Here is a 115,343-nt window from a genome sequence, read left to right as displayed (position 1 = left end):
GACCGGCGCCGCGAGCCTCACCGCCCATGTCGCGCAGGGCACTTCGCGAGCGGACGCCGTATGGCCGGGACTGACCGCCCCCTCGACACCGCTCAAGGGCGACGAGGACCTGGTGCTCACCTTCGGCGGCGCGGTGCCGCCGCTGACGGTCACCGCCTCCGGCGAAGTGCGCTTCACCGCAGGGGAGTTGGACCTCAAGCTCACCCCCGTGACCGACCCCGCGTCCGCACCGCCCGACTCCCCGAGCACCGGCACCGACAGTGCGTCGGGCACCGACAGCGCGTCCGGCACCGACAGCGCGACCGGCACGGCCGCGGACTCCGCCGGTACGGGCCAGGCCGCCAAGGACGCCGCCGACATCATCGGCACCTGCGCCCCCAAGCCCGGCCAGGGCGACCTCCTCGGTACCGTCTCCGTCCCCGGCACCCCCGGCGGCTCCTCGGGACCCGGCCACGCCACCGCGCCCGGCGGCTCCTCGGCCGCCGCCCCCACGCCGCGCACCGGCTCCCGCGCGGGCGTCGGCAAGACCGGCGAGGGCGCGGGCGACGGAGCCCCCGACGCCGCCCGGTCCGACGGCCGCAACACCATCACGCTGGCCTCGCCCCCGCACTCCGGCGTGCACGACTGCGAGGACCCGCCGGAGGGCGACACCGACCCCGCGGTCATGGACTCCATTCCCCGGCCGCCCAACGCCGTCCGCAGCCCCGGCCCCGGCGACCCGCCGTTCCCCCCGTACTCCCAGTGCGGTTACGTCACCGGCTACTCCAACGTCTTCAAGCTCAAGGGCGCCGCGGTCATCAACGACCTGACCAAGAAGCCGACCCGCGTCACCGTCGTGCAGAAGAGCATCTGGACGGAGTTCACCGACCCCGACCCGCTCAAGCAGTACTTCGAGATCGACTCGATCGCGAAGCTGGCCCTGCCGCCGTCCGACACCACCTTCCTGACCTTCGGGTTCGTGCCGGTCACCGCCCGGATGGAACTGCTCCCCAAGGGCCTGATGACCGTCGTCACGGTCGGCACCAGCAACCTCGGCACGATCACCACCAGCACCATCTACGGCAAGCAGGAACTGCGGCTGTCCGACGTCAAGGTCAACGGCGTACCGCTGGACGTCGGCGCCGACTGCCGCGCCTCGGCGCCGCTGGACATCAAACTCGTCGGCTACGACCGCAGTTCACTGACCGGCCGCCCGACCGGACCCACGGACTACGGAGTGCAGGACGGCGGGCCGCTGGCCCAGGACGACCTCTACATTCCCCCGTTCACCGGCTGCGGCAGCCACGGAGAGAACCTGAATTCCCTCTTCACCTCGGCGATATCGGGGCACGGCAACTCACTGAATCTCATCCAGGGACCGCTGTGCGTGCCCATCGCGGCCTCGGGATGCGATCCGGAGATCGCCTTTCCCGAACCGCCCCACCACTGATCAGCTCCGGGAGGTGCAATGGGAATCGAAGTGATCGTCGAAGGACTCACCAAGTCCTTTGGTACGCAGAACGTCTGGCAGGACGTCACGCTCACACTGCCGCCCGGTGAAGTCAGCGTGATGCTCGGCCCTTCCGGAACCGGCAAGACGGTTTTTCTGAAATCGCTCATCGGCCTGCTCAAGCCCGAACGCGGCCGGGTGCTCGTCGGCGGCGTCGACATGGTGAACAGCCCGGAGCGCGACATCTACGAGGCGCGCAAGATGTTCGGCCTGATGTTCCAGGACGGCGCGCTCTTCGGGTCGATGAACCTCTTCGACAACATCGCCTTCCCGCTGCGCGAGCACACCAGGAAAAAGGAGTCAGAGATCCGCCGCATCGTCATGGAGCGGGTCGACATGGTCGGCCTCCTCGGTGCCGAGGGCAAACTGCCGGGCGAGATATCCGGCGGCATGCGCAAACGCGCGGGACTCGCCCGCGCCCTGGTGCTCGACCCGCAGATCATCCTGTGCGACGAACCCGACTCCGGCCTCGACCCGGTCCGCACCTCGTTCATCTCGCAGCTCCTCATCGACCTCAACGCGCAGATCGACGCGACGATGCTGATCGTCACCCACAACCTCGACATCGCCTCGACCGTGCCCGACAACATGGGCATGCTCTTCCGCCGCGAACTGGTCGCCTTCGGCCCCCGCGAGCTGCTGCTCACCAGCAACGAGCCGGTCGTACGGCAGTTCCTCAGCGGACGCCGCGACGGACCGATCGGGATGTCGGAGGAGAAGGACGAAGCGGCCCTGGCCCGCGAGCAGTTGAACGGCCGCGAGCTGCCCGCGGCCCCGCGCCGCGTCGCGCCGCAGCTCGAACCGTCACCCGGACTGCCGCCCCGGCAGGCGGTACAGCGCCGCAGGGCCCGCGTCCTGGCCATGTGGGACCAGCTCCCGGCCGCGACCCGCGAAGCCGTACAGGCCGGACTCGTCCCCGTCCAGGGGGAGCCCGCATGACCGCGCCCGTACGGGTCCCGGGACCGGGACCCGAGCCGACCCCGCCGCGCCCCGAACGCGTCACCGTGCCGCGCCGCCCGATCCCCGGCACCGGCGCGCTGCGCGAGACCGGGCAGCTCATGACGCTCGCCGCCACCACCGTGCGCGACACCTTCCGCAGGCCGTTCCAGATGCGCGAACTCATCGAGCAGTTCTGGTTCGTGGCCAGCGTGACGATCCTGCCCGCCGCCCTGGTCTCGATCCCCTTCGGCGCCGTCATCGCCCTGCAAGTCGGCTCACTGGCACAGCAGTTGGGCGCCCAGTCGTTCACCGGCGGCGCCAGCGTGCTGGCCGTCATCCAGCAGGCGAGCCCGCTGATCGTCGCCCTGCTCATCGCGGGCGCGGGCGGCAGCGCCATCTGCGCCGACCTCGGCTCGCGCAAGATCCGCGAGGAACTGGACGCGATGGAGGTGATGGGCGTCTCCCCGGTGCAGCGGCTGATCGTGCCGCGCGTCCTGGCGACGATGCTCGTCGCGGTCTTCCTCAACGGTCTGGTCTCGGTCGTCGGCACCGCGGGCGGCTACTTCTTCAACGTCATCGTCCAGCACGGCACCCCCGGCGCGTACCTGTCCAGCTTCTCCGCGCTCGCGCAGCTCCCCGACCTGTACATCAGCGAGATCAAGGCCGTGATCTTCGGCTTCATCGCGGGCATCGTCGCCGCCTACCGCGGCCTGCACCCCAAGGGCGGTCCCAAGGGCGTCGGCGACGCGGTCAACCAGTCCGTCGTCATCACCTTCCTGCTGCTGTTCCTGGTGAACGTCGTCCTGACCGCGATCTACCTCCAGCTCGTCCCGCAGAAGGGAGCCTGAGCGATGGCGCTCCTGGACAAGGACACCCCGCAGGCCGAGCCGCCGCCCGAAGGACCACGGCCGCGCCGACGCCGGAACACCGGCCGCTGGCTGCACTGGCTGGACGAGACCGGCGACCACTTCATCTTCCACATCACCGCCGTGCTGTGGATCCCGCGCACCCTGCGCCGCTACCTCAAAGAGGTCCAACGCCTGCTCGCCGAGGTCGTGTTCGGCAGCGGCGGCCTCGGCGTCATCGGCGGCACCGTCGGCGTGATGATCGGCATGACCCTCGCCACCGGCACCGTCGTCGGCCTCCAGGGCTACGCGGCGATGAACCAGCTCGGCACCGCCGCGTTCACCGGCTTCATCTCCGCCTACTTCAACACCCGCGAGATCGCCCCGCTCGTCGCGGGCCTGGCCCTGTCGGCCACCGTCGGCGCCGGATTCACCGCCCAGCTCGGCGCGATGCGGATCAACGAGGAGATCGACGCGCTGGAGGGCATGGGCCTGCGCAGCATGCCGTACCTGGTCACCACCCGGATCATCGCCGGTGTCGTCGCCATCGTCCCGCTCTACGGCATCGGCCTGCTCAGCAGCTACGTCGCCTCCCGGATGGTCACCGTCATGTTCAACGGCCAGTCCGCGGGCACCTACGACCACTACTTCAACCTCTTCCTGTCCCCGCAGGACGTCCTGCTCTCCGGACTGAAAGTGCTGATCTTCAGCGTCATCGTGATCCTCGCCCACTGCTACTACGGGTTCACCGCCAAGGGCGGCCCCGCGGGCGTCGGCATCGCCGTCGGCCGCTCGGTGCGCAACGCCATCGTGATCATCTCGATCACCGACTTCTTCCTCAGCCTGGCGATCTGGGGCGCCACCACGACGGTGCGGGTGGCGGGATGACCACCACCGACACCCGTCCCGCCGGAGCGCCCCCGGCCCCGCGCCGCCGCCCGACCGGCGGCGCCACCGCCCGCCGCAGGACCGCCGGCGTCGTCTTCCTGCTGGTGCCCGCGCTGCTGGCCTGGCTCGCGGTCGCCGTCTACGACAAGACGTTCAGCGACACCGCGACCGTCCACCTGGAGACCGGCACCGTCGGCAACGAGATGCACCAGGGCGCCGACGTGAAACTGCGCGGGGTCGTCGTCGGCCGGGTCGCCTCGATCAGCGCCGACGGCGACGGCGCCCGGCTCAATCTCGCCATCGACCCCGGCCAGCTCAAGCGCATCCCCGCGGACGTCACCGCGCAGATGCTGCCCACCACGCTGTTCGGCGAACGCTTCGTGGCCCTCGTACCTCCCGCGGGCACCGACACCACCGGTGGCGGCCCCACCCTCGCCGCCGACAGCACCATCGCCCAGGACCGTTCCAGCGACGCCATCGAGCTCCAGCAGGTGCTCGACAACGTGCTGCCGCTGCTCACCGCCGTCCAGCCCCAGAAGCTCGCCGCGACCCTCAACGCCGTCGCGACCGCGCTCGACGGCCGCGGCACCCAGCTCGGCACCACCCTCGTCCAGCTCGACCGCTACCTGACCAAGCTCAACCCCGAACTGCCCGTGCTGAACGACGACATCAAGCAGCTCGTCACCGTCAGCCACGTCTACAACGCCGCCGCGCCCGACATCGTGCAGGCCCTCACCGACTTCACCAGGACCAGCGGCACCATCGCCGAGGAACAGGCCGACCTCAACAGCGTGTACGGCAGTACCACCGCCACCGCGCAGGACCTGACGACGTATCTGCGGCAGAACAAGGACACCATCATCCGGCTGACCGCCGACAGCCGCGGCACCCTCGGGCTGCTCGCGAAGTACTCCCCGTCCTTCCCCTGCACGCTGCGCACCCTGGCCGCCTTCGTCCCCGTCATGGACAAGGCGCTCGGCAAGGGCACCCACGAGCCGGGCCTGCACGTCGACCTCACCAGCGTGCCGTCCCGCGGCAAGTACGTCCCCGGCAAGGACACCCCGGTGTACGACGCGAGCGGCGGCCCGCAGTGCTACCCGGTCCCGTACACCGGGCGCGGCGGCGCACCGGCCGCGACGCACTCCACGAAGTCCGCGACCTCGCCGACCGCCACGGCGTCCACGGCGTCCACGGCGTCCACGGCATCCACATCGAGCGTGACCACCACCGACTCCCCGGCCAACTCCCCGCAGGAGAACGAGCTGATCAACGAACTCCTCGCGCCGGGCATCGGCACCGACCCCGGCTCGCTCCCCGACTGGAGCAGCCTGCTCACCGGTCCCGTCTACCGAGGGGCGGAGGTGACGGTGCGGTGAAGCGCCGCAGCCTCGTCGGACCGATCGTCAAGTCGCTGATCTTCATCCTGGTCACCGCGCTGGCCACCACCGTCCTCGCGGTGAGCATCGCGGGCGGAACCGACGTCGGCGACACCTCCGGCTACAACGCCCGGTTCACCGACGCCACCGGCCTCACCTCGGGCGACAGCGTCCGGATCGCCGGGGTCAAGGTCGGCCAGGTCGACTCGATCAAGGTCGTCGACCACCGCGTCGCGCAGGTGCACTTCTCGGTGCAGCGCGCCCGGAAGCTGCCCGGCTCGGTGACCGCCACCATCAAGTACCTCAACATGGTCGGCCAGCGGTACATCGACCTCCAGCAGGGCACGGGACCGGTCGGCCAGGCGCTCGCCCCCGGCGACACCATCCCGCTCCAGCGCACCACCCCGGCCCTCGACCTCACCCAGCTCTTCAACGGCTTCCAGCCGCTGTTCCAGGGCCTGTCGCCCAAGGACGTCAACCAGCTCGCGGGCGAGATCGTCCAGGTGCTCCAGGGCGAGGGCGGCACCGTCGACAGCCTGATCAGCAACGTCGGTTCGCTGACCACGACGCTCGCCGCCAAGGACAAGGTGATCGGCCAGGTCATCGACAACCTCAACTCGGTGCTCACCACGGTGAACACCCGCGAGGCCGGGTTCAACGACCTGGTGACCTCGCTCCAGCAACTCGTCAGCGGCTTCGCCTCCGACCGCGAACCGATCGGCCAGTCGATCACCGCGATCTCCCAACTCACCACCAGCACCGCCGGGTTGCTCACCGACGGCCGCCAGCCGCTGAAGGACTCCATCGCCCAGCTCGGCCGGCTGTCCACCAACCTCGCCGACAACACACCGCAGTTGGAGAACTTCCTCACCAAGACCCCGGCCAAGCTCCAGACCATCGGCCGGCTCGCCTCCTACGGCTCCTGGCTCAACCTCTACCTCTGCCAGGCCACCGTCGCCGGGGTCACCACCTCCGACGGCAGCAAGCCGCCCACCGGCATAGCGATCACCGAATCGAGGTGCCGGTCATGAACCGCCCCCGCATACCGACCCCGCGCCTCCGCTTCCGCGCCCCCGCGCGCCGGGGCCGCCCCCTCTTCCGGCCGCTGCGCGAACGCAGCCCCGTCCTCGTCGGCACCGTCGGCCTGCTCGTGCTCGCCCTGGCCGGCCTGGTCGCGTACAACGCGGACGCGCTCCCGCTGATCGGCGGCGGCACCACGTACAGCGCGAGCTTCACCGAGGCCGCCGGGCTCAGGTCCGGCAACGAGGTGCGGGTCGCGGGCGTCAAGGTCGGCAAGGTCACCGGGGTGTCGCTGGACGGCGCCCAGGTCAAGGTCACCTTCCGCGTCAAGGACACCTGGATCGGCGACGCCAGCACCGCCGCCATCGGCATCAAGACGCTGCTCGGCGAGAAGTACCTGGCCGTCGACCCGCTCGGCAGCCGCGCGCAGAACCCCGGCCAGCGCATCCCCAGGACCCGCACCACCTCGCCGTACGACGTCACGCAGGCGCTCGACGGCCTCGGCAACACCCTCGGGTCGATCGACACCACGCAGCTCGCCGCCAGCTTCCAGACCCTCTCCGACACCTTCAAGGACACCCCGGCCTCGGTGCGCAGCGCCGCCACCGGCCTGTCGTCGCTGTCGCGGACCATCTCCAGCCGGGACGCCCAGCTCGCCGACCTGCTCGCGGGCAGCAAGCAGCTCACCAAGACCCTCTCCGACCAGAACAGCCGCTTCCAGACGCTGATCTCGGACGGCAACCTGCTGCTCGGCGAGATCCAGAAGCGCCGCGACGCCATCCACGCGCTGCTCACCGGCACCCAGGACCTCGGCACCCAGCTCAACGGCCTGGTCGCCGACAACAACCGGCAGCTCGGCCCGACCCTGGACGCCCTCGACCGGGTCACCGGCGTACTGCTCGCCAACCAGTCCAGCCTCGACAAGGCGCTCGCCCTGGCCGGGCCCTACTACCGGCTGGTCGGCAACACCCTCGGCAACGGCCGCTGGTTCGACAGCTATCTGTGCGGCCTGGTCCCCAAGAGCTATCTGCCCCCGGGCACCCAGCCGACGACCGGGTGCGAGCCGCCCAAGGCGACGGGAGGCACATCGTGAAGGCGTCCATCGGCCGCGCCGCGCGAGGGCGGCGGGCCATCGCCCTCGGCACGGTGCTCGCCGTCGTCCTCGCGGCCCTCGCCTACGGCGGCGTACGCTTCTTCGGCGGCCCCGACGGCACCCGGATCACCGCCTACTTCGACCACGCCGTGGGCGTCTACGCCGGATCCGACCTGCGCGTGCTCGGCGTCAAGGTCGGCACCGTCGACTCGGTGAAGCCGCAGGGCAAGCAGGTCAAGGTCGTGCTGGTCCTCGACCACGGGGTGAAGGTCCCGGCGGGAGCCGGCGCCGTCGTCGTCGCGCCCAGCGTCGTCGCCGACCGCTACATCCAGCTCACCCCGGCCTACACCGGCGGCCCCCGGATCACCGCGGGCACCGTCATCCCGGCCACCCGCACCGCGAGCCCCGTCGAGGTCGACCAGCTCTACGAGAGCATCACCCGGCTCAGCGACGCCCTCGGCCCGAACGGCGCCAACGCCACCGGCGCCCTGTCGAACCTCCTCGACACCGGCGCGAAGAACCTCGACGGCAACGGCAAGGCCATCGGCGACAGCATCGACCAGCTCGGCCAGGCCACCAAGACCCTCAACGGCCACAGCGACGACCTCTTCGCGACCCTGTCCTACCTCCAGTCCTTCACCACCATGCTGAAGAACAACGACGGCAAGGTACGGGCCGCCACCGACCAACTCTCCACCGTCAGCGGCTTCCTGGCCGAGGACAAGGAGAACCTGGGCGGCGCGCTGCACCAACTGTCCACCGCGCTCGGCCAGGTGAAGACCTTCATCCAGGACAACCGGGCCCGGCTGAAGACCAGCATCGGCAAACTCGCCCCGATCACCCAGATGTTGGTCGACCAGCGCGCCTCACTCGCCGAACTCCTCGACACCGCGCCGCTGGCCGCCGACAACCTCCTCAACGCCTACGATCCGCAGCACGGCACCATCGACGGGCGCGCCAACATCAACGAACTGAGCATGGGCGGCGACATCTCGCCCGCCGCCGCCAAGGACACCGCAAGGACCGGCTCCGACTTCACACCCGCGGCCAAGGACGCCAAGACCCTGCCGCTGCCCCTGCCGGCGGTCGGCACCGTCTACACCAAGGGGGCGGCCCGATGAAGCGTCCGCACACCCGGGGGAGCGCCGCCACCGTCGGCGGGACCGCGCTGCTCGCGCTCGCCCTCGCCGGCTGCTCGCTGAACGTCCAGAACGTGCCGCTGCCCGGCGGCGCCGACCTCGGCGGCCACCCCTACACCGTCAAGGCCGACTTCGCCGACGTCCTCGACCTCGTCCCGCAGGCGTCCGTACGCGTCAACGACGTCGCCGTCGGCCGCGTCACCAAGATCGGCCTCGGCGCCGACGGCTGGTCCGCGACCGTCACCATGAAGGTCAACGGCAAGGTGCGACTGCCCGCCAACGCGTACGCGCACCTGGAACAGTCCAGCCTGCTCGGCGAGAAGTACATCCAGCTCTCCGCGCCGCCCGGCACGCGGGCCGCCAGCGGCACCCTGCGCGACGGCGCCGTCATCCCCGCCTCGCGCACCAACCGCAACCCCGAGGTCGAAGAGGTCTTCGGCGCACTGTCCATGCTGCTCAACGGCGGCGGCGTCGCCCAGCTCAAGACCATCTCGGTGGAGCTGAACAAGGCCCTGACCGGCAACGAACCGCAGATCCGCTCCATGCTCCACCAGGTCGACACGCTCGTCAGCGACCTCGACGCCCACAAGCAGGACATCACCGACGCGCTCGACGGCGTCAACGAACTGTCCGCCACCCTCGCCGCCCGCGACCAGAATATCGGCACCGTACTGACCGGCCTCAGCCCCGGACTGAAGGTGCTGGAACAGCAGCGCGGCTCGCTGGTCACCATGCTGCGCTCGCTGGACACGCTCTCCGGCGTCGCGGTGGACACCGTCAACCGCAGCAAGGACGACATGGTCGCCGACCTCAAGGCCCTCGCGCCCACCCTGCGACGGCTCGCCGACGCGGGCGACGCGCTGCCCGACTCGCTCCAGGTGCTGGTCACCTACCCGTTCACCGACGAGGTCCTCAACGGCGTCAAGGGCGACTACCTCAACGTCTACCTCGACCTGACCGCCGTACCCGGCACGCAGCTCATCCCCGAGATGCCCGCGTCCGGGAACGTCTACCCGCCCGACCCCGAGAACCCGATGTCCGCGCACACCAAGGCCGACCGGACGAGGACCGTCGACAAGAAGCTGCGGGAGGCGGGCATCCCGCTGCCGCTGCCGTCGGTCACCGGCTCGACCAGGACCGGGGGCCGCTGATGCTGACCCGCGTCACCATCGCCAAGAACATCGCCTTCCTGCTGATCGCCGTGCTCGTGCTCGGCTTCATCGGCGTCCGCTACGCCGACCTCGGCCGGTACGTGGGCCTGCGCGGCTACTACACCGTCAAGGTCGAACTCCCTGAAGCGGGCGGCCTGTTCGAGCACGCCAACGTCACCTACCGCGGTGTCTCGGTCGGCCGGGTCGGCCCGATCAGACTCACCGACGACGGCGTGGAGGCGTCCTTGCGGATCAACGACTCCGCGCCGCACATCCCCTCCCACCTCAAGGCCGTCGTCGCCAGCCTGTCCGCCGTCGGCGAGCAGTACATCGACCTGCGGCCGACCACCGACCAGGGGCCGTATCTCGCCGACGGCTCCCGCGTCGAACGCGCCGACACCACCATCCCCGCGCCCGTCACCAACCTGCTCACCAGCGTCAACAGCCTGGCCGGATCGGTCCCGTTGAAGTCCCTTCAGACCGTCGTCGACGAATTCGGCAAGGCGTTCGCGGGACAGGGCGACAACCTCCAGTCGCTGCTCGACACCAGCGGCGAGTTCATCTCCGCCGCGGACATGAACCTGCCCGGCAACATCACGCTGATGGCCGACGGGCGGACGGTGCTGCGCACGCAGGCCGACGAGGGCGACGCCATCAAGTCCTTCGCCAGCAGCGCCAGTCAGCTCGCCAAGCAGCTCAACGACTCCGACACCGACCTGCGACGGCTCATCGCCGCGGCGCCCGACGCGGCCGGGCAGGTCAGCGCGCTGCTCCGGGACGTCGGACCCCAACTCAGCGTCGTCCTCGCCAACTTGCTGACCACCTCGGACGTGGCCGTCACCCGGCAGCACGGCATCGAGGAATTCCTGGTCAAGGTGCCCGCGGTGGCCGCCGCCGGATCGACGGCGGTGGACGGCAAGGGCCTGCACTTCGGCATGGCCGTCACCTTCTTCTCCCCGCTGCCCTGCACCTCCGGATACGGCGGCACCACGTACCGCAACGGCCTCGACACCAAGGCGCCCGCCACCGCCCTCAACACCGCGGCCCGCTGCACCGCCCCCGCCTCCTCCGGCACCGACGTGCGCGGCTCGGCCAACGCCCCGAACGGCGGGGGCGTCCCGAACCCCGTGCAGCCGGGCTCGGTGCTGCCGACCGGCGCCGGGACCCCGTCCGCCGCGGGCCCGTCCACCGGGACGACGACGTACGGCACGAGCGTGCTGCCGGGAGCGCTGGGCCTGCCCTCGCTGCCGACCGGGCCCAGTGGCGGCACGATGGCGGATCTGCTCGGCCTCGGCTACACGCGGTTCGGTGACACGCGCTCCGGGGGCACGGGCTTCGGGGACACGCGTTTCGGGGGCACCCGATGAGCGCCCGCCGGTCCACCGTGGTCTGGGCCACCGCGTGGGCGGTCGCCGCCGTGATGTGCGCGCTCGGCGCCTGGTCGTACGCGGACACGCGCGGCGACGGCACGCTCAATTACGCCAAGGCCCGCGACGCCGTACTGACCGACGGGCAGTGGGACATCACCCGGCTGAACACGGTGGACGCGGCCCACCTGGACCGCGACCTCGCGGCCTGGCTGGACACGACGACCGGGCCGCTGCACGACCGCATGAGCCGTACGCACACCGCGGACGCCGCCGCGCTCAAGCAGTCCGGCACCTCCACCCGGGGCACGGTCACCGACGCGGCGGTCACCGAACTCGACACCAGGGCCGGTACGGCGAAGCTCATCGCGACCGTGCAGGTCCGGGTCATGCCGCGCGGCGGCGCGGCCACCACCGACCGCAAGCGGTTCGAGGCGGGCCTGTCCCGTACCTCGGACGGCTGGAAACTCACGGCGCTCACCGCGGTGCCCGTCGGCGCGAGCTAGGAGAGGCGGCCCAGTGAGCACCACGCATGAGCCCGAGGCCGAGGCGGCGGAGGCCGAGGCGCCGCAGACCGACGCATCGGTGGCCGCCGCTCCGGACGAGCCGGAGGCCAACGAGGCCGCCGCCGGACGGCGTTGGCGGTGGCCGTACGGTGCGCGGCGTACGGCGGCGGTCGCCGCGATCGTGCTGCTGCTCCTCGGCGGCGGCGGATTCGGTTACGCGGCCCACCGGTTGACCGACCCGGCCGCGACGGACAACCGCGCGCTGACCGACACCGAGGCGACCAACCGGGTCGTCGGGGACGTCAGCAACGCGCTCGGCAAGATCTTCGCGTACACGCCGGAGGACACCGGGTCGACCGAGCGGGCCGCCCGCGACCTGCTGGACGGCGCGGCGGCCGACCAGTACCAGGCGCTGTTCGGGCAGATCCGGCAGCGCGTCGCCGAGCAGCAACTCACCCTGACCACACGGGTGGTGCGCGCCGGGGTCGTCCGGCTCACCGCCGACCACGCCCGGCTGCTGGTCTTCCTCGACCAGACCGCCCAGCGCAAGGGCGCCGCGGCCACCAGCGCGGCGGCCCAACTCTCGGTCACCGCCAGGCTCGACGGCGACCACTGGCGGATCACCGATCTCAAGGCCCGGTAGGAGGAAGACGGATGGCACGGATGCCCTTCAAGGGTGGCGGCGGGTCGCGGGACCGGCTCGGGGCGCGGCTGCGCGCGCCGGGCCGGTCGCTGCTCGCCACGGCCGTCGCGCTCGCCGTCGCCGCGGCGGTCGCCGCCGCCCTGACCGGCTGGTCCTGGTACGGGGCCGCGCACGACGACGACGCGGCCTTCGCCCGGACCCGCGACACGGTGCTCGCGGCGGGGGAGCAGGCGGTGCAGAACATGAACACCCTGGACCACTCCGACGTCGACCACGGGCTCGACATCTGGGAGAGCTCCACGACCGGCGACCTGCACAGCCAACTGGTCCAGGGGCGGGCCGCGTTCGAGAAGCAGGTGCAGCAGGCCCAGACGGTCAGCACCGCGAAGATCCTGTCCGGCGCGGTCACCGAACTCGACACCAGGACCGGCAAGGCCAGCGTGATGATCGCGCTGCGGATCACCGTCGAGGCGCCCAAGGCCAAGCCCGCGGTCAAGGAGAGCCGGATGCTCGGCGAACTCACCCGCACCGACACGGGCTGGAAGCTCAGCGCCCTCGGCCAGGCCCCGATGGGCGACAGCGCCGCGGACCCGTCCGCGTCCTCGCCCCCGAGCGGCGGCACCGCCACCGCGAGGCCGTCCCCGTCCACCACCGACGGCCAGTAAGCCGCCCCGCCGTCCGCGAGAGGACCGCCGCCCATGTCGACCACCCGCCACCTCATCAACCGCCAACGCCGCCTGGCGGCCACCGCGCCGCCGCGCGAGCGCGTGACCCGCACGGCGGAAGCCGCCACCGACGTCGACCCCGACTCCGACACCGACACCGCCACCGACACCGCCACCGCCACCGACATCCACTCCGACACCGACCCGGAGACCGAGGCGGAGGGCGGCGGCCGTTCGGACCGCCCCGCCCGGGGCCGCGCCGCGACCGCCGTCCGCACCCGCCCGGCACGGCCGCCGCGTACGTCCGACAAGGCCGCCGACGTCACCGCCGACGTCACCGCCGGGACTCCCACCGGCACGGCCGCCGACGCTGAACCCGAGGCCGGGAGCGGCCCGCGCAAGTGGCGCCCGCGGCCTGTCACCGTCCTCACCGTCGGCCTCGCCCTGCTGACCGTGCTGCTCGGCGGCCTCGCCGCCTGGTCCGCGGGCAAGGCGTCCGACCTGCGCGACTCGGTGGCCTCCGGCAACACCGCGCTGACCGACACCGCCCGCACCAGCGAGGTCAAAGGCACCGTCGCCCAGGCCGTGAACGCGGTCTTCTCCTACAACTACGCCGACACCGCCCGCACCGACGACGCGGCCAAGCGCGTACTGACCGGAAAGGCCGTCCAGCAGTACGCGACGATGCTCACCCAGGTCCGCGCCCAGGCACCGGCGCAGAAGCTCGTGCTGACCACGACCGTCACCGACACCGGCGTGGAACTGCTCGACGGCGACCGCGCCCGCGTCCTGGTCTTCGCCGACCAGAGCAACACCAGCACCGCCAAGTCCGCGAACGCGGCGACCACTTACGCGGCGGCGATGTTCGCGGTGGACGCCGTCCACCAGGACGGCACCTGGAAGATCGCGAGCATCGATACCTTCGGGTAGCGCGGACCCCGCGGTCAGCGGTCGCGGCCAGCGGTCGCGGCCAGCGGTTGGCGAGGCGCCAGCCGGCGTCCAGCAGATAGCCGACGATGACGGCGGGCCCCGCGACGGCCGCCGCCACGCGTGCGTGTGCCCACGGGTACGGCTCCTCGTACGGGTACGCAGCTGTGGCGAACAGACGTACGCATTAGGTAAGGCTACCCTTATTAAAACACCGGCCGTTTCGCGCCATCACCGATCAGGCGCCGCGATCAGGCGCCGCGCGATGATGAAGGACTCGTCGCGGGCAGGCACTATGGGGGAGAGGGCCCCCGCAACGCGCCGGAAATCGCGTGATGGGATGCTCGGCTCGCAATCCCGGATGTGCGTCCCCGATATGGCCAGTGGCGGGGAGCAGGTGGCCTGACCGGCAAGGATGGATGGATATGGACAAGCAGCAGGAGTTCGTTCTCCGCACCCTGGAGGAGCGGGACATCCGCTTCGTCCGCCTGTGGTTCACCGACGTGCTCGGCTACCTGAAGTCGGTCGCCGTCGCACCGGCCGAACTGGAGCAGGCCTTCGACGAGGGCATCGGCTTCGACGGCTCCGCCATCGAGGGCTTCGCCCGGGTGTACGAGTCCGACATGATCGCCAAGCCGGACCCCAGCACCTTCCAGATCCTGCCCTGGCGCGCCGAGAGCCCCGGCACCGCGCGCATGTTCTGCGACATCCTCATGCCCGACGGCTCCCCGTCGTACGCCGACCCGCGCTACGTCCTCAAGCGCGCGCTCGCCAAGACCTCCGACCTCGGCTTCACCTTCTACACCCACCCCGAGATCGAGTTCTTCCTGCTCAAGGACAAGCCGATGGACGGCGGGCGGCCGACCCCCGCCGACAACTCCGGCTACTTCGACCACACCCCGCAGAACGTCGGCATGGACTTCCGCCGCCAGGCCATCACGATGCTGGAGTCCATGGGCATCTCGGTGGAGTTCTCGCACCACGAGGGCGCCCCCGGCCAGCAGGAGATCGACCTGCGCTACGCCGACGCGCTCTCCACCGCCGACAATGTGATGACCTTCCGGCTCGTCATGAAGCAGGTCGCCCTCGAACAGGGCGTGCACGCCACCTTCATGCCCAAGCCGTTCTCCGAGCACCCCGGCTCCGGCATGCACACCCACCTGTCGCTCTTCGAGGGCGACCGCAACGCCTTCTACGAGTCGGGCGCGGAGTTCCAGCTCTCCAAGGTCGGCCGCTCCTTCATCGCGGGCCTGCTCCGGCACGCCGGTGAGACCGCCGCGGTCACCAACCAGTGGGTCAACTCCTACAAGCGGATCTGGGGCGGCTCCCAGCGCACCGCTGGCGCGGGCGGCGAGGCCCCCTCGTACATCTGCTGGGGCCACAACAACCGCTCGGCCCTGATCCGCGTCCCCATGTACAAGCCCGGCAAGACCGGCTCCACCCGCGTCGAGGTCCGCTCGATCGACTCCGGCGCCAACCCCTACCTCGCCTACGCCGTCCTCCTCGCCGCGGGCATGAAGGGCATCCAGGAGGGCTACGAACTCCCGGCCGGCGCCGACGACGACGTCTGGGCCCTGTCCGACTCCGAGCGCCGCGCCCTCGGCATCGAGCCCCTCCCGCAGAACCTCGGCGAGGCCATCACCCTCATGGAGCGCAGCGAACTCGTCGCCGAGACCCTCGGCGAGCACGTCTTCGACTTCTTCCTGCGCAACAAGAAGCAGGAGTGGGAGGAGTACCGCTCCGAGGTCACCGCCTTCGAGCTGCGGAAGAACCTCCCGAACCTGTAAGCCCAGGTCAGCGGGGCTGACCTTGTAAATCGACCCTTCGGGCGAGCGGCTGCCGGCCGCTCGCCCGAAGCCGTCTCCCTCGGTCTGGGCCCGTCCCTGGGCCGTCCGAACTCCGCGGAGAGGCGCAGCGCCCAGGCAATGCGCAACGGTGCCTGAACCGCAGCGCCCATACCGTCGGGGTTCAGGCGCCTAGTTGTAGGGCGATGGCGAAGACGAGCAGTACGGAAGCTCCGATAAGGTAGAAAATAGTCAGCTTTCTGGCTGAATGTAGAGACCAACTTCGACGATAGGAGCCCAAACGGATAGAGGCAGGATATGGACTGCTAGCGCTGATTTCCATCGTCAGCCCGGCCTTCGGGAGGCGTGCTTGTAGTTCCTTTTCGAGAGCCGTTCCATGTTGAACCGCCCCAATAAGTAGACGATGGTACCAAATCTGATCCACGAAGTAGAAAGCACCCCAAAGAATCAATCCCAGAAGCGAGATTGTCGAGGAAAGCTGAATTTCTTGGCCCGCGAGTTTAATCGCAGATCCATCTCGCGCTGAAACCGCTGCAGCCCCGAGGGTGAAAGTAAGCGCAGTCAGGGCGAATCCTCTGATTCTCCATTCAATGTCATTGAAGTGTTGTTGAACGGCAATTGTTTGCTTCCACATTTCGAGATAGTGTGCTGTCTGGGAGTCGTCCATTAACTCGCCTCGAATTCGAATATATTCATGATGTCGGAGAACTGGTCGAGTGTATGCGACGGGATTACTGAGAGACCGTTGGTGAGTCTGCGCTCTCTTTCGATGTCTGCGTTGCTCCAGTGTGAGACGCGCCTCAAGAGGTCGTAGCCGATCTTATCGATCGACGTTCCATATGAGGCGTATGCGTCGTGCACTCCTATCTTTTGAGCCATTGACACATCTTTCATGAGGCTATCGCCAACGTATAGTGATTTATGTGGGTCGGATGCGTAGCTCGCTAGGATGGAACTCAAGACCTGAGTATTCGGCTTTATTATTCCTGCGGGTACGTGATTGTGTGTTGTCTTATTGAGTCCGTAATCGGATGCTGGCTTCGTGCGGAGAGTCTCGGTGCTCACCCCGGTTGGGAAGTCGTGATCGGGGGCCGAGTACAGAACCTCGATTACCCCGTCAAGTCCCGTTGCTTTTATTCTCCATTCCGACCAGTATGCGACAGACTCGGTGTACGCAACGATTCGAACACCTTTTTCTTTTAGGCCGTGAAGAGTTCCCATTACTCCGGGGTACAAGGACGTGTGGAGAATTCGCTGTCTATTCTGAATGTGAATTGCATCGTCGTAGTATTCAAGTGGTGGTGTTCTCGTTTTTTTGTTGAGCAGTGAGGGGAGTTCGTTCAGGAGAAGCGAATACTCCGTGGTGCCTCTGCGCTGATGGACTTCCCGGATCTCATCCACAAGCACCTCCTCCGGAACCTCGCTGAGTTCAGAGAGGCGCGTAAGCATTGCTGAGAACGAAGCGTGCCACGCGCCGAACCAGTCCCAGAGCGTGTTGTCGAGGTCTGTTACGAGCAACGAAATCGATGGTTTCACGGACTCCCCCTTCAGGCTCTATTCACATCGTAGGGGATGCCACTGACATCGACAGTTGGACCTGAGGCACATGCGGCTGTGTCCCCTCTAAGCGATGAGGGTCGGCTACCAAGGTCCACCGACCCGCGCTTGCTCAAGCCTTCGTGTGCGTCTGGAAGGTGCTGTCTGCGACCGGGGTCCTGTCCGTCTCTGCTGGGCATGGGGTGTGAGTACAGGCGGAGCGTGAAGTTGGCATCGGCGTGCCCAAGGTAGTGGCTCAACACCTTGACGTTCTCCCCGGCCGCCAGCGGGGCCCATGCGCAGAAGTGCCGTAATGCGTGCATGCAGCCCTCCCGTGACGCCGCGTACGGCTCGCCTTCCTTCGCATCCTTGATGACGCCGCCGGCGGCGAGAGTTGGTTTCCAGGTAAGGCGTGTTCCAGTCCGTCCGACGCACAGTCGCCTCTCCGTTCAGCCTGGTGAATAGCGGCCGGTTTGTCACCTGCGGACCGTCTGGCAGAGCCAGAGGTGCGTCGCCTCAACGGGTGGATGCTTCCCGCTGTGGTCTTTGAGGACCTGAGCCACGCGGCAGGGAGTGGGCACGTCCCGATATTTCCCTCGCTTTTGCAGACCGAAGACGAGATGCCCGTTCGCTACCTTCACCTGACAACCGACGTGCAGTCATCCCGTTTCGAAGTTGAGCGCAACGTTGGTGTGAGGCCGAAGATCTCGCCCTGCCGCAGATCGCACCTTCCACCTACATCAACCATCGCCTGGTAGCGCTCGGGTAGGGCGGCCCGATCTTCGAAGATGCAGCTTGCCGTCCATGGCTGCACTCGCGGCGGTACCGGCCTGCGAGTACGCACTGAGTGGCCCGGCACAGATTTTAGTTCAGGTGCTAGTCGTTCATGGCTGCGCTGGCTGAGACACTGAAGAAGATGACGCGATGGTACGAGTAAACGGGCAGCGCCTTCTCTGGGTCGCTGACATTCGCGGACGTGCGAGAGCTGGACCGAGCGAAGCGGGTGCGTTCCGACGTACGGAAAGGCGTGTAGCCGGAGTTGCGTCCGCACTGACGTGCGCGTCGTGGCATCGGTCGTCCGACTCGCCAGCCACTTCCCTCCGTACTACGGAGAGGTTATCGACCTGTTGACGTAGTTCTATACCTTGGTTTGGACCGAGGCGAGCCGGGGCCGTCTGGGGGCCGTGCGACGGCGGCCAGTGGTGACCGGCAACGACCAACGGCGACTCCTGCGGCGCAGGGTGGCCGAAAAGGTCGCGGGTGAACGTGTAGGTCGGGCAGGTAGGGCTTAAGTTCCTGCGCAACAAGAAGCAGGAGTGGGAGGAGTACCGCTCCGAGGTCACCGCCTTCGAGCTGCGGAAGAACCTCCCGAACCTGTAGCCGAGAGGAGCTGCTCGGCCTGCGGGGTGCGGCGGTAGTAGACGCGGTGGCCGTGGCGGGTTCGGGTGAGGAGACCCGCCCGGTGCAGGCGCGTGAGGTGGTAGGAGACGGTCGACGGGTCCAGGTGGTGGAGCTCGGCCAGCTCCGTGGTGGTGAGGGGGCGGCCCAGCGACAGCAGCAGGCTGTGCCGGGTGGCCCCCAGGACGTCGGCCGCCGGGTGGCCGCCCTGTGCGGCGCGGCGGCCTGACGGAGCGCGGGGCACCGGATAGCAGAGCATCGTGTCGTGCTGGAACATCGGGTCGAGGCCCGGCGTCAGGTCCCCGGTGACGGTGGGGATCATGACGACGGCCGGGGCGTGCGGCACCGTGGTGCGGAACGGGCTGCGGACGGTCAGTGTGCCGTCGTGCCAACCGGTGTCCGCGTGCAGGGAATCCAGGACCGCGCCGGTTCCCTGCCGGGCCATGAGCTGGGAACGGGCGTTGATATCGGCTTCGAGGCGGCCGCGGATCACCGGCCAGCGCGCTGCGAGTGTGTGGTTCCACAAAGCGTGCAGTTCCTGAGCCGCTTTCTGGACGAATGCGGTTTCCCCCCGGTCGAGTTGGCTCAGGACCGGCGCGGGCAGCTCGGTTCCGGGAAAGCCCTGACCGGCGAAGCCCGTGGTGAACACGGTGATTTCCTGCACCAGCCGGGTCGGCGCGAGGGTGGCTATCCGGTGGAGTTCGTCATCCAGGCTGGGCGCGAACCGCGCGGGCGCGGGGCTGATGAAATCCGGCAGCCACACCTCGCCCTGGAAGAACCCCGCCAGCAGGGGCATCTGCCGGTCGTGCAGCAGCCGCGGCAGCGCACCGAGCCGTTCCCCGCGGCGGGACGACCTCATGGCGGTGGACAGGACACCGAACAGTTCGACCATCGGTGAGATGGCGAACCGGGTCCTGGCCAGCTCGGCCGGGCCCAGCGACAGACGCAGCATGATGCCTTCCCGGACGGATCGGGCGGACGTCCGAACCGCCAGCCAAACATTGGAACCTCATCCAATCAATGGCAATCCCGGCCAACGTCGGCGTCTACTTGGGGCTGCCCGGAGAATCGGTGCGCGTTTACGCGCGACCGTGAACGGCAATGCGTCGGCACGGCTCCGGGTGCGGAATTCGGTCAATTCCTGCGAACAAGGAGGCCCTTGAGTATGCGTATCGGAAAGCGGACGGTCACCCTCGCGGTAAGCGGCGCGCTGCTCGCCGGCACGGTCGGCTTCGTGGCCGCGTCCCCCGCCCAGGCGGTGGACTGCAACCTCCCCCCGGTGGGCGACATGTGCCTGCACATCCACAACACGGACACCAACACGTGGTACTGGCTCGGCCCGTGGAACGCCTGCGCGGTCCACAACATCGCCATCGACGAGCAGGCCACCTGGATCAACAACAACCAGGTCGGCGGGGTGCGCACCACCTTCTACTACGGCCGCGACGGCAAGAACCCCATCGGCAGCGTCGCCCAGGACTACTCGGGCCGCCCGCCCGGCTACACCGACAGCGACCTCTCCTCCGCGCAGTCCGTCCGCGTCTGCTGACCCGCGCCCCCCGAGGCGGGGCCGCCCCGGAGGACGTCACCTCCGGGGTCAGGGCAGCCAGGCGGGGGCCAGGGCCGAGGGGGTGAGGAGGCGGGGTGCGCCGGTGCCGTCGGCGGGGGCGGTGTACAGGTCGGAGCCGTAGTCGCCGGGGAGGGAGTAGACGACGGTCGCGTTGTCGGACCACACGGCCTGGTCGTCGACGCTGCGGGTCTCGGCCAGCGGCCACTCGCGCGAGGTGGCCAGGTCGAGGACGTAGAGGCGCCAGGGGGCGTCGGCGGGCAGGCCGGGCACGCGTTTCTTGAAGGCGATCCGGGTGCCGTCGGGGGAGAGCGACGGGCACTCGACGTTGGTGCGCAGCGTGGTGACGGTACGGGCGGCGACGTCGCCGCGCACGAGGTAGGTGTGGCCGCCGGTGGCGAGCGTGGCGTAGAAGTGCCGGTCGTCGGCGAAGGTGACGCCCCAGAAGTTGATATCGGCGGCGCGCACGCGGCGCCCGTCGCGGGTGACGGCGTAGTCCTCGAGGGACGACTGGAGGGTCCCGGTGCGGGTGTCCAGGATCGAGGTGCGGGTGGAGAAGTCGGTGCCCGCGTACGAGTCGCCGCCGACGAAGACGGTCCAGGCGGCCATCCGCCCGCTGGGCGAGACACGGGCGCGGGTCGGGATGCCCGCGAGCGGCACACGGCGGGTGGCGCGCAGCGCCGAGTCCAGGACGACCGCGTCGTACGAGTCGTTGACCGCGCCGCGCTTGGCCTGGAGGCAGATGCCGGTGCCGCCCGCCGCGTAGAAGCGCAGGCACTTCACGCCGGACGCGACGCGGGGCCCGGTCGGCGCGGAGGCGGGCACCGAGGCCAACTCGTCGCGGTGCGGCCCCCACGCCATGGAGCGGAAGACGATACGGGGGCCGCCGGCGGCCAGCGAGACCGTACCGGCGCGGACGGCGGGGCCGCCCGCCTGCACCTGGTTCTTCCGGTCGGCCCGGTCGGCGGCCCGCCAGACCGCGACCCCCGCCACGCACGCCAGCACGGTGATGCTGGCCAGCAGCACCAGCAGCCGGTTGCGCATGCTCATACCGCCCTCGACCCGCCCGCTCATGCCGTCGCCTCCGGCGCCGTGGGAGTCCGTGACGGCCGCAGCCGGACCGACAGCGCGACGCTCGCCGTCAGCGCCAACGCGGCCCCCGTCAGGGCGGATTGGTCGCCCCACGCGGTCCACGCCGCCCCGAAGGCTATGGAGCAGACGAAGCGCGCGGCGGCCTGCCCGGTCTGTACGAGCGCGAGCCCGCTGGAGCGCAGCGCCGCCGGTACGGAACCGGCCGCCGCCGCCATCAGCACGCCGTCCGTGGCGGCGTAGAAGGCCCCGTGCAACACCAGTACGGCGTACGGCAGTACGCCCGCCCGCAGGTGGGCGAGGAGCAGCCCGTACGCCAGGAGCAGCGCGAAATGGCCGCCGACGAAGACCCGCCAGCGGCCGACCCGGTCCGCCCAGCGGCCCAGCGGCACGGCGAGCAGCAGGAAGGCGGCGGCGGTGCCCAGCGGGAGGAGCGCGAACCACCGGTCGGGGACGCCGAGTCGGCGTTGCAGCAGCAGATAGACGAAGGAGTCGCTGACGGTGGCGAGCCCGAGCGCCACCGCGCACAGCGCCAGCCCGCGCAGCTCCCGCCGCCCGAGCAGCCCCACGGCGGCCCGTAAGGACGGCCGGTCAACGTCCCTGTCAGGCACGGGAGTTGACCGCCGTACGCCCGACGGCACGAACAGCAGCAGCACGACCACGCCGACCGCCGCCACACAGAAGCTGACGGTGAAGACCGCGTCGTATCCTTCCGCCGCCTGACGGAGGATCAGGAAGGCTGCCAGCGGCCCGAGAAGCGCCCCGGTGGTGTCCATCGCGCGGTGCACACCGAACGCCCGGCCCCGCGACTCCGGCGGCGCCGACAGCGAGATGAGCGCGTCGCGCGGCGCGGTCCGCAGGCCCTTGCCGGTGCGGTCGACGGCGAGCACCGCGCCGATCAGCGGCAACGTGTGCACGGCCAGGAGCAGCGGCTTGCACAGCGCGGACAGCCCGTACCCGAAGGCGGCCACCGCCTTGTGCCGCCCGCCGCGGTCGGCGAGATGCCCGCCGACCAGCCGTACCACCGCGCTGAATCCGTTGTAGACGCCGTCGAGCAGACCGAAGCCGAGCGGGGAGAGCCCGAGCCCGGTGACCAGGTACAGCGGCAGCACCGCGGTGACCATCTCCGACGACACATCGGTGATGAGGCTGACCGCGCCGAGCGCGAGCACCGTCGAGGTGACCGCGGACGACCGCCCGGGACGCGGGCCCCGGGCGGTCGTCGGCGCTGTCGTCGGGCTGTCCGCCGCGCTCGTCGGTGCGGGTGTCGCGGGCGTGCTGCCGCGGCTCTCGCTGACGTACATCGGTCAGTTGGTCCAGATGCCGGTGATGTCCGCGGCGGACGCGGCGTTGCCCGCGTGCCCCGAGGTACCCGCCAGATCCTCCAGCGTGCGCAGCAGGTTGTAGTGGTTGTAGTTGGTCGCGGACGAACTGCCCGCGGTGACCGGCTGACCGTAGAAGACGGTCGGAATCCGGTTGCCGCTCAGCGAGTTGTCCTCGTCGAAGGTCACGACCAGCACGCTGTTGTGGGTCTTCGCCCACGTCGCGTACGCGCCCAGGTTGTTCTTGATCCAGGTGTCGCCGGTCGCCACCGAGCAGTCGTGCATGTCGCTGCACAGGTTCGGTACGACGAAAGACATCCGCGGCAGCGTCGAGTAGTCCGTCGGGAACTGCGCGAAGGTCTTCGCGGTCGACGTCGGGACATTGCCGAAGCCGAACCACGGGTTGTGCTTCTGCGCGTAGTTGCCGCTCTTGCAGGTCGTCGAACCCTGGCTCGGCAGCGTCTCGTTGTAACTGCCGAAGGTCTTGCCCGCGGCGATCACCTCGGAGCCGAGATTCGCGGCCGAGCTGAAGCCGATCTTCACGCAACTGTCGTCCGTCACGCCCTGCGTGGACCCGGAGAACAGCGCGTAGTAGTTCGGCTGGCTCGGGTGCGTGATCGCGTGGCTCTGCGTGAGATTCGCGCCGCCGGTCGCCAGCGAGTTGATGTACGGCGCGCTCGAACTGCCGATGACCTGGCTGTACGCGTGGTTCTCCATGACCACCACGAGGGTGTGGTCGGGGGTGGGCACAGAACCGGCCGCGTGCGCCGAGCCGCCGAGACCGGTCCACAGACCGGCGGACGCGGCGGCGAGGCCGACTGCGGACAACAGAGCGGTGCGGCTGCGGCGGGGCAGAGTCCAGCCGTGCACGGCGTACCTCCGGTAGTGGGGGGGAAGGACGAGGAACCGCTGTACATGACAATTTTAGGAGCCGGGCCGCGTCAGGGCGAGCGGGCGCCGGGTGAAATGAAGGCGAACACCGAGGTACGGCCTGCCGCCGGCTCCCGAGGCCCTCCTGCGGGGGACACCGCGCCCCTGCCCCCTACCGGGCAGCCCCGCCCGCCACGCCGCGCCACTCTCCCGCGTGGCCAAGCCCGCGATGTCCGCTCGCGCCGTGCGGGGCCTCCGGCAGGGAGGGGGGTGGTGTGGTCGGTGAGTCGGCGCTGCGCGCGCGCCGCGTGGTGCGGGTCGTGCGGTTGCGCCTGCGGCGCGGGGGGCCTCCGGCCGGGAGGTGGGGTGATGCGGTCGGCGGGGCGGCGCTGCGCGCGCCGTGCGTGCGGGTCGTGCGATTCCGTCCGCACGGCGGGGGGCCTTGGGTCGGAGGCCGGGGTGGTGCGGTTGCTGGGGCGGCGCTGCGCGCGCAGCGCGGTGCGAGCTATGCGGTTGCGCCCTCACCGTGCGGGTCGTGCGGTTGCGCCCGCGCCGTGCGGGCCTCCTGCCTTGGCCGCTTGCGGCAGCTCGGACGACTTGGTCGCGTCCACGCCCGTGCGGGCCTCTTGGTCGCTGGGGCGGGGCGGTGGATGGGGTCGTGTGCGCGGCGCGGGATCGGGGTCGGGTGGGCTGGTGGCCGCACTCCGGCTACCGAGCCCCCCGCAGGGGGTTACGCTCAAACCGAAGCCTTGATCGATCCGGGCTTGCGCGGGACCGTTCCGGGGTACGGGACACGCGCCACCGCGAAGCCAAACCAAGCCAAACCAAGCCAAGCCAGTCGAGCGTCACCCCGCCACACCACATGACCCGCCGGGAGGGCCGATGCAGGGACGCCGGAGCAGTACGTTCACGCGGCTGCTGCGGCACGGCTTCACGGACCCGGCGGCGGCCGAGCGGCTGCTGGAGCTGCCCGAGCTGTCGACGGTCAGGACGGACCCGGTGCTGCTGGAGGCGCTGGGCGCGACGGCCGACCCCGACCAGGCGCTGATCAGCCTGGTACGCCTCACGGAGGCGCTGGACCCGGCGGAGCGGCGGACACTGCTGGACACCGTCATGACGGCGAAGCCGCTGCGCGACCGCCTGCTGGGCATCCTCGGCGCCTCCGAGGCCCTCGGCGACCACCTCGCCCGGCACCCCGCCCACTGGCACGCGCTGGTGATGTACGAGTCCGCCGACCTGCACCCGGGCGTCGCCGACTTCGTCCGGGCCCTCTCGGGCGCCGACACCCCCGACGCGCTGCGCGTCGCCTACCGCCGCTGCCTGCTCGGCATCGCCGCCCGCGACGTGTGCGGCACCAGCGACCTGGTGCGTACCGCCGCGGAACTGGCCGACCTCGCCACCGCCACCCTGCGCGCCGCGCTGGCGATAGCCGCAGCCGAGAGCCCGCAGGACGCCGCCGTCTGCCGGCTGTCCGTCATCGGCATGGGCAAGTGCGGCGGCCACGAGCTGAACTACGTCTCCGACGTCGACGTCGTCTACGTGGCGGAACCGGCCGAGGAGACGGCGGGCCAGGAGGACGCGGAAGGCACCGCCGTACGCGCCGCCACCCGGCTGGCCGCCCGGATGATGCGGATCTGCTCCGACACCACCGCCGAGGGCACGATCTGGCCGGTCGACGCCAATCTGCGGCCCGAGGGCAAGAACGGGCCGCTGGTCCGTACGCTCTCCAGCCACCTCGCCTACTACCGGCGGTGGGCGAAGACCTGGGAGTTCCAGGCGCTGCTCAAGGCCAGGCCGGTCGCCGGGGACGAGGCGCTCGGCGAGGAGTACCTGGCCGCGATCCGCCCGCTGGTCTGGCAGGCCGCCGAGCGCGAGAACTTCGTCACCGACGTGCAGCAGATGCGCCGCCGCGTCGTGGAGAACATCCCCGCCGCCCAGATCGACCGCGAGCTGAAACTCGGCCCCGGCGGCCTGCGCGACGTCGAATTCGCCGTGCAGCTCCTCCAGCTCGTGCACGGCCGCACCGATCCGTCGCTGCGCAGCGGCACCACGCTGACCGCGCTCGCCGACCTCGCCGCGGGCGGCTACGTCGGCCGCACCGACGCCGCTGCGCTCGACGACGCCTACCGCTTCCTGCGGCTGATGGAACACCGCATCCAGCTCCAGAAGATGCGCCGCACCCACCTCGTCCCCGACGACCAGGCGGGACTGCGCCGCCTCGGCCGCGGCCTGGGCTTCCGCGCCGACCCGGTCGCCGAGCTGAACCGGGAGTGGAAGCGGCACGCCATGGAGGTACGGCGGCTGCACGAGAAGCTGTTCTACCGGCCGCTGCTGGACGCGGTCGCCCAGCTCGGCGGCGAGGAGACCCGGCTCAGCACCGACGCGGCCCGCCAGCGCCTCCAGGCGCTCGGATACGCCGACCCGGCCGCCGCCGTCCGCCACCTGGAGGCGCTGGCCAGCGGCGTGAGCCGCAAGGCCGCCATCCAGCGCACGCTGCTTCCGGTGCTGCTCGGCTGGTTCGCGGATTCCGCCGACCCCGACGCCGGGCTGCTCGGCTTCCGCAAGGTCTCCGACGCGCTCGGCAAGACCCCCTGGTACCTGCGGCTGCTGCGCGACGAGGGCGCGGCGGCGCAGCGGCTGGCCCGCGTGCTCTCCTCCGGGCGGCTCGCCCCCGACCTGCTGATGCGCGCCCCCGAGGCGGTCGCGCTGCTCGGCGCCGCCGACGGTCTCGTGCCGCGCGACCACGCCGCCCTGGAGCAGGAGGTGCTGGCCGCCGTCGGCCGCGCCGACACCCCCGAGCAGGCCATCGCCTCGGTACGGGGAGTACGCCGCCGCGAGCTGTTCCGTACCGCCGCCGCCGACCTCATCGACACCTACGGCGACGACGAGGAGGCCCAGGAGGAGACGCCCGAGGAGCCGCCGGACCCCGCCGCGCTGGTCGACCGCGTCGGCACCGCCATCTACGGGCTCACCGCCGCGACGCTCGCGGGCGCGCTGCGCGCCGCCGTCAACCACGTCACCGGCAACGACGCGCACCCGCTGCCCACCCGTTTCGCCGTCATCGGCATGGGCCGCTTCGGCGGCCGGGAGCTGGCCTACGGCTCGGACGCCGACGTGCTCTTCGTCCACGAACCGCTCGACGGCGCCGACGAGGGCGAGGCCACCCGCGCCGCGCTCGCCGTCGCCGACGAGCTGCGCCGCCTGCTCCAGATCCCCACCGCGGACCCGCCGCTGCTGGTCGACGCCGATCTGCGGCCCGAGGGCAAGAGCGGGCCCATGGTCCGCAGCCTCGCGTCGTACGCCGCCTACTACCGGCGCTGGGGGCTGATCTGGGAGAACCAGGCGCTGCTGCGCGCCCTGCCGGTCGCGGGCGACGCGGACCTCGGGGCGCGGTTCACCGCCCTGGTCGACCCGCTGCGGTACCCGGAGAACGGCCTCGAAGAAGAGGCGGTCCGCGAGATACGGCGCCTGAAGGCCCGGATGGAGACCGAGCGGCTGCCGCGCGGCGCCGACCCCACGACGCACGCCAAGCTCGGGCGCGGCGGGCTGTCCGACGTCGAGTGGACGATTCAGCTGGTGCAGCTCCAGCACGCGGGGCGGCTGCCCGCCCTGCGCACCACCGGCACCCGCCCGGCCCTCGCCGCCGCCCGCGAGGCCGGGCTCATCGACCCCGAGGACGCCGCCGTCCTCGACGACGCCTGGGTTCTCGCCACCCGCGTCCGCAACGCCGTCATGCTCGTCCGCGGCCGCCCCGGCGACACCTTTCCGAGTGACGGCCGCGAACTGGCCGCCGTCGGCCGCTACCTCGGCTACCCGCCCGGCCACGTCGGCGACATGCTGGAGGACTACCGCCGCCGCACCCGCCGCGCCCGCGCCGTCGTCGAACGCCTCTTCTACGCCTACGAGTAGCCCGCCTCGGACCGGCCCGCCTCGGACCGGCTCGGGTCGGGCGGGCTCGGGTCGGGGCGGCTCGGCCGTTCGTGGGTCGGGGGCCGGGGGCTGCGGGAGAGGGGTTCGAAATCGGTATATTTACGGCGCTTCTGGTACTCCGTATCCGGTGACCTCTCCTGCGCCACAAATATCCGGCAGCATTTCGAACCCCTCTCCCTCCGCCCCCAACCCCCTCCACCCCCGGATGTGGGAGGGGGAGGGGGTGGAACGGCGGGGCGCCCTCACGGTCTTGGACACCCGTCCACCCGCGGACCGTGTGAGAGTGCCACCCTCCCAGCCCCCGGGCGGAGGACGCTCGGGGCGCCCTCACGGTCCTTGCCACCCCTCCCGGCAACCCTCACCGGACCGTCGGACGCCGACGTACCCGGAGGGGACGGGCCGGGGTGCCCCCGCAGAAATACGTTGACGGCCGGGTACCGAATGCGGAAAGGCCAGGTGGTACGGATTTCGAGGAGGTGCCCCGGACCGGCACCGACCAGGCACAAGCGGCACCCGCAGACGACAAAACACCCGCACGGGTGGGCGGGCGGGCAAGAACACCCCACTTAGTCGGAAAGCGTCTCCGCCCACATACGAGACCAGCGATCCAACGGCGCGATGGCCTCGGCCAGCCCCGCCCCGAGAGGCGTGAGCCCGTAACGCCCCTGATCCCCCTGCGCGAGCAGCCCGGCCGCGGCCAACTCCCGCAACCGCTGATAAAGAACACTGGGCGACATCGCGTCGCACCGTTCACGCAGGTCACGAGCCCCGACCGGCCCGTCCCGCAGCTCCCAGAGAATGCGCAGCGCCCAGCGCCGCCCCAGCAGATCGAGCGCGGCCATCAGGGGCCGCCCGGTGCGCGAGCCACGGACCTCGCCGCCCGGCCGGGGGCCACCGGTGCCACCCTCCATCCGACCCTCCTTGACGCTTCTGATTCCGAAATCATACGGTGGTGTCAGGCGTTACGGAATGCGAAACGTACACGAGCCGGAGGAGCAGGGATGGGCGAACCGACCGCTTTCTACGAGCCCGACCCGGACGGGTCCTTCGTGGCGACGGACGCCACCCAGGGCCCCTGGTCGCCCGACCTCCAGCACGGCGGCCCGCCCAGCGCGCTGCTGGTCCGCGAGTTCGAGGCCCTGATCGCGGCGACGGCACGGAACGGCGACTCCGACGGCGACCCCGACATCGACTCCGAGGGCCACCCCGACGGCCACCTCGCGAAAATCGCCATGGACTTCCACGGCCCCGTCCCCGTCGGCCCGGTCCGCGTCCGCGCCTCCGTCCTCAAGCCCGGCAGACGCGCCCAGCTCCTCGCGGGCGAGCTGAGCGTCGACGGCCGGGTCGTCCTGTCGGCCCGCGCCTGGTGGCGCCGCCGCTCACCCGGCCTCGTACCGGACGTCCCCGTCCAGGCCGCGCCGCTGCCGGACCCCGACGACGTCGTCCCGGCCGACCCGCTCCCCGGCCACTTGGACCATGGCTGGATCGCGTCCATGGACTACCGCTACCTCGCCGGATTCGTCACGACGCCGGGACCGGCCACGGTGTGGGTGCGCCCGAAGTTCCCGCTCGTCGCGGGCGAGACGACCTCCGGCACTCAGCGGGCCGTCCTCGTCTCGGACGGCGCCAGCGGCTTCAGCGCCGCGCTGGACTTCCGCACCCACCTGTTCAGCAACCTCGACCTCGTGCTGAGCTTCCTGCGCCCGCCGGTCGGCCCCTGGGTGGCGCTGGACGCCGTGTCAGCCCTGGACGGGGCGGGCGGGGGTACGACCAGCACCCGCCTCGCCGACACCGCCGGTTACCACGGCTTCGCGCTCCAGACGCTGTACGTGGCGCCGCATCACGCCGTCTGAGGGTCCGACGCCCGGGCCGACACCGCGTCCACCGGCTGGCGCGGCATCCGGTACAGCCAGCGCCCGTAGACCAGGTACGAGATCCCGTAACCGACCGCCAGGCACACCACACCGCCGACCGCGTCCAGCCAGAAGTGGTTGCCGGTGGAGATGATGACCGTGAGGGTGAACACCGGGTACAGCGCGCCCAGCGCCTTCGCCCAGGTGTGCTTGGCCAGTATCGCGATGGTGATCCCGCACCACAGGGACCAGCCGATGTGCATCGACGGCATGGCCGCGTACTGGTTCGACACATGCGCCAGATTGCCCGAGGACAGCGAGCCCCAGGTGTGGTGCACCTCGACGGTGTCGATGAAGCCGCCGCCCGTCATCAGCCGGGGCGGCGCCAGCGGGTAGAAGTAGAAGCCGACCAGGGCCATGGCGGTGGTCACGAAGAGCACCAGACGGGCCGGGCCGTACCGCCCCGGATGGCGGCGGTAGAGCCACACCAGCACACCGATGGTGATGATGAAGTGCAGCGTGGCGTAGTAGTAGTTCATGATGACGATCAGCCAGGTCGCCGAATTCACGGCGTGGTTGACGGACCGTTCGATCGCCAGACCGAGGTGGTTCTCGAAGGACCACACCGACGCGGCGTGTCGCAGGGCGACGGCCTTCTGCTCCGGAACCGCGTTCCTGATCAGCGAGTACACCCAGTAACTGACGCCGATCAGCAGGATCTCGAACCAGAGCCGGGGTCTGCGGGGTGTGCGGATGCGCCTGAGGAGGGTGTGGCGCGGCTCCGTGCGGGCCACGCCGGTCGCTCCATCCGGGGGAGTGGAACCGGTGGAGCGCGGCGAGGCGGTCGTACGGCCGCCCATAGTCTTCGCAGTCGGTTCCCCCATGGGACACCAGTCTGCCAGATTCGCCCCGTATCGCAGGTCAGCCTTCGGTCGGATCCTGCGTGCCGCCCGTCCCCCTTGAGGAGGGTTTCTGTGCGGGCACGGGCGTGTTCCGCGCGGCCGGCGCGGCGGCTGTTGAACCTCGAACGACCAGCTCGGGCAGGAAGACGAATTCGCTGTGCGGCGCCGGTGTGCCGCCGATCTCCTCCAGCAGCGCGTTCACCGCGGCCTGGCTCATCGCCGCGACCGGCTGCCTGATGGTGGTCAGCGGCGGATCGGTAAAGGCGATCAGCGGCGAGTCGTCGTATCCGACAACCGAGACGTCCTCCGGCACCGACAGGCCCTGCTGCCTGGCCGCCCGGATCGCGCCGAGCGCCATCATGTCCGACGCGCAGACGATCGCGGTGCAGCCCGAGGCGATCAGCGCCGTGGCCGCCGCCTGACCGCCCTCCAGCGTGTACAGCGAGTGCTGGACCAGTGTCTGCGCCTCGTCCTCCGCCATGCCCAGCACGTCCGCCATGGACGCCGTGAAGCCCTCGATCTTGCGCTGTACGGGGACGTACCGTTTCTGCCCGACGGCCAGGCCGATCCTGCGGTGGCCGAGCGCCGCGAGATGGGTGACGGCCAGCCGGACCGCGTCCCGGTCGTCCGGCGACACGAACGGCGCGTCGACCTTCTCCGAGAAGCCGTTGATCAGCACGAACGGCACGCCCTGGCCCTGGAGCCTGGCGTAGCGCTCCATGTCGGCGGCCGAGTCGGCGTGCAGACCGGAGACGAAGATGATCCCGGCGACCCCCCGCTCGACCAGCATCTCAACCAGTTCGTCCTCGGTGGACCCGCCGGGCGTCTGGGTGGCCAGCACCGGGGTGTACCCCTGGCGGGTCAGCGCCTGTCCGATGATCTGCGCGAACGCGGGGAAGATCGGATTCAGCAGCTCGGGGGTGATCAGCCCGACCAGTCCGGCGCTGCGCTGGCGCAGCCGGACCGGCCGCTCGTACCCCAGGAGGTCGAGCGCGGCCAGTACGGATTCACGGGTGGTCGTGGAGACACCGGGTTTGCCGTTGAGTACCCGGCTGACCGTCGCTTCACTGACCCCCGCCTGGGCTGCGATGTCAGCGAGCCGCGCGGTCACAGCACCGGATGCTAGGGGACGGAACGCCACCACGTCAGATCGCCCACCAAATTGCCGTGTCTGCGGAGATAGTCAGCTCAATGCTGCCATTCTCCGTGTTCGGGACGCCCGCCGTCGAGTCGCCGCTGACATCGCTGTCACCGCTGACGTTACCGCCGCCGGAGCCGGAGCCGCTGGTGGAGCCGGAGTCGGAGCCGGAGCCAGCGCCCGCGCCCGCGCCCGCGTGCAGGCCGCTGTCGCTGGACAGCAGCATCCGCCCGGGGCCGGGAAGCGTCACCGTCACCGGCTCGCGGGTCAGGTTGACCGCGCAGACGAAGCTCCCGGCGCCGGGCTCGTCCCCGCCGCCCCTGCGGAAGGCCAGTACGCCCTCGGGCGCGTCCAGCCACGTCACCGCGGCGCCCGCGCCCAGCGCCGGGTGCTCCCGGCGCACCGCCAGGGCCGCCCGGTACAGCTCGAGGGTCGACGCCGGGTCGCCCGTCTGCGCCTCGACGCTCAGGCCCGCCCAGCTCTTCGGCTGCGGCAGCCAGCTCGGCCCGCCCGCCGGACCGAAGCCGTACGGCGCCTCGTCGCCCGACCACGGGATCGGCACCCGGCAGCCGTCGCGGAAGCCGTCCTGCCCGGCCGCGCGGAAGAACGACGGGTCCTGCCGTACCTCGTCCGGCAGGTCCGTCACGTCCGGCAGGCCCAGCTCCTCGCCCTGGTAGAGATAGGCCGAACCCGGCAGCGCCAGCATCAGCACGACCGCGGCCCGCGCCCTGCGCAGCCCCAACTCCCGGTCGCCCGGCTCACGTTGCTGCGTCCCCAGCTCCGGCGGGTTGCCGAAGCGCGTCGCGTGCCGGGTCACGTCGTGGTTGGACAGCACCCACGTGGCGGGCGCGCCCACCGCGCTCATCGCGGTCAGCGACTTGTCGATGACCTTGCGCAGCTCCGGCGCGTCCCAAGGGGTGCTCAGATACTCGAAGTTGAACGCCTGGTGCAGCTCGTCCGGGCGCAAGTAGAGCGCGGCCCGCTCGATCGTCGGCGTCCACGCCTCGGCGACCGCGATCCGGTCTCCCGCGTACTCGTCCAGGATGCGGCGCCAGCCGCGGTAGATCTCGTGCACACCGTCCTGGTCGAAGTACGGCATCGCCGCCGTGCCCAGCAGCGTGAGCTGCTCCGCGTGCCCGATGTCCGGCAGGCCATCGGCCTTCACCAGGCCGTGCGCGACGTCGATCCGGAAGCCGTCGGTGCCCAGGTCCAGCCAGAAGCGCAGCACGGAGCGGAACTCGTCGTGCACCGCCGGGTGGTTCCAGTTGAAGTCGGGCTGCTCGGGCGCGAACAGGTGCAGGTACCACTCGCCGGGCGTGCCGTCCGGGTTGAGCGTACGGGTCCAGGCCGGGCCGCCGAAGATGGACTCCCAGTCGTTGGGCGGCAGTTCGCCGTCCGCGCCCTTGCCGGGCAGGAAGTGGAAGCGGTCCCGCAGCGGCGAGCCCGGTCCCTCGTGCAGCGCCCGCTTGAACCACTCGTGCTGGTCCGAGCAGTGGTTGGGCACCAGGTCCACGATGACCTTCAGGCCCAGCGCGTGCGCGGCCCTGATCAGGTCGTCGGCGTCGGTGAGGCTGCCGAACATCGGGTCGACGGCCCGGTAGTCGGCCACGTCGTACCCCGCGTCGGCCTGCGGGGAGGCGTAGAACGGCGACAGCCACACCGCGTCCACACCCAGCTCGCGCAGGTACGGCAGCCGGGCGGTGATCCCGGGCAGGTCGCCCATGCCGTCGCCGTTGCCGTCGGCGAAGCTGCGCGGATAGACCTGGTAGATGACCGCGTCGCGCCACCAGTCTCTGCGCTCCGCCCCGGCGTCGCCAGCGGCGTCGGCAGTGGCGGAGCTGGGCGCGTGGGTGAGGTGCTGGCTCATGGCTTCCTTCATTGTTCCGGGCCTTCGGCGGCGGGGGAACGACAACTGGCTTACGTACGTGGTGCGGTGCGGACGGTCGGGCCCTCGCGGGGCCCTCGCGGGCCTCAGCCCTTGGTGCCTCCGGCGGTGAGGCCGGCCACCAGGTGGCGCTGGACGAGCAGGAAGACGATGCCCGCGGGGATCGCGATCACGACCGAGGCGGCGGTCATGCTGCCCCAGTCGGCGCGCTGGTCGGAGGCGAAGGTGCGGATGCCCGCCGCCAGCGTGGAGTGCTTGTTGCTCATGAACTGGCTGGAGTAGGCGACTTCGCCCCACGCGGTGAGGAAGCTGTAGAAGGCGGTGACCGCGAGGCCCGGCCGGGCCAGCGGCACGATCAGCCGCCAGAAGGTGCCGAACGGGGTCAGGCCGTCCACCCGGCCCGCCTCGTCGATGTCGCGCGGGATCGTGTCGAAGTACCCCTTGAGCATCCAGGCGCAGAAGGGCACCGAGATCGTGCAGTAGACCAGCACCAGGCCGAGGTAGGTGTCGATCAGGTCGAGCTGCGCCATCAGGTTGTACAGCGGCACGATCAGTACGGCCACCGGGAACATCTGCGTGATCAGGAAGGTCCACATCAGCGACTTGTGCCCGGGGAACTTCATCCGGGAGATCGCGTATCCGGCGCTGGAGGCGATCAGCACGCCGAGCACCGTGGTGGCCGCGGCCACGATCACCGAGTTGAGGAACCACTTGGGGAAGTTGGTGTGGAAGAGCACGAACCGGTAGTTGCCCAGGCTCAGATGGCGCATGACCTCGCCGGGCTGCTGCCACGAGGTGCTGGGGCCCAGCGAGATGAAGACGATCCACAGCACGGGGAAGACCGCGACGGCGCTCGCCACCAGCAAGGTGGCGTGCAGCGCGAGCGAGGCGCCGCGGCTGCGGGTGCCGCGCGGGCGGTACTTGCGGCGCGCGGCGGACCCGGGGGCCGCGCCGGTACGGGCGGCGGGGGCGGTGGCGGCCGGGCCGCTGTGGGTGGTGGCACTCATGGTGATCCGGCTCCTATGCCTGCTCGGACTTCAACTGGCGGCGGTAGAAGGTGGAGAAGGCCACAAGGATGAGGAGGATGACGATGCCGTAGGCCGCGGCGCCCGAATAGTCGGACACTCCGGTGAACGCCTTCTCGTAGGCGTACGTCACCAGGATGTCGGTGTCCCCTGTGGTGTTGTTGCCGAGCAGCAGGAAGATGATCGGGAACATGTTGAACGTCCACACGGTGCTCAGCAGGATCACCGTGCTTGTGACCGGCCGCAGGCCCGGCAGCGTCACGTTGAGGAACCGCTGCAACGGCGTCGCGCCGTCCATCTCGGCCGCCTCGTACAGCTCGCTGGGTATGGACTGGAGGCCGCCCAGGGTCGCCACCATCATGAACGGCACGCCGCACCAGACGTTGACGATGATGACCGCGATCTTCTGCGCGAAGGGGGTGCCCAGCCAGTCCTGGGCGGGCATTCCCATGTGCGTGATGATGTCGTTGAAGACGCCGTACTGCGAGTTGAACATCAGCCGCCAGGCGAAGACGCCGATGAAGGCGGGGACCGCCCACGGCAGGATCAGCGCGAGCCGGTAGAAGAGGCGGAAGCGCACCGGGCGGTTGAGCAGCATCGCCATGCCGAGGCCGATGGCGTACGTGATCGCGACGCAGGACACGGTCCAGATGACCGTCCACTGGAGCCGCGGGTAGAAGTCGCCGTCCTTGCCGGAGATGATCTGCCAGTAGTTGTGCAGGCCCACGAAGTCGTACGTGGCGCCGATGTGGACCGGGCCGATGTCCTTGGCGACGTTCATCTCGGTCGCGTTGGTGAGCGACAGGTAGATGCCGTACACCAGCGGGTAGAGGACGAGCACGCCGATGACGATGAGCACCGGGGCGACCATCACCCAGGCGTACCAGTACTTGTCCCAGGACCGCCGCAGCGACGTCCTGAGGCCCGGCCGGGGGGCCTTGCCCCGGGCGGGGGTGTCCATGGTGGCGGTGGTCATCGCTCCTCGGCTCTGTCGGGTCTTGTGGCTGTTCAGGAGTGGACCGGACCGGCCGGCCGGGCGCGTGGGCCCCGCCTGTTCAGGTGGCGGGGCCCCGGCCGGCCGGCCCGGAGAAAAGGGGGCTACTGGACGGTGAATCCGGGCAGCAGCTTGCCGAACTCCTTCGCCGCCGTGTCGAGCCCGTCCTTCACGGAGGTCTCACCCTGAAGGATCTTGATGTACTGCTGCTGGAGCGGCGTGAACAGGCTGCCGACCTGGGGCAGCGCCACCCGCGGCCGGGCGGTGTCCATGATCGGCTTGAACCCGGCGATCTGCGGGTTCTTGGTGACCTCGGCGGTGTACGCGGACGTCCGCGTCGGCAGCGTGCCGTTCTTCAGCGCGATCTGCTGCTGGCTGCTGGAGGAGGTCATGAACTGCGTGAACAGGTACGACGCGTCCAGGTTCTTCGAGCCCTGGTAGACCGCCAGGTCGTGACCGCCGGTCGGCGCCAGCGCCTTGCCGGTCGAACCGGCCGGGACCGGCGCGTACCCCAGGTTGCTCTCCTTGCCCTGGAAGGCGCTGCCCGCCAGGTCGTCGCTGACCGACCAGGGGCCCTGGATCAGCATCGCGACCTTGCCGGTCTTGAAGGACGTCTGCATGTTGTCGTACGCGCTCGCGAAGTCGACCTTCAGCGAGGAGGTGTCGTAGACCTCCTTGGCCTTGGTCACCGCCTTGACCGCCTCGGGCGAGTTGATCGTGATCTTCTTGCCCGCCGGGTCCGCCAGGTCGGCGCCCTCGCCGAACAGCAGCGGGAACAGGAAGTACGAGTCCGGGTTCACGTACGTGCCCGCGACCCCCGGCACCTTCTCCTTGATCGTCTTGGAGTCCGCGATCAGCTCGTCCCACGTCTTCGGCGGCGCCGCGATCCCCGCCTTCGCGAAGATGTCCTTGTTGTAGAGCAGCCCCAGCGTGTCCGTCACCGACGGCACCCCGTAGGTCTTCCCGTCGTACTTCGTCGTGTTCAGCGGCCCCGCCAGGAAGTCGTCGGCGTCCGTCAGCGCGGCCGTGCCGTCCAGCGGCGCGATGTAGTGCAGCGACGCGTACTCCGGGATCAGGCCGACGTCCGCCCTGATCACGTCCGGCGCGCCCTTGCCGCTCTGTGCCGCCGCCTTGAACTTCTGCTCCACCGTGGTGAAGTCCACGTTCTGGTAGTTCACCTTGATCTTCGGGTACTTCGCCTCGAAGTCCGCGATCAGCGCCTTGTACGTCGGAGCCTCGTTCTTCGCGTCCGAGGTGTCCCAGTACGTGATCGACCCGGTCACCGCCGCCGGGTCCTTCGCCGCCGACGCCTTGTCATCCTTGCTGTCACTGCTACCGCCACAGGCGGTCACCCCGAGAACGATGGCCGCGGCCATCGCCACGGCGGATATGCCGCGTCGCATACCTGACTCCTTGAAGAGGGAAGTGCCCGTTCGCCCAGATCCGACTGGCTCCACTGCTCGGGCTGGGCAGGAACGTAACAGCGATGCAATCCCTTGCGAAAGTCCTTGCAAGCAACTTTCTGCAAGAACCCTTCCGATGTGACGAACGCGTTACCACCGTGCGACACCCGCTCGGGGAGGCGGAACGCGGTGCGGACCGCGGACGGCCGGGGGGTGCCGGACGGCGGGAAGACCTGTACGGAAGGGGAGTTGAGGAGCGTTACCCGGCGTATCGCATGCTGGAATCCCTTACAAGGTCTTGCTGTAAGCCTCCCCGCGGGGATACGGTCCCGGTCAAGTTCGTTCCGGCGCCGATGCCGGAGCTGCACCGGGTTTTCATGCGCGTGGGGCCCCGGCGCGAGGCTGTCCCCTTTCCGCCGTCAGGCGGAGTAGTCGCAAGGAGAACCGCCCGTGGCCCTGCCGTTCAGGCTGCCCGCGTACCGGTCGCGGACCGGTAGACGTATCAGAAGCACCGCCGTCGCCACGGCGCTCGCCGCGCTCGTGGCGCTGGTCGTACCGGCCGCGTCCGCACACGGCGTGCCCGCCCCGCCACCACCGCCGTCGGACAAGGCGCTCGCCGGGCAGGCCGCGCGGCACGACGCCACGCGTGAGCAGTTCTACTTCGTGATGCCGGACCGCTTCGCCAACGGGGACAAGGCCAACGACAAGGGCGGTCTGACCGGCGGCAGGCTGACCACCGGGTACGACCCCACGGACAAGGGGTTCTACCAGGGCGGTGACCTCAAGGGCCTGACGCAGAAGCTGGATTACATCAAGGGCCTGGGCACCACCGCGATCTGGATGGCGCCGATCTTCAAGAACCGGCCGGTGCAGGGCACGGGCACGGACGCCAGCGCCGGGTACCACGGCTACTGGATCACGGACTTCACCCAGGTGGACCCGCACTTCGGGACCAACGACGACCTGCGCAGGCTGATCACCGCGGCGCACGCCAAGGGCATGAAGATCTTCTTCGACGTGATCACCAACCACACGGCCGACGTCATCGGCAACGCGGAGAACACGTACACCTACCTGTCCAAGGGCGCGTTCCCGTACCTCGCCGCGGACGGCACCCCCTTCGACGACAGCACCTACGCCGACGGCGGGAACGGCGCCGGGAAGGCGACATTCCCGAAGGTCACGACCGCGTCGTTCCCGCGCACGCCCATCGTGCCCGCGGACCAGAGGAACGCGAAGGTGCCGGCCTGGCTCAACGACCCGACGATGTACCACAACCGAGGCGACTCGACCTTCGCGGGCGAGAGCGCGGACCAGGGCGACTTCAGCGGCCTGGACGACCTGTGGACCGAGCGGCCCGAGGTCGTCAGCGGCATGGAGCGGATCTACGAGAAGTGGGTCAAGGACTTCGCGATCGACGGCTTCCGGATCGACACGGTCAAGAACGTCGACCTGCCGTTCTGGACGCAGTGGGCGACCGCGCTGGACGACTACGCGGCCAGGCACGGCCGGCCGAACTTCTTCATGTTCGGCGAGACGTACTCCGCCGACCCGGCGATCACCTCGCCGTACGTCACGCAAGGCCGCCTCGACGCGACGCTCGACTTCCCCTTCCAGGACGCGGCCCGCGCCTACGCCTCGCAGGGCGCGGCGCCCGCGAAGCTCGCCGGGGTCTACGGCCAGGACTACCGCTACACGACGGACAAGGCCAACGCGTACGAGCAGGTCACCTTCCTCGGCAACCACGACATGGGCCGGATCGGCTCCTTCCTGAAGCAGGACAACCCGGCGGCGGACGACGCCGAACTGGTGCGACGGGACCGGCTGGCCAATGAGGTGATGTTCCTCGGCCGCGGCAACCCCGTCGTCTACTACGGCGACGAGCAGGGCTTCACGGGCGCGGGCGGCGACAAGGACGCCCGGCAGACGATGTTCGCCTCCCAGGTCGCCGACTACCTCGACGACGACGAGATCGGTACGGCGCGCACGCACGCCGACGACGCGTACGACCCGACGCACCCGCTCTACCGCGCCATCGCCGCGCTGTCGAAGCTCACCAAGGACCACCCGGCGCTGCGCGACGGGGTCCAGACCGAGCGGTACGCGGAGCCCGGCACGGCGGCCGGTGTCTACGCGTACTCCCGCACGGACGCGAAGACGCGTGACGACTACCTGGTGGCGGTCAACAACGCGACGGCCGCGAAGACGGTCACGATCCCGGCTGCGGGCGCGGCGAAGGCCGCGTACCGGGCGCTGTACGGGACGACGGGGACGCTCACCACGGGCGGGGACGGTTCGCTCAAGGTGACGGTGCCCGCGCTGAGTTCGGTGGTCTACCAGGCCGCCAAGCCGCTGCCCGCGCCCACCGCGAAGCCGACGATAACGCTGGCCGCACCCGAGGCGGGCGCCACCGGCACCGTCGAGCTGACGGCCGACGTCAGCGGCGGCGGCCTCAACCGGGTCGTCTTCGCCGCCCAGACCGGCAACGCCACGTGGCAGGTGCTCGGTTCGGCCGACCACGCCCCGTACAAGGTGACGCAGACGATCGACCCGAAGACGGCGGCCGGAACGCCCGTACGCTACAAGGCCGTTGTGGTGGACGCCGCCGGACGTACGGCCGCGGCCACCGCCGCGACCAGCACCGGTACGACCCCGGTCACCCCGCCGCCCACCGCGATCAGCCACGACTACGCGGTGGTCCACTACCAGCGGACCGACGGCGACTACGCGGACTGGGGCCTGTACACCTGGGGCGACATCGCCGACGGCGAGGCCACCACGTACCCGGCGGGCCACGCCTTCACCGGCCGTGACGCGTACGGCGCCTTCGCCTATGTGAGGCTCAAGCCCGGCGCGTCCGATGTCGGCTTCATCGTCGTGAACAAGGACGGCGTCAAGGACACCGACGGCGACCGCGCGATCGACCTCACCGCGACCGGCGAGGTGTGGATCAAGCAGGGCAGCCCGGACGTGGCCACGGCCGCGCCGGACGGCGCCTACCCGCCGCAGGACACCGGCAAGGCCGTCCTGCACTACCACCGCGCGGACGGCGACTACACCGGCTGGGGCCTGCACGTCTGGACCGGCGCGGCCACCCCCACCGACTGGTCCTCGCCCGTCAGGCCGGCCCGGATCGACTCCTACGGCGCGGTGTACGAGGTCCCGCTCGCCGCGGGCGCCACCTCGCTCAGCTACATCCTGCACAACGGCGACGCGAAGGACCTGCCCAGCGACCAGTCGCTCGACCTGACCGGGACCGGCCACGAGGTGTGGCTGCTCGGCGGCACGGAAAAGTATCTCCTGCCGCAACCCCAGGGATCAGGAGCTGACTTGGACCTCACCAAGTCGCAGGCCCAGTGGATCGACCGTGACACCGTCGCCTGGCAGACCTCCGCCGCGGCGGCGTCCCAGCAGCTCGTCTACGCGCCCGACGGCGGCATCACCGTCAAGGACGGCGCGCTGTCGAGCGAGGGCAAGTGGCTGCGGCTGACGAAGGCCGCGACCGGTCTCACCGCCGCCCAGCTCGCCAAGTACCCGCAGCTCAAGGGGTATTCGGCCTTCACGATCGACCCGCGCGACCGGGCCCGCGCCACCGACGCGCTCAGCGGCCAGATCATCGCCACCCAACGCGCCGCCAACGGAGCCCTGTTGGCCGCGACGGGCGTCCAGACCCAGGGCGTGCTCGACGCGGTCTACGGCGCCGCCGCCGCGAAGGACACCCTCGGCCCGGTCTTCACGCACGGCACCCCGCGGCTGTCGCTGTGGGCGCCGACCGCGCACCGGGTGAGCGTGGAGATCGACGGCAGGACCGTACCGATGCGCCGGGACAAGGCCAGCGGCGTCTGGTCGGTGACCGGCAGCCGGTCGTGGACCGGGAAGACGTATCTCTACGACGTCACCGTCTGGGCGCCCAGCGTCCAAAAGCTCGTGGTCAACAAGGTCACCGACCCCTACTCGGTCGCGCTGACCACCGACTCCGAGCGCAGCCTGCTGGTCGACCTGGACGACCCGAAGCTCGCCCCCAAAGGCTGGGAGCGGCAGGCCAAACCGGCCGCGGCGCCGATCGGCCGGGCGCAGATCCAGGAGCTGCACATCCGCGACTTCTCGGTGGCCGACAGCACCGTCCCGGCCGCCGACCGCGGGAAATACGCCGCCTTCACCGACACCTCGTCCGCGGGCATGACCCACCTCAAGGCGCTCGCCGCGGCAGGCGTCAACTACGTCCACCTGCTGCCCGCCTTCGACTTCTCGACGGTGCCCGAACGCGAGCGGGACCAGGCGAAGCCCGCCTGCGACCTGGCCTCGTACGCGCCCGACAGCGAGCGGCAGCAGGCGTGCGTGACCGCGGCGGCGGCGAAGGACGCCTACAACTGGGGTTACGACCCGTACCACTTCACCGTGCCCGAGGGCTCCTACGCCAAGAACCCCGACGGGCCGCAGCGCACCACGGAATTCCGGCAGATGGTGCAGGGCCTCAACAACGCGGGCCTGCGCGTGGTCATGGACGTCGTCTACAACCACACCTCGGCGGCGGGCCAGGCCGACACCTCCGTCCTCGACAAGATCGTGCCCGGCTACTACCAGCGGCTGATGCCGGACGGCTCGGTCGCCACCTCCACCTGCTGCGCCAACACCGCGCCCGAGAACACCATGATGGGCAAGCTCGTCGTGGACTCGATCGTCACGTGGGCCAAGGAGTACAAGGTCGACGGCTTCCGCTTCGACCTGATGGGCCACCACCCCAAGGCGAACATCCTCGCCGTCCGCAAGGCGCTGGACGCGCTGACGCCCGGTCACGACGGCGTGGACGGGAAGAAGATCATCCTCTACGGGGAGGGCTGGAACTTCGGCGAGGTCGCCGACGACGCCCGCTTCGTCCAGGCCACCCAGGCCAACATGGCGGGCACCGGCATCGCGACCTTCTCCGACCGGGCGCGCGACGCCGTACGCGGCGGCAGTCCGTTCGACGAGGACCCCGGCGTGCAGGGCTTCGCCTCCGGCCTCTACACCGACCCCAACTCCTCGGTGAACAACGGCACTCCGGCCGAGCAGAAGGCCCGGCTGTTGCACTACCAGGACCTCATCAAGGTCGGACTCACCGGCAACCTCAAGGAGTTCGGCTTCACCGACTCGGCGGGCAAACGGGTCACCGGAGCCGAGATCGACTACAACGGCGCACCCGCCGGATACGCCGACGCGCCGGGCGACGCCCTCGCCTATGTCGACGCCCACGACAACGAATCCCTCTACGACGCCCTCGCCTTCAAGCTCCCCGTCGGCACCTCGGCCGCCGACCGCGCCCGTATGCAGGTCGTCGCCGAAGCCACCGCCGCGCTCTCCCAGGGGCCCGCGCTCTACCAGGCGGGCTCGGACCTGCTGCGCTCCAAGTCCCTCGACCGCAACTCCTTCGACTCCGGGGACTGGTTCAACGCGATCCACTGGCAGTGCGCCGACGGCACCGGCTTCGGCCGGGGACTTCCGCCCGCGGCCGACAACCAGGCCAAGTGGCCGTACGCCAAGCCGCTGTTGACGCAGCCCCAGCTCAGCCCCGGCTGCGCGCAGATCACCGCGGCCTCCGCCGCGTACCAGGATCTGCTGCGGATCCGCACCGCCGAGCCCGCCTTCCGGCTCGGCACCGCGGCCCAGGTCCAACAGCAGGTCTCCTTCCCGCTGTCGGGCCCCGACGAGACGCCCGGCGTCATCACCATGAAGGCCGGCGACCTGGTGATCGTCTTCAACGCGACGCCGACGACGCAGAAGCAGCGGGTGGAGGCGGCGCGCGGAACCTCGTACGCCCTGCACCCGGTGCAGGCGGCCGGGACCGATCCGGTCGTCAGGACCTCGACGTACGCGGCGGGGACCGGGACCTTCACCGTGCCGGGGCGGACGGTGGCGGTGTTCAGGACCGGTCGCTGAGGACCGTCGGGCGCCCGTGAGGGGAGCCCGCGATCCGGCCGTTTCCGCACTGAATCGCGGACGGCGGGAACCGCGGGCTCCCCTTGGCGCGTCAAGTTTTACGGCCGGGTCGTACGCCGGAGGGAACCAATGTTGCCCTGGATGCGTCCACGCCCATATGAGCTCCCCGCACATCAGGGTCCGCCCTGCCACGCCCGAAGACCTGAGCGCGATATCGGACATCCACGCCCGCGCCCGCGCCAGCTACTACGCGGGCCACCTCCCGGCCGAGGAGTACAGCGGCCCCGCGGAGCTGGAACGACAGCGCGTGGGTACGGCCAGGGCCATCTCCTCGGACGACCGGACCGTGCTGTGCGCGGTCAGGGACGACCGGGTGGTCGGCTTCGCCGTGCTCGCCGCCCGGCACGACGAGGACACCCTCTTCCACTTCCACATCGACCCCTCCGTCTGGCGCACCGGCACCGGCACCGCCCTGCACCGCGCCTGCGTCGCCGTCTGGCAGGCCGCGGGCCTCACCACCGCCCGCCTGGAGGTCTTCGCCCCCAACGCCCGCGCCCGCGCCTTCTACACCCACCAGGGCTGGCAGGAAGACGGCCGCACCGGCGACCACGTCCGCATGCGCCTCACCGTCCCCACCGCAGCCCCCACCCCCCAACCGGCCCACGAATAGCTCCGGCGGCCCCGGGCGCTACGAGGCGGGGAGCGGGGTCAGGGTGGCGCCGGTGGTGAGGTGGGCGGTGAGGGTGGCGCGAGTGCCGCGGGGGGCGCGGGTGGAGAGGTAGGGGCCGTCGGCGGAGGCGTGGACGCCCGCGGTGGCGGTGATCCGGGTGACGTCGCGGCTGCCCGCGGCGACGAGGTACCAGTGGGAGCGGGGGGACTGCCACATGACGCCCGCCATGACGTGCTGGCCGAAGCGGCTGCACGCGTTGCCGTCGGTCTGCCGGCCGGCGACGGTGCCGGGCGCGGCGGCGGGGGAGGACGGCGGGACGAAGGTCACGGTGGCCTGCCCCGGGCCGCGCCAGGTGTCGGCGCGGGCGCAGGTCCAGGACGCCTCGCCGCCGCCCTCGGGCAGCGGGGTACGGGCGAACTCCCAGTTGTTGACGGCCTTCACGCCCTGCCCGCGCAACTCGCCCAGATAGCAGGCGTTGTGCGCCCAACTGACCAGCGCCTGAGCCCCGGTGGCCTCACGCGGCTGCCGCGCCGGGACACCGCCGCCCGGAGGCGGGGTGTACGTGAGGTGGACCGGCGACAGGTCGCCGAGGTCGGTCAGCAGGAAGGTGTGGCTCTCCACGATCCTCGAGGACGACTTGAGCTGCACCACCGGCCAGGCGCTGCCGCACGCACCCGCGGCGGCCCCCGCGCCCGGCATCCGTACCGGATCGGTCACCCCGTCCGCGTCGCGGTGCAGCGGCGCGCCGAGGACGTTGGGCCGCATCAGATCGCGGGTCTGCGCGTCCGCGATCCACGGGGCGGTCAGGAAACGGGTGTTGCCGTCCACCCGGTCGACCACGACCGCCGCCGCCGTCGTCACATCGGCGTCCTGCACCTGCGCGAAGTCCAGCGCGGCGCGCCCCGAACCGCTGCGCGGCTGCGCGTAACGGACGATCCGCAGACCGTCGTAGAAGATCACCACCGCCGCCGCGTCGACATTCCCCGCGAAGAGCAACTGCGGCGGCTGGGCAGGGGCGTTGCGCGGAGTGCCGGGCGTCGAGGAGACGTCCACGTCCGCGCCGGGGCGCGCCCACACCGCGAGCGCCCGGCCGAGCAGCGCCTTGTCGTCGGCCCGGCCGCCGCGCGCGGGCCACGCCGTGAAGTCCATCCGCGCGGTCGACGCCCACAGCGCCGCGTCCGGCCGTACGAGAGCGGCCGGATCGAGCGCGCGGGCCGCGTCCCCCGCACCGGACGCGGGAGAGCCCGGCGCCGCGTACGACGCCGTACCGCCGTCGCCGCCGCTGCCCCACACCGCCCAGCCGGAGACCAGCACGGCGGCCACCGCGACGGCCGCCCCGGTCACCAGCCCCGCGCGTCTGCGCTGCCTGCGCCGCAGCAGGTCGGTCGGCCCCACCTGGAGCGTGCAGGGATCGAACTCACCGGCCGTCAGCAGGTGTTGGCCGCCCTTGACGGCCGCCGCCGCCCGCATCGCGCCGCGCGGATCGGCCGCGCCCGCGGACCTCAGCACGGCCAGCACCTCGGCGTCGGCCAACTCCTCGACCCCGCGCAGCGCGAACGCCGCCCGTGCCTCGGGCGCCAACTCCGCCAGCGCCCGGTCCAGCGCCAACTCCTCGCTGCCGCCCGCCCGCGGATGCAGCCGCAAGCCGACGACCTGCGGCAGCGCCGTACCACCGGCGGCGGCCGTACGCACACGCTCCCGCCAGCCCCAACGGCCGCCGCCGTGCCGCCCGTAGGCCAGCGCCTCGCGCAACACCTCGTGCCGCAGCAGCGCGTACGCCTCACCGCGCGGCCCGTCCGACGCACCCGCCGTCCCCGGCGGATACCGCCGGTCGCGCGGCAGCGACCGCTGCACCAGGCGGTGCGCGGTCAGCACTCTGCGATGCGTGCCGAGCGCGGTGGGCAGCGCCAGATACGCCAGCCGTACCAGGCGCGGGTAGTGCTCGACGAGCGCCGCCTCCGCCTCTTCCACAGCGACCGGGCCGGGCTCGTCATCGGCGGAATCGCTTTCTGCTGAGCGCGTGTTCACGCCCCGTCAAACGAGTGGATCATCCGATGGTCACGAGATACCGCTCGCGCGCGGCGGTCCCGACGCGCCGGGGCGCCCGTCACCTGACCGTGACGGGCGCCCTGTACAACGGAGTTGACGCAGGTCAGACCAGTCCGGCCTTCTCCAGCGCCGTACCGCACGTGTCCACCATGAGCCGCGTCACCACGTACGGGTCCATGTTCGCGTTCGGGCGGCGGTCCTCGATGTAGCCCTTCTGGTCCACCTCGACCTGCCACGGGATACGCACCGAAGCGCCGCGGTTGGAGACGCCGTAGCTGTACTCGTTCCACGGAGCGGTCTCGTGCGCGCCGGTCAGCCGCGCCTCGACGCCGACGCCGTAGTTCTTGATGTGCTCCAGCGGCTTGTCGTCGCGGCCCAGCGACTCGGCGGCCTCGATGATCGCCTCGTAGCCCTCGCGCATCGCCTTGGTGGAGAAGTTCGTGTGCGCGCCCGCGCCGTTCCAGTCGCCCTTGGCGGGCTTCGGGTCCAGCGTCGCCGAGACGCCGAAGTCCTCCGCCGTGCGGTACAGCAGCCAGCGCGCCACCCACAGGTGGTCGGAGACCTCCAGCGGGCTCAGCGGCCCGACCTGGAACTCCCACTGCCCCGGCATGACCTCGGCGTTGATCCCCGAGATGCCCAGGCCCGCGGCCAGGCAGTTCTCCAGGTGCTTCTCGACCACCGGACGGCCGAAGATCTCGTCCGCGCCGACCCCGCAGTAGTAACCGCCCTGCGGCGCCGGGTACCCGCCCTCGGGGAACCCGAGCGGACGCGAGCCCTGGAAGAACGTGTACTCCTGCTCGATGCCGAACAGCGACTCCTGCGCCGCGAACTTCTCCGCCACCTCGCGCAGCGCGGCCCGCGTGTTGGACTCGTGCGGCGTCCCGTCGATGTTGAAGACCTCGCACATCACCAGGACGTCGTCCCCGCCGCGGATCGGGTCGGGGAACGAGGAGACCGGCTTGAGTACGCGGTCGGACGCGTGGCCCTCCGCCTGGTTGGTGCTGGAACCGTCGAAGCCCCAGATCGGGAGCTCGGCGCCGTCGGCCAGGATGCGCGTCTTGGAACGCAGCTTCGCGGTCGGCAGGGTGCCGTCTATCCAGATGTACTCAGCCTTGTAGGTCACGGGACGCCATCCTTAACGAACAGTCTTCGCGGGTGCTGGCCGAGCTGCGCTGATCGAGCCACCCGCAGCGTCGCAAAATCCCTTTTCCCGACTGTTGCCCACGTGTTAACCCACTGTGAACGCCCCTACGTGACCAGCGGCAACGCCCCAGGAGCCCCGCCTGTCACCGCTGCGCGGTGGGCTTCGCCGCTGGGGTGCGTTTGCACGAGGGGCTGCGCCCTTGCGGCACCGCTGCGCGGTGGGGTTCACCGCTGGGGTGTGTTTGTGCGTGGGGCTGAGCCTCTTCGGCGGGGCTGCGCAGGTGGGGTTGGCCGCTGGGGTGCGTTTACGCAGGTGGGTTCGCCGGTAGCCAGCGAGCCGAAGGGCGCGCCGGTGTTGAAAGGGAGAACGCGCACAGAGAGCGAGGAACGAGCGAACGAGCACGATCGACCGTCGACACCGGATCTAAGCGCCCGGAGGCGAGAGGGCGGCAAAAAAAGGGGATCGGGGTGCGCATAGAAAGGACGGCTCCCCCGCAGGGTGAGGATGCGCGAGACGGTTCGCACGACGGTGAGTTCACGCGGTAGGGCACCCGCGCAGGGTGAACTGGCGCGAGGCGGTTCGCACCACGGTGAGCCCACACGGGACGGCACCCACCTGCCCTTACCCGCAACGCTGGGCCGACGGTAAGGGGTTCGCGCGGACGGTGAGCCCGCGCGAGACGGCACCCACCCACGTTCACCCGCAACGCTCAGCCGCGCGAGAGGGCACCCACGCACGGTGAGCTGGTACGAGACGGCACCCACCATGGTGGCCCCACGGGAGACGGCACCCCCAGGGCGAGATTGCGCGAGGCGGTTCGCACGACGGTGAACTGGTACGAGTCGGCACCCACCACGGTCAACTGACCCCGGGGGCAGGCACCCCACGGCGACCTCACGCGAGACGGATCCGCCCACGGTGAACACGTGCGTGTGAGCCGTCCTGCGTGAGCCCACCGTGCGGGGAACCGCCTCGCGCATCCTCACCGTGCGTGCGAGCCCTCTTGTGTCAGCTCACCGCGATCCCCTTTTTTTGCCGCCCTCTCGCCTCCGGCGGCTTAAATCCGGTGTCGACAGTCGATCGTGCTCGCTCCCTCGTTCCTCGGTCGCTGTGCGCGTTCTCCCTTTCAACACCGGCGCCGCCTTCGGCTCGCTGGCTACCGGCGAACCCACCTCGCGCAGCGGTACCGGAGGGGCCCAGCCCCCCGCGCAGGGTCACCCGTGCAGCGAACCCCGGCGCGTGGCGGTGACCTGGCGGCGAACCCCACCGCGCAGCGGTACCGGAGGGGCGCAGCCCCCCGCGCAGGGGCACCCCAGGAGCCCAGCCCCCCTCGCGCAGCCGCACCCAGCGGCGAACCCCACCGCGCAGCGGTGCCGTAGGGGCGAACCCACCTCACGCAAGCGCACCCCAGGAGCCTGGCCCCTCGCGCGAGCGCACCCCGGCGGCGGACCCTGCCGGGTAGCCGTGACCGGGCGGGACGCCGGTAGGCTCGGCGTCATGACCATGCGCTTCGGACTTCTCGGCACCGGCCCCTGGGCCCGGCTCGCCCATGGACCCGCTCTCGCCGCCCACCCGGAGGTGGAATTCGTCGGGGTCTGGGGCCGGAGGCCGGAGGCGGCGGCTGAGGTGGCGGCGCAGTTCGGTGCGCGGGCGTACGGGGACGCGGAGGCGCTGATCGCGGATGTGGACGCGGTGGCGGTCGCGCTGCCGCCGCATTTGCAGGCGCCGTTGGCGGTGGCGGCGGCCCGCGCGGGCCGGCACGTGCTGCTGGACAAGCCGGTGGCGACGACCGTGGAGGACGCGAAGGCGGTGGCCGAGGCCGTCACGGCGGCCGGAGTCGGGTCGGTGGTCTTCTTCACCCTGCGCTTCGACCCGGCGACAGCCGGGTGGATCGAGGAGCAGGCGGCGCGCGGCGAGTGGTACACCGGCCGCGCGGACTGGTACAGCGCCGTCTTCACCGGAGACGAGAACCCCTTCGCGGACTCGCCGTGGCGGCGGGAGAAGGGCGGCCTGTGGGACGTCGGCCCGCACGCGCTGTCCGTCCTGCTGCCCGTACTCGGGGACGTCACCGCCGTCACCGCGGCCAACGGCCCCGGCGACACCGTACATTTGACGCTCCGTCACGAATCTGGTGCCTCCAGCACCTCCACCCTCACGCTGACCGCGCCGCCGGCCGCCGCGGGCGTGGTCATCGAACTGCGCGGCGGCCAGGGCGTCGTGACCTACCCCGACGGCGTCGCGGGTGAGGCGACGGCTTCCCTGGCCCACGCCATCACCGCGCTCACCTCCGGCACTCCGCACGCCTGCGACGCCCGCTTCGGCCTGCGCGTCACCGAGATCTTGGCGGCGGCGGAGTCGGCCCTGGACAGGTCCTAGGCCAGCGCCGACTCCGCCGCCGGACGGTCACCGCGGCCGGTAGGCGGTGGCCAGGACGGAGACGGTCACGTGACCTGGCAGCGGGCCGCTCCCGGCGTCCGCGCGGCTCACGTGGCGGGCGCTCGGTGACATGCCCACCAGGTCCAGGGCGTCGGACCCGGTGAGGGGGGCGAGGTAGTCGACCCGCTCGGTCCTGGCGGCCATGAAGTGGGGGTCGAGGGCGTGGTGCAGGCGCTGTTCCTTGGCGGGGTCGACGGTGACCATGGCCCGTACGCGGTGCCGCAGTTCGGCCAGGTGGCGGTCGGTCGGACGGACGACGATCAGGCGGCCCGTCGGGCGCAGGACCCGGCGGAATTCGGCCGGGTTGCGCGGCGCGAAGACGTTCAGTACGAGGTCGGCCGCGCGGTCGGCGACCGGGAAGCGGCGGGAGACGTCCCAGCTCGCCGCGGCGGCTCGTTCGTGGGCGCGGGCGGCCGAGCGCAGGGCGCGTACCGAGGCGTCGAGCCCCAGGCCGCGGGCGTCGGTGAGCCGGGCGAGCACGCCGGCCAGGTAGTAGCCCGTGCCGCAGCCGACGTCCAGGACGGTGCCCGGCCCGGCGTCGGCGGCCAGCCGGGCCACGGCGTGCCGGATGGGGAGGTAGGCGCCGGTGGCCAGGAAGCGGGCGCGGGCCTGTGCCATGGCGGCGTCGTCGGCGCTGACGGCGCGGGTTCCGGTCAGCAGGCCGACGTAGCCGTGGCGGGCGAGGTCGAAGGTGTGGCCCGCGGGGCAGCGCAACGCGCCCCGGTCCGGCCGGAGGGGGCCGCGGCAGATCGGGCAGCGCAGGACGTCGAGGATCTGTGCGAGGGCAGGCGGAAGCGGCACGGGCATGGAGAGCACTCCTGGCAACGGTGAAGGGAAGGGACCGCGCCCGCGCGCGCCCGGATTCCCGCTCCGCGGGCGGAACGAGCCAGAAGGCGGCGTTATGGGCACGCCGAGGAGGGCGACGCCGTCCGGCATCGCCCTCGAAGGCTCCCGGTCACGGGAAGCAGCGGTGCGGGGTGCTCATGAATGCCACGCCTTCAGTTTACGAGCAGCGGTGAACCCTCGTGTCCACCGAAGGCGTCAGCGGAGCCCAGGGAATTACGGCCCATTCGCCGGAGTCGGAGTCCGAGCTGGAACCGGAGTCAAGCTTGGCGTTTTAACGTCCAGCTTCGAACAGACGAGCCTGACGATCACGCGTCCGCGCGGCCTCGCGTTCACCCCTGCCGTGCGAGAGATGTGTCTCGACAGCGATGTCGGTCCGCTCGGGCATGATCTACTCCGATCGGACTCAGGGGTGGGGTGATGTGACGTGGGCGAGTGGCGAACCGATCCAACGTTCGCGATGTGCCGGGCTTTGACGGGCGGGGCAGACCTGTCCTCGTTCGTGGGCGGGCCGTTCGATGTACGTGCGGTGGTGGCCGCCGTACGGCCCGAGGTCAAGGACGGATTCTTGCTCGACGAAGTCCCCTGGGAGAACTTTCCGCGGGGGGATCACGTCAGGGAGGCCATTCAGCTGCTCCACACCGGCGGCTCGCCCGTTCGCGCCGGAACGGGTGTTGTGAGTGGGATGTGCGCCAACGACATGCGGGCGGCCGCCGTGCTTGCCGTGCCGTTCCTGATCCGGATCGCTGCCGATACCCACCACCCTTGCCGTGCCGACACGCTCGCCGAAGTCTCCTCTCCAGCTCGCGCCCGCTACTTCGGCGTCGCCACCCGCGGCGAACTGCTGCTCCACCGCGCCGATCCCCAGAACGACCGCCTCTACGACGACTACGGCGTCGAGGTGACCGGCTACCCGGCGGGCTGGTCGGTTGCCGCCGCTCGGGCCGCGATCACCGCCGACGCCACCCTCCTGAAGCCTCTTCTGCACGACCCCGACCCTGCGATCCGGATCCGCGCCGCCTACGCACTGGCCGCCGCCACCGACCTGGATCACGCGGTCCGTGCAGCCTTCCGCGACCGGCTCGACGCCGAGCAGGACCCGATCGTCCACGCCGCCCTGGTCTTCGCCACAGCCGAAGCCACCCGCACCCAACCCCATCCGCCGACCACCGTGTGGATGCGCGAGCGCTGGGGGGACCGAACGCAAGCGTCCGAGGCCCGGCTGGCCGCCGCGATCGGCTGGCTCTGCCTCACCGACGAACCCGCCCCCGACGACCTGCGCTCAGCCGTCGACCAACTCGCCACCAATGAGCGCGCCCGCGCCATGGACGACCTGCCTTGGATGGCTGCCGCCAGCGGATCGAACGAGACGGGACTGCGGCGCTGCGTCCGAGAGATGCTTCACCCCGAACACCCTGATCAGCTGGAGCACGACGACCCATGGGCCCCGCAATCCTGACGCCGGAAGCAGACCCCCGCCTGCGTTCGGCTTCGACAGGCGGACCAGATGATCACTCCTCCGGGTGTCTCAGGGGACGGCGATACGGCCTCTACGTGATCCTGAACTCGACCAAGAGGAACAGGACTTGACGCGAAGGCTGTGCTGGTGGGTGTGGTGCAAGAGGGCGGGCGGTGCGATCAGTTCGCGGAGCTGTCCCGCTTCCGGGGGGCTTCTACGACTGCCTGACCGGGCGGCGCGACGCGCTGTTCGAGCTCGCCGACGCGGTGCTGTGCACCTACGGGCCGGTGAGGACGCTGGTGGACCTGGCGCTCGCGCCCGAGCACCGGCGCGGACACGGCGCCCTGTACGGCGCGCTGAACCGGGCTGCCTGGACGTCGGCCGGCTGCGGACCGCGCTGGCCGGCCTGCCGCTGCCGCGCGCCGCCGACGGCCGCCTGGTGCTCGCTGTGGACGTCTCACCGTGGCTGCGGCCGGACGCCGCCACCTGCCCGGACCGGTCGTTCTGCCACACCTACGGCCGCGGCGACGCCAAGCACCAGATGATCCCCGGCTGGCCCTACTCGTTCGTCGTCGCGCTGGAGACCGGCCGCACCTCGTGGACGGCCGTCCTGGACGCGGTGCGACTGGAGCCCGGCGCCGATCTGGCCGGGGGCCGCCCGCCCAAGCACGGCGGGGAGTTCGTATTCGGCGACCCCGCCACCTGGGGCGACGAGCAGGCGGTCACCACCACCGAAACCCGCCGCTACGGCACCGCCGTCGCCCAGGCGTGGGACCGGCTCCACCCCCGGCTGACCCGCCGCGCGGCCTGGCTGGAGCACGACGGGCCGCTGCCAGTCATCGAGGGCATGGTGATCCGCCTGGCCGTCGAGAAGCTGCCCAGCCGTGGGGTGAACCGGCCAGTCCGGCTGTGGTGGTCGCGCACCGGTGTGAGCCCGGCCGACGTGGACCGCTGCTGGCAGTCGTTCCTACGCAGGTTCGACCTGGAGCACACGTTCCGCCTGCTCAAGCAGACTCTCGGCTGGACCCGGCCCCGCCTCCGCGACTCGACGGCGGCTGATCGTTGGACCTGGCTCGTCGTCGCCGTGCACACCCAGCTCCGCCTCGCCCGGCCGCTGGTCGCCGACCTTCGACGGCCCTGGGAGCGGCCGGCGGAACCGAACAAACTCACCCCCGCCCGCGTCCGCCGAGGGTTCAGGAACCTCCACACGAAGGCACCCTCACCAGCGCGTGCACCGAAACCCACCCGCCCCGGCCCGGGCCGGCCGCCCGGGTCGAAGAATCAGCGGCCCGCCACTCGCTACGAGGTGGGAAGAGTCCTGGCCACCGGCGAGGCGTACGCCCGGCCCGCCCATCACAAGAAGGGCACCAAGCCACGACGAACCGCTACAAACGGATAAACGACAAGTTAAGAACCCGAGCTGAAACCGGAGTCAAGAACCCGAGCCCGAACCGGAAACCCACAGTTCGCTGGCGCTGTTGATGATGAACGACCGCACCGGGCACCCCGACGGCCGTGACAACCGCAGTTTCGGGAAGTGCTCGAACAGGACGCTCAACGCGATCTCGCCCTCCAGCCGCGCCAGTCCGGCGCCAATGCAGAAGTGCTGGCCGTTACCGAAGGAGAGCTGGCGGGAATTGGGGCGCGCGACGTCGAAGCTGTCGGCGTCGGGGAACTGCTGGTCGTCACGGCCGGCCGCGGCGTAGGAGGCGAGCATGGCCTCGCCGCGCCGGATCACCACGTCGCCGACCGGGATGTCGTCGAGGGCGTAGCGCAGCGGGAAGTGGCCGACCGGGCAGTCGTAACGCACGACTTCCTCGATGACGGAGCCCCAGGAGACCTCGCCGGACCGGGCCCGTGCCAGTTGTCCCGGGTTGGCGAGCAGCGCCCTGACCGCGTTGGTGATCAGATTGACGGTGGTCTCGTGACCGCCGACCAGCACGGTGAGCATGATGACCACGACCTCGTCCTCGCTCAGCCGGTCGCCTTCCTCGCTGGCGGCGATCAGCGCGCTGGTCAGGTCGTCGCCGGGGCTCTCGCGCTTGGCCTGTGCCGCCTCGGCGAGCAGGACCAGGAGCTGGTCCTGGGCCTCCTGCGTCTGGTTGCCCTTGGCCGCGGGGTGGCTGCTGAGCACGGCGTCGGAGAGCGTACGCAGCCGCTCGCCGTCCATCGGCGGCAGGCCCAGCAGTTCGGCGATCACCTTGACCGGCAGCGGGAGCGCGTAATCCTCGCGCAGGTCGAACTCGTCGCCGCGCGCGGCCGCTTCGTCCAGCAGGCGGTGCGCCAGCTCCTCGATCCGCGGGCGCAGCGCGGCGGTTCGGCGGGGCGTCATCGCCTGACCCGCGAGCGCGCGCAGCCGCCGGTGCTCGGCGCCGTCCCGCGTGAGTATCCCGGGGAGGCTGACGAAGTTCAGCAGCGGCCAGTCCTCGGGCAGCCGCCCCTCGGTGTTGCGCGGCCACTGCCGCGGGTCCTTCGACACCCGCGGGTCGACCAGCAGTTGCCGCAGCGTCTCGTGGTGCGTGACGGCCCAGGCCGGTACCCCGCCGGGCAGTTCCACCAGCGCCACCGGGCCGAGCGCGCGCAGCTCGACGTTCTCCTCGTGCTGGTTCTGGCCGAAATGATCGAGCAGTAACGGTGTCAGCGTTTCGGAGGTTTTCATGCCCGGCACCATAACAAGCGCGCTCGCCGGGCGAACAGCTGCCCAAAAGGGCTACGACTCCGAACTCAGCCGCCCCGTAAAGGGGTTGAGCGGTGAATACGCAAACGTCCACCTGCCGATTCCCGCCGGGGAGAATTTCGGACGGTGCTATTCCGAATATGCCCGCCGGAGCCGGCGGCGACGAATTTTTACTCACGGAATACCCGGACTACCGCGCCAGCCCGTCCCAGCCCCAGTGCGGTACGGGACCGGGGTCGCCGAGATCGGAACTCTCCTGGTGGGAGACCGACATGGCGATCCGCGTGCCCCACTCGATGTACTCGGCGAAGCGCTGCCGCAGCAACGCGTCGGCGGGCAGCTCCTTCACGGCGGTCGCGAGCATCAACTCCACCCAGCGCGCCCGCTGTTCCTCGGTGATCCGCAGGTCCAGGTGCTGGGAGAGCAGGGCCTGGTGGCCGCCGAGGCGGGCGGTGTACTCGGCGGGGCCGCCGAAGACCTCCGTGAGCCAGACGACGACATGGTCGACATGGGCCCGGGTGAAGTGCACGAAGACCGGGGCGAGGAGCGGATCGACGAGGACCTGCTCGTAGAAGCTGTCGATGAGGCGGCGCAGGGCGTCACTGCCGCCGACCGCCTCGTAGAAGGTGCCGGTGCGGTCGACGGGGGAATCCGGAGTGGTCATGGGCGCTCCAGGTCGTGCCGGTGGTCGCGGCCGGGGATGTCCCGGCCGCCTCATAGCCGCGGCCAGGGGGCAGCCCGGCCGGTGGTCCCGGCCAGAGTCGGCCTGGCCGGTGCTTTGCGGCCAAGGATCACCCGGCCGCCCGGCGGGCACCGGGATTTACGCGGCGGGCGGATCAAATGGACCAGTGGATTCCGGCCACGGGGAAGAAACGGGCGGGCACGTCACTTGTACGCGGCATGAAGGCGATCACTTACACCAGCAACGGCGGCCCCGACGTCCTCACGCTCACCGAGCGCCCGGTCCCGGAGCCGGGACCCGGCGAGGTACGGGTCCGCGTCCACGTCTCCGGCGTCAACCCGACGGACTGGAAGTCGCGGCGCAACACCGCCCCCGCCTCGGCGCAGGTGCCGAACCAGGACGGCTCCGGCGTCATCGACGCGGTCGGCTCCGGCGTCCCCGAGTCGCGGATCGGCGAGCGCGTCTGGATCTGGGAGGCCGCGTACGGCCGCGCGGACGGCACCGCGCAGGAGTACGTGGCGCTGCCCGCGGGCCAGGCCGTCGCCCTGCCCGACCACGCCTCCTTCGACCTCGGCGCGAGCCTCGGCATCCCCGCCCTCACCGCGCACCGCGCCCTCACCGTCGCGGACGGCGGCCCCGAGCGCCTCGCCCCCGGCGCCCTCGACGGACGTACGGTCCTGGTCGCGGGCGGCGCGGGCGCCGTCGGCAACGCCGCGATCCAGCTCGCCCGCTGGGCCGGGGCCACCGTCGTCAGCACGGTCAGCGGACCCGCCAAGGGTGACCTCGCGCGGGCCGCGGGAGCCCATCACGTGGTGGACTACCGCGCCCAGGACGCCGCCGCCGAGATCCGCCGGATCGCCCCGGACGGCGTCGACATCGTGGTCGAGGTCGCCCCGGCCGCCAACGCCGCCCTCGACCGGGCCGTCGCCGCCCCCGACGCCGTCATCGCCTTCTACGCCGACGACGACGCCTCGGCCACCGTGCCGGTCCGCCCCTCCATGGCGCTCAACCTCCGCTGGCAGGGCGTCCTGGTCTATACGGTCCCGCCCGCCGCCAAGGCCCACGCCGTCGCGGCGGTCACGGCCGCCGTCGCCGACGACGCCCTCCACGCGGGCCCCGACGCCGGGCTGCCCTTCCACCGCTTCCCGCTCGCCGAGACGGCCCGAGCCCACCAGGCGGTGGAGGACAGCGTCATCGGCAAGGTGCTCATCGACGTGGCCGCGCCCACCGGCTGACGCCTCGGCACACGAGCAGCCCGGTCCAACCGGCCCGGGCCCGCCGTCCGTTGCGCGGGTCCGGGCTCGGGGCCGAAGGACGGTTCCCGCCGACGGTCGAACCCGCACCGCCGCCCAACTCCGTACCGACGGTCGAACCCGCACCGACGCCCGTCCCCGCACCGACGCCCAACCCCGTATCCACCCCCGTCCCCGCACCGACGCCCGTCCCCGTAGCGCCTCGGACCCCGCGCCCTCCCGCCCCCGGCCTTTCGGTGGCCGCCGAAACGTCGCGGGGTGAGGATGGGGACATGACCACCCGCACCAGGACCCCGGGTGCGCCGAGGACCGGCGACCCCCGTACGCCCGCGCTTGCCGACCCCGCCGTCCCCCGGCTCGCGGCCCTCGCCGCGCTCCTGGCCGACGAGACCAGGGCCGCGGTCTGCCTGGCGCTGCTGGACAAGCGGGCCTGGACCAGCGGGGAGCTGGCCCGGCACTGCGGGGTCGCGCCGTCCACCATGAGCGAGCACCTGACCCGCCTGGTCGACGGCGGACTGCTGGCCCGCGAACACCAGGGGCGGCACCGTTACGTACGCCTGGCCGGCCCCGAAGCGGCTCGATTCGTCGAGGACATGGCGGAACGGGTGGCCGTCGCCGTACCCCGGACCACCGGCGCCGGGCTGCGGGCGCACAGCGCGGGCCGGGCGATGGCGCGCGGCCGTACGTGCTACGACCACCTCGCCGGCCGGCTGGGCGTGGCCCTCACCGACGCGCTGACCGGCAACGGCCTGCTCCGGCAGGACACCGGCTTCGCCCTCACCGACGACGGCGTGGCCTGGTTCACCGGCCTCGGCGCGGATCTGTCCGGGCCGCCCTCGTCCCGCCGCCCGCTGGCCCGTCCCTGCCTCGACTGGACCGAGCGGCGCCCCCACCTGGGCGGTACCGCGGGCGCGGAACTCTGCCGCCTCGTCCTCACCCACGCCTGGGCCACCCGCATCGGCACCGGCCGCGCGGTGAAGGTCACGGCGCTCGGCGAGCGCGAACTCCACCGGGTCCTGGGCATCGAGCCGCACGATCTGGCTCCGGCGGAGGCGTAGGACCGCCCGGCGGCGGTGGGCTCAGCAGCCCGCCAGGCGTTCGCGGACGGTGGCAGGGTCGAGGTCCAGCGCGCTGAGCAGCGTCGCGGCGGGGTCGGGGTGCGGGGCGGGCAGGAGCGCGAGCAGCAGATGGCGGGGCTCGATACGGCGTCCGCGCCGCTCGCGCTCGGCCTCGCGCTTGGCGGCGACGACGGTCGCGCGGGCGGCCGAATTGAGGGTGATACGCCGCCGGCCGCGGACCGGCGGCGGGGCGAGGGGGATGTCGAGGTGGATGCCGAGCGAGCCGAGGGCGGCCCGGTCGAGCGCTTCGAGGGCCGCGTGCCCCTCGGCGAGGGTGACGCCGAGGGCGCGGGCGGGCTGGCCGGACTCGTCGCGGAGCAGCGCGAGCAGCAGGTGATCGGTGCCGATCCGGCGGTCGCCGCGCCGGGCGGCCTCCTCGCCCGCCTGTTCCATGACGAGCTTGAACCGGGCGTGAGCGGTGTTCTCCGGCATCGGGGGCCTCACTTTCCGTACTTCGCGTGCACCGACTGACGCGACACCCCGAGGGCGTCGCCGATCTGCTCCCACGACCAGCCCTTCCGGCGGGCCAGCGCCACATGCGCGGCCTCGACCTGTTCGGCGAGCCGGTGCAGCGCGCCGACGGCCCGCAGGCCGACCGCGGGGTCGTCCGAGTTCACGGCCGCGGAGACACTGTTGGTATCCATAAGTGTCAGGCTAGGCTGACGCGCGATGTCGCGTCAATCCAAACTGACAAACCCGTCCGGCCGGATGTGCGGAATGCCAGAATGACCGCATGGCCCCAGCGACGCCCGGCACCTCCACGCCCGTCACGCTCCGCATCGAAGGCACCGGCCTTCCCGGTCGCGCCTGCGCCGCCGCCCCCGGCTTCCCCGGATACACGGACATCCACGTCGCCGTTCAACGGCGCGCGAAACCGGGGGAGTTGCTCGACCCGACCCCCGGCGACGCGGACCGCGCCGTATGGACGCTGGAGTGCGTCGCGCGGACGGTCGCGGACGGCGCCGAGCTGACCGGCCCGTACGTGCAGGGCGGGCCGGGCGGGCGCTTCGTCTATCTGTCCTGGGGCGGGGTCGGCGCGGACGGGGCCTTCGCGGTGTTCCGCCGCGCCAAGCTGCTGCTCGAAGCCGTCGAGCCGGACGTGCTCGCCGCCGCCGTACGGTCCGGGCGGCTCACCGGGCGCCTCGGCCTCACCGACCCCAAGGGGCACCCGCTGTGCGCCCGCGTCGTACCGCCGGTCATCGCCTGGTCGGCGGGCTGAGCGCCGGAGTCCCGGGCACCCCTGGGCGGCTTCCTGGCTTCCTGCGGGACGGGCCTTCTCCTTACGTCACGGCCTTCGCCGCCGCCTCCGCGACCCGTTCCACCAGCGCGATCCCGTCCTGCTCCGACACATGGCCGCCGGAGAGCACCGCGACCAGCAGCGTATGGCCGTCGTGCTCGACCTTCCCGATGCTGTTGACGTCCCACAGGCCGGTGGCGCTCCGCGGCAGCCAGCCGTTCTTCAGCGCGTAGTCGCCGCCGTCGGAGTCGGCCGCCGACACGCCCCACCGCTGGTCGGCGGTGACCGCGTGCATCAGGTCCGAGATGTAGTCGCGTGAGGCGGCGCTGAGCGGGGAGTCGTCGCCGTCGCCGTAGACCGCGCGCAGCAGGGTGATCTGGTCGGCGGCGGTGGTCTGGGTCAGGCCCCACAATTCGCCGCTGCCGGGGGTGGTGTGGCTCAGGCCGAGCGAGGCGTTAGCGGACGCCAGCCCCGGGCCGCCGCCGATGGCCTCCCACAGCGCGAGCGCCGCGTCGTTGTCGCTCTGCTCGATCATGTCGGTGGCCAAGTCGCGCTGTTCGGAGGTCAGTTGGGTGCCCGCGCGCTGATGCCGGAGCAGCAGCGCCGCCAGGATGTCGACCTTGACGATGCTCGCGGTGTCGTACGCCGTCGTGTCGCCGCTGTCGTACGTGGCGACCGTACCGCCGCTGTCGTCGCTGTCCCCGCCCAGTTCGGTCACGGCGACCGAGAAGTGCCCGGAGCCGGTGTCGGACAGGGCCTTGATCGCCGCGCGCAGCTCGGCCTGGGTGTCCCGCGCGGGTGTGGCCGTCGTCTTCTGCGGGGGAGCGGCCGAGGGGGAGGGCGGCGTGGTGGTCGGCGGAGTGGTGGTCGAGGGCGTGGCGGTCGAGGGCGCCTGCGCCGGGGTGAAGGGCTTCGCGGTGGTGGGGGCGGGGGAGGGGGACGCCTTGTCCGTCGCGCCGCTGGTCGCCTTTCCGTCCGCCCCGGCCCGCGCGGACGGCGACTGGATGACGGTGGCCAGCGTCAGCACCGCGATCACCGCGAGTGTCGTGGTGGACACCACGAGGGGCCGCCGGGTCCACCAGTGCGCGGCGGCCCCGCTCCCCGTCTCGTTCCCGGCATCGTCCCAGGCTGTGTCCGCGGCCAGGTCTCCGGCCACGTCTCCAGCCCCGCTCCCGGCGTCACCCCCAGCTCCGCCGGACGTCTGTTCGTCATCCATGCGGAGGACCGTATGAATCGTTTCTTGGATTCCGCTGAGATCCCGGTTCCAATCTTGTGAACCTTTGCGCCCATCCCGCGCGGCACCACCGAAAACCACGACAGAACGGTTCTTGCGTCATCTCTGTCAATTATTTCGCCTGCTGCGCGATCTATTGCGCTCACGTAACCCTGTCGTTACGATCCCCCGCACCAGACTTCCGGCCCCTGCCGCAGAGCACTCGCCCGAGCACTCACCCGAGTGCCCGACGGCCGCGCGGGCGGCGGGAGTTGACAGCCGATCGGAGGAGTCCAGATGGGTGTCACACGCCGGGTCTTCCTGCAAGCCGCCATAGCGGCCACTGCGGCAGGAACCCTAGGTGTCGCGGAGACCGCCGCCGCGGGCAGCGCGACAGCGGCCAGCGGGCCGGGAGACGTGGTCGGGAAGGTCACGGTCGGCTATCAGGGCTGGTTCGCCTGCATCGGCGACGGCGCCCCGATCAACGGCTGGTGGCACTGGACGCAGAACTGGGGCCAGACCCCGTCACCGTCCAACACCGGCATCAGTAGCTGGCCGGACATGCGCGAGTACACCCACACCTACCAGACGGGATACGCCGCCCTCGGCAACGGCCAGCCCGCGACGCTCTTCTCGTCCTACGACCAGCAGACCGTCGACACGCACTTCCAGTGGATGCAGCAGTACGGCATCGACACCGCCGCGCTCCAGCGCTTCAACCCCACCGGCGGCGAAGGCCCGACGCGCGACGCGATGGCCACCAAGGTGCGCAGCGCGGCGGAGTCGCACAGCCGGAAGTTCTACATCATGTACGACGTCACCGGCTGGACGAACATGCAGTCCGAGATCAAGACGGACTGGACCAACAAGATGAAGGCCAACACGGCCTCCTCGGCGTACGCGACGCAGAACGGCAAGCCGGTCGTCTGCATCTGGGGCTTCGGCTTCAACGACAACAACCACCCGTTCAGCACCGACGCCTGCATCGACGTCATCAACTGGTTCAAGGGACAGGGCTGTTACGTCATCGGCGGGGTGCCGCGCGAGTGGCGCACCGGCGGCGCGGGCACCCGTACCGGCTACTCGGACGTCTACCACGCGTTCAACATGATCTCGCCGTGGATGGTCGGCGCGATCGGCAACGCGGGCGACTCCGACAACGCCTACAACACCTACACCGTCGGCGACGAGGCCGACTGCGCCGCGCACGGCATCGACTACCAGCCGTGCGTCCTGCCCGGTGACGTCTCCGGACGGCAGCGCGCGCACGGCGACTTCATGTGGCGGCAGTTCTACAACGTCTGCCGGGCCGGGGTGCAGGGCATCTACATCTCGATGTTCGACGAGTACAACGAGGGCAACCAGATCGCCAAGACCGCCGAGTCCCAGGCGTGGACGCCCACCAACTCCGGCTTCCTGGCGCTGGACGAGGACGGTACGGCCTGCTCCTCGGACTACTACCTGCGGCTGACCGGCGACGGCGGCAAGATGCTCAAGGGCCAGATCGCCCTCACCGCGGTCCGCCCCACCCAGCCGCTGGTCTCCGGCGGCGGCGACACCGTACCGCCGACCGCGCCCGGCACGCTGCACGTCACCGGGCACACCGACACCACCGCCGCGCTGGCCTGGACCGCCTCGACCGACAACGTCGGCGTCACCGGCTACCGGATCATGCGGGTCACCGGCTCCACCAGCACCCAGGCGGGCAGCGCGGCGGGCAACGCCACGACCGCCACCGTCACCGGGCTCAGCCCGTCCACCGCCTACACCTTCACCGTCCAGGCCGTCGACGCGGCGGGCAACGTGTCGCCCGCGTCCAACCAGGTCAGCGTCACCACCGACGCGACGACCGTGCCGCCGGGCACCAACCTCGCCCTGGGCAAGGCCACTTCGGAGAGCAGCCACACCCAGGTCTACGGCTCGGGCAACGTGGTCGACGGCGACCCCAACTCGTACTGGGAGAGCAACAACAACGCCTTCCCGCAGTGGATCCAGGTCGACCTCGGCCTCACCACCACCGTCAAGCGGCTGGTGCTCAAGCTGCCGCCGCCCACCGCCTGGAGCACCCGCTCCCAGACCATCTCCGTACAGGCCGGCCCCAGCGTCCCGCTGACCACCCAGATCCCCGCGCAGAACTACACGTTCAACCCCGCGTCGGGGAACTCCGTGACGATCAACCTGCCGTCGGCGGTCACCGCGCGCTACGTGCGGCTGAACTTCACCGCCAACACCGGCTGGCCCGCCGGGCAGCTCTCCGAACTGGAGGTCTACAGCGCCTGACCGGAGTGCGACCCGCGCCGTTCGTGATGCCGTCGGCGCGGGTCACGGCGCCTGACGGTCGCACAGCGCGTCGTCGGTGAGCGCCTCCACCGCGCGATTGACCTTGTCCTGGTCGATCAGCGCGGTGGTGGTGGTCACCGACACCGTCACCGCGCGGCGGCCGTCGGCGCTCACGGCGGGCCGGGTGTACACGCCGAAACCGTCGCCCTCGTGCAGGTAGGAGACGCCGCCGCAGCTCAGCGGGACCACCCGCAGCCCGAGCCCGTAACCGCCCTGCCTGCCGGACGGCGGTACGGGCAGATCGTCGTACGGCACCGTCTCGCGCATCTCCCGCCACTGTTCGGCGGGCAGCAGTTCGCCGGTCGCGAGCGCCCGGAAGAAGGCGTTGAGGTCGCCCGGCGTGCTCACCACCCCGGAGTCCGCCGTGTGCTGGAAGCTCAGCTCGGTCGCGTCGAGCACCCCGCCGTCGGGAGCGTCCACGGTCACCCGCTCGTGCGGCCCGACCAGGAACGGATTGTCGCCGGGGATGTACGTGTGCCGCAGGCCCAGCTTCGCGATGACGCGGTGCTCGACCAACTCCCGCCAGGTGGCGCCCGATCCGCCCGCCGTCCGCTCCGCCCTGTCGTTCGCCTTCTCCGCGATCATCGCGGCCAGCAGGTAGTTGGTGTTGGAGTACGCCCACTGCCGGGCCGTACCCGCCGGTCCCGGTGTGAACAGCGGCGGATGGCTCATCGCGAGGGCGACGAGCTGCGGGGCGGGCGTCACGTCGTAGCGGTTCTCGTCGAAGTGGTGGAAGAGCCGGTCCTGGACGGACGGGTCGGCCACGTAGTCGTAGAGCCCGCTGGTCTGCCGCAGCAGGTCCCGCACCGTGATCCGCGAGCCGTCGTTGCCGTGGCCGCGCACCACGCCGGGCAGCCAGTGCTCGACGGTGTCGTCCAGCGACAGCTTGCCCTCGGCGGCCAGTTGGAGCACCACGACCGCCGTGAAGGTCTTGGTGGTGCTCGCCGCGCGGAATTCCGGCTCCCACGGGACGGGTTCCTTGGAGCCGCGTCCCGCCGTGCCGAACCGCGCCCGCAGCGGCCCGTCCGGGGTGTCGACCCGCGCCACGACATTGACCTGGCCGTCCCCCGCGGCCCGCACCGCGGCGAGGTCGCCGCGCAAGTCCCCCTGCCCGTAGTGGTGTCGGCCGCCCGAGCCGTGCGCGGGCACCGCCGCCAGCGCGGACGCGGCCAGTGCCACCGACCACGCCGCCACGATCGTGCGCTTCCCCGACAACGACTTCATGACGGCTCCCCGTTGGACGACCCGGGCCCGCCCCGTGCGGACTGCGTCCATCCAACCCGCGCCGCGCACCATGATCGATGGAGCTGTCACCCGAACGCCCGGTGGGGACAACCCCCGGTCCGGGCCGCCAGCGGGTCAGCGGCGCGGGCAGACCACCAAGTGGTAGGCGGGCAGGGCGGCGACGGGCCGGTGACAGTCGAACCGGCCGCGGATCGTGTCCGCCGCCTCGGGCGCGACCTGGCCCAGCGGGAACCAGAAGGTGTCGAGCACGGCGTAGCGCGAGGCGGGGTCGCTCAGGCAGCGCAGATTCTCGCGGTAGCTGACCTGACTGGTGATCGACCGGTCGTAGCGCGTGCGTTGGAGGAAGTCGGGCGTCGGGTAGCGGCAGTGCGTCGGGTTGCCGAGTAGATAGCCGATGTCGCCGAACGCCAGGTACGTGACGGGGGTGTCCGCGCCGATACGGTGCCGGACGCCGGTCAGCCACCGGGTCAACTCGTGCCGGGTGTCGGCGCGTTCGAGCGAGGTGAAGGTCGAGTGCCGGGTGTCGTACGAGTACGGCGTCGTCGGCCACACCGGGATCGCCAGCGCGAGGAGCAGGGCGAGGGCCGGGACGGAGCGGAGGAGGAGGCCGGGGGAGGGGGCGCGTACCGGCACCTGTCCGGGTACCCGTGCCTGTACGCGTACCTGTACCCGTACCCGTGTTCGCCCGTGCAGCGAGGCCGTGAGCAGCGTCGCCACGACGACCGCCGAGACCAGCGTGTACGCGGCCGTCTCGTGCGCGTGCCGCCAGTTCCAGGACTGCCCGGCGATCAGGGGGACGGCGACGCCGAGCAGCAGGGCCCCGGCGAGCAGCGGCAGGTCGGGGCGGCGGGCGACGGCGAGACCGCACAGGGCGGCGGCCAGCACCGGGAGCGCGGCCAGGTGGTACTGGAACCACTGCCCCTGCACCACCAGCGCGGCCAGCACGCCCGCGACCCCGGCCGCCGTCAGCAGCGGCCACGCCCAGCGGGCGGCGCGGGACGCGCTGCCGCGCGCGAGCAGCACCACGGCGGCGGGCAGCAGCGCCACCACCGGATTCATCAGCGCCTCGGTGCCGACCGTGGTGATCAGCGCGTGCACGTCGGCGGAGTGCAGGCCGTTCTGCAAAGGGGTGTTGGGGTTCAGCGCGGACAGTTCGTTGAACCAGCGCCACTCGCGCGGCTGCACGAGGATCGCCAGCGCGAAGCCCGCGGGGGCGGCGACGGCGGCGGCTGCCGTGGTCAGCCAGCCGCGCCTCCGGTCCAGGACGAGGAGCGCGCCCAGCGGCAGCAGCGCCGTGGGCGCGGTCGTGTACTTCACCAGCACCGCGAGCGCGACCAGCACGCCGCCGAGGCCGACGGCCACCCAGGTGCGGCGCGGCGCGAGCGCGGCGGCGAGACCGGCCACCGCGCACAGCACGGCCACCCACTCCGGCTGGAGGAAGTCCCAGGCGGGCGCGAAGAGCAGCGCGAGCCCCACGGCTCCCGCCACCGCGTTCGCCTCGCGGCGCGGCAGGTGGCGGGCGAGGCCCTGGCGCAGCCACCACACGACGGCCGCCGCGACGACGATCACCAGCAGCCGTATCGACGCCTCGCGCACGGCGACCGGCCCGGCGGTGAGGTGGTCGAGCCACGACAGCGGCCAGCGGTACGCGAGCGGCCGGTGCACGAAGGTGCCGGACGCCGGAATCCCGCCGCGCCCGCTCGCCCGCATGCCGCCGAGGACGTACCGCACGTCGTGGTTGAGCCCGCTCCAGCACATGGCGGCGACGGCGGCGAGGCCGAGGAGGGCCGCGGCGAGGCGGACGGGGAGGGGGTACGGGGTGGTCGTGCGGCCGGGGCCGCCGTCGCGGTCGCCTTGGTCGGGGCCGCGGGGTGTCGGGACCGCTTCCGGGCGGGCGTCCAGGCCCGGCGCCCGGTCGGTTCCGGGGGCCGGCCGCGCGGAGGTCCCGGCGCCGTCGTCGATGTCGGGAACGGAGGTCACGGCCGCTGACACTAGCCGCGCGCCCGCGCGGTACGGCGGGGTTGGCCGCCTCGTACGCCGAATGTTCAACGGAATTTACGCGGGTGTTCGCGGCGGGCGCGTGAGGTGAGCCGTTGGGGCCTGCGGCCGGGCGAGGTGGGCGCGTAGGGCCTGCGCTCGTATGGCCAGTGCTGGTGCCGTCTCCGCTCGTACGGCCCGCGCCCGCGCCGCCCGTCGCCGTAGCGCCGCCCGCGCCCGTACGGCCCCTGTCCGTACGGGCTCACGTCTCACGCGGGCGGGCGCAGCCGTCAGTTCGCGGTGTCCGCCAGCGTCGCCTCGTCGACCAGCCCCATCCTGATCGCCTTGACGACGGCGCTGGTCCGGTTCGTGGCGTCGAGCTTCAGCAGGACGCTGCTCACCAGCCGTTTGGCGCCGTGCTCGGAGATCAACAGGCGCCTGCCGATCTGCTTGTTGCTCAGGCCGCGCACCAGCAGCACCAGCGTCTCGTTCTCACGTGACGTCAGCGCCCCGCGCCGCTTCACCGGGGCCGCTGCCGCCGCCTGTTGGATGAGGCTGCGGCCCAGCTCCACCGGAATCGCCATCTCCCCGGCCGCCAACTGGTCGAGGGCGCGGGCCATTCCGGCCGCCGACAGGTCCTGCCGGATCAGATAACCGTCGGCGGGCAGCCCCGCCAGGTCCCCCGTCTGATGCTGCTCGATCACCAACAGCAGCCGTGGCGACGGGTTCTCGCCCCCGGCGCTCCCGACACCCCCGGCGGCCCCGACCCTTCCGGTCGCCCCGGTGCTCCCGGCTTCCCCGACGACCGTCCACAGCCGCCGGTTGGTCGCGGTCAACACCGCCACATCGGGGGCGTGTTCGCGCACCTTGCCGATGAAGTCGAACTCGTTCGCCGCGAAGTACGTCTCCACGCCGGTCGCGAGACCCGACATGATCGCCTGCACCCCGAGGCGCAGGATCTGGTCCTCCATGAACAACACCACGCGGAGCCGCGCGGGAAACGGCATGCGACGCGAATGGTGGAGAATTTCCGAAGTCATAAATCCGCCCGTGTCTCTTCCGAGTAAGAACCACATCGGCGGCCTGCCCCCGAGCGGGCGCCTTTCCACAACGCGACGCCACCCCGATTGGCCGAAAATGGCCAACGAGGGCGACTGCGGGAGCACTTACGGGCCTGAGTGTTCCCCATCGCGTTCGATCACACCTGGTACTCCCCTGGTATCCACCCGGCATGGCAGGAGCCCACACCCGGTAGCAGGTGATCACATTTTTGCCTCATTACGCTACCAACGGTTAACGTCACCGGTCAACCAACTCGGAACCCCGGCGTCCGCCGAACCGGAGCGGGGCGTACCGCACTTGAGCGGGCGAGACCTCGACGCGGGCCCGTGCGGCGCCAGTTGACCGGCCGCTTGGGCAGCCGCGCGGGCAAGCGCTTGAGCGCCTGCCTGAGCGCCTGCCTGAGCGGCTGCCTGAGCGACTGGTGGAGTGATCGCGCGAGCTCACGCGTGCGCCTACTTGAGCAGCCGGGACATCCGCCGGTCGGCCAGCGGCTTGCCACCCGTCTGGCACGTCGGGCAGTACTGCATCGCCGAGTTGCTGAAGGACACCTCGCGGATCGTGTCCCCGCACACCGGACACGGCTCGCCCTTGCGCCCGTGCACCCGCAGCCCGCTCTTCTTCTCCGACTTCAGATCGCGCAGCGGCAGCCCGCGCGACCGCTCGACGGCGTCGGCCAGCGTCGTACCGACCGCGTCGTAGAGCGTGGCCACCTCGTCCTCGGTGAGCGTGGCGGCCAGCTTGTACGGCGACATGCGCGCCGCGTGCAGGATCTCGTCGGAGTACGCGTTCCCGATCCCGGCGATCACGCTCTGATCGCGCAGCACGCCCTTGATCTGGCTGCGCTTGCCCGCCAGCAGTTCGGTGAAGGCCGCGAGGGTGAAGTCGGCGGCGAAGGGGTCGGGGCCGAGGCGTGCGACGCCCGGAACGTCCAGCGGGTCCCGTACGACGTAGACCGCGAGGCCCTTCTGGGTGCCGGCCTCGGTGACGTCGAAGCCGGTTCCCTCGCCGCCGGTCGTTCCGGCCCCGCTTCCGGCCCCGTCCCCGGTCCCGTTTCCCGCTACAGGGGTGAGCCGTACGCGCAGTGCCAGCGGTCCCTTGCCGGGGCGCGGCGGCGCGTCCGCCATCTTCTCCGTCCACCGCACCCACCCGGCCCGCGCCAGGTGGATCACGAGGTGCAGCTCCCCGGCCGTGAGGTCGAGGAATTTGCCGTGCCGCCCCACGGCGTCGAAGGTCCGCCCCTCCAGCGCTCCGATCGGCGGGTCGTACGTCTTGAGCGCGTGCACGGCGACCGGGTACACCCACTCGACCGTACGGCCGACCAGCTGCTCGGCCAGGAACCTGCTCAGGGACTCGACCTCCGGCAATTCAGGCATACCCCCAGTCTGCCCTGCCGCCGCCCGACCCGCCCCGGACAGACCGCCGCCCCGGGGCGTACGGCCCCGGGGCGGCGCGGGACAGCCGCGATCAGGCGGGCTGGAGTACGGCGAAGGTCGCGCCCGAGGGGTCGGCGAACCAGGCGATCCGGCCGATGCCCGGCACGTCCACGGTCGGCACCAGCACCGTCCCGCCCGCGCCCTGGACGCGGGTGACGATGTCGTCCGCGTCCGCCACGTCGAAGTACGGCACCCAGCGCGGGCTCACACCCTCCTGCGCGGCCGTGATGCCGCCGAAGGCCGTGTTCCCCTGGTCGCCCTCCGAGGTCGAGACGAACGTGTACGGCGCGTCACCCACCTGCGTGTCCGCCCCCCGCCAGCCGAACAGCCCGCGGTAGAACTCCAGCGCCGCGGCCGGGTCCGCCGTCTGGAGCTCGACCCACCCCAGCGACCCGTACACCGACGTGGTCTCCAGCCCCTTCAGGGCCTTCGGCTGGAAGAGCGCGAATTCCGCCCCGCCCGGATCGGTGACCGCCGCCATCCGCGCCGCGTCCCGCGCGTCGAACGGCTCGGCCCGCACCGCCCCACCGGCCTGCGCGACCGCCTTCGCGGTGGCCTCCACGTCCGGCGTCTCGAAGTACACCGTCCACGCCGGGGTCGCCCCCTCGTCCACCAGCGGCCCCAGCGCCGCCACGATCTTCCCGTCCTTCTGCAAGGTCCCGTAACTCCCGGCGTCAGGCCCCGCCGGGTGGAACGTCCAGTCGAACACCGCCCCGTAGAACCCGGCCGCGGCCACCGTGTCCTTCGCCGCGATGTCGATCCATGTGGCCGATCCGAGAATGGAATCCGTGGTGAGCATGCTGACGTGCCTGCCTTCCGTCATCAGTTCAAACCCATGGGCCAGAAGCCCCACCCCATCGTATACACGGTATACACCCCCTCGCCTGCCTTCCCCCAACCCCACCCCGCCCCCACGGACCGTGTCCCGCGGCGTGGGGAGCCCCCTACGGAGCGTCTTCCGCGGATCGGAAGTGACCTTGGTCGGTATCAACCTCGTCGTCGCGGACATGCGAAGGTCATGACGGATGAGCCGGGCACCACCCCCGCCGAGGACAAGACGCTCTACCAGAGGGAGACCCTGGAGGACGAGGTGATGGACGAGGTACTGGCCTCATACAGCGAAGCCGTCGACGAGAAGAAGCCGCCGACGCCCAGCGAAACAGCGGACACGGACGCGGACTGAGCCTTCCGCCGGTCTCGCGGTGGAGATCGGCGGCGCACACCTGGCCGCCTCTCCTCGAATCGCGGGCGGGCGATGAGTTCCGGCACGCGGTGAGGTCTTCCTGGGGACGTACGAACTCGGCCGAGCACGACCGGTAGGGAGACCCCAGCGTGAGCGACATCGTGGTGCAGAACATCGTGCGGCCCGACCGCGTGCTGTCAGGCTCCTGGCTGGAGGTGATCGCCTCGAATCTCGACTACCACCGGGCGACCTTCCTGTGGAAGTGCGAGGGCCTTACGGACGCCCAACTGCGCCAACGCCCCCTGCGATCCTCGGCGTTGACCCTGCTGGGGCTCATGCGCCACCTGCAAGGAGTCGAACGTGCCTGGTTCCAGCGGACCTTGGCCGACACCGTGCCTCGCTTCTTCCCCTACCGGACCTACACCACCCCCGACGGCGACGAGTGGTACGACGAGTCGGACACCACGTCCGCCGAGGACGTCTACGAGGACTACCTGACGTCGTGCGAGGAGTCGCGGCAGCTCTTCACGAAGGTGACCGCCGACCTCACCCGCATCATGCCGAACCCGGAATTCGGCGCCACCGACGTGCGCTTCGTCCTCGAGCACGTGATCGAGGAGTACGCCCGCCACCTCGGCCACGCCGATCTCCTCCGCGAGGCCATCGACGGCGCCACCGGCGAATAACCGACGCCCCTCGCACACACCACCATCAGCAGAAGCCACCCGGCCGACCACGACCACGGGCAGCGCGGCCCGATGCTCTCGCGGGCGTCATCCTCGCAGCCACCTGGCCTTCTCCGGCCTGACGGGAGCTGTCCCGGGGATCGATCCCACCGCCGACGCGAGGGAGCCCCGTCACGCTCCGGGAGGGAGGTGGCGGGGCTCCGGTGCATCTGGGGGGGTGCCGCACGGGGCGGCAGCCCGGGCTTAGATGTCGAAGTAGAGCTCGAACTCGTGGGGGTGCGGGCGGAGCTGGATCGGGGCGATTTCGGCGGTGCGCTTGTAGTCGATCCAGGTGTCGATCAGGTCGGAGGTGAAGACGCCGCCGGCCTGGAGGTACTCGTTGTCGGCCTCGAGGGCGTCGAGGACGGCGGGGAGGGAGGTGGGGACCTGGGGGACGCCCGCGTGCTCCTCGGGGGCGAGCTCGTAGAGGTCCTTGTCGATCGGCTCGGCGGGCTCGATCTTGTTCTTGACGCCGTCGAGGCCCGCGAGGAGGAGGGCGGAGAAGGCGAGGTACGGGTTCGAGGACGGGTCCGGGGCGCGGAACTCGACGCGCTTGGCCTTCGGGTTGGAACCCGTGATCGGGATGCGCATCGCGGCGGACCGGTTGCGCTGCGAGTAGACCAGGTTGACCGGGGCCTCGAAGCCGGGGACCAGGCGGTGGTACGAGTTCACCGTCGGGTTGGTGAAGGCGAGCAGCGACGGCGCGTGCTTGAGGATGCCGCCGATGTAGTAGCGGGCGATGTCGGACAGGCCCGCGTAACCCTGCTCGTCGTAGAAGAGCGGCGTGCCGCCCTGCCACAGCGACTGGTGGACGTGCATGCCGGAGCCGTTGTCACCGAAGATCGGCTTGGGCATGAAGGTCGCGGTCTTGTTGTTGCGCCACGCGACGTTCTTCACGATGTACTTGAAGAGCATCAGGTCGTCGGCCGCGGCGAGCAGCGTGTTGAACTTGTAGTTGATCTCCGCCTGGCCCGCGGTGCCCACCTCGTGGTGCTGGCGCTCGACCTGGAGGCCGGAGGCCTCCAACTGGAGGGAGATCTCGGCGCGCAGGTCGGCGAAGTGGTCGACCGGCGGGGCCGGGAAGTAGCCGCCCTTGTAACGGACCTTGTAGCCGCGGTTGTCCTCGACCGCACCGGTGTTCCAGGCCGCGGCCTCGGAGTCGATGTGGTAGAAGGACTCGTTCGCCGACGTCTGGAAGCGGACGCTGTCGAAGACGTAGAACTCGGCCTCGGGGCCGAAGTACGCGGTGTCGGCGACGCCGGTGGAGGCGAGGTACGCCTCGGCCTTCTTCGCCACGTTCCGCGGGTCACGGCTGTACGCCTCGCCGGTGATCGGGTCGTGGATGAAGAAGTTGATGTTGAGCGTCTTGTCCCGGCGGAACGGGTCCACGCGGGCCGTCGAGAGGTCGGCGCGCAGCGCCATGTCCGACTCGTGGATGGCCTGGAAGCCGCGGATCGACGAGCCGTCGAAAGCAAGCTCATCGGTCGGGTCGAACGTCGAGACCGGGACCGTGAAGTGCTGCATGACGCCGGGCAGGTCACAGAACCGGACGTCGACGAACTTGACGTCCTCGTCCGTAATGAACCGGTTGACGTCGTCGGCGTTCTGGAACATCCCACTCCTCCTAGGCCCGGCCCCACGGGTCGGGTTGACAACTCGAGGCGCGCCAGTGCGGTGGCGCACACTGCCCCGACCATAGGGATCAGGGATTTCTCCAGCATGACCCATTTGTTTCCGAGGCGTTAACCGCGACGCCGGGCGGCACCCGGGCAGCGCCGTACGGGTGGGCGTCCGGAAGGCCCCGTCCGCGACCGCGCTGTAGGGCCGCGGACGGCGCCGGGTTACCGTGGTCGGGTGGACAACAGGGATGCAATCGGATCGTGGCTGTCGGGCCCGGGTGCCGCCGCCGAGCAGATGGGCGTGGAGTTCGGCTACCGCGGGCAGCGCCTCGGACTGCCGGAGAACGGGCCGGGTTCCATCGCGCCGGTGGGGCGCCGCGTCGTGGCGCTCTTCATCGACTGGTTCCTCTGCCTGCTGATCGCATACGGCCTGATCGCGCACCGTGACGCCGGCAAGTCCAATACCTGGACACTCGTCGTCTTCGGCGTGGTCAGCGTCGTCCTGCTGCTGACCGTCGGCACCACCTTGGGCAAGCGGCTGATGGGCCTGCGCGTCGTACGCCTCGACGGCGGCCGTCTGGGAGCCGTCGCCGTCGTCATCCGTACGGCGCTGCTGCTGCTCGTCGTCCCCGCCGTCATCTGGGACCGCGACACCCGCGGCCTGCACGACAAGGCCGCCAAGTCCGTACAGGTACGGATCTGACCCAGCCGGGACGCAGAAGAAGGCACAGAAAAGGGGGTCCGGGGACAGCGTCCCCGCACCCCCTTCGTACAACGACCTCCGAGCCCGACCGCCTAGCGGCCCTTCGGCATCCGCATCCCCTTGGGCATCGGGCCCTTCGGGATCGGCATGTTGCTCATCAGATCCCCGAGCGCCCGCAGCCGGTCGTTCACCTCGGTCGTCTTCGGGCCGGACAGCACGCGCGGCAGCTTCAGCAGCGTGGTGCGCACCTTCTTCAGCGACAGCTCGTCCGGGCCGTTGCCGACGATGAAGTCGTGCACCGGCACGTCGAAGACGACCCGGTTGACCTTCTTCTTCTCGGCGGCCAGCAGGCCCTTCACGCGGTTCGGGTTGCCTTCACCGATCAGGACGACACCGGCCTTGCCGACGGCGCGGTGCACCACGTCCTGGCTCTTGTTCATCGCGACGGCCGGGGTGACGGTCCAGCCGCGTCCGACATTCTGCAGAACGGCCGCGGCGGCGCCCGGCTTGCCTTCGAGCTGCCCGAACGCGGCCTTCTCGGCCCGGCGGCCGAAGATGACCGCCATCGCGAGGAAGGCCAGCAGGAAGCCAAGGATGCCTGCGTAGATGGGGTGACCGATCAAGAAGCCGAGGGCGAGGATGACACCGAAGGTGACGATTCCCACAGCCGCAACGACAAGCCCGACCTTGGGGTCGGCCTGCCTGGTCATCTTGTAGGTCTGGACGATCTGCTTCAGTCGTCCAGAATTCTCGGGGTTCTCGGGTGTTTCCTTCCTCGCCATGCCGCTCAGGATACGCGAGGGGGGTGCCCGCTCAGTCGTTGAGGGCGCTTCCCCGTGCGGCGCTCACAAGGGCGTCCATCTCGTGCTGCGCCTCCCGCCGGTCCCGGGCCCTGCGGCGGTCCTCGACGACGGCTGCCCAGGCGTTACGGCGGGCTGTCTGCTGCCCGCCGCGCAGCAGAAAGGACTCCACGGCGCGCAGCGCCACGGCCGGACGGATGTGCACGGACTCGGACGGCATGGCGTCCCCCTCATATGCGGCTGAGAGCTGAGAGCTGGGAGCAGGAAGGTGCGGGGCGGTACGTGATGACGCGCGTGGTGCGGGCAGCGCCGGTGACTCGAAGAGCCCCGTGCGTGACACCAGGGTCGCCACAACGTGTTACCAGTCGGTGACCACTCGGTCAATCTCGCATGAAAGCATCGGTCCGGCAGCACGGCGCCCCGCCAGGTCACTCGCCCGGCGGGGCGTCGTCGGCGGTGAGCGGACTCACACGACGAGGGTCGGAACCGAGGGTCGGAACGGGGCCATGACGGGGGTCACGGCCGGGGCCACGACGGAGGTCACGGCCGGGGTCATACGGAGGGCGCCGCCACCGGGCCCACGGCCAGCCGCTCGCCCTCCCGCAGCCGCTTGTCCACGGCCTGCTGGAAGAGCCGTCCGGCGCGGTACGAGGAACGGACCAGCGGCCCGGACATGACGCCCGCGTAGCCGATCTCCTCGGCCTCCTCCTTCAGCTCCACGAACTCCGCGGGCTTCACCCAGCGCTCCACGGGGTGGTGCCGCACGGACGGCCGCAGGTACTGCGTGATGGTGATCAGCTCGCAGCCCGCGTCGTGCAGGTCCTGGAGCGCCTGGCTGATCTCCTCGCGCTCCTCGCCCATGCCCAGGATCAGGTTGGACTTGGTGACCAGACCGGCCTCGCGGGCGCGGGTGATCACTTCGAGCGAGCGCTCGTAGCGGAAGCCGGGGCGGATCCGCTTGAAGATCCGCGGCACCGTCTCGACGTTGTGCGCGAGCACCTCGGGGCGGGAGCCGAAGACCTCGGCGAGCTGCGCGGGCTCGGCGTTGAAGTCGGGGATGAGCAGCTCGACCTTGGTGTGGCCGCCCTCGCGCGCCGCCGTCATGGCGTGGATCTGGCGGACGGTCTCCGCGTACAGCCAGGAGCCGCCGTCCTCCAGGTCGTCGCGGGCGACGCCGGTGATCGTGGCGTAGTTGAGGTCCATCGTGACGACGGACTCGCCGACGCGGCGCGGCTCGTCACGGTCGAGCGCCTGCGGCTTGCCGGTGTCGATCTGGCAGAAGTCGCAGCGCCGCGTGCACTGGTCGCCGCCGATGAGGAAGGTCGCCTCGCGGTCCTCCCAGCATTCGTAGATGTTGGGACAGCCGGCCTCCTGGCACACCGTGTGCAGCCCCTCGCTCTTCACGAGTTTCTGCATCTGGGTGTACTCGGGGCCCATCTTGGCGCGGGTCTTGATCCACTCGGGCTTGCGCTCGATGGGGGTCTGGCTGTTGCGGACCTCCAGGCGCAGCATCTTGCGTCCGTCGGGTGCGACTGCGGACACGACCGGCTCCCTAAAGCTTCGATTCTTCGGCGAACACCAGAGTACGCCCGTGATTCGTACGGCTTGATCCGTGCGGCTTCCTCTGGAAGCAACCAGCCGTGTCGTAGCCGCATTCCCGGCCGGATACCTGCTACCGCCGAGGCCCGGCGGTACGGCCACCGGCCCCGGTCGTACGGCCGGCGATACGGCCCGTGAGCCCCCGTCGTACGGCCCACCGCCCCGGCTATACGGCCCGCGGCAGCGGCACGACCGCGCCCAGGACGTCCGCCAGGTGCCGTTCCAGCACCGGCAGCACCTCGGTGACGCCGATGTCGCGGCCCAGTTCGTTGGAGAGCGAGGTGACGCCCGCGTCGCGGATGCCGCAGGGCACGATCCGGTCGAACCAGGTGTTGTCGGGGTCGCAGTTCATCGCGAAGCCGTGCATCGTCACGCCCTTGGCGACGCGGATGCCGATCGCGGCGAGCTTGCGGTCCTCGCGGCGCTGTCCGGCGTTGGAGGGCGCGTACTCGGGGCCGTTCAGCCGCGGGTCGAACTCGCTGTCCTCGCCCCCCTTCGACGGGGAGCCCGCTCCCACCCGCGGGTCGAGGTCGAGGGTCAGGCCGTTGACCGCCGGGCGTTCCGCCACCGGGTCACCGAGCACCCAGACCCCGCTGCGGCCCTCCACGCGCGTGGTCTCCAGACCGAATTCGGCGCAGGTACGGATCAGCGCCTCTTCCAGACGGCGTACGTGCGCGACCACGTCGACCGGGCGCGGCAGCTTCAGGATCGGGTAGCCGACGAGCTGGCCGGGGCCGTGCCAGGTGATCTTGCCGCCGCGGTCCACGTCGACCACGGGGGTGCCGTCCAGCGGGCGCTCGCTGTCGGTCGTACGGCGTCCCGCCGTGTAGACCGGCGGGTGTTCGAGGAGCAGGCAGGTGTCGGGGATCTCGTCCTCCACGCGTGCGGCGTGCACCCGGCGCTGTTCCTGCCACGCCTCGGTGTACTCGACGGCGTCGGCCCCGAACCCCAGGTGGACGAAGCGCAGCTCGTCCGTCCGCGCGGCGTCCTGCGGAAACCCCATGACCACTCCTCTGCGTGCCCGGCGGTGCTTGTTTCGCGCCTCTGCCACTGTACGGCGGCGGGTCCGTGGGGCCCGAGCGGGGCCGAAGCTTCCCGTCCTGTGGGGGCGGGGCTTGAGGCGGCGCCATAGCACGGTGCCTCCGACCGACCGGGGCGGTTTACCGACCCTTGAGGGTCCTTATCGCCCATTCGGGCGAATAACGAGGTCTTACGGTGAGCTTCCCGGTACCGACCGTTACATTCACGCCGTTCCGGTTACCTCCCCAGTCCCAGGAAGTGGACCGCACTGCCGATGACGGACCGTTCCACGCAGCGAACCCCGACCCGTCCCAACAGCAGACTCGCCTCGTTGATCGCGGAGGCAGGCTTCTCCAACGCGGGGCTCGCCCGCCGGGTCGACCAGCTCGGCATAGAGCACGGCCTCGACCTGCGGTATGACAAGACCTCGGTGACCCGCTGGCTGCGCGGCCAGCAGCCACGCGGCACCACACCCGCGCTGATCGCCGAGGTCTTCACCCAACGGCTCGGCCGCCGGCTCTCCGCCCAGGACCTCGGGCTCGACGCGTGCGCGCCGGTCTACGCGGGCCTCGAATTCGCCGGGTCGCCCGACGAGGCGGTGGACATCGTCAGCGGCCTGTGGCGCAAGGACACCGGCAACCAGACGGAGCTGCGGAAGATCGCCTTCACCGCGGCCGGGCTCGTCGTGCCCAGCCGCGACTGGCTGATCGGCCGCGCCGACGAGAGGGTCGCGCGGGGCGCCGACGCCACGCCGGTACGGGTGCCCGCGCAGAGCCGCGGCCCCGGCCCCCTGGGGCTCCCGCCGTCCGCCGCGCCCGGACCCGCGCCGGGGCTCGCCGCTAAGGCCGGGCCGCCCCGCGCCAAGGTCGGGGCCGGTGACATCGCCGCCCTGCGCGCCGTCGGCGACCTCTTCCGGGGGCTCGACCACGCGTACGGCGGCGGCCACGCCCGCCAGGCCCTCGTCCGTTACCTGGAGCACGAGGCCGAGCCGATGCTGCGCGGCAGTTACGGCGAGGCACTCGGCCGCCGCCTGTTCTCCTCCGTCGCCGACCTCACCCGGCTCGCCGGATGGACGTCGTACGACATCGGCGCGCACGGGCTCGCGCAGCGCTACTTCGTCCAGGCGCTACGGCTCTCGCAGGCCGCGGGGGACCGGGTCTACGGCGGCTACGTGCTCGTCACCATGAGCCGCCAGGCCGTCTACCTCGGGCACGGCCGCGAGGCCGTCCAGCTCGCCCGGGTCGCTCAGCAGGGCGTCGGCTCCGGCGCGCCCGCCGTCGTCCAGGCCCTGCTGCACAGTGCCGAGGCGCGCGGGCACGGGCTGCTCGGTGAGATCCGCGCGTGTTCCGCGGCGCTCGCGCGGGCCGAACGCTCGCTCGGGGCGGCCCGCTCCGGTGACGAGGTGCCCTCCTGGGCGCGCTTCTTCGACGAGGCCCAGCTCGCCGACGAGTTCGGGCACTGCCACCGGGACCTCCAACTGCACCGGGCCGCCGCGCAGCACGCCGAGCGCTCCCTCCAGCTCCGCGCCCCCGCGTACGCCCGCAGCCGGCTCTTCTGCCGCACCGTGCTCGCTTCCGCTCGCCTCGGGCTCGGGGAGGTGGACGTCGCCTGTGCTCTCGGCATCGAGGTCATGCAGCAGGCCACCGAGATGCGGTCGGCTCGCGCCGTCGAGTACGTGCGGGACTTCGGGCGGCGCCTTGAGCCGTATCGCGATGCCGCGGCCGTTCGCGCCTTTCGCGACCGCGCCGTCGCCTTGGGGCTGGTCGCCCCATGACGACCTCCGGTCACGGTCCCTTACCCACCTCCCGCAGGTGGGTCCCCCCCAGGGGCGCGGTCCCCTGACGTCCCCCCCACCCCGCCGGGGCAGCTCGGTGGCTCCCCGGACCACCAGCCGGTGGTGGGTCGCCCGCGCAGTTCCTCCCCCAGCCTCCGGCCGGGAGGTGCCCCCAGCGCCCCTGGCGGGGCGGGCCGTCTTTCGTCCGGGCGGTGAGCCGATCCTTTTAGGGGCGCGGGGAACTGCGCGCTCAGCCACGACGCTCCTGCGGGTCACCACCGGCCCCGGCGGGGCAGTTCGGTGGTGTTCGGTCCACCGGCCGGTGGTGGGTTGCTCGCGCAGTTCCTCGCGCCCCTGGCGGGGCGACTGTCTTTCGGCCGGGCGGTGAGCCGATCCTTTTAGGGGCGCGGGGAACTGCGCGCTCAGCCACGATGCTCCTGCGGGTCACCACCGGCCCCGGCGGGGCAGCTCGGCGGTGTTCGGTCCACCGGGCCGGTGGTGGGTTGCTCGCGCAGTTCCTCGCGCCCCTGGCGGGGCGGGCCGTCATTCGTCGGGGCGGTGAGCCGGTCTTTTAGGGGCGCGGGGAAGTGCGCGCTCGGCCACTGACGGTGGCGCGGGCGAAGAACCGGCCCCGGTGGGGCAGGGGCTAGGCGGCCTGGGGGGTGGGGGTGTCGGCGGGGTGGGGGACGGCGTCGCGGAGGATGCTGTGGGCGGCGCGGCGGGCGGAGAGAAGGGCGCCCTGGGGCGTGCTGGTGGTGCGGTGGGCACCGCAGATGTAGAGACCGTCGAGGAGCCGGGCGGGACGCCGCAAATCGTGGGGCGCGGGCATGGCCGGCACGGCCTCGGGATCGTTGTGGACGGCGAGCAGCTCCCACGCGTCGGTGGAGGTCTCGTACAGCTCGGCGAGGTGAGCGCGGACGGTCTTGTCGCCCGCCCCGTCGGGCGGCGGCCCGAGGACGACGGACGTGACGAGGGCGCGCCCGGCCGGCGCCCGGCTCGGGTCGATCTCACTGACCGGGAGAGTGTGCGAGACGGGCCCCATGCGGTCGGCGTCGAGGACGAGCACCGGCTCGCGTACGGGTGGGACGGGCGCCGCGTGGTGCAGCACGGTGACCTCGTGGAAGGACGGCACCCGCAGCCCCGGCAGGAGTTCGGCCGCGGCCCGCGCCCCGGTGGCCACCAGCACGGCCCGGCAGGGCAGTTCGGTGCCGTCCTCGGTCTGCACGCAGTTGACGGCGACCCGCACCGCGCGCGTGCCGAGCCGTACCGCGCCCGGCGGGAGCCCCGCGGCGAGCCGCCGCGGCACGGACGCCGCGCCCGTCGCGGGCAGGCACGTACGGCCGCGGGCGAAGCCGCGCAGCACCAAGTCGGCGCAGCGGCTGGAGGTTTGCAGCTCCGGGTCGCACAACAGGGCGGCCAGCAGCGGCCGTACGAAGCCCTCGACGGTCCGCGGCGCGAAACCGCGTGCGCTCAGCGCCCGCGCGGCGGTCGTCTCGGGTCGGCTGGCGAGCCGTGAGGCGGGCGTCGCGGCAAGGCGGTTGAGGGTGGTGCCGAGCCGGGCCCGGTCCAGCGTGGAGCCGATCGGGGCACGGGCCGAGCCGCGAACGGTACGGGAGCCGCGCGCGTCACCGACCCGGTAACCGCGCCCGTCGGCTCTGACCAGGGCGCCGGGCGCGAGCGGCGCCAGCGGCAGCCCCCGCAGCCCCGGCGTGCGGCGCAGTTCCGGATAGGACGTGTTGAGCAGGTGAGCGCCGCGGTCGAGCCGGAAGCCGTCCACCACGTCGGTGGCCATGCGGCCGCCGACGTGGTCGGCGGCCTCCAGGACGGTGACCGACAGGCCGCCGCCGATGAGTTGATGCGCGGCGGACAGCCCGGATATGCCTGCGCCGATCACGACGACGTCCACGATTCCCGCGACGTCACGGCGTGCTGGTGAGAGCACTGTGCCCCTCCCCGAGGTCGGGTTCGAATCCCCGCTCACGTCGGCGTCACGCCCGAGGCGTCGCAGAACGCTGGTAAAGGTCATGCCCTCATCAAAGCCATCTGATGCCGGGGCAACCCGCCGATTCCAGCCCTTATCCAGCGCTTTTCGGCACCCCCGGCCGAATGTCTCCGGCCCGGTCACCTCTCCGGCCCGGTCGCCTCTCCGGCCGCCGCCCGCGCGACGCCCCGCCGCCCGCGCGACGCCCCGCCGCCCGCGCGACGCCCCGCCCCGCCGTCATAGGCGCCGCAGCAGCGGCTATTCGGCGAGAGCCGCCGTCACGGCCTGCGCGAATTCGGGAAAGGCGAAGCGGAAGCCGGAGTCCAAGAGGCGCTTGGGGCGGACCCGTTGGCTGCCCGTGACGTCCTGGGCCAGTTCGCCGAGGACCAGGCGCAGGACGGACTCCGGGACCGCGGCCACGGTGGGGCGGTGCAGGACGCGCCCCATCTCGGCGGTGATCTCACGGTTGGTCAGCGGCTCGGGCGCGGTGAGGTTGACCGGCCCGGACAGATCGGCCGTGTCCAGCGCGTAGCGAATGGCGGCCACCTCGTCGTGCAGGGCGATGAAGCTCCAGAACTGCCGTCCGTCGCCCAGGCGTCCGCCGAGCCCGGCCTTGAACAGCGGGAACAGCCGCGCCCACGCGCCGCCGCCCTTGGCGACGACCAGGCCCGTACGGGGGTGGACGGTACGGATGCCGGCCGCGCGGGCGGGATCGGCCGCGGCCTCCCACTCCTGGCACAGCTCGGCCAGGAAGCCGCTGCCCACCGGGCTGTCCTCATCGACGGCCGTGTCGCCGGTGTCGCCGTAGATGCCGATGGCGCTCGCGCTGACCAGGACCCGAGGCGGGGTGTCGAGCGCGGCGGCGGCCTTGGCGACGGCGCCGGTGCCGAGCACCCGGCTGTCCACCAGCTCCTTCTTGCGGCTGTCGGTCCAGCGGCGGTCGCCGATCCCGGCGCCCGCCAGGTGCACGACGGCCTCGCAGCCCTCGAGACCCGCGGTGTCCACCGTGCCGCGCGCCGGATCCCAGCGCACCTCGGCGGGACCGACGGGCGCGCGCCGCACCAGCCGTACGACGTCGTGGCCGTCCGCGGCGAGCGAGCGGGACAGGGCGGAGCCGATCAGACCGGAGGAACCCGTGACTGCGATACGCATAGTCGCATTGTGCCCGCCGACGGCCCGGGACGTCCGATGCCGGCGCGCGGCGCGCCATGGCACAGTGACCGGCATGACCTCAGCGACCGTCCGGCCCGCGACCCGCGCCGACGACTCCGCCCTCGCGGCCCTCGACGCCCGTACCTGGTCCCCGCTGCACTCCGTACAGCCAGCACCGGCGCCCGGCGCCGCCTTCTACGGCTCGCCCGACGGACACCGGTACGTCCTGGTCGCCGAGGCCGAGGGCCGGCTGGCCGGATATCTCAAGCTGGCCCCGCCGACCGCCCTGGCCTGCAACGCGCATGTGCGGCAGATACAGGGTCTGGCCGTCGACACCTGGGCGCGCGGGCGCGGCATCGCGCGCACGCTGATGGACGCCGCCGTCACCGAGGCGCGGCGGCAGGGCGCCGTTCGGATCACCCTGCGGGTGCTGGGGCACAACGCCCCGGCCCGGCGGCTCTACGAGTCGGTCGGCTTCGCCGTGGAGGGCGTGCTGCCGGGGGAGTTCCTGCTGGACGGCGCCTACGTGGACGACGTCCTGATGGGCCGGGCGGTCGACCTCACGGCGGTCTGAGCCGACAGAACCGCGCCGCCAGAACCGAGCCGACGGTGCCCCGTCGACAGAGCCCCGCCGACAGAGCCGAGCCGAGCGACAGAGTCGCGCCGACAGAACCGACAGAACCGACAGAACCCGACAGAACCGCGCCGCCAGAGCCGGCTCAGCCGAAGCGCGACCACAGCTGCGGATACCGCTCCGCCATCGCCCGCTCGTCGTCCATGTCCAGCGACTCGCCCTCCGGCTGCTCCGGCTGCGCGAGTTCGAGGTCCGGCAGCCGGACCCCGGTGAGCTGCTCGTACGCCTCGTCCGCCGCGTAGCCCAGATCCTCCGCGTCGCCGTCCGTCTCCGGGTCGAACTCGGTGACGAGGAAGGCCAGGTCGTCGGGGGCGGCCAGACCGCCCTCGAAGACATGGCGACCCTGGCCGATCAGCCAGCAGCGGAAGTAGTCGAAGGACTCGTCGTCCGCGCCGCCCAGCATGATGTCGGCGGCGCCCCACAGATCCCAGCGGAAGGCCCGGACGAACCGGGTCTCGAAGTGCCGGGCGAAGTCCACCACGGAATCCGGGTCGAGCTGGGCCAGCCGCTCGATCAGCAGGTCGGCATGCTCCTCCGGATCGCCGTCCGCCGCCTCTCGCGTACGGTCGACGATCTCCCAGAACTCCGTCTCGTCCATCACTGGTCCAGCTTCCCGGTTGCCGCGCGCACCCGCACGCGGAGTGCCCCGGATGCGCCCGTGTCGTTACGGACTCCATCCGTGCGGGGTGGGTCGCCCACTGTACGAGGTCCGGGGGGTCAGCGCCGACCGAGGGTGAGCTGGTACTCGACCGTGCGGCGCAGCGGCCGGAAGCCGAGCGCGGTGTTGAGGGCCAGCATGTGCCGGTTGTCGTCGGCGTTGTCCGTCTGCACGGCGGTGAGCTGCGGGAATTCCTCCCGTACCCGGCGCAGCATCTCGGCCTTCACCCACAGCCCGAGGCCGTGGCCGCGGTGCGCGGGGAGGACGGCCGTGTCGTACTGCTGGGCGGTGCCCGCGCCCTCCGCCGGGATCACCAGCTCGGTGTAACCGGCGACGGAGCCGTCGAGCGCGTCCACCGCGGCGACCGTCAGCAGTTGCTCGCCGCGCCGGGCGATCACCTCGGCGGCCTCGCGGACCGCGGCCACGTCCCAGCGCACCTCGCCGAAGTCCATGGCGCCGGTCGGCATGTCGTCCATGGCGCGCCGGGCGTCCGCGAAGCTCTCGGCGAGCGCGTCGGGGACGACCCCGTCCCAGGACGTCAGCCGGTAGCCGGGGTGCGGGACGTCGGGGAGCTTGTGGATACGGTCGGGTACGTCGTCGAGCGCGAGCCGCTGCCAGGTCAGCCGCAGGACCGGATGGAAGTCGCGGGTGGCCAGAAATCCCTCGTGCGGGGTACCCGCCATGACCTCGGTGACCACGCTGCGGCAGCCCGCCTCGGCCGCGGCCTCGGTCACCGTGGACAGCAGCCGCGAGCCGGTGCCCAGCCGCCGGTAGGCGGGGTGGACGGTCATCCTGACCTCGGCGAGGTGGCTGCGCCCCGGTTCGCTGAACAGCCGCAGGGTCGCGGTGGCCACCGGCTCCTCGTTCGCGTTGCGCACCAGCCACAGCAGCAGCCTGCTGCGGTTCCCCGTCGTCGTCAGCTTCGCCTGGAGGGCGGTGGCGGACAGCACGGGCTCACCTGGCCGGTCGTGTGCGAGAGCGGCCGACTGCACCCGGTGCCAGGCGCGGAAATCCTCGGCGGTCGGAGCCGTCAGAGGGCTGGGATTTGGTGGCATCCGAGGGAACGTAGCCGGTAGCTGTATGCGCCCGCAATCTCTTTCCGGCCAGGACGGGAGCGGGCGCTAGCCGATTCACGCACCTCTCGCGTTCCACCGGGCCGCACCCGTACCGCCGCACATCCCGTACGGTACGGGCCGCGCGCGGTTTCGCGGGCTCTGCGGAGGGTCGCCGCGGCCGGTGGCACGGGGTGACTCGGGGGTGGCCGGAAACGTCTGCTGAAACCTATGAATATTCTCTGAGGCGGATACGGCCGCGCGGGGTGCGAAGGTCCGCGCGCGGCCGTACCAGGGCTGTTCGGGGCGCGGACGGGACGCGTACCGCGCCCGTCCGCCATCGGCCTTACAGGCCGTACCGCTCGGCGGCCTCCTTGACCGTCTCGGGCTTGATGTCGCCGCGCCGGGCGAGCGCGGCGAGCGCCGCGACCACCAGCGACCGCGGGTCCACCCCGAAGTGGCGGCGGGCCGCGTCGCGGGTGTCGGACAGGCCGAAGCCGTCGGTGCCCACCGACGTCCAGTCCTGCTCCACCCACTGCGCGATCTGGTCGGGCACCGCCCGCATCCAGTCGCTGACCGCGACCACGGGACCCGGCGCGCCTTCCAGCGCCCGCGTCACGTACGGCACCCGCTCCTCGCCGCGCAGCCGGGCCGCGTCGCACTCCAGCGCCTCGCGCCGCAGCTCGGTCCAGGACGGCGCGGACCACACGTCGGCGGCCACACCCCACTCCTGCGCCAGTATCCGCTGCGCGTCCAGCGCCCAGTGGATCGCGGTGCCGGACGCCAGCAGTTGCAGCCTGGCCGCGTCCGCCGCCGGGTCCTGCGCCTGCTGGAAGCGGTAGAGGCCCTTGAGGATGCCGTCCTCGACGCCCTCGGGCATCGCGGGCTGCACCTTCGGCTCGTTGTAGACCGTCAGGTAGTAGAAGACATCCTCGGCGTCCGGCCCGTACATCCGCCGCAGACCCTCGCGGACGATCACCGCGACCTCGTACGCGAACGCCGGGTCGTACGAGAGCGCCGCCGGGTTGGTGGAGGCGATCAAGTGCGAGTGGCCGTCGGCGTGTTGCAGGCCCTCGCCGGTCATCGTGGTCTTGCCCGCGGTGGCGCCGATCACGAAGCCGCGGCCGAGCTGGTCGGCCAGCGCCCAGAACTGGTCGGCGGTCCGCTGCCAGCCGAACATCGAGTAGAAGATGTAGAACGGGATCATCGGCTCGCCGTGCGTCGCGTACGCGGTCGCGGCGGCCGTGAAGTCGGCGAGCGAACCGGCCTCGGTGATCCCCTCGTTGAGGATCTGACCGTCCTTCGCCTCCTTGTAGTACAGGAGTTGGTCGCGGTCGACCGGGTCGTACGTCTGCCCCTTCGGCGAGTACAGACCCGCGGACGGGAACAGCGACTCCATGCCGAAGGTGCGGGCCTCGTCGGGGACGATCGGCACCCAGCGGCGGCCGGTCTCCTTCTCCCGCATCAGGTCCTTGACCAGCCGCACGAACGCCATCGTGGTGGCGATCTCCTGCGTGCCCGAACCCTTCTCCAGCGCCTTGTACGCCTTGTCCGGCGGCAGCGGCAGCGGTTTGGCGACCACCTTGCGGGCCGGGGCGAGACCCCCGAGCGCCACCCGCCGCTCGCGCAGGTACCGCACCTCGGGCGAGTTCTCCCCGGGGTGCCAGTACGGGACCACGTCCGCGTCCAGCGCGCTGTCCGGGATCGGCAGCTCCAACAGGTCGCGCATCGTACGGAACTGAGCGCCCGTCAGCTTCTTCATCTGGTGGTTGGCGTTGCGCGACTCGAAGCCCGCGCCCAGCGTCCAGCCCTTGACGGTCTGCGCCAGGATCACCGTCGGCGCGCCCTTGTGCTCGACGGCCGCGCGGTAGGCCGCGTAGACCTTGCGCGGCTCGTGCCCCGCGCGCGAGCTCTGGAACAGCTCGGTCAGCTTGGCGTCGGTCAGCCGGGCGCCGATGGTGCGCAGCGAGGGGTCCGCGCCGAAGAAGTGCTCGCGCAGATAGACCGCGTCGCGCGTGGCGTACGTCTGGAACTGCGCGTCCGGGACCTCGCGCAGCCGCTTGAGCAGCGCGCCGTCCACGTCCTGGGCGAGCACGTCGTCCCAGGCCGCGCCCCACAGCGACTTGACCACGTTCCAGCCCGCCGCGCGGAACTGGGACTCCAGCTCCTGCACGATCTTGAAGTTGGGGCGGACCGGGCCGTCGAGCCGCTGGAGATTGCAGTTGATGACGAAGGTGAGGTTGTCCAGGCCCTCGCGGCCGGCCAGCGCCAGGGCGGCGGTCGACTCGGGCTCGTCCATCTCGCCGTCACCGAGGAACGCCCACACGTGGGAGTCCGAGGTGTCCTTGATGCCGCGGTGCTCCAGATAGCGGTTGAACCGCGCCTGGTAGATCGCCGACAGCGGGCCGAGGCCCATCGAGACGGTGGGGAACTCCCACAGCCAGGGCAGCCGCCGCGGGTGCGGGTACGAGGGCAGGCCGTCGCCGTTCGCCTCCTGGCGGAAGCGGTCGAGCTGGCCCTCGGTCAGCCGCCCGTCGAGGAACGCGCGGGCGTAGATGCCGGGGGAGGCGTGGCCCTGGAGGTAGAGCTGGTCCCCGCTGCCCGCGCCCTCCTTGCCCCTGAAGAAGTGCTGGAAGCCGGTCTCGTAGAGCCAGGCCGCCGAGGCGAAGGTCGCGATGTGGCCGCCGAGGCCCAGGCGGCTGCCGCGGGTGACCATGGCCGCCGCGTTCCACCGGTTCCACGCGGTGATCCGCGCCTCCAGTGCCTCGTCGCCCGGGTAGGCGGGCTCGGCGGAGGTCGGGATCGTGTTGATGTACTCGGTTTCGAGCAGCGACGGAAGCCCGACGCCCGCCCCGGCGCTTTCCAGGGTGCGACGCATCAGATACGCGGCCCGGTGCGGACCGGCCGCCTTGGCGACCGCCTCCAGCGACGCGAGCCACTCCGAGGTCTCTTCCGGGTCGCGGTCCGGGATCTGGTCGAGCTGGCCCCGCGGGGGGCGTACGTCGTCGGGCATGGGTGCCGCCTTCGAACGGAGGTTGGGGGTGGGGAATGCGCTTGTCGGCACGACAGGGCTGTTCCCCACCGACGACGATACGCCGACGATCGATGATCGATCAATGGCTTCCGGGCCAGTAATTCCAAGACGGCACGGGGTGCCAGACCTTAAGGCACGGGGTGCCTCGGCCTTGTGGCCTTGCATGTCACGGAAACCGCCGGCCGCCGGGGCCGCGGGGGATGTCGTCAGACCTGGGGAGCGCAGCTCAGGACGTGGGACTTGATGAGACCGCAGATGTCCGGGTCACGGCGTACGAAGGCGTCGACTATGTCCTGGTGCTCGGCCGCGTACGGGCGGGGCTCCGGGCTCAGCCAGCGGATGGACAGCGTCGTCCAGACCTCGATGCCCAGCGACTCCCAGGCGTGCAGCAATACGGCGTTGTCGGCCGCGCGCACCAGCTCGTGGTGGAAGGCGACGGTGTGTCTGACCTGGGCCTCGCTGTCCAGGGCTGCGTCGGCGTCGCGCAGGGCGGCCACCTCGCGCTCGAGGGCGGCGGGGTCGGCGGCGAGCCGGGCCGCGGCCAGTTCCGCGGCGACCTGTTCGAGCCCGGCGCGCACCGGATAGCTCTCCTTGAGGTCGGCGGCGGTCAGGCTCCGTACGCGTACGCCCTTGTTGGGCGCGGACTCGATCAGCCGCAGCGTCTCCAGCTCCCGCAGCGCCTCCCGCACCGGCGTCTGGCTGACCTGGAGCTCCACCGCGATCCGGCGCTCCACGATCCGCTCGCCCGGCTTCCAGCGCCCGCTCACGATGCCTTCGAGGATGTGCTCCCGGATCTGCTCACGCAGGCTGTGGACGACCAGGTGCTGGACGACGGCAGGGGCCATGGGGCGCTCCTTCACGGTTTGCGTGACATAGACGATACGACCAGGAAGCGGCGCTGCCTCCCCGCAGGCAGCTGCGGGGGCCCGCCGGGACGCGAAGGAGCCCCCGTCCCGGAAGAGGGACGGGGGCTCCTTCGTACACGCCGTACAGGCCCGTGTGCGGCCTTACAGGCCCAGCTCGACCTCGAACTCGCCCGCTTCGAGGATCTCCTTGACCGCCGTCAGGTAACGGGCGGCGTCCGCGCCGTCCACCAGCCGGTGGTCGTAGGAGAGCGCCAGGTACGTCATGTCCCGGACGCCGATGACCGTGCCGTCGGGGGTCTCGACGACCACCGGGCGCTTGACGGTCGCGCCGACACCGAGGATGGCGGCCTGGTTCGGCGGCACGATGACCGTGTCGAACAGCGCGCCGCGCGAACCGGTGTTGCTGATCGTGAAGGTCGCGCCCGCCAGGTCGTCCGGGGTGATCTTGCTGGCCCGCACGTTGCCCGCGAGCTCCGCGGTCTTCTTGGCGATACCGGCGATGTTGAGGTCGCCCGCACCCTTGATGACCGGGGTCATCAGACCGCGCTCGGAGTCCACCGCGATCCCGATGTTCTCGGAGTCGAAGTAGGTGATCGTGCCCTCGTCCTCGTTGATCCGGGCGTTGATGACCGGGTGGGCCTTCAGCGCCTGGGCCGCCGCCTTGACGAAGAACGGCATCGGGGACAGCTTCACGCCCTCACGGGCCGCGAAGGCGTCCTTCGCCGCGTTGCGCAGCCGCATCACGCGGGTCAGGTCCACCTCGACGACGCTGGTGAGCTGCGCCTGCGAGTGCAGGGCCTTCATCATGTTGTCGCCGATGACCTTGCGCATCCGGGTCATCTTGACCGTCTGGCCGCGCAGCGGCGACACCGCGGGCGCCGCCTTCTGGGCCGCGGCGGGCGCCGGCTTCGACGCGGCGGCCTTGGCGGCCTCCGCGGCGGAGATGACGTCCTGCTTGCGGATGCGGCCGCCGACGCCGGTGCCGCGCACCGAGCCGAGGTCCACGCCGCTCTCCGAGGCGAGCTTGCGGACCAGCGGGGTGACGTAGGCGCCGTCGTCACCGCTGGTGGCGACGGGAGCCGGGGCAGCCGGGGCCACCGGAGCGGGCGCCGGTGCCGGAGCGGCGGGCGCGGGCGCGGCGGGCGCGGGAGCCGGAGCGGCGGCGACAGGCGCGGGGGCCGGTGCCGGAGCGGCCGGAGCGGCCGGTGCGGGAGCCGGGGCGGCGGGGGCGGGAGCCGCAGGGGCCGGAGCCGGAGTCGGGGCGGGTGCCTCGGCGGGAGCCGGGGCCGCGGGCGCGGGCGCCGCGGCCGGGGCGGCACCGGCGGCGCCGACCACGGCCAGCTTCGCGCCGACCTCCGCGGTCTCGTCCTCCTGGACCAGGATCTCCAGCAGGGTGCCCGCCACCGGCGACGGGATCTCGGTGTCGACCTTGTCGGTCGAGACCTCGAGCAGCGGCTCGTCGGCCTCGACGCTCTCGCCGACGGCCTTCAGCCAACGGGTCACGGTGCCCTCGGTGACGGACTCACCGAGCGCGGGCAGGACGACGTCGGTGCCGCTCGCGCCGCCGCCACCGCTGGCCGCCTCGGCGGTCGGGGCGGGCGCGGGCGCCGCCTGCTCGGTGGACGGAGCCGCCTGAGCGGGCTCGGGAGCCGCAGGTGCCTGGGCGGCCTCGGGAGCCGCCGGCGCCTGGGCGGGCTCGGGCTCGGCCGCCGCAGCCGGGGCAGCCGCGGGCGCGCCGCCGCCGCTGCCGTCGTCGATGACGGCCAGCTCGGCGCCGACCTCGACCGTCTCGTCCTCGGCGACCTTGATGGACGCGAGCACGCCGGACGCGGGGGAGGGGATCTCGGTGTCGACCTTGTCGGTCGAGACCTCGAGCAGCGGCTCGTCGGCCTCGACGCGCTCGCCCTCGGCCTTCAGCCAGCGGGTGACAGTGCCCTCGGTCACGCTCTCGCCGAGCGCCGGCAGGGTTACGGAAACCGCCATGGTTGCGGTTACTCCTAACGATCTGTGCGGATGGGGTGGCGTGGAGGAGGGTCAGTCGTGCGAGTGCAGCGGCTTGCCCGCGAGGGCCAGGTGGGCCTCGCCGAGCGCCTCGCTCTGGGTCGGGTGCGCGTGGATGAGCTGCGCGACCTCGGCGGGCAGCGCCTCCCAGTTGTAGATGAGCTGGGCCTCGCCCACCTGCTCACCCATCCGGTCACCGACCATGTGGACGCCGACGACGGCGCCGTCGCGCACCTGGACGAGCTTGACCTCGCCGGACGTCTTGAGGATCTTGCTCTTGCCGTTGCCCGCCAGGTTGTACTTCAGCGTGACGACCTTGTCCGCGCCGTACAGCTCCTTGGCCTTCGCCTCGGTGATACCGACGGAGGCGACCTCCGGGTGGCAGTACGTGACGCGCGGGACACCGTCGTAGTCGATCGGCACGGTCTTGAGACCGGCCAGCCGCTCCGCCACGAGGATGCCCTCGGCGAAGCCGACGTGCGCGAGCTGGAGCGTCGGGACCAGGTCGCCGACGGCCGAGATCGTCGGCACGTTGGTGCGCATGTACTCGTCGACCAGGACATAGCCGCGGTCCATCGCGACGCCCTGCTCCTCGTACCCCAGGCCCTGCGAGACCGGGCCGCGGCCGATGGCGACCAGCAGCACCTCGGCCTCGAAGGTCTTGCCGTCCGCCAGGGTGACCTTCACACCGCTGTCGGTGTACTCGGCGCTCTGGAAGAAGGTGCCCAGGTTGAACTTGATGCCGCGCTTGCGGAAGGCGCGCTCCAGCAGCTTGGAGCTGTTCTCCTCCTCGACCGGCACCAGGTGCGGCAGACCCTCGACGATGGTCACGTCGGTGCCGAAGGACTTCCACGCCGAGGCGAACTCGACGCCGATCACGCCGCCGCCCAGGATGATCGCCGACTGCGGCACCCGGTCCAGGACCAGCGCGTGGTCGGAGGAGATGATCCGGTCGCCGTCGATGGTCAGGCCCGGCAGCGACTTCGGTACGGAACCGGTCGCGAGCAGGACGTGCCGGCCCTGGATCCGCTGGCCGTTCACATCCACCGAGGTGGGGGAGGACAGCTTCCCCTCGCCCTCGATGTACGTCACCTTGCGCGAGGCCACCAGGCCCTGGAGGCCCTTGTACAGGCCCGCGATCACGTCGTCCTTGTACTTGTGGACGGCCGCGATGTCGATGCCCTCAAAGGTGGCCTTCACGCCGAACTGCTCGCTCTCGCGAGCCTGGTCCGCGATCTCACCGGCGTGCAGCAGCGCCTTGGTGGGAATGCAGCCGTTGTGCAGACAGGTGCCCCCGAGCTTGTTCTTCTCGATCAGGGCGACGTCCAGTCCCAGTTGCGCGGCACGCAGCGCGGCTGCGTAGCCGCCACTGCCGCCGCCGAGGATCACTAGGTCGAAAACAGTGCTGGCGTCGTTCGCCACGTCACGTCCTCCATGCATGGGTTCGCCGGAGCCGGTCCACCATGACCGGGCGGCGGCTTTGGTTCGGCCGCTTTGTCTAAAAGGGGGCCCTGTCGTGCCGAACCACATCTTCGCACTTGTTCGCGGCGGACGGGTCATCGGCCTGTGGGGTGAGACCCGTCGAATACGGCCCCGGACGCGCCGTCCGGGGCCGTAAGTGACCTATCTCACCTGTTCGGAGCAGGGTGCGGCGCGGCGGTCAGAGGAGATCGCCGTCCGCGGCCTGGTGGGCCAGGCTGAGCAGGGTGCGGACCGCGGTGCCGGTGCCGCCCTTGGGGGTGTAGCCGAAGGGCGCGCCCTCGTGGAAGGCGGGGCCCGCGATGTCCAGGTGGGCCCAGGTGATGCCCTCGCCGACGAACTCCTTCAGGAACAGCCCCGCGATCAGGCCGCCGCCCGGCCGCACACCCATGTTGGCGATGTCGGCGGTGGGGGAGTCGAAGGTCTTGCGCAGCTCCTTGGGGAGCGGCATCGGCCAGGAGTCCTCGCCCGCGGCCAGCGCCGCGGTGTGGATCCGGGTACGGAAGCCGTCGTCGTTCGACATGATGCCGAACCGGCCCTCGCCCAGCGCCAGCACCATCGCGCCGGTCAGCGTCGCCACGTCGACGATCGCGTCCGGGGCCTCCTCGGAGGCGCGGGCCAGCGCGTCGGCCAGCACCAGACGGCCCTCGGCGTCGGTGTTCAGCACCTCCACCGTCGTGCCGCTGTACATCTTCAGCACGTCGCCGGGGCGCGTGGCGCCGCCGCCCGGCATGTTCTCGGCCAGCGCGAGCCAGCCGGTCACATTGACCTCGAGGCCGAGCTTCGCGGTCGCCACGACCGCGGCGAACACCGCGGCGGCGCCGCTCATGTCGCACTTCATCGTCTCGTTGTGCCCCGGCGGCTTCAGCGAGATGCCGCCCGAGTCGTACGTGATGCCCTTGCCGACGAAGGCGAGGGTACGGGTCGCCTTGGCGTGGGTGTACGCCACCCGGACCAGCCGCGGCGGCGTCGCCGAGCCCTGGCCGACGCCGAGGATGCCGCCGTAGCCGCCCTTGGCCAGCGCCTTCTCGTCCAACACCTCGACCTTGAGGCCGTGCTCCTTGCCCGCCGCCTGTACGGCGGCGGCGAACGCCTTCGGGTTCAGGTCGTTGGGCGGGGTGTTGATCAGGTCGCGCGCCCGGTTCACCTCGGCGCCCACCGCGACGGCGCGGGCCGCCGCGGCCTTGTGCGCCTTGTCGCGCGGCTTGGCACCGGTCACGGCGACCTCGCCGAGCGTGCCCTTGCCGTTCTCGGCCTGGTACGTGGTGAACGCGTACGCGCCCAGCAACGCGCCGGTGGCGACCGCTTCCAGGTCCGCCGGGTCGGCGGCGGGCAGCGCGAACGCCGCCTTCTTCGCGCCGCCGAGCGCGCGGGCGGCGACGCCCGCGGCCCTGCGCAGCGCCTCGGCGTCGAAGCCGGTGCCGTCCTCGGGGGTGTCGCCGAGGCCGACCGCGACCACCACCGCGGACTTCAGGCCCGCGGGTGCCGGGAGCTTGGTCACCTCGCCGTCCGCACCCGAGGCGCCCAGCGTCTCCAGTACGGCGGCCAGCTTTCCGTCGAACGCCTTGTCCACCGCCTCCGCCCCCGGTGCGACCTTGGGGCCCTTGGCCCCTTTGGTCACGCCCACGACGACGGCGTCCGCACGCAACGCTGCGGCGGAGGAGGTACTGAGTGTCAGAGCAGTCACGGTGGAGGGGGTCCTATTCGGTCGAGGTCCTGTGCTGCGGCCGGTTGGTTGGCCCGGCCCGGCCCCGGGCATCGTATTCCGCCACATCAGCGGGGCGGCACGCGCCCGTTGCCCAATCCCCGACCCTACGCCTGCGGCGCGCTCCCCCACCCACCCCTCTCCCGCCACTCCTCCCCGCCCCCCACCTGCCGCCGCGTGCGCGCGCTCACCCACGACGCTTCGGCAGGTCATGACCCGCCTCGGCGGGGCAGTTCGGTTGTCCCCGGATCACCCGCCGGTGGGGCTGATCGCGCAGTTCCCCGCGCCCCTGGTGGGGCGCACTGTCTTTTGTCCGGGTGGTGGGCCGGTCTTTTGAGGGGCGCTGGGAACGCTGCCGCGGGTCACCGCACGCCCCGGGGGGCAGTTCGGTTGTCGCCGGGCCACCGGCCGGTGGTGGGTTGCCCGCGCAGTTCCTCGCGCCCCTTCGGGGCACGTCCTGGGTCAGGGGCGCGGGGAACGCTGTCGCGGGTCACCGCACGGCCCGGAGGGGGTCAGCGGAGGGCCAGGAGGAGGAGGGAGGTGGTGGTGGCGGTTTCGCAGAGGGCGCCGAAAACGTCGCCGGTGGTGCCGCCGAGGCGGCGGACGGCGTGGCGGAGGAGGAGTTCGGCGCAGAGGAGGGCGAGGGCGGCGGAGAGGCCGGCGCGGAGGGGGGTGAGGCCGCCGAAGGGGAGGCCGGCGGCGCAGGCGAGGGCGCAGCAGAGGACGCCGGCCGACCAGGCCCCCCGCAGGGACACGGCGGAGGCGACGGCGGCGCCGAGGCCGCCGGGCCGGGCGGCGCGTACACCCGTACGGCAGGCGAGCGTCATGGCGGCGCGGCCGAGGACGGCGGACAGCACGGCCGCGGTGCAGCCGTAACGCCAGCCGTGCGCGTAGCAGGAGGCGAGGGCGGCGGTCTGGGCGAGCAGGACGAGCACGAGGGTGAGGACGCCGAAGGGCCCGATGTCGGACTGCTTCATGACGCGCAGCGCCCCCTCGGCGGGCAGCCCGCTGCCGAGACCGTCGGCGGTGTCGGCGAGCCCGTCCAGGTGCAGGCCGCGAGTGGCGACGGCGGGCACGGCGACCGCCCCGACGGCGGCGAGCAGCGAGCTCGCGCCGAGTGCGGTCAGGACGCCGCCGCCGAGCGCGGCGCCGAGACCGACGACGGCGCCGACCAGCGGCGCGGCCAGCATCCCGCCGCGCGCCGCCGCCCGGTCCCAGCGCGTCACCGTCACCGGAAGCACGCTGAGCGTGCCGAAGGCGAAGCGCAGGGCGTCGCCGACGGTCGCCCTGCCGCCGGGCTCGGGCAAGGGCTCGGACAAAGGCTCGGGCAAGGGCCCGGACACGGGCTCGGGTTCGGGTTCGGTCACCGCGTGAGGCTATCGCGCCAGGTCAGCGTGGCCGCGGGCTCAGCGCACCAGGTCGGCGTGGTCGTCGCCGCCGGCCCCCGAGGGGCCGTCCCCGGAGGAATCGGTACGGCGCCGCCGCCGCGCCCACCAGGTCTCGACGGCGAAGAGCAGCAGGACGGCGATGATCGCGGTCAGGTGCTCGTAACCGGCGAGATTGGCGAGGGCGAGCACCTCGATGACCATGGACATGGCCACGGCCGCCGCCGTCCACCAGGCGTGGTACCGGCAGGCGACGTACACCCCGAGCGCGACGACCGCGGCGGAGGGCCCGGTGTCGCGGCCGATGAGTTCGGCGACGGGCAGCCCGAGGAAGCCGTCGGGGCCGACCCAGTACGAGTAGCGGGCGAAGGTCGTGCCGGCCAGCGTCGTGTACAGCGCGATGGCCAGCGTCCGGCGCGCGCCCAGCGTCGTCTCGGCGATCCCGAAGACCACCACGACCTGGATGACAAGTCCCCAGATCGGCAGCGTCGGATCGGGGATGAACAGCGACAGGGGCGTGCGCAGCAGCGCCTTCCACCACGGCAGGGTGCAGTAGATGCCGCCGAGCCGGTCCACCCAGTCGCTCGGCCCCTGCGCGTGCTGGACGAGCTGGAGGCAGAGGATGCCCACGCAGGACCACAGCGTCAGCGGAATCGCCCGCAGCCCGCGCGCCCAGAGCCGGTCGCGTACGTCGTACGCCATCTGCCCCCACTCGGCGCGCGCGAACTGCCGCACCTTGTCGGACGCGCTCACCGCGCCTCCGCGGGGCCGGGCCCCCCGGCGGCCCGCGCGGGGCCCCTCACTTGGCGGTGAACCGTTCTCTGCGGCGCAGCGGCGACGGCATTCTGGGCGCTTCGAGGAAACCCTCGGCGCGGGCGCCCGCGATACCGATCCGGGGCAGTTCGCTGGACTTGCCGAAGAGCAGATAGCGGGGCTCCCAGATCGGGCGGAATTTGGCGTTCGCCCGGTACAACGACTCGATCTGCCACCAGCGCGAGAAGAACGTCAGCAGCGACCGCCACACCCGCAGGACGGGCCCCGCGCCGAGCCGTGAGCCGCGCTCGAAGACCGACCGGAACATCGCGAAGTTCAGCGAGATCTGCTCCACGCCGACCTCGTCCGCCCGCTGGACGAGTTCGATCACCATGTACTCGATCAGCCCGTTGTCCGCGCCCCGGTCACGCCGCATCAGGTCAAGCGACAGCCCGCGCGGACCCCACGGCACCAGGCTCAGCAGCGCCCTGGGCACGCCGTCGCCGTCGTGGCACTCGACCATCACGCACTGCCCGTCGCCCGCGTCGCCCAGCCGCCCCAGCGCCATCGAGAAGCCGCGCTCGGTGCCGCCGTCCCGCCACCGGTCGGCCCGCTCCAGCAGCGCCGCCATCTCCGCGGCCGGGATGTCGGCGTGCCTGCGGATGCGTACGGTGCAGCCGGAGCGCGCGACCCGGTTGTACGCCTGCCGGACCGTCCGCATCGCGCGGCCCTCAAGGGTGAACTCGGCGGTGTCCACGATGGCTTCGTCGCCCAGCTCCAGCGCGTCCAGGCCGTGCCGGGCGTAGACCGTACCGGCCTCCTCGCTCGCGCCCATCACGGCGGGCACCCACGCGTGCCCCGCCGCCTCCGCCAGCCACGCCTCGATGGCGCCGGGCCACGCCTCGGGGTCGCCGATCGGGTCGCCGGACGCCAGCGAGACACCGCCCACCACCCGGTAGGCGATGGCCGACTTGCCGCTGGGCGACCAGATGACACTCTTGTCGCGGCGCAGCGCGAAGTAGCCGAGCGAGTCGCGGTCGCCGTGCCGGTCGAGCAGGCCGCGCAGCCGCTCCTCGTCCGCCGGGCACAGCAGCGCCCGGCCGCGCGGCGAGCGGAAGGCGACGAAGAGCACGAGCAGGAAGAGCAGGGCGCTCATGGCGTTGATGACGACGTCCACCCAGCCGGGCGTGGAGATGGTCAGCGAGCCGCTGTCGTCCGGCACCAGGGACACCAGCCGCAGGACCGCGTAGCCGAGGCAGTCGCCGAAACCCGCGCCCTGGTCGTCGTTGGTGACCGTGACCAGCGCGGTGCCGAGCAGCGCGGCCAGCGGCAGACCGGCGGCGGCCACCAGGGCCGCGTCCCGCGGGTTGGCGGGGTCGCCCTTCGCCCGGAACTCGCCGCGGCCGACGAGCAGCGCCGCCAGGAAGGCGGCGGTGAGCGCCAGCGAGATCCAGTTCTGCGCGTGCCGGTGGATGTCGGGCCACACCATGCTGACCGACAGCGCGGCCAGGAACAGCCCGCACAGCACGAGGTTGAGGATCCACGCGGCGCGCTTGCGGCGGCGCATGGTGGCGGCCAGGAAGAGGGCGAAGGCGCCGGAGGTGAAGCCCGCGCTCAGCAGGTACGGGGTGAAGTAGTCCTCGACGTTGTGGCGGCGGATGTCCTGGCCGAAGGAGACCCAGACGGCGCCGAGGAGATTCACGCACGCGACGGTGCGCAGGTAGCGGACGGCGAAGGTGGCCGCGCGTCCCGGACACGCGTGAGGGCGCGGCTGTGTGCTGGTGGTGCTGCCCGTTCCCATAGGAGGGGATTTTATGACGTAATGCCCGATTTGGGGTCGCGCCGGGCCGCTCGCACCTCGGCGGGGACGGTTCCGCCGAGGGGCTTTTCGGTTACGAGGCGGGGTCGGCTTCCGGCTGCGGCGCCGGCTCCGTCTCGGCCTTTGCCTGCGGTTCTGCCTCTTCGGCGTCCTTGGCTTCCTCGGTGTCCTCGGCGTCCTTCTCCGGCTCCGGGTCCGGCTTCTCCGCCGGGTACGGGAGTTCGGCCGACAGCGCCGCCGCGGCCTGGAGGAGGGGGAGGGCCAGCAGGGAGCCGGCCGCGCCGCCGAGGTGCACGCCCTGGTCGAGCAGCGGTTCGAGGGAGATCCGGTCCAGCGCCTTCGCCTGGCCCGGCTCGCCGCTGGCGTGACCCGCCAGCCACCAGTCCGGCGCCCGGAAGGCGATCCGCTGGGCGACCAGCGCGCACGCGGCGCTGACGACTCCGTCGAGGACCACCGGGAGCTTGCGGACCGCCGCCTGGAGCAGGAAGCCGGTCATCGCGGCGAAGTCGGCGCCGCCGACCGCGGCCAGCAGCGCGAGCTGGTCGCCGAGGACCGGGCGGGCCCGGCGCAGCGCGTCACGGATCGCGGCGCACTTGCGCATCCACGCGAGGTCGTCGATGCCGGAGCCGCGGCCGGTGACGACGGAGGCGTCCGTGCCGCACAGCGCCGCGATCAGTACGGCGGCGGGCGTCGTGCCGCCGACGCTCAGGTCGCCGAGGAGTACGAGGTCCGTGCCGGAGTCCGCCTGCTCGTCCGCGACGGTCATGCCGACCCGGAACGCCTGCTCGGCCTCTTCCCGCGTCAGCGCGTCCTCGATGTCGATCCGGCCGGAGCCGCGGCGCACGCGGTGCGCCGTCACGTAGTCCGGCAGCTCGGACGGGTCGCAGTCCAGCGCCATGTCGATGACGTCGACGTGCGCGCCGTACTGGCGCGCCAGCACGCTGGCCGGTGCGGTGCCGTCCAGCACCGCCTTCACCAACTCGGTGGCCGTACCGGCCTTCCGCGCCGACACCTCCAGCGAGGCCACGCCGTGGTCGGCCGCGAAGATCAGCGCACGCGGCGCCGCGATCGGCCCGGTCGGCACCTCGCCGCGCACCGCCGCCAGCCAGTCCGCCAGCTCGGCCGGTTTCCCCAGCCCTCCCGCCGGACGCACCAGCTTCTGCCAGCGCTCCTGCGAGTCGCGTCGAACCCCAGCGTCGGGCCGCTCCACGAGGGAGCCGAAGTCGTCCAAGTCGATGCCGCTCACCCGTGGAACCCTACCGGTCGCCTCGCCGGCGTGGCCTCACGGGTTCACCGCGCCGCTAGAAGGTCGGTTCGCCGTCCGGGCGAAGGGGTCAGCGGAGGGGGAGGGGGAGGCCGGATACGAGGAGGAGGACGGATTCGGATTCGGCGGCGACGGCGGCGTTGAGACGGCCGAGCTCGTCGCGGAAGAGGCGGCCGGAGGGGTGGGAGGGGACGACGCCGGAGCCGACTTCGTTGGAGACGGCGACGACGGTGCGCGGGGTGCGGCGAAAGGCGGCGACGAGCTCGGCGGTACGGCCGCGGACCTCGTCGAGGGAAGCCCCCGGCGCCCAGGCGTCGGCCTTGTCGAGGACGGACGTGAGCCAGAGGCCGAGGCAGTCGATGAGCAGGGGCGGGCCGGGGGCGGTCAGCAGGGGGACGAGGTCGCAGGTCTCCTCGGTGCGCCACGAGGCGGGCCGGCGCTCGCGGTGGGCGGCCACCCGGCGGGCCCACTCGTCGTCGCCGTCGCGAGACCCCCCGGTGGCGACGTAGAGGACCCCGGGGAAACCGGCCAGCCGCCGCTCGGCCTCGGCGGACTTGCCCGAGCGGGCCCCGCCCAGCACGAGGGTCCGGCGCGGGATGTCCGGCACCTCCTGGTAGTCCCCGACGGTCAGCGTCGTACCGTCGGGGACCGCGCGGGCCCCGAGGGCCGCCAGCCGTCGGCCCAGCTCCGGCCGCGGCGGCGCCCCGTGGTCGAGGTGGACGGCGACCACGTCGGTCGTCGGCCCGACGGCGCCCGCGGCGCGCAGCCGGGCGAGGGCGTCCGGCCGTCCGACGGCGTCGAGCAGGACGAGGTCGTACGGCACCTGCCCGTCCGGCGTCCCGGCGGGCGCGCCGCCCGGCGGGAGGTAGAGCACGCGCAGCCCGTCGGGGGACTCGACGGCGTACCCGGTGCCGGGCGCGTCCATGGCGACGGCCCGCACATGGTGCCCGGTGATCAGCGCGAGCCGCTGCCCGTCGGGGACGCGGGTCGGGGCGGGCAGCCCCGGCGGGATCTCCACGGCCGGGCCGTCGTGCGGGTGCGAGAGCAGCACCAGGCGCAGCCCGCCGAGCGTGTGCCCGGCCCGCGCCGCGGCCAGCGCCACCCCGGGCGTCAGGTCGAGCAGCACCACACCGTCCACCACAACGGCGGTCGCGCCGCGCGCGCCCGCGCCGACGGCGAGCGCGCACGCCGCGCAAGGGCAGTCGGGCAGCGGCAGCCCCTCGGGGCCGCCGGTGCCGAGCAGAGTCAGTTCCACGGGACGATCGTCTCGCGTCCTGCCGCGCCGGGCGCGCGGGGTCCGCCATGCGGAGACTCCCGATACGGCGAGGACTCCCGATACGCTGCGGTGCAGGCGGCACGCGCCCGGTGATCCCCGCAGCTCGCGGCGGCGGGAACGGGAGTGCGGGCGGCACGGTGGACCGACGGGACCGAGGAGAGACACACATGGCGTGGACGTGGCGGTTCGAGAAGGCCGACGGCACCGAGGTGCAGCCCGCGGTGCAGCCCGAGGAGTTCACCACACAGGGCGACGCGGAGTCCTGGGTGGGCGAGGTCTGGAAGGAACTGCTGGAAGGCGGCACCGACCAGGTCCACCTCTTCGACGGCGACACCAAGATCTACGGCCCGATGAGCCTGCACGGCGACGAGGACTGACCTCGGGGCCTGTCCGGAACGACGGCGGTGCCGCACCCGCGCACGGGGTGCGGCACCGCCGTCGTCATGCCGTACCGCGCTCACAGCGAGCCCAGCGTGACCTCCACGGTCTTCGCCGCCCCGTCCTGCTCGTAGCCGACCCGCACCTTGTCGCCCGGCTTGTACGAGGCCAGCGCCTCGGTCAGCGTCTGCGCCGTGGTGATCGGCGTCGAGCCCAGTTTGGTGATCACGTCGCCAGTTTTGAGCCCGGCCTTCTCGGCGGCGCCCCCTTTGGTCACCGAGACGATCGCGGCGCCCGCGGGCTGGAGCCCGTTGTCCACGACGCCGCGCACGGTGATGCCGAGCGCCGCCCGGCCGGAGTCCACGACCTTGCCGTCCTTGATGATCTGGCCGGCGATCCGGGTGACCGTCGAGGACGGGATCGCGAAGCCGATGCCGGGCGCCGAGCCGCTGCCGAGCTGCGGGTCGGTCGCGGCCAGCGTGGGGATGCCGATGACCTGGTTGGCGAGGTTCACCAGCGCGCCGCCGCTGTTGCCCGGATTGATCGACGCCGAGGTCTGCACCATGTCGGGGATGGTCGCGCCGGTCCCGCCGCCCGTGGCGCCCTCGCTGACGGTGCGGCCGGTCGCCGACACGATGCCCTCGGTGACGCTGCTCGACAGCCCCAGCGGATTGCCCATCGCCAGCACGATCTGGCCGACCGCCACCTTCGAGGAGTCCGCGAAGCTCGCCGGGTGCAGACCGCTCGGCGGCGACGACAGCCTGATCACGGCCAGGTCCTCGGCCGGGTAGGTCGCCACCAGGGTCGCGGCCAGCGCCTTGCCGCCGGTGGCCAGGTTGACCTGGAAGCTCTTCGCGGTGCCGACCACATGGGCGTTCGTGACGATGTCGCCCTTGTCGTCGTACACGACCCCGGAGCCGAGGTCGGAGTTCGTCGTGATCTGCACGACCGACGGCAGCACGTTCTTCACGGTGTTCTCGTACGAGGTCTGGAGGTCGTTGCTCCCCGACGAGGACGTGTCGGCCGCGGGCGCCACCGTGGCGGGGGCCGACCTCGCCGCCGAGCCGGAGTCGGAGCTGCAACCGGAGGCCAACATCGCCGTCGCGCAGACGGCGGCGGCGCCGGGCAGCAGGAACCGGGTGCGGTGCCAAGGGGTACGCGATCCACTCATGCCTGAATTGTCGCGTTTGCGGCTGCCCCTGACCCGGCCCGCACGGCCAAACGGGTCTCGCCCCCGCCGGGACACCGTCCTCCGCCCGGGCCTCCCCGCGGGACCTCACTCGGGCCTCCACGCGGACCTCCGTACGGACAACCTTCACGCAGGCGCGGTCAGCAGCGCACGCCGCACAGGTGCAGCAGCGCGGCCACCGCGCGGTACGGATCGGTCCGCCCGGCGGCCTCCTCCGCGTCGAGCAGCTGGGCCAGCTCGTGCGGGTCCTGCGGAGGGCGCGCGCCGTCCGGCGCGGTGTCGGTGAAGACCCGCACCCCGTACCACGCCTGGAGGGGCACACCGATCCCGGCGAGCGTCGCCGTGAGGCGTTCGCGCCGGTCGGCGCGGGTGGTCAGGCCGAGCCGGTTGGTGTAGCCGGTGGCGCCGACCGCGCCCAGGGCGCCCGACCAGTCGCCGAGCAGCCCCGGCCGCATGGCCAGCGCGTCACCGTTCCGCACGAGCAGCGAGAGCAGGCCGCCGGGGGCCAGCACCCTGGCGAGCGCGGCGAGCAGCGGCTCGGGGTCGGGCACGTACATGAGCACGCCGTGGCAGAGCACGACGTCGAAGCAGGCGGGCCCGAAGTGGCGGCCGGTCTGGCGGCCGTCGCCGCGCAGCAGCGCCATCCGGTCCCGTACGTCCTGCGGCTCGGCGGCGACCGCGGCCCGCAGGGCGGTGAGCATCGCCGGGTCGGACTCCAGACCGGTCACGATGTGGCCCGCGCGGGCCAGCCGCAGCGCCTGGGTGCCCTGGCCGGGGCCGATGTCCAGCACGCGCAGCGACCGCTGGTGCCGGGCGTGCGCGCCGCCGCTGGGCGGGAAGTGCGCGGTGAGGCGCTCGTCGAGCTGGCGCGAGACCAGCTCCTGCCTGACGGTGTTGCGCAGGCCGTCGAGCCCGGCCAGCCAGTTGCCCGCGCCGCCGGAGAAGCCGCCCGCGCCGGGCGGCTCCGCGGCGGGAGCCGGGGGCGGGACGGGCACACCGGCGGCCGGAGTCCCGAAGCCGTACGCGCCGGCCGGATACGCCGACCCGTACGGCGTCACCGCGCCGAAGGACCCGGCGGACGGGTCGTCCCCGCCCGGAGCGGGCGGACCGAAACCGGCGGCGTCGGCCGCCCTCGCGTCGTTCAGGATCCGCCGCCGTTCAGAGCTGGTCGCCGCGCTGCACCTGCGGCTTGGGCAGCCGCAGACGGCGCATCTGGAGGGTGCGCATCAGCCCGTAGGCGACGGCGCCCTTGTGGCTCTTGTCGGGGAGCCGCTTGCGCAACTGCTGGCGCAGCCGGAACGCGGTGACGAACGAGTCGACCACGATCGCCACGATCACGACCAGCCACAGCAGCAGCGACAGGCTCTGGAGGGAGCCGATGATGCTCATCACGAGGATCAGGACCGCGACCGGCAGGAAGAACTCGGCCACCCGGAACCGCGAGTCGACGTAGTCGCGGGTGAACTTGCGCACCGGCCCCTTGTCCCTGACCGGCAGATACCGCTCGTCGCCACCGGCCAGCGCCTGGCGCTGCTTGGCCATCTCGGTGCGGCGGGCGTCGCGGGCCTGCCGCGTGGCCGCCTTGCGGTCGGTCGGCGCGGTGACGGCCTTGCGGCGCTGGCTCTGGGCCTCACTGCGCTTCGGAGTGGGGCGACCCTTGGGAGCCTGCGGGTCACGTACCTGGTCCTCGATCACCGCGGTGGTCGAGACCTGCTCATCTTCGGAACGACGTCGGAACACACCTCCAGGTTACGTGGTTCCCGGGCCCGGCCCCAGCCCCTCACCTACTCCTTGGGCCTGAGGTCACCGAACCGTGATCGTCCCTACGGATGACCGCATCCGCACCCGAACAGTGCGGTAATGGAACCAGGGCCCGTAGGCTGGGGTCTGTAGAGGTGCTGAGGCATGCTGGAGCAGTTGCCGGAGAAGGGGGCGCGCGAGGCCCATGAGCGGTGTCATGAAGCGGATGGGACTGATTTTCCGCGCGAAGGCCAACAAGGCCCTGGACAGGGCCGAGGACCCGCGCGAGACGCTCGACTACTCGTACCAGAAGCAGCTCGAACTGCTGCAGAAGGTACGGCGGGGCGTGGCGGACGTCGCCACCTCCCGTAAGCGGCTCGAATTGCAGCTCACGGAGTTGCAGAAGAAGTCGTCGACCTACGAGGACCAGGGGCGCAAGGCGCTGGCGCTGGGCCGTGAGGACCTGGCCCGCGAGGCGCTGTCGCGCCGGGCCGCCCTCCAGCAGCAGGTCGCCGACCTGGAGACGCAGCACACCACGCTCCAGGGCGAGGAGGAGAAGCTCACGCTCGCCTCCCAGCGGCTCCAGGCCAAGGTGGACGCCTTCCGCACGAAGAAGGAGACCATCAAGGCCACGTACACCGCGGCCCAGGCGCAGACCCAGATCGGCGAGGCGTTCTCCGGCATCTCCGAGGAGATGGGCGACGTCGGCATGGCGATCCAGCGTGCCGAGGACAAGACCGAGCAGCTCAGGGCCCGCGCGGGCGCTCTCGACGAGCTGCTGGCCTCGGGCGCGCTCGACGACCCGAGCGGTCTGGCCAAGGACGACATCCAGTCCGAGCTCGACCGTCTCTCCGGCGGCAGCGACGTCGAGCTGGAGCTCCAGCGGATGAAGGCCGAGCTGGCCGGCGGCAGCGCGCCGCAGGCGATCGAGGGCGGGCAGGGCGGTCAGGCCGCCAAGCCCGAGCCGCAGGACACCCCGCGGTTCGACAAGCAGTAGGTCTCACCGGCAGGAGGTCATGACCGGCGGTAGGTCGTGACCAGCGGTGGATGTGGACTGCGGTGGACGTGGACAGGACGCGCGCCGCAGGGGTACGCAGGACAGGCAGGCTCGGCCGCCGGGCGGCACGTCAGCAGGGTTACGGAGGAGGCCGTCATGATCGTACGGATCATGGGGGAGGGCCAGGTCGGGCTCGACGAGAGCCATCTCGGCGAGCTGAACAAGCTGGACGACGAGCTGCTCGCCGAGGTCAGGAACGGGGACGAGGAGGGCTTCCGGCGCACGCTGGGCGCCCTGCTCGACGCGGTCCGCCGCTTCGGGGAGCCGGTGCCCGACGACTCCCTGGAGCCGTCGACACTGATCCTGCCGTCGCCGGACGCGAGCCTCGAAGAGGTCCGTGAACTGCTCAACGACGACGGACTGATCCCGGGCTGAGGGCGGGGCACCGGGCGGGTACGGGGCGCGCCGGGCTTCCCGTACCGTTGCCTACCGTGCAGTATCCGCTTCCGCCGAGGAATCCTCTCGTGGGCCCCAGCCGTTGGCTGCGGGCGCATCAGGGGACGGCTGACGCGGGTCTCGCCGCCCTCGTCTTCGCGGTGATCCTGGCCGGCACGGTGGCCGGGATCCAGACGTACCGGCTCGGCCTGGTCGACACCGCGCTCGCGGCGCTGGCCTGCGGGTCGCTCGTCCTGCGCCGCCGCGTCCCGTGGGCGGTGCTGGTCTTCACCTGTGTGCTCTCCGCGGTCTTCATCGCGCTGCGCCCGGTGGACGGCCGGATCCCGGTGATCTTCGCGGTGGCCCTCGCCCTGTGCACCGTCGCCGCCCGCACCGACCGGCACACCACCTGGGTGACCGGCCTGCTGGTCAGCGTCGGACTGACCGCGCTGGCCATGTCCTGCGGTCCGGGGCCCTGGTACGGGCAGTCCAACTTCGGCGTCTTCGCCTGGACGGGCATGGCCGCGGCGGCCGGTGACGCGGCCCGCAGCCGCCGCGCGTACGTCGCCGCCGTCGAGGAACGGGCGCTGCGCGCGGAACGCAGCCGCGAGGAGGAGGCCAGACGGCGGGTGGCGGAGGAACGGATGCGGATCGCCCGCGAGCTGCACGACGTGGTCGCCCACCACATCGCCCTGGTCAATGTGCAGGCCGGGGTCGCCGCGCACGTCATGGACAGCAGGCCCGACCAGGCCAAGCAGGCCCTCGCGCACGTCCGCGAGGCGAGCCGGTCCGCCCTGCACGAACTGCGCGCCACCGTCGGCTTGTTGCGCCAGTCGGGAGAGCCCGAGGCGCCGATGGAACCGGCGCCGGGCCTCGCCGTCCTCGATCAGCTCCTCGACGGCTTTCTGCGCGCCGGGCTGCGCGTCACCGTCGAATGCGCGGTGGACGGCCACGAGGTGCGCGAGGACGCGCGTGCCGGGCCGGGGGAGCGGGGCGGGAGCGCGGCGGACGACCCGGCCGTGCCGCCGCTGCCCGCCAGCGTCGACCTCACCGCGTACCGCGTGATCCAGGAGTCCCTCACGAACGTGCAGAAGCACGCGGGCCCCGGCGCGGGCGCCGTCGTCCGCATCCGCCGTGAGCCGGGCGTGCTCGAAGTCGTGGTGGACGACGACGGCGCGCCCGGCGAGGCCGCCTCGCTGCTGCCGTCCGGCGCGCTGCCGGGGCCCTGGCGCGGCAGCGGTGCAGGCGGCACGGGCGGCACGGGCGGTACGGGCGGTACGGGCGGTACGGGGGACGGCGGCCCGCCGTGTCCCGCCGATCCGCGCGACGGCGCCCCCGGCGGCCACGGCCTGCTCGGCATGCACGAACGGGCCAGCGCCCTCGGCGGCATGTGCCGCACCGGCGCCCGCCCCGGCGGCGGCTTCCGCGTCTGGGTCCGGCTCCCGCTCTCCACGCCCCCGCACCCGGCCGCCGCCCCGGCCGTCCCGCCGCGCGCCCAGGGGAGCGCCGGATGATCGGCACCGGCCGCCTCGCCGACGGGCGCGCGCGGGGACCGCTGCGCGTCGTCCTCGCCGACGACCAGGCCCTGCTGCGCGGCGCGCTGCGCGTCCTGGTGGAGTCCGAGCCCGACATGGAGGTGGTCGGGGAGGCCACAGACGGCGCGGAGGCGGTCGAACTGGCCAGGACCGCAAGCCCCGACGTGGTGCTGATGGACATCCGGATGCCCCGTACCGACGGCCTCGCCGCCACCCGCGAGATCACCGCCGACCCGGAGCTGACCGGGGTCGCGGTGCTGGTGCTGACCACCTTCGAGGCCGACGAGTACGTGGTGCAGGCGATCCTCGCGGGGGCCGCGGGCTTCCTCGGCAAGGGCGCGGAGCCCGAGGAACTGCTCGGCGGCATCAGGACGGTGGCGGCGGGGGACGCGCTGCTGTCGCCGTCCGCGACCAAGAGCCTGATCGCGCGTTTCGTGTCGCAGCAGATCGACGCCGGGGTCCGTACGGTCGCCGGTCTCGACGCGCTGACCGTCCGGGAGCGGGAGGTGCTGATCGAGGTGGCGGGCGGGCTGTCCAACGCGGCCATCGCGGCGCGCCTCGGCGTCAGCCCGCTCACCGTCAAGACCCACATCAACCACACCATGGCCAAGCTGGCCGCCCGCGACCGCGCCCAACTGGTCGTCGCCGCCTACGAGTCGGGCCTGGTCCGCCCCCACCCCCGCTGACCGCGCCCCCGGCCGGGCCCGTCGTCCGCCCCGCCACCGCCCGCCCGCAGCGGAGCCGCCTCGTCGGACTCCTCAGAGGAAGGTCTCCGAGGGGATGTACGGCATCGGCGGGCGCATGCCGCGCAGGCAGACGAATCCGGCGTTGGCGATCTCCAGGCCGGCGGCGATCCCGACGTCCAGGGCCCAGTCCTGCTCGGCGGTCAGCCGGTCGACGCGGGCGGTCTCGCCCTCGGGGACGCTCAGCAGCGCGGCGGTCAGGAGGCGGGAGGCGAGACGCCGCGAGGTGGCGGCGATCAGCTCGACGCTGCCGCCGCGCAGGTAGCAGTAGCCACTGCCCGCGAGGTCGTCGACCACGAACAGCCGGTGGTGGCGCAGCAGTTCCTCGTGGTCGGCGCCGTGCGCGCCGCCCCGGGTCCTGCGGTCGAGGGAGTCCAGCAGGTCGCGGTGGCGGGCGGTGCCCTCGTGCACCGCGCCGTCCGGCGGCTTGAGACCGGCCGCGTCCACCGGGCCCGTGAGCCGCATCGCGGGGTGCAGCGTGAAGCCCGCCCTGCGGTACGTACGGGCCGCCACCGGGTGCCGCGAGCCGCAGATGATGCCGCGCAGGCACGCCCTGCCGTGCACCAACGCCCGCGCGAGCAGCGCCTTTCCGACGCCCTTGCCCTGCGCGCCGGGCACCACGGCCAGCAGCGACAGGCCCCAGGTGCCCTCGCGCCGGGTGGACAGCGCGACCCCGACCGGGCCCGCCGTCCCGTCCTCGATCAGCCAGCAGCCGCCGGGGTCGCTGCGCGCCAGGTGCCGGGTGGTGCTGTGCTGTCTGGCGATCTCCGCGGCCGGTAACGGCCCTTGCGGCGCCTCGCCCTTCAGCACGTGCGAGGCGCCGAAGGCGGCGGACGAGATCACCCGCACGACTTCGGCGTCCTCCTCGTCGTCACGTACCGGTCGAAGGATCACGCGTCCATCATCGCGCCGCGCGTTACGGCAGGGCCAGCATCTGTTCCAGTGCCAGCTTCGCGAAGTGCTCGGTCTCCGCGTCGACCTGGATGCGGTTGACGAGCTTGCCGTCGGCCAGCGACTCCAGCGTCCACACCAGGTGCGGCAGGTCGATCCGGTTCATCGTCGAGCAGAAGCAGACGGTCTTGTCGAGGAAGACGATCTGCTTGTCGGGATGGGAGTTGGCGAGCCTGCGCACCAGGTTCAGCTCGGTGCCCAGCGCCCACGCGGAACCGGCGGGGGCCTCGTCCAGCATCGTGATGATGTGCTCGGTCGAGCCGACGTAGTCCGCCGCCGCGACCACCTCGTGCTTGCACTCGGGGTGCACCAGGACGTTGACGCCGGGTATCCGGGCGCGGACGTCCTCGACCGACTCCAGCGAGAAGCGGCCGTGCACCGAGCAGTGGCCGCGCCACAGGATCATCTTGGCCGCGCGGAGCTGCTCGACGGTCAGACCGCCGTTCGGCTTGTGCGGGTTGTAGACGACGCAGTCGTCCAGCGAGAAGCCCATGTCGCGTACGGCGGTGTTGCGGCCGAGGTGCTGGTCGGGGAGGAAGAGCACCTTCTCGCCCCGCGAGAAGGCCCACTCCAGCGCGCGCCGGGCGTTGGACGAGGTGCAGATGGTGCCGCCGTGGCGGCCGGTGAAGGACTTGATGTCGGCGGAGGAGTTCATGTACGACACCGGCACGGTGACGTCGGCGACGCCCGCCTCGGCGAGCACGTCCCAGCACTCCGCGACCTGCTCGGCGCTGGCCATGTCGGCCATCGAGCAGCCCGCGGCGAGGTCGGGCAGGATGACCTGCTGCCGCTCCGAGGTGAGGATGTCGGCCGACTCGGCCATGAAGTGCACACCGCAGAAGACGATGTACTCGGCCTCCGGCCTGGCGGCGGCGTCCCGCGCGAGCTTGAAGGAGTCGCCGGTGACGTCCGCGAACTCGATCACCTCGTCGCGCTGGTAGTGGTGGCCGAGGATGAAGACCTTGTCGCCGAGGCGGGCCTTGGCGGCGCGGGCGCGCTCCACCAGGTCCGGGTCGGACGGTGCGGGCAGGTCCCCGGGGCACTCGACTCCGCGCTCGCTGCGGGGGTCGGACTCCCGGCCGAGCAGGAGGAGTGCGAGAGGCGTGGGCTGTACGTCCAGCGGTTGCGTCGTGGTCACGGGCCCGTAGCCCTTTCTTTGCAGCGCAGACCTTTTCGTCTACTTGACGTTATCTATGATAGCCCGTTCGTGTCAGATTGACGATGCCGGTTTCGTCAATGTGACGCATTCGCTCTCGCCGCTCCCCGCGCCCTCCCTCGCCGCCGCCGCGGTGTGCGAGCATGGAGGGGAATAAGTCGTAGCGGACCTCGACACGCACGGAATGAATCCGCGCGGTTGCCGGTTAGCAGTCGGTAGCCAGCAGTCCGTACAACCCGGGAGAGAAGCACATGACGGTTCAGGACGAGACCACCACGACGGACGGCATCCTCCTGTCCGACGCTGCCGCCATCAAGGTGAAGACCCTGCTGGAGCAGGAGGGCCGTGAGGACCTCGCTCTGCGCGTCGCCGTCCAGCCCGGTGGCTGCTCGGGACTGCGCTACCAGCTCTTCTTCGACGAGCGCTCGCTCGACGGCGACGTGGTCAAGGACTTCGGCGGCGTCAAGGTCGTCACCGACCGGATGAGCGCCCCGTACCTGGGCGGCGCCTCGATCGACTTCGTCGACACCATCGAGAAGCAGGGCTTCACGATCGACAACCCGAACGCCACCGGCTCCTGCGCCTGCGGCGACTCGTTCAGCTAACCGGTCCGCGGCCGGGCCCACGCCCGGCCGCACCGGAGCACGAAGGCGGCGGCACCCCTGCGAGGGGGTGCCGCCGCCTTCACGTGTGCCCGGCGTACGCGGTGCGCTCAGCGCGCCTTCAGCGGGTGCCCGCTGGAGGTGTCCACGACCGTACGGCCGCCGAGCGGCTTGTCCAGCGTCACCTTCTCGGTGAACTCCTTGGCGAGCGTGACGCACGTGCCGCCCTTGTCGGCCGCGGTCACCGTCACCCGCACCTCGTCCGCCGACTCCGCGGCCTTCGCGCTGTACGTGCTACACACCCCGCCGTAGAAGGTCAGCGACAGCGTGCCGCCGTCCGCGTGGTACGTGCTCAGACCGACCGTGTGGTGCCGCTGGGCGGGCCCGCTCGGCTGCTCCGGCACGCCGGAGGGCGGCACGGCGGTACCGGGCGCGTCACGCTGGATGTACGCCGGGTCCACCGCGGGCTGCGCCTCCACGCTCGACCGGCTCACACCGGGCTGCGCGACCTCGAAGAGCCAGGACGGCACCAGCACCTGGGCGCCGGACACGTAGTCGAGCGACAGGCCGAACTCGGCCCCGCGCACGTCCATCGGATGGCCGTTGCCCGGCACGCACGGCAGCGTGTGGGGGAGCGTCCTGTCCTCGCCGGGCGTGGTCGGCAGGGCGCTCGGCTTCGGCGCGGGCGCCGACTTCGCCGGACAGGCGGCGATCCCGTGATCGGGGTGCATCACCTGCCCGTTGAGGTCCTTCAGCGCCTGCGCGGCGCTCACCACCGGATAGCTGTCGCCCTTGTCGAGCGCCGAGAGGCGGCCGTGCGCCAGCGTGATCAGCCCGTCGGAGCCGACGTCGAGGCCGGTGCTCCAGTTGTGCGTGGGCAGGCCGTCCACGACCGGGTCGGCCGTCACCGCGCGGAGCGCGCCCGCCGTCTCGTGCGCGTCGACCGTGGCGCCCGACAGGCCCAGACCGGCCAGTACGGGCGCGGCCACCGCCTTCGCGCGCTGCTCGGACACCGGCGGCTCGGGCGTCGGCGCCTGCGTCGAGGTCGTACCGCTCGCGGGTGCGGAGGACACCGGTCCGTTCGTGCCGGGGCTGCCGGGGCTGTCGGCGTTGCTCGAACCGCTGGTGCCGGTGCCGGTGCCGGTGTCCGTCCCCGGGCCGCTCTTCTCCGGGCCGCCGGGGTTCACCGGCCGCGGGGGATAGGCAGGTTCCGCCGGGTTGACGGTGGTCGCGCCGTACCGGCTGTACGACCAGGTGCCCGGCGCGGCCTTGGTGACCAGCAGCGTCGGCCCCGCGCCGTCGCCCGGCCCCACCCGCCACGAGTCGCCCTGCGCGGTGGCCGGGCCGCTCATCCCGAGCAGCTTCGCCAGCCGTTCCGCGTCGGCCGCGACGACCGGACCCTCCCCGCGGTAGACCGCGGCGGAGTCGGGGCCCTTGGGCAGCGAGCCGGTCAGCGTGTACGTGCCGCCGGTCGCCGGACCGCTGCTCGTCCCGTTGTCCGCGCCGCCGCCGTCCGCGCTGCCCGAGCCTTCGCCGGGGGCGTCGTTCAGCCGCAGCGGGGCCGGCCCGGCCTTCGGGTGACCGCCCTCGTTCGCGGTCGCCGCCCAGTACGCCCCGCCGCCGCCGGCCAGCAGGACGGCGGCGGCCACCGCCGCCACCAACAGCCGTGGCCGGGGCGCGGACCGCTCGGGGCGGGGCTCTTCCGTCGTCGGGTCCGCGTTGTCGTCGTCGCGTTCGGTGCTCACCGCGTGCTCCTTCGGCTCCGTACGTCAGATGCGGATCTGACGCGGCGGGCCGGATTCCGGTTCCGCCGGGCCCGTTGCGCCGTCCGGGGGAACGGCGACGCGGGCCCCGCCGAAGGGGCCGTTCGTGATACGCCGGACAGGCCCTAGTCGCCGAACTCGGCCATACCGCGCACCACGTGCGCGGAGGCGGGCGGGACGACGATGCCGTGCAGGCTGGCGGGGGCGACCACGGCCTGGGCCTTGGCGGCCGGGGTGTGCCAGTGCGCGGCCATCCGGCGGCAGTCGCCGAGCAACTGGTCGAGCGACTCGGGCTCGGCGAGCGGGAACGACGCGGACACCGGAGGCGTGGCCGAAAGGGTGGAAGCGGAGGACGGCACGGGTGCGGCGGGGGTAGACCTCATACCTCGACCCTAGGCACGGGCGGACCATCGAGAAAGCCCTACTATCGGGTAGTTTCGCCGTGTCCGACTGCTACGGCGCACCCGGTAGCGTGGGACGCCTGCTCTTCTCGTCGATCCCCCGCAGGAGCCTGCCGCCGTGCGTATCGCCGTAACCGGATCCATCGCCACTGATCATCTGATGACCTTCCCCGGCCGTTTCGCCGATCAGCTCGTCGCCGACCAGCTCCACACGGTCTCGCTGTCCTTCCTCGTGGACGGTCTCGACGTGCGGCGCGGCGGGGTCGCCGCCAACATCTGCTTCGGCATGGGCCAGCTCGGCACCTCGCCGATCCTGGTCGGCGCGGCGGGCAACGACTTCGCCGAGTACCGCGCCTGGCTCCAGCGGCACGGCGTGGACACCTCGTCCGTACGGATCTCCGAGGTGCTGCACACCGCCCGCTTCATCTGCACCACCGACGCCGACCACAACCAGATCGGCTCCTTCTACACCGGCGCCATGAGCGAGGCCCGGCTGATCGAGCTCCAGGCCGTCGCCGACCGCGTCGGCGGCCTCGACCTGGTCTCGATCGGCGCCGACGACCCCGAGGCGATGATCCGGCACACCGAGGAGTGCAGGACCCGCGGCATCCCCTTCGCCGCCGACTTCTCCCAGCAGATCGCGCGGATGGACGGCGACGACATCCGCGTCCTGCTCGAAGGCGCCGCGTACCTCTTCAGCAACGAGTACGAGAAGGGCCTCATCGAGGCCAAGACCGGCTGGAGCGACGAGGAGATCCTGGACCGGGTCGGCACCCGCGTCACCACCCTCGGCTCCCACGGCGTCCGGATCGACCGCAAGGGCGAGGAGCCCGTCCAGGTCGGCTGCGCCGAGGAGCAGACCAAGGCCGACCCCACCGGAGTCGGCGACGGCTTCCGGGCCGGCTTCCTGTCCGGGCTCGCCTGGGGCGTCAGCCTCGAACGCGCCGCGCAGGTCGGCTGCATGCTGGCGACCCTCGTCATCGAGACCGTCGGCACCCAGGAGTACGAGCTGCGCCGCGGCCACTTCATGCAGCGCTTCAGCAAGGCGTACGGCGACACCGCCGCCGAAGAGGTCCGCACGCACCTCGGCGCGCGCTGAACGCTCCCGGATGAGCGCCCGTCAGGCCCTGCGCCGCACCGTGTACGCGGTGCCGTGCTCCGCCGGGCGCTCCCCCAGATAGTCGTGGGCCCGCATCTCGCACCACGCGGGGATGTCGAGCCGGGCGGCCTCGTCGTCGGACAGCACGGTGACGAGGCCGCCGACCGGCACGTCGTCGATGACCCGCGCGAGGTCGATGACCGGGATCGGGCAGAGCTTGCCGAGCGAGTCCACGACCAGAGCGGACTCCCGCGGCTCCCGCCCGCCCTGTCGGCCGGGCCCGGCCGACGCGGCCGACGGCGCGCCCAGCGCCGAGCGGACCTCGGCGACGACCCCCGGCAGCACCGCGAGGAAGCGCTCGACGTCCTCCGCGGCGGTCCCCGGCGGCAGCGACACCCGTACGTTCCCCTCGGACAGCACACCCATCGCCTTGAGCACATGGCTGGGCGTCAACGTGCTCGACGTGCACGACGATCCGGACGACACCGAGAAACCGGCCCGGTCGAGACCGGTCAACAGCGCCTCGCCGTCGACGTACAGGCAGGAGAAGGTGACCAGGTGCGGCAGCCGCAGCGTGCCGTGGCCGACCACCTCCACGTCCGGCACGACCCGCGGCACGCGCGACCTGATCAGGTCCACCAACGCCGTCAGCCGGACGGCCTCCCGCGCCGCCTCCTCGCGCACCGCCCGCAGCGACGCGGCGGCGGCGACGATCGCGGGCAGGTTCTCGAAGCCGGGCGCGCGCCCCGACTCCCGTTCGTCCGCGGGCCCCTGAGGCGCGAAGCGGGTGCCCTTGCGGACCACGAGCAGCCCGACCCCGGACGGCCCGCCCCACTTGTGCGCGCTCGCCGTCAGCAGCGACCACTCTCCCTCGACCCGCCCCCAGCCCAGCGACTGCGCCGCGTCCACCAGGAGCGGCACCCCGGCCGCCCGGCACAGCGCCGCCGCCTCCGCGACCGGCTGCACCGTACCCACCTCGTGGTTGGCGGACTGGAGGCAGGCCAGCGCGGTGTCCGCGCGCAGCGCCGCCGCGAAGTCCGCGGCGGCCACCCGCCCCGACCGGTCGACGCCCACCGTCACCCGTTCGTACGCCTCCGCCGCGTGCAGCACCGACGAGTGCTCGACGGCCGAGACCACCACCTGACGGCCCGTCCGACGGCGGCCCGCCATGGCGCCGGACACACCCGTGTGCACCGCGCGTGTCCCCGAAGGAGTGAAGACCAGTTCGTCGGGGCGGCAGCCGACCGCGTCCGCCGCGGCCTCGCGGGCCGCGTCGAGCAGCAGCCGCGCCCGGCGCCCCTCGCGGTACAGCCGCGCGGGGTCGGCCCACCCCTCGTCGAGGGCGGCGAGCAGCGCCTGCCGGGCGACTGGGTGCAGCGGAGCGGCCGAAGCCGTATCGAAATAGGACACCTCAGCACGCTACAACCCGCCCGCGCCGACCGGCCGGGCGCACTGTCAGAAGGCCCCCGGAGTGCGGGATTCCATCCCTTCGGGGTGTGCCCCGGCGCGTTGTACCCCCTCCCCGCGTGACCTCAAATAGCGTCCAGTAGGGTTTGGTCCGCATAAACATCCACACCTAATTGCCCGTGCACGGACCGACCGACCAGCAGGCGGCCGGGCACCCGGACGCTCGGGCGAGACTCTCGGGAAGGCGCTACGTGAGTCCCAACGGCTCCGACCTCCCCCACGGCCAGAACGGCGTGGGAGGTACCCCCTCGTCGCGGCGCCCGGTGCGGCGATGGCTGCCGCGGGCGCTGGCCGCGGGCCTGGTCCTTGCGACCGCCACTGGTTGCTCGTACAAGGACTATCCCCGCCTCGGCATGCCCAGTCCTGCCACGGAACAGGCACCCCGGATCCTCGCGCTCTGGCAGGGCTCCTGGGCCGCCGCGCTGGTGACCGGCTGCCTTGTCTGGGGCCTGATCCTGTGGAGCGTGATCTTCCACCGGCGCAGCCGGACCAAGGTCGAGGTCCCCGCGCAGACGCGCTACAACATGCCCCTTGAGGCCCTGTACACGATCGTCCCGATCATCGTCATCGCGGTGCTGTTCTACTTCACCGCCCGTGACGAGTCGAAGATCCTGGACACCTCCAAGAAGCCGCAGCACGTGATCAACGTGGTCGGCTTCCAATGGAGCTGGGGCTTCAACTACGTCGAGGACGTGGACGGCAACCCGGCGACCCCCACGGGCGTGCCGAAGGAACTGTCCGAGATCCCCGCGAACAAGCTGCTGCTGCCCCCCGGCGCCGAGGGCGTCTACGACGTGGGCACGCCGGCCAGCAGGAACCCGGACACCGGCAACCCCGGTCCGACGCTCTGGCTCCCCAAGGGAGAGAGCGTGCGGTTCGTCCTCACCTCGCGTGATGTCATCCACTCCTTCTGGATCGTTCCGTTCCTGATGAAGATGGACGTCATCCCCGGCCACACCAACGTCTTCGAGGTGACTCCGAGCAAGGAGGGCACCTTCCTTGGCAAGTGCGCCGAGCTTTGCGGTGTGGACCACTCCCGGATGCTCTTCAACGTGAAGGTCGTTTCGCCCGAGGAGTACAAGCAGCACCTCAAGGACCTGGCGGCGAAGGGCCAGACCGGGTACATCCCGGCGGGCATCGCCACCACGGGCAACGCGAAGAACTCGGAGCCCAAGACCACATGAGCATTCTGAACGAACCGCAGGGCGCCGCCGCGGCGGACGACTCCTACGCGGACGAGATCCCGGCACGCCGGCGCAAGCCCGGCTCGGTCATCGTCACGTGGATGAGCACCACGGACCACAAGACGATCGGCTCGATGTACCTCATCACGTCGTTCGCCTTCTTCCTCATCGGCGGCGTGCTCGCGCTGCTGATGCGCGCGGAGCTGGCCCGGCCGGGCAACCAGTACCTGTCGAACGAGCAGTTCAACCAGGCGTTCACGATGCACGGCACCGTGATGCTGCTGATGTTCGCGACCCCGCTCTTCGCGGGCTTCGCGAACTGGATCATGCCGCTGCAGATCGGCGCCCCCGACGTCGCGTTCCCGCGGCTGAACATGTTCGCCTACTGGCTCTACCTGTTCGGCTCGCTCATCGCGGTCGGCGGCTTCGTGACCCCGCAGGGCGCGGCCGACTTCGGCTGGTTCGCGTACTCGCCGCTGTCGGACGCGGTCCGCTCGCCGGGCATCGGCGCCGACATGTGGATCATGGGCCTGGCCCTGTCCGGCTTCGGCACCATCCTCGGCGCGGTCAACTTCATCACCACGATCATCTGCATGCGCGCACCCGGTATGACGATGTTCCGCATGCCGATCTTCTGCTGGAACGTGCTGCTGACCGGTGTCCTCGTCCTGCTGGCCTTCCCGGTGCTCGCCGCCGCGCTGCTCGCCCTGGAGGCCGACCGGAAATTCGGGGCGCATGTGTTCGACGCCGCCAACGGCGGCGCGTTGCTCTGGCAACACCTCTTCTGGTTCTTCGGCCATCCAGAGGTGTACATCATCGCGTTGCCCTTCTTCGGCATCATCTCCGAGGTCATCCCGGTCTTCAGCCGCAAGCCGATGTTCGGCTACATCGGCCTGGTGGCCGCGACGATCTCCATCGCCGGTCTGTCCGTGACCGTGTGGGCGCACCACATGTACGTCACCGGCGGGGTGCTGCTGCCGTTCTTCTCGTTCATGACCTTCCTGATCGCGGTGCCGACCGGTGTGAAGTTCTTCAACTGGATCGGCACGATGTGGAAGGGGTCACTGAGTTTCGAGACCCCGATGCTGTGGTCCATCGGCTTCCTGATCACCTTCGCCTTCGGTGGTCTGACCGGTGTCATCCTGGCGGCGCCGCCGCTGGACTTCCACGTCTCGGACTCGTACTTCGTGGTCGCACACTTCCACTACGTGGTGTTCGGCACCGTCGTGTTCGCGATGTTCGCGGGCTTCCACTTCTGGTGGCCCAAGATGACCGGCAAGATGCTGGACGAGCGGCTCGGCAAGATCACCTTCTGGACGCTCTTCTTCGGCTTCCACGGCACCTTCCTCGTCCAGCACTGGCTGGGCGCCGAGGGCATGCCGCGCCGGTACGCGGACTACCTGGCGGCGGACGGGTTCACCACGCTGAACACCATCTCCACCATCAGCTCGTTCCTGCTCGGTCTGTCGATACTGCCGTTCCTCTACAACGTGTGGAAGACCGCCAAGTACGGCAAGAAGGTCGAAGTCGACGACCCGTGGGGCTACGGCCGTTCGCTGGAGTGGGCCACCTCGTGCCCGCCGCCGCGGCACAACTTCACCACGCTGCCGCGCATCCGCTCCGAATCCCCGGCGTTCGACCTGCACCACCCGGAGATCTCGGCGATCGACTCGCTCGTCAACCGGGGTCCCGACCAGGCGCT

The 115,343-nt window shown here is 71.6% G+C and carries 93 protein-coding genes and 2 pseudogenes (2 of these 95 only partly in view); 42 read left to right on the top strand and 53 right to left on the bottom strand.

Annotated elements, in window-relative coordinates:
• From ACIOC1_RS09505 to ACIOC1_RS09435, 15 genes are all read left to right on the top strand, one after another.
• A protein-coding gene (locus ACIOC1_RS09505; protein WP_401853038.1) for a DUF6801 domain-containing protein crosses the window boundary here: on the top strand, positions 1-1,429 show its 3' portion. It extends 338 nt beyond the left edge of the window; 1,429 of the gene's 1,767 nt are visible here — the last part of the coding sequence; its start codon lies beyond the left edge, outside the window; it ends in the stop codon at positions 1,427-1,429.
• 18 nt (positions 1,430-1,447) lie between these two features.
• On the top strand, positions 1,448-2,428 hold the full coding sequence (locus ACIOC1_RS09500) for an ATP-binding cassette domain-containing protein (RefSeq protein ID WP_355334456.1): 981 nt from the start codon (positions 1,448-1,450) through the stop codon (positions 2,426-2,428).
• Complete coding sequence (locus ACIOC1_RS09495) at positions 2,425-3,276, top strand: ABC transporter permease (protein ID WP_188279770.1); 852 nt, start codon at positions 2,425-2,427, stop codon at positions 3,274-3,276. Before ACIOC1_RS09500 ends, ACIOC1_RS09495 begins: the two co-directional genes overlap by 4 nt.
• 3 nt (positions 3,277-3,279) lie before the next feature.
• A complete protein-coding gene (locus ACIOC1_RS09490; protein WP_391160018.1) occupies positions 3,280-4,161 on the top strand; it encodes an ABC transporter permease in 882 nt (293 codons plus the stop codon).
• Entirely contained in the window at positions 4,158-5,537 is a 1,380-nt protein-coding gene (locus tag ACIOC1_RS09485) for an MCE family protein (RefSeq protein ID WP_401853035.1), read from the top strand. Before ACIOC1_RS09490 ends, ACIOC1_RS09485 begins: the two co-directional genes overlap by 4 nt.
• Positions 5,534-6,568 carry an MCE family protein gene (locus tag ACIOC1_RS09480; protein ID WP_391043749.1) on the top strand — a complete coding sequence of 345 codons (1,035 nt, stop codon included), beginning with the start codon at positions 5,534-5,536 and terminating at the stop codon, positions 6,566-6,568. The genes ACIOC1_RS09485 and ACIOC1_RS09480 overlap by 4 nt, the downstream gene beginning before the upstream one ends.
• Positions 6,565-7,650 carry an MCE family protein gene (locus ACIOC1_RS09475; RefSeq protein ID WP_355334446.1) on the top strand — a complete coding sequence of 362 codons (1,086 nt, stop codon included), beginning with the start codon at positions 6,565-6,567 and terminating at the stop codon, positions 7,648-7,650. The genes ACIOC1_RS09480 and ACIOC1_RS09475 overlap by 4 nt, the downstream gene beginning before the upstream one ends.
• Entirely contained in the window at positions 7,647-8,771 is a 1,125-nt protein-coding gene (locus tag ACIOC1_RS09470) for an MCE family protein (protein WP_401853032.1), read from the top strand. The genes ACIOC1_RS09475 and ACIOC1_RS09470 overlap by 4 nt, the downstream gene beginning before the upstream one ends.
• Positions 8,768-9,940: an MCE family protein gene (locus tag ACIOC1_RS09465; RefSeq protein WP_401853030.1), complete on the top strand. Its 1,173-nt coding sequence runs from the start codon at positions 8,768-8,770 to the stop codon at positions 9,938-9,940. Before ACIOC1_RS09470 ends, ACIOC1_RS09465 begins: the two co-directional genes overlap by 4 nt.
• Positions 9,940-11,307, top strand: coding sequence for an MCE family protein (locus tag ACIOC1_RS09460; protein WP_401853028.1), 1,368 nt, complete (start codon positions 9,940-9,942; stop codon positions 11,305-11,307). The genes ACIOC1_RS09465 and ACIOC1_RS09460 overlap by 1 nt, the downstream gene beginning before the upstream one ends.
• Positions 11,304-11,813, top strand: coding sequence for a hypothetical protein (locus ACIOC1_RS09455; protein ID WP_401853026.1), 510 nt, complete (start codon positions 11,304-11,306; stop codon positions 11,811-11,813). Before ACIOC1_RS09460 ends, ACIOC1_RS09455 begins: the two co-directional genes overlap by 4 nt.
• Positions 11,814-11,826: 13 nt before the next feature.
• Complete coding sequence (locus ACIOC1_RS09450; RefSeq protein ID WP_401853024.1) at positions 11,827-12,456, top strand: hypothetical protein; 630 nt, start codon at positions 11,827-11,829, stop codon at positions 12,454-12,456.
• A gap of 11 nt (positions 12,457-12,467) precedes the next feature.
• Complete coding sequence (locus tag ACIOC1_RS09445) at positions 12,468-13,121, top strand: nuclear transport factor 2 family protein (protein ID WP_401304008.1); 654 nt, start codon at positions 12,468-12,470, stop codon at positions 13,119-13,121.
• A gap of 33 nt (positions 13,122-13,154) precedes the next feature.
• A complete protein-coding gene (locus ACIOC1_RS09440; protein ID WP_401853022.1) occupies positions 13,155-14,051 on the top strand; it encodes a hypothetical protein in 897 nt (298 codons plus the stop codon).
• Positions 14,052-14,473: 422 nt separating this feature from the next.
• Positions 14,474-15,835, top strand: coding sequence for a glutamine synthetase family protein (locus ACIOC1_RS09435; protein WP_188279782.1), 1,362 nt, complete (start codon positions 14,474-14,476; stop codon positions 15,833-15,835).
• 181 nt (positions 15,836-16,016) lie between these two features.
• Here the strand turns inward: ACIOC1_RS09435 and ACIOC1_RS09430 are convergent, their stop codons facing one another.
• On the bottom strand, positions 16,017-16,520 hold the full coding sequence (locus ACIOC1_RS09430) for a hypothetical protein (RefSeq protein ID WP_401853019.1): 504 nt from the start codon (positions 16,518-16,520) through the stop codon (positions 16,017-16,019).
• Positions 16,520-17,389, bottom strand: coding sequence for an HAD family hydrolase (locus ACIOC1_RS09425; RefSeq protein WP_401853016.1), 870 nt, complete (start codon positions 17,387-17,389; stop codon positions 16,520-16,522). The genes ACIOC1_RS09430 and ACIOC1_RS09425 overlap by 1 nt, the downstream gene beginning before the upstream one ends.
• Before the next feature lie 1,293 nt (positions 17,390-18,682).
• On the opposite strand from ACIOC1_RS09425, the pseudogene ACIOC1_RS09420 reads away from it, so the two are divergent.
• A pseudogene (locus ACIOC1_RS09420) lies at positions 18,683-18,769 on the top strand (glutamine synthetase); the annotation flags it as partial.
• On the opposite strand, the gene ACIOC1_RS09415 reads toward ACIOC1_RS09420, so the two are convergent.
• Positions 18,729-19,739, bottom strand: coding sequence for an ArsR/SmtB family transcription factor (locus ACIOC1_RS09415; protein ID WP_401853014.1), 1,011 nt, complete (start codon positions 19,737-19,739; stop codon positions 18,729-18,731). The pseudogene ACIOC1_RS09420 and the gene ACIOC1_RS09415 sit on opposite strands and share 41 nt — an antisense overlap.
• Before the next feature lie 213 nt (positions 19,740-19,952).
• On the opposite strand from ACIOC1_RS09415, the gene ACIOC1_RS09410 reads away from it, so the two are divergent.
• On the top strand, positions 19,953-20,336 hold the full coding sequence (locus tag ACIOC1_RS09410) for a hypothetical protein (RefSeq protein WP_355334424.1): 384 nt from the start codon (positions 19,953-19,955) through the stop codon (positions 20,334-20,336).
• Positions 20,337-20,384: 48 nt separating this feature from the next.
• On the opposite strand, the gene ACIOC1_RS09405 is transcribed toward ACIOC1_RS09410, so the two are convergent.
• Genes ACIOC1_RS09405 through ACIOC1_RS09395 form a run of 3 tightly spaced genes read right to left on the bottom strand, consistent with a single transcriptional unit; the run spans position 20,385 to position 23,620 of the window.
• The gene (locus ACIOC1_RS09405; RefSeq protein ID WP_401305001.1) at positions 20,385-21,404 is read right to left on the bottom strand and encodes a TolB family protein; all 1,020 of its coding nucleotides are present in this window, start codon (positions 21,402-21,404) and stop codon (positions 20,385-20,387) included.
• A 20-nt stretch (positions 21,405-21,424) separates the two neighbouring features.
• The gene (locus ACIOC1_RS09400) at positions 21,425-22,747 is read right to left on the bottom strand and encodes an MFS transporter (protein ID WP_401853011.1); all 1,323 of its coding nucleotides are present in this window, start codon (positions 22,745-22,747) and stop codon (positions 21,425-21,427) included.
• Between the two features lie 3 nt (positions 22,748-22,750).
• Positions 22,751-23,620: an alkaline phosphatase family protein gene (locus ACIOC1_RS09395; RefSeq protein WP_223186218.1), complete on the bottom strand. Its 870-nt coding sequence runs from the start codon at positions 23,618-23,620 to the stop codon at positions 22,751-22,753.
• Between the two features lie 897 nt (positions 23,621-24,517).
• On the opposite strand from ACIOC1_RS09395, the gene ACIOC1_RS09390 reads away from it, so the two are divergent.
• Positions 24,518-27,544 carry a bifunctional [glutamine synthetase] adenylyltransferase/[glutamine synthetase]-adenylyl-L-tyrosine phosphorylase gene (locus ACIOC1_RS09390; protein ID WP_401853008.1) on the top strand — a complete coding sequence of 1,009 codons (3,027 nt, stop codon included), beginning with the start codon at positions 24,518-24,520 and terminating at the stop codon, positions 27,542-27,544.
• A gap of 587 nt (positions 27,545-28,131) precedes the next feature.
• On the opposite strand, the gene ACIOC1_RS09385 is transcribed toward ACIOC1_RS09390, so the two are convergent.
• A complete protein-coding gene (locus ACIOC1_RS09385) occupies positions 28,132-28,407 on the bottom strand; it encodes a winged helix-turn-helix transcriptional regulator (RefSeq protein WP_401853624.1) in 276 nt (91 codons plus the stop codon).
• 159 nt (positions 28,408-28,566) lie between these two features.
• Here ACIOC1_RS09385 and ACIOC1_RS09380 point away from each other — a divergent pair, with 159 nt between their 5' ends.
• Positions 28,567-29,418, top strand: a complete 852-nt coding sequence (locus ACIOC1_RS09380; RefSeq protein WP_401853006.1) for a thioesterase family protein — start codon at positions 28,567-28,569, stop codon at positions 29,416-29,418.
• Here the strand turns inward: ACIOC1_RS09380 and ACIOC1_RS09375 are convergent.
• From ACIOC1_RS09375 to ACIOC1_RS09350, 6 genes are all read right to left on the bottom strand, one after another.
• Positions 29,406-30,302, bottom strand: a complete 897-nt coding sequence (locus ACIOC1_RS09375) for a phosphatase PAP2 family protein (RefSeq protein ID WP_401853003.1) — start codon at positions 30,300-30,302, stop codon at positions 29,406-29,408. The two genes, ACIOC1_RS09380 and ACIOC1_RS09375, sit on opposite strands and share 13 nt — an antisense overlap.
• Positions 30,303-30,339: 37 nt before the next feature.
• Positions 30,340-31,431: a LacI family DNA-binding transcriptional regulator gene (locus ACIOC1_RS09370; RefSeq protein WP_355334408.1), complete on the bottom strand. Its 1,092-nt coding sequence runs from the start codon at positions 31,429-31,431 to the stop codon at positions 30,340-30,342.
• A 34-nt stretch (positions 31,432-31,465) separates the two neighbouring features.
• Positions 31,466-33,325, bottom strand: coding sequence for a glycoside hydrolase family 13 protein (locus tag ACIOC1_RS09365; protein WP_401853000.1), 1,860 nt, complete (start codon positions 33,323-33,325; stop codon positions 31,466-31,468).
• A gap of 104 nt (positions 33,326-33,429) precedes the next feature.
• The gene (locus tag ACIOC1_RS09360; RefSeq protein WP_355334406.1) at positions 33,430-34,350 is read right to left on the bottom strand and encodes a carbohydrate ABC transporter permease; all 921 of its coding nucleotides are present in this window, start codon (positions 34,348-34,350) and stop codon (positions 33,430-33,432) included.
• 13 nt (positions 34,351-34,363) lie between these two features.
• Positions 34,364-35,344: a carbohydrate ABC transporter permease gene (locus ACIOC1_RS09355; protein WP_188283291.1), complete on the bottom strand. Its 981-nt coding sequence runs from the start codon at positions 35,342-35,344 to the stop codon at positions 34,364-34,366.
• A gap of 122 nt (positions 35,345-35,466) precedes the next feature.
• Positions 35,467-36,765 (bottom strand): extracellular solute-binding protein, encoded by a 1,299-nt coding sequence (locus tag ACIOC1_RS09350; RefSeq protein WP_355334402.1) that lies wholly within the window; start codon positions 36,763-36,765, stop codon positions 35,467-35,469.
• 450 nt (positions 36,766-37,215) lie between these two features.
• On the opposite strand from ACIOC1_RS09350, the gene pulA reads away from it, so the two are divergent.
• Positions 37,216-42,681, top strand: a complete 5,466-nt coding sequence (gene pulA, locus ACIOC1_RS09345) for a pullulanase-type alpha-1,6-glucosidase (RefSeq protein ID WP_401852997.1) — start codon at positions 37,216-37,218, stop codon at positions 42,679-42,681.
• Between the two features lie 157 nt (positions 42,682-42,838).
• Complete coding sequence (locus ACIOC1_RS09340; protein WP_355334400.1) at positions 42,839-43,351, top strand: GNAT family N-acetyltransferase; 513 nt, start codon at positions 42,839-42,841, stop codon at positions 43,349-43,351.
• Positions 43,352-43,369: 18 nt separating this feature from the next.
• Here the strand turns inward: ACIOC1_RS09340 and ACIOC1_RS09335 are convergent, their stop codons facing one another.
• Together ACIOC1_RS09335 and glnII are read right to left on the bottom strand one after the other, a co-directional pair.
• On the bottom strand, positions 43,370-45,379 hold the full coding sequence (locus ACIOC1_RS09335) for a hypothetical protein (protein ID WP_401852994.1): 2,010 nt from the start codon (positions 45,377-45,379) through the stop codon (positions 43,370-43,372).
• A gap of 124 nt (positions 45,380-45,503) precedes the next feature.
• Positions 45,504-46,523, bottom strand: a complete 1,020-nt coding sequence (gene glnII, locus ACIOC1_RS09330; RefSeq protein WP_355334395.1) for a glutamine synthetase — start codon at positions 46,521-46,523, stop codon at positions 45,504-45,506.
• A gap of 1,524 nt (positions 46,524-48,047) precedes the next feature.
• Here glnII and ACIOC1_RS09325 point away from each other — a divergent pair.
• Positions 48,048-48,920: a Gfo/Idh/MocA family oxidoreductase gene (locus tag ACIOC1_RS09325; RefSeq protein ID WP_391160587.1), complete on the top strand. Its 873-nt coding sequence runs from the start codon at positions 48,048-48,050 to the stop codon at positions 48,918-48,920.
• A 27-nt stretch (positions 48,921-48,947) separates the two neighbouring features.
• Here ACIOC1_RS09325 and ACIOC1_RS09320 read toward each other — a convergent pair whose 3' ends face one another.
• Positions 48,948-49,787, bottom strand: coding sequence for a putative RNA methyltransferase (locus ACIOC1_RS09320; protein WP_401852993.1), 840 nt, complete (start codon positions 49,785-49,787; stop codon positions 48,948-48,950).
• Between the two features lie 463 nt (positions 49,788-50,250).
• Here ACIOC1_RS09320 and ACIOC1_RS09315 point away from each other — a divergent pair, with 463 nt between their 5' ends.
• The gene (locus tag ACIOC1_RS09315; RefSeq protein ID WP_391043797.1) at positions 50,251-51,282 is read left to right on the top strand and encodes a hypothetical protein; all 1,032 of its coding nucleotides are present in this window, start codon (positions 50,251-50,253) and stop codon (positions 51,280-51,282) included.
• A gap of 153 nt (positions 51,283-51,435) precedes the next feature.
• A pseudogene (locus ACIOC1_RS09310) lies at positions 51,436-52,681 on the top strand (transposase).
• 33 nt (positions 52,682-52,714) lie between these two features.
• Here ACIOC1_RS09310 and ACIOC1_RS09305 read toward each other — a convergent pair.
• Positions 52,715-53,941 (bottom strand): cytochrome P450, encoded by a 1,227-nt coding sequence (locus tag ACIOC1_RS09305; protein WP_401852992.1) that lies wholly within the window; start codon positions 53,939-53,941, stop codon positions 52,715-52,717.
• 208 nt (positions 53,942-54,149) lie between these two features.
• A complete protein-coding gene (locus tag ACIOC1_RS09300; RefSeq protein ID WP_355334388.1) occupies positions 54,150-54,623 on the bottom strand; it encodes a group II truncated hemoglobin in 474 nt (157 codons plus the stop codon).
• A gap of 236 nt (positions 54,624-54,859) precedes the next feature.
• Between ACIOC1_RS09300 and ACIOC1_RS09295 the strand changes: the two genes are divergently transcribed.
• Together ACIOC1_RS09295 and ACIOC1_RS09290 are read left to right on the top strand one after the other, a co-directional pair.
• Positions 54,860-55,876, top strand: a complete 1,017-nt coding sequence (locus ACIOC1_RS09295) for an NADPH:quinone reductase (RefSeq protein ID WP_401852989.1) — start codon at positions 54,860-54,862, stop codon at positions 55,874-55,876.
• 290 nt (positions 55,877-56,166) lie between these two features.
• The gene (locus tag ACIOC1_RS09290) at positions 56,167-56,952 is read left to right on the top strand and encodes an ArsR/SmtB family transcription factor (RefSeq protein WP_401852987.1); all 786 of its coding nucleotides are present in this window, start codon (positions 56,167-56,169) and stop codon (positions 56,950-56,952) included.
• Between the two features lie 21 nt (positions 56,953-56,973).
• Here ACIOC1_RS09290 and ACIOC1_RS09285 read toward each other — a convergent pair whose 3' ends face one another.
• Both ACIOC1_RS09285 and ACIOC1_RS09280 read right to left on the bottom strand, forming a co-directional pair.
• On the bottom strand, positions 56,974-57,444 hold the full coding sequence (locus tag ACIOC1_RS09285) for a Clp protease N-terminal domain-containing protein (RefSeq protein WP_391159975.1): 471 nt from the start codon (positions 57,442-57,444) through the stop codon (positions 56,974-56,976).
• An 8-nt stretch (positions 57,445-57,452) separates the two neighbouring features.
• Positions 57,453-57,656 (bottom strand): helix-turn-helix domain-containing protein, encoded by a 204-nt coding sequence (locus tag ACIOC1_RS09280; RefSeq protein ID WP_355334380.1) that lies wholly within the window; start codon positions 57,654-57,656, stop codon positions 57,453-57,455.
• An 89-nt stretch (positions 57,657-57,745) separates the two neighbouring features.
• Between ACIOC1_RS09280 and ACIOC1_RS09275 the strand changes: the two genes are divergently transcribed.
• Positions 57,746-58,231, top strand: coding sequence for a DUF5990 family protein (locus tag ACIOC1_RS09275; RefSeq protein ID WP_401852984.1), 486 nt, complete (start codon positions 57,746-57,748; stop codon positions 58,229-58,231).
• A gap of 61 nt (positions 58,232-58,292) precedes the next feature.
• Here the strand turns inward: ACIOC1_RS09275 and ACIOC1_RS09270 are convergent, their stop codons facing one another.
• Complete coding sequence (locus tag ACIOC1_RS09270) at positions 58,293-59,465, bottom strand: serine hydrolase (protein WP_401852981.1); 1,173 nt, start codon at positions 59,463-59,465, stop codon at positions 58,293-58,295.
• 294 nt (positions 59,466-59,759) lie between these two features.
• Between ACIOC1_RS09270 and ACIOC1_RS09265 the strand changes: the two genes are divergently transcribed.
• Positions 59,760-61,742, top strand: a complete 1,983-nt coding sequence (locus ACIOC1_RS09265; RefSeq protein ID WP_401852978.1) for a discoidin domain-containing protein — start codon at positions 59,760-59,762, stop codon at positions 61,740-61,742.
• Positions 61,743-61,784: 42 nt separating this feature from the next.
• Here the strand turns inward: ACIOC1_RS09265 and ACIOC1_RS09260 are convergent, their stop codons facing one another.
• The 5 genes from ACIOC1_RS09260 to ACIOC1_RS09240 form a co-directional block, all read right to left on the bottom strand.
• The gene (locus ACIOC1_RS09260; protein ID WP_401852976.1) at positions 61,785-63,026 is read right to left on the bottom strand and encodes a serine hydrolase domain-containing protein; all 1,242 of its coding nucleotides are present in this window, start codon (positions 63,024-63,026) and stop codon (positions 61,785-61,787) included.
• A 135-nt stretch (positions 63,027-63,161) separates the two neighbouring features.
• The gene (locus ACIOC1_RS09255; RefSeq protein WP_401852974.1) at positions 63,162-65,027 is read right to left on the bottom strand and encodes a hypothetical protein; all 1,866 of its coding nucleotides are present in this window, start codon (positions 65,025-65,027) and stop codon (positions 63,162-63,164) included.
• A gap of 287 nt (positions 65,028-65,314) precedes the next feature.
• Entirely contained in the window at positions 65,315-65,995 is a 681-nt protein-coding gene (locus ACIOC1_RS09250; protein ID WP_401852971.1) for a response regulator transcription factor, read from the bottom strand.
• Between the two features lie 543 nt (positions 65,996-66,538).
• Positions 66,539-67,459, bottom strand: a complete 921-nt coding sequence (locus tag ACIOC1_RS09245; RefSeq protein ID WP_401852969.1) for an Fpg/Nei family DNA glycosylase — start codon at positions 67,457-67,459, stop codon at positions 66,539-66,541.
• Positions 67,460-67,550: 91 nt separating this feature from the next.
• Positions 67,551-68,342, bottom strand: a complete 792-nt coding sequence (locus ACIOC1_RS09240; protein WP_355334365.1) for a VOC family protein — start codon at positions 68,340-68,342, stop codon at positions 67,551-67,553.
• Between the two features lie 195 nt (positions 68,343-68,537).
• On the opposite strand from ACIOC1_RS09240, the gene ACIOC1_RS09235 reads away from it, so the two are divergent.
• Complete coding sequence (locus tag ACIOC1_RS09235; protein ID WP_391043825.1) at positions 68,538-68,702, top strand: hypothetical protein; 165 nt, start codon at positions 68,538-68,540, stop codon at positions 68,700-68,702.
• A gap of 149 nt (positions 68,703-68,851) precedes the next feature.
• Complete coding sequence (locus ACIOC1_RS09230) at positions 68,852-69,388, top strand: DinB family protein (protein ID WP_401852967.1); 537 nt, start codon at positions 68,852-68,854, stop codon at positions 69,386-69,388.
• 243 nt (positions 69,389-69,631) lie between these two features.
• On the opposite strand, the gene glnA is transcribed toward ACIOC1_RS09230, so the two are convergent.
• On the bottom strand, positions 69,632-71,041 hold the full coding sequence (glnA, locus tag ACIOC1_RS09225) for a type I glutamate--ammonia ligase (RefSeq protein WP_188283233.1): 1,410 nt from the start codon (positions 71,039-71,041) through the stop codon (positions 69,632-69,634).
• Positions 71,042-71,281: 240 nt separating this feature from the next.
• On the opposite strand from glnA, the gene ACIOC1_RS09220 reads away from it, so the two are divergent.
• Positions 71,282-71,749, top strand: a complete 468-nt coding sequence (locus ACIOC1_RS09220; protein WP_188283232.1) for an RDD family protein — start codon at positions 71,282-71,284, stop codon at positions 71,747-71,749.
• A 92-nt stretch (positions 71,750-71,841) separates the two neighbouring features.
• On the opposite strand, the gene ACIOC1_RS09215 is transcribed toward ACIOC1_RS09220, so the two are convergent.
• From ACIOC1_RS09215 to lipB, 4 genes are all read right to left on the bottom strand, one after another.
• Entirely contained in the window at positions 71,842-72,531 is a 690-nt protein-coding gene (locus tag ACIOC1_RS09215) for a DUF4191 domain-containing protein (protein WP_355334356.1), read from the bottom strand.
• Positions 72,532-72,562: 31 nt separating this feature from the next.
• Positions 72,563-72,769 carry a hypothetical protein gene (locus ACIOC1_RS09210; RefSeq protein WP_355334353.1) on the bottom strand — a complete coding sequence of 69 codons (207 nt, stop codon included), beginning with the start codon at positions 72,767-72,769 and terminating at the stop codon, positions 72,563-72,565.
• A gap of 332 nt (positions 72,770-73,101) precedes the next feature.
• Entirely contained in the window at positions 73,102-74,091 is a 990-nt protein-coding gene (gene lipA, locus ACIOC1_RS09205) for a lipoyl synthase (RefSeq protein WP_355334351.1), read from the bottom strand.
• A 223-nt stretch (positions 74,092-74,314) separates the two neighbouring features.
• Positions 74,315-75,151 (bottom strand): lipoyl(octanoyl) transferase LipB, encoded by an 837-nt coding sequence (lipB, locus tag ACIOC1_RS09200; RefSeq protein WP_401852962.1) that lies wholly within the window; start codon positions 75,149-75,151, stop codon positions 74,315-74,317.
• 291 nt (positions 75,152-75,442) lie between these two features.
• On the opposite strand from lipB, the gene ACIOC1_RS09195 reads away from it, so the two are divergent.
• On the top strand, positions 75,443-76,942 hold the full coding sequence (locus tag ACIOC1_RS09195) for a regulator (protein WP_401852959.1): 1,500 nt from the start codon (positions 75,443-75,445) through the stop codon (positions 76,940-76,942).
• Between the two features lie 646 nt (positions 76,943-77,588).
• On the opposite strand, the gene ACIOC1_RS09190 is transcribed toward ACIOC1_RS09195, so the two are convergent.
• Positions 77,589-78,884, bottom strand: coding sequence for an NAD(P)/FAD-dependent oxidoreductase (locus tag ACIOC1_RS09190; RefSeq protein ID WP_355334343.1), 1,296 nt, complete (start codon positions 78,882-78,884; stop codon positions 77,589-77,591).
• Between the two features lie 297 nt (positions 78,885-79,181).
• Positions 79,182-80,075: a TIGR01777 family oxidoreductase gene (locus tag ACIOC1_RS09185; RefSeq protein ID WP_355334341.1), complete on the bottom strand. Its 894-nt coding sequence runs from the start codon at positions 80,073-80,075 to the stop codon at positions 79,182-79,184.
• 73 nt (positions 80,076-80,148) lie between these two features.
• Here ACIOC1_RS09185 and ACIOC1_RS09180 point away from each other — a divergent pair, with 73 nt between their 5' ends.
• Entirely contained in the window at positions 80,149-80,649 is a 501-nt protein-coding gene (locus ACIOC1_RS09180) for a GNAT family N-acetyltransferase (protein WP_401852957.1), read from the top strand.
• Between the two features lie 145 nt (positions 80,650-80,794).
• On the opposite strand, the gene ACIOC1_RS09175 is transcribed toward ACIOC1_RS09180, so the two are convergent.
• The 12 genes from ACIOC1_RS09175 to ACIOC1_RS09120 all read right to left on the bottom strand — a co-directional run bounded on the left by ACIOC1_RS09175 (position 80,795) and on the right by ACIOC1_RS09120 (position 97,980).
• Positions 80,795-81,307 (bottom strand): DUF4240 domain-containing protein, encoded by a 513-nt coding sequence (locus ACIOC1_RS09175; RefSeq protein WP_355334336.1) that lies wholly within the window; start codon positions 81,305-81,307, stop codon positions 80,795-80,797.
• 119 nt (positions 81,308-81,426) lie between these two features.
• Entirely contained in the window at positions 81,427-82,317 is an 891-nt protein-coding gene (locus ACIOC1_RS09170; RefSeq protein ID WP_391159838.1) for a GNAT family N-acetyltransferase, read from the bottom strand.
• A gap of 448 nt (positions 82,318-82,765) precedes the next feature.
• Positions 82,766-85,432, bottom strand: coding sequence for a pyruvate dehydrogenase (acetyl-transferring), homodimeric type (gene aceE / locus ACIOC1_RS09165; RefSeq protein WP_401852953.1), 2,667 nt, complete (start codon positions 85,430-85,432; stop codon positions 82,766-82,768).
• A 227-nt stretch (positions 85,433-85,659) separates the two neighbouring features.
• Complete coding sequence (locus tag ACIOC1_RS09160; protein ID WP_355334328.1) at positions 85,660-86,298, bottom strand: GntR family transcriptional regulator; 639 nt, start codon at positions 86,296-86,298, stop codon at positions 85,660-85,662.
• A 162-nt stretch (positions 86,299-86,460) separates the two neighbouring features.
• A complete protein-coding gene (gene sucB / locus ACIOC1_RS09155; RefSeq protein WP_401852949.1) occupies positions 86,461-88,302 on the bottom strand; it encodes a 2-oxoglutarate dehydrogenase, E2 component, dihydrolipoamide succinyltransferase in 1,842 nt (613 codons plus the stop codon).
• Positions 88,303-88,353: 51 nt separating this feature from the next.
• Complete coding sequence (gene lpdA, locus ACIOC1_RS09150; protein WP_355334324.1) at positions 88,354-89,742, bottom strand: dihydrolipoyl dehydrogenase; 1,389 nt, start codon at positions 89,740-89,742, stop codon at positions 88,354-88,356.
• Between the two features lie 238 nt (positions 89,743-89,980).
• Positions 89,981-91,486, bottom strand: coding sequence for a leucyl aminopeptidase (locus ACIOC1_RS09145; RefSeq protein ID WP_355334322.1), 1,506 nt, complete (start codon positions 91,484-91,486; stop codon positions 89,981-89,983).
• A gap of 530 nt (positions 91,487-92,016) precedes the next feature.
• Positions 92,017-92,811, bottom strand: coding sequence for an adenosylcobinamide-GDP ribazoletransferase (locus ACIOC1_RS09140; protein WP_401853621.1), 795 nt, complete (start codon positions 92,809-92,811; stop codon positions 92,017-92,019).
• A 99-nt stretch (positions 92,812-92,910) separates the two neighbouring features.
• The gene (locus tag ACIOC1_RS09135) at positions 92,911-93,642 is read right to left on the bottom strand and encodes a hypothetical protein (protein ID WP_401852946.1); all 732 of its coding nucleotides are present in this window, start codon (positions 93,640-93,642) and stop codon (positions 92,911-92,913) included.
• A gap of 46 nt (positions 93,643-93,688) precedes the next feature.
• Entirely contained in the window at positions 93,689-95,443 is a 1,755-nt protein-coding gene (locus tag ACIOC1_RS09130; RefSeq protein ID WP_401852944.1) for a phosphatidylglycerol lysyltransferase domain-containing protein, read from the bottom strand.
• 91 nt (positions 95,444-95,534) lie between these two features.
• On the bottom strand, positions 95,535-96,707 hold the full coding sequence (cobT, locus tag ACIOC1_RS09125; protein WP_401852942.1) for a nicotinate-nucleotide--dimethylbenzimidazole phosphoribosyltransferase: 1,173 nt from the start codon (positions 96,705-96,707) through the stop codon (positions 95,535-95,537).
• 88 nt (positions 96,708-96,795) lie between these two features.
• Entirely contained in the window at positions 96,796-97,980 is a 1,185-nt protein-coding gene (locus ACIOC1_RS09120; protein ID WP_401852940.1) for a bifunctional adenosylcobinamide kinase/adenosylcobinamide-phosphate guanylyltransferase, read from the bottom strand.
• 188 nt (positions 97,981-98,168) lie between these two features.
• Between ACIOC1_RS09120 and ACIOC1_RS09115 the strand changes: the two genes are divergently transcribed.
• The gene (locus tag ACIOC1_RS09115) at positions 98,169-98,378 is read left to right on the top strand and encodes a hypothetical protein (protein ID WP_355334309.1); all 210 of its coding nucleotides are present in this window, start codon (positions 98,169-98,171) and stop codon (positions 98,376-98,378) included.
• An 80-nt stretch (positions 98,379-98,458) separates the two neighbouring features.
• Here the strand turns inward: ACIOC1_RS09115 and ACIOC1_RS09110 are convergent, their stop codons facing one another.
• From ACIOC1_RS09110 to ACIOC1_RS09100, 3 genes are all read right to left on the bottom strand, one after another.
• Complete coding sequence (locus ACIOC1_RS09110) at positions 98,459-99,550, bottom strand: S1C family serine protease (protein ID WP_401303867.1); 1,092 nt, start codon at positions 99,548-99,550, stop codon at positions 98,459-98,461.
• 158 nt (positions 99,551-99,708) lie between these two features.
• A complete protein-coding gene (locus tag ACIOC1_RS09105; protein ID WP_391124706.1) occupies positions 99,709-100,488 on the bottom strand; it encodes a methyltransferase domain-containing protein in 780 nt (259 codons plus the stop codon).
• A gap of 238 nt (positions 100,489-100,726) precedes the next feature.
• The gene (locus ACIOC1_RS09100) at positions 100,727-101,308 is read right to left on the bottom strand and encodes a DUF3043 domain-containing protein (RefSeq protein ID WP_355334304.1); all 582 of its coding nucleotides are present in this window, start codon (positions 101,306-101,308) and stop codon (positions 100,727-100,729) included.
• A 205-nt stretch (positions 101,309-101,513) separates the two neighbouring features.
• On the opposite strand from ACIOC1_RS09100, the gene ACIOC1_RS09095 reads away from it, so the two are divergent.
• The 4 genes from ACIOC1_RS09095 (at position 101,514) to ACIOC1_RS09080 (ending at position 104,961) form a co-directional block, all read left to right on the top strand.
• Positions 101,514-102,305: a PspA/IM30 family protein gene (locus tag ACIOC1_RS09095; RefSeq protein WP_355334301.1), complete on the top strand. Its 792-nt coding sequence runs from the start codon at positions 101,514-101,516 to the stop codon at positions 102,303-102,305.
• A 156-nt stretch (positions 102,306-102,461) separates the two neighbouring features.
• Positions 102,462-102,740 carry a hypothetical protein gene (locus ACIOC1_RS09090; RefSeq protein WP_188282672.1) on the top strand — a complete coding sequence of 93 codons (279 nt, stop codon included), beginning with the start codon at positions 102,462-102,464 and terminating at the stop codon, positions 102,738-102,740.
• A gap of 89 nt (positions 102,741-102,829) precedes the next feature.
• Positions 102,830-104,254, top strand: coding sequence for a sensor histidine kinase (locus ACIOC1_RS09085; protein ID WP_401852935.1), 1,425 nt, complete (start codon positions 102,830-102,832; stop codon positions 104,252-104,254).
• Positions 104,251-104,961 (top strand): response regulator transcription factor, encoded by a 711-nt coding sequence (locus ACIOC1_RS09080; protein ID WP_355334296.1) that lies wholly within the window; start codon positions 104,251-104,253, stop codon positions 104,959-104,961. Before ACIOC1_RS09085 ends, ACIOC1_RS09080 begins: the two co-directional genes overlap by 4 nt.
• Before the next feature lie 72 nt (positions 104,962-105,033).
• On the opposite strand, the gene ACIOC1_RS09075 is transcribed toward ACIOC1_RS09080, so the two are convergent.
• On the bottom strand, positions 105,034-105,912 hold the full coding sequence (locus ACIOC1_RS09075) for a GNAT family N-acetyltransferase (protein WP_355334294.1): 879 nt from the start codon (positions 105,910-105,912) through the stop codon (positions 105,034-105,036).
• Positions 105,913-105,934: 22 nt separating this feature from the next.
• A complete protein-coding gene (gene nadA, locus ACIOC1_RS09070) occupies positions 105,935-107,107 on the bottom strand; it encodes a quinolinate synthase NadA (RefSeq protein WP_355334291.1) in 1,173 nt (390 codons plus the stop codon).
• A 269-nt stretch (positions 107,108-107,376) separates the two neighbouring features.
• Between nadA and ACIOC1_RS09065 the strand changes: the two genes are divergently transcribed.
• On the top strand, positions 107,377-107,730 hold the full coding sequence (locus tag ACIOC1_RS09065) for an iron-sulfur cluster assembly accessory protein (RefSeq protein WP_188281477.1): 354 nt from the start codon (positions 107,377-107,379) through the stop codon (positions 107,728-107,730).
• A gap of 107 nt (positions 107,731-107,837) precedes the next feature.
• Here the strand turns inward: ACIOC1_RS09065 and ACIOC1_RS09060 are convergent, their stop codons facing one another.
• Together ACIOC1_RS09060 and ACIOC1_RS09055 are read right to left on the bottom strand one after the other, a co-directional pair.
• Positions 107,838-109,472, bottom strand: a complete 1,635-nt coding sequence (locus ACIOC1_RS09060; protein WP_401852932.1) for a hypothetical protein — start codon at positions 109,470-109,472, stop codon at positions 107,838-107,840.
• Between the two features lie 143 nt (positions 109,473-109,615).
• Complete coding sequence (locus ACIOC1_RS09055) at positions 109,616-109,873, bottom strand: hypothetical protein (RefSeq protein ID WP_401852929.1); 258 nt, start codon at positions 109,871-109,873, stop codon at positions 109,616-109,618.
• A gap of 136 nt (positions 109,874-110,009) precedes the next feature.
• Between ACIOC1_RS09055 and ACIOC1_RS09050 the strand changes: the two genes are divergently transcribed.
• The gene (locus tag ACIOC1_RS09050) at positions 110,010-110,990 is read left to right on the top strand and encodes a carbohydrate kinase family protein (protein WP_355334284.1); all 981 of its coding nucleotides are present in this window, start codon (positions 110,010-110,012) and stop codon (positions 110,988-110,990) included.
• Positions 110,991-111,011: 21 nt separating this feature from the next.
• Here ACIOC1_RS09050 and ACIOC1_RS09045 read toward each other — a convergent pair whose 3' ends face one another.
• Positions 111,012-112,400 carry a cysteine desulfurase/sulfurtransferase TusA family protein gene (locus tag ACIOC1_RS09045; protein WP_401852926.1) on the bottom strand — a complete coding sequence of 463 codons (1,389 nt, stop codon included), beginning with the start codon at positions 112,398-112,400 and terminating at the stop codon, positions 111,012-111,014.
• A gap of 248 nt (positions 112,401-112,648) precedes the next feature.
• Here ACIOC1_RS09045 and coxB point away from each other — a divergent pair, with 248 nt between their 5' ends.
• Both coxB and ctaD read left to right on the top strand, forming a co-directional pair.
• On the top strand, positions 112,649-113,641 hold the full coding sequence (gene coxB / locus ACIOC1_RS09040) for a cytochrome c oxidase subunit II (RefSeq protein WP_188281474.1): 993 nt from the start codon (positions 112,649-112,651) through the stop codon (positions 113,639-113,641).
• Positions 113,638-115,343, top strand: the 5' portion of a protein-coding gene (ctaD, locus tag ACIOC1_RS09035) for a cytochrome c oxidase subunit I (protein ID WP_355334278.1). 52 nt of this gene lie beyond the right edge of the window; 1,706 of the gene's 1,758 nt are visible here — the first part of the coding sequence; the start codon lies at positions 113,638-113,640; its stop codon lies beyond the right edge, outside the window. Before coxB ends, ctaD begins: the two co-directional genes overlap by 4 nt.

The organism is Streptomyces sp. NPDC088197 (genome assembly GCF_044741185.1).
Lineage (GTDB): Bacteria > Actinomycetota > Actinomycetes > Streptomycetales > Streptomycetaceae > Actinacidiphila.
This window is presented reverse-complemented; position numbering and strand designations above follow the sequence as displayed.

What these genes read in the sequence shown, in the direction of transcription:
- ACIOC1_RS09500 (WP_355334456.1), top strand. Translation starts at nt 1,448, where the DNA reads ATGGGAATCGAAGTGATCGTCGAAGGACTCACCAAGTCCTTTGGTACG.
- ACIOC1_RS09495 (WP_188279770.1), top strand. Translation starts at nt 2,425, where the DNA reads ATGACCGCGCCCGTACGGGTCCCGGGACCGGGACCCGAGCCGACCCCG.
- ACIOC1_RS09490 (WP_391160018.1), top strand. Translation starts at nt 3,280, where the DNA reads ATGGCGCTCCTGGACAAGGACACCCCGCAGGCCGAGCCGCCGCCCGAA.
- ACIOC1_RS09485 (WP_401853035.1), top strand. Translation starts at nt 4,158, where the DNA reads ATGACCACCACCGACACCCGTCCCGCCGGAGCGCCCCCGGCCCCGCGC.
- ACIOC1_RS09475 (WP_355334446.1), top strand. Translation starts at nt 6,565, where the DNA reads ATGAACCGCCCCCGCATACCGACCCCGCGCCTCCGCTTCCGCGCCCCC.
- ACIOC1_RS09465 (WP_401853030.1), top strand. Translation starts at nt 8,768, where the DNA reads ATGAAGCGTCCGCACACCCGGGGGAGCGCCGCCACCGTCGGCGGGACC.
- ACIOC1_RS09460 (WP_401853028.1), top strand. Translation starts at nt 9,940, where the DNA reads ATGCTGACCCGCGTCACCATCGCCAAGAACATCGCCTTCCTGCTGATC.
- ACIOC1_RS09455 (WP_401853026.1), top strand. Translation starts at nt 11,304, where the DNA reads ATGAGCGCCCGCCGGTCCACCGTGGTCTGGGCCACCGCGTGGGCGGTC.
- ACIOC1_RS09445 (WP_401304008.1), top strand. Translation starts at nt 12,468, where the DNA reads ATGGCACGGATGCCCTTCAAGGGTGGCGGCGGGTCGCGGGACCGGCTC.
- ACIOC1_RS09440 (WP_401853022.1), top strand. Translation starts at nt 13,155, where the DNA reads ATGTCGACCACCCGCCACCTCATCAACCGCCAACGCCGCCTGGCGGCC.
- ACIOC1_RS09435 (WP_188279782.1), top strand. Translation starts at nt 14,474, where the DNA reads ATGGACAAGCAGCAGGAGTTCGTTCTCCGCACCCTGGAGGAGCGGGAC.
- ACIOC1_RS09430 (WP_401853019.1), bottom strand. Translation starts at nt 16,520, where the DNA reads ATGGACGACTCCCAGACAGCACACTATCTCGAAATGTGGAAGCAAACA.
- ACIOC1_RS09415 (WP_401853014.1), bottom strand. Translation starts at nt 19,739, where the DNA reads ATGCTGCGTCTGTCGCTGGGCCCGGCCGAGCTGGCCAGGACCCGGTTC.
- ACIOC1_RS09410 (WP_355334424.1), top strand. Translation starts at nt 19,953, where the DNA reads ATGCGTATCGGAAAGCGGACGGTCACCCTCGCGGTAAGCGGCGCGCTG.
- ACIOC1_RS09405 (WP_401305001.1), bottom strand. Translation starts at nt 21,404, where the DNA reads ATGAGCATGCGCAACCGGCTGCTGGTGCTGCTGGCCAGCATCACCGTG.
- ACIOC1_RS09400 (WP_401853011.1), bottom strand. Translation starts at nt 22,747, where the DNA reads ATGTACGTCAGCGAGAGCCGCGGCAGCACGCCCGCGACACCCGCACCG.
- ACIOC1_RS09390 (WP_401853008.1), top strand. Translation starts at nt 24,518, where the DNA reads ATGCAGGGACGCCGGAGCAGTACGTTCACGCGGCTGCTGCGGCACGGC.
- ACIOC1_RS09385 (WP_401853624.1), bottom strand. Translation starts at nt 28,407, where the DNA reads ATGGCCGCGCTCGATCTGCTGGGGCGGCGCTGGGCGCTGCGCATTCTC.
- ACIOC1_RS09380 (WP_401853006.1), top strand. Translation starts at nt 28,567, where the DNA reads ATGGGCGAACCGACCGCTTTCTACGAGCCCGACCCGGACGGGTCCTTC.
- ACIOC1_RS09375 (WP_401853003.1), bottom strand. Translation starts at nt 30,302, where the DNA reads ATGGGGGAACCGACTGCGAAGACTATGGGCGGCCGTACGACCGCCTCG.
- ACIOC1_RS09365 (WP_401853000.1), bottom strand. Translation starts at nt 33,325, where the DNA reads ATGAGCCAGCACCTCACCCACGCGCCCAGCTCCGCCACTGCCGACGCC.
- ACIOC1_RS09360 (WP_355334406.1), bottom strand. Translation starts at nt 34,350, where the DNA reads ATGAGTGCCACCACCCACAGCGGCCCGGCCGCCACCGCCCCCGCCGCC.
- ACIOC1_RS09355 (WP_188283291.1), bottom strand. Translation starts at nt 35,344, where the DNA reads ATGACCACCGCCACCATGGACACCCCCGCCCGGGGCAAGGCCCCCCGG.
- ACIOC1_RS09350 (WP_355334402.1), bottom strand. Translation starts at nt 36,765, where the DNA reads ATGCGACGCGGCATATCCGCCGTGGCGATGGCCGCGGCCATCGTTCTC.
- ACIOC1_RS09340 (WP_355334400.1), top strand. Translation starts at nt 42,839, where the DNA reads ATGAGCTCCCCGCACATCAGGGTCCGCCCTGCCACGCCCGAAGACCTG.
- ACIOC1_RS09325 (WP_391160587.1), top strand. Translation starts at nt 48,048, where the DNA reads ATGCGCTTCGGACTTCTCGGCACCGGCCCCTGGGCCCGGCTCGCCCAT.
- ACIOC1_RS09320 (WP_401852993.1), bottom strand. Translation starts at nt 49,787, where the DNA reads ATGCCCGTGCCGCTTCCGCCTGCCCTCGCACAGATCCTCGACGTCCTG.
- ACIOC1_RS09305 (WP_401852992.1), bottom strand. Translation starts at nt 53,941, where the DNA reads ATGAAAACCTCCGAAACGCTGACACCGTTACTGCTCGATCATTTCGGC.
- ACIOC1_RS09300 (WP_355334388.1), bottom strand. Translation starts at nt 54,623, where the DNA reads ATGACCACTCCGGATTCCCCCGTCGACCGCACCGGCACCTTCTACGAG.
- ACIOC1_RS09295 (WP_401852989.1), top strand. Translation starts at nt 54,860, where the DNA reads ATGAAGGCGATCACTTACACCAGCAACGGCGGCCCCGACGTCCTCACG.
- ACIOC1_RS09290 (WP_401852987.1), top strand. Translation starts at nt 56,167, where the DNA reads ATGACCACCCGCACCAGGACCCCGGGTGCGCCGAGGACCGGCGACCCC.
- ACIOC1_RS09285 (WP_391159975.1), bottom strand. Translation starts at nt 57,444, where the DNA reads ATGCCGGAGAACACCGCTCACGCCCGGTTCAAGCTCGTCATGGAACAG.
- ACIOC1_RS09280 (WP_355334380.1), bottom strand. Translation starts at nt 57,656, where the DNA reads ATGGATACCAACAGTGTCTCCGCGGCCGTGAACTCGGACGACCCCGCG.
- ACIOC1_RS09275 (WP_401852984.1), top strand. Translation starts at nt 57,746, where the DNA reads ATGGCCCCAGCGACGCCCGGCACCTCCACGCCCGTCACGCTCCGCATC.
- ACIOC1_RS09270 (WP_401852981.1), bottom strand. Translation starts at nt 59,465, where the DNA reads ATGGATGACGAACAGACGTCCGGCGGAGCTGGGGGTGACGCCGGGAGC.
- ACIOC1_RS09265 (WP_401852978.1), top strand. Translation starts at nt 59,760, where the DNA reads ATGGGTGTCACACGCCGGGTCTTCCTGCAAGCCGCCATAGCGGCCACT.
- ACIOC1_RS09260 (WP_401852976.1), bottom strand. Translation starts at nt 63,026, where the DNA reads ATGAAGTCGTTGTCGGGGAAGCGCACGATCGTGGCGGCGTGGTCGGTG.
- ACIOC1_RS09250 (WP_401852971.1), bottom strand. Translation starts at nt 65,995, where the DNA reads ATGGAGGACCAGATCCTGCGCCTCGGGGTGCAGGCGATCATGTCGGGT.
- ACIOC1_RS09245 (WP_401852969.1), bottom strand. Translation starts at nt 67,459, where the DNA reads ATGCCTGAATTGCCGGAGGTCGAGTCCCTGAGCAGGTTCCTGGCCGAG.
- ACIOC1_RS09240 (WP_355334365.1), bottom strand. Translation starts at nt 68,342, where the DNA reads ATGACGGAAGGCAGGCACGTCAGCATGCTCACCACGGATTCCATTCTC.
- ACIOC1_RS09235 (WP_391043825.1), top strand. Translation starts at nt 68,538, where the DNA reads ATGACGGATGAGCCGGGCACCACCCCCGCCGAGGACAAGACGCTCTAC.
- glnA (WP_188283233.1), bottom strand. Translation starts at nt 71,041, where the DNA reads ATGTTCCAGAACGCCGACGACGTCAACCGGTTCATTACGGACGAGGAC.
- ACIOC1_RS09215 (WP_355334356.1), bottom strand. Translation starts at nt 72,531, where the DNA reads ATGGCGAGGAAGGAAACACCCGAGAACCCCGAGAATTCTGGACGACTG.
- ACIOC1_RS09210 (WP_355334353.1), bottom strand. Translation starts at nt 72,769, where the DNA reads ATGCCGTCCGAGTCCGTGCACATCCGTCCGGCCGTGGCGCTGCGCGCC.
- lipB (WP_401852962.1), bottom strand. Translation starts at nt 75,151, where the DNA reads ATGGGGTTTCCGCAGGACGCCGCGCGGACGGACGAGCTGCGCTTCGTC.
- ACIOC1_RS09195 (WP_401852959.1), top strand. Translation starts at nt 75,443, where the DNA reads ATGACGGACCGTTCCACGCAGCGAACCCCGACCCGTCCCAACAGCAGA.
- ACIOC1_RS09185 (WP_355334341.1), bottom strand. Translation starts at nt 80,075, where the DNA reads ATGCGTATCGCAGTCACGGGTTCCTCCGGTCTGATCGGCTCCGCCCTG.
- ACIOC1_RS09180 (WP_401852957.1), top strand. Translation starts at nt 80,149, where the DNA reads ATGACCTCAGCGACCGTCCGGCCCGCGACCCGCGCCGACGACTCCGCC.
- ACIOC1_RS09175 (WP_355334336.1), bottom strand. Translation starts at nt 81,307, where the DNA reads ATGGACGAGACGGAGTTCTGGGAGATCGTCGACCGTACGCGAGAGGCG.
- aceE (WP_401852953.1), bottom strand. Translation starts at nt 85,432, where the DNA reads ATGCCCGACGACGTACGCCCCCCGCGGGGCCAGCTCGACCAGATCCCG.
- ACIOC1_RS09160 (WP_355334328.1), bottom strand. Translation starts at nt 86,298, where the DNA reads ATGGCCCCTGCCGTCGTCCAGCACCTGGTCGTCCACAGCCTGCGTGAG.
- sucB (WP_401852949.1), bottom strand. Translation starts at nt 88,302, where the DNA reads ATGGCGGTTTCCGTAACCCTGCCGGCGCTCGGCGAGAGCGTGACCGAG.
- ACIOC1_RS09130 (WP_401852944.1), bottom strand. Translation starts at nt 95,443, where the DNA reads ATGGGAACGGGCAGCACCACCAGCACACAGCCGCGCCCTCACGCGTGT.
- ACIOC1_RS09115 (WP_355334309.1), top strand. Translation starts at nt 98,169, where the DNA reads ATGGCGTGGACGTGGCGGTTCGAGAAGGCCGACGGCACCGAGGTGCAG.
- ACIOC1_RS09110 (WP_401303867.1), bottom strand. Translation starts at nt 99,550, where the DNA reads ATGAGTGGATCGCGTACCCCTTGGCACCGCACCCGGTTCCTGCTGCCC.
- ACIOC1_RS09095 (WP_355334301.1), top strand. Translation starts at nt 101,514, where the DNA reads ATGAGCGGTGTCATGAAGCGGATGGGACTGATTTTCCGCGCGAAGGCC.
- ACIOC1_RS09090 (WP_188282672.1), top strand. Translation starts at nt 102,462, where the DNA reads ATGATCGTACGGATCATGGGGGAGGGCCAGGTCGGGCTCGACGAGAGC.
- ACIOC1_RS09080 (WP_355334296.1), top strand. Translation starts at nt 104,251, where the DNA reads ATGATCGGCACCGGCCGCCTCGCCGACGGGCGCGCGCGGGGACCGCTG.
- ACIOC1_RS09065 (WP_188281477.1), top strand. Translation starts at nt 107,377, where the DNA reads ATGACGGTTCAGGACGAGACCACCACGACGGACGGCATCCTCCTGTCC.
- ACIOC1_RS09055 (WP_401852929.1), bottom strand. Translation starts at nt 109,873, where the DNA reads ATGAGGTCTACCCCCGCCGCACCCGTGCCGTCCTCCGCTTCCACCCTT.